96 protein-coding genes, 1 pseudogene and 2 riboswitches (1 of these 99 cut by a window edge) are annotated in these 114988 nt (G+C 62.8%); of the genes and pseudogenes, 42 read left to right on the top strand and 55 right to left on the bottom strand.

Annotation, left to right across the window (positions count from 1 at the left end; all coding sequences use genetic code 11):
• The 5 genes from KW821_RS13200 to KW821_RS13180 form a co-directional block, all read right to left on the bottom strand.
• Positions 1–2628, bottom strand: partial view of a carbohydrate-binding protein gene (locus tag KW821_RS13200; RefSeq protein ID WP_218291767.1) — the 5' portion only. It extends 42 nt beyond the left edge of the window; the window shows 2628 of its 2670 coding nt (coding positions 1–2628); the start codon lies at positions 2626–2628; its stop codon lies beyond the left edge, outside the window.
• Positions 2629–2759: 131 nt separating this feature from the next.
• The gene (locus KW821_RS13195) at positions 2760–5360 is read right to left on the bottom strand and encodes a glycosyl hydrolase family 18 protein (protein WP_218291766.1); all 2601 of its coding nucleotides are present in this window, start codon (positions 5358–5360) and stop codon (positions 2760–2762) included.
• 110 nt (positions 5361–5470) lie between these two features.
• Positions 5471–5557, bottom strand: a riboswitch (cyclic di-GMP riboswitch).
• A gap of 228 nt (positions 5558–5785) precedes the next feature.
• A complete protein-coding gene (locus KW821_RS13190) occupies positions 5786–9259 on the bottom strand; it encodes a PAS domain-containing hybrid sensor histidine kinase/response regulator (RefSeq protein ID WP_218291765.1) in 3474 nt (1157 codons plus the stop codon).
• Between the two features lie 88 nt (positions 9260–9347).
• On the bottom strand, positions 9348–10490 hold the full coding sequence (locus KW821_RS13185) for a 3-phenylpropionate MFS transporter (protein WP_042654212.1): 1143 nt from the start codon (positions 10488–10490) through the stop codon (positions 9348–9350).
• Between the two features lie 270 nt (positions 10491–10760).
• Complete coding sequence (locus tag KW821_RS13180) at positions 10761–12854, bottom strand: TonB-dependent hemoglobin/transferrin/lactoferrin family receptor (protein ID WP_218291764.1); 2094 nt, start codon at positions 12852–12854, stop codon at positions 10761–10763.
• Positions 12855–13042: 188 nt separating this feature from the next.
• Between KW821_RS13180 and KW821_RS13175 the strand changes: the two genes are divergently transcribed.
• The 3 genes from KW821_RS13175 to KW821_RS13165 are packed head-to-tail and all read left to right on the top strand — an operon-like array spanning position 13043 to position 15044.
• Positions 13043–14020: a ChaN family lipoprotein gene (locus KW821_RS13175; RefSeq protein ID WP_218291763.1), complete on the top strand. Its 978-nt coding sequence runs from the start codon at positions 13043–13045 to the stop codon at positions 14018–14020.
• Positions 14021–14045: 25 nt separating this feature from the next.
• Positions 14046–14600 carry a cysteine hydrolase family protein gene (locus tag KW821_RS13170; RefSeq protein ID WP_163137114.1) on the top strand — a complete coding sequence of 185 codons (555 nt, stop codon included), beginning with the start codon at positions 14046–14048 and terminating at the stop codon, positions 14598–14600.
• 39 nt (positions 14601–14639) lie between these two features.
• The gene (locus KW821_RS13165; RefSeq protein ID WP_042654215.1) at positions 14640–15044 is read left to right on the top strand and encodes a hypothetical protein; all 405 of its coding nucleotides are present in this window, start codon (positions 14640–14642) and stop codon (positions 15042–15044) included.
• Positions 15045–15115: 71 nt separating this feature from the next.
• Here KW821_RS13165 and hutZ read toward each other — a convergent pair whose 3' ends face one another.
• Together hutZ and hutX are read right to left on the bottom strand one after the other, a co-directional pair.
• Positions 15116–15673 (bottom strand): heme utilization protein HutZ, encoded by a 558-nt coding sequence (hutZ, locus tag KW821_RS13160; RefSeq protein WP_042654216.1) that lies wholly within the window; start codon positions 15671–15673, stop codon positions 15116–15118.
• On the bottom strand, positions 15670–16182 hold the full coding sequence (gene hutX, locus KW821_RS13155) for a heme utilization cystosolic carrier protein HutX (protein WP_218291762.1): 513 nt from the start codon (positions 16180–16182) through the stop codon (positions 15670–15672). The genes hutZ and hutX overlap by 4 nt, the downstream gene beginning before the upstream one ends.
• A 167-nt stretch (positions 16183–16349) precedes the next feature.
• Between hutX and KW821_RS13150 the strand changes: the two genes are divergently transcribed.
• Genes KW821_RS13150 through KW821_RS13140 form a run of 3 tightly spaced genes read left to right on the top strand, consistent with a single transcriptional unit; the run spans position 16350 to position 19027 of the window.
• Entirely contained in the window at positions 16350–17189 is an 840-nt protein-coding gene (locus KW821_RS13150) for a hemin ABC transporter substrate-binding protein (RefSeq protein ID WP_218291761.1), read from the top strand.
• Positions 17186–18217 carry an iron ABC transporter permease gene (locus tag KW821_RS13145; protein ID WP_218291760.1) on the top strand — a complete coding sequence of 344 codons (1032 nt, stop codon included), beginning with the start codon at positions 17186–17188 and terminating at the stop codon, positions 18215–18217. The genes KW821_RS13150 and KW821_RS13145 overlap by 4 nt, the downstream gene beginning before the upstream one ends.
• Positions 18218–18232: 15 nt before the next feature.
• The gene (locus KW821_RS13140) at positions 18233–19027 is read left to right on the top strand and encodes a heme ABC transporter ATP-binding protein (protein ID WP_218291759.1); all 795 of its coding nucleotides are present in this window, start codon (positions 18233–18235) and stop codon (positions 19025–19027) included.
• Positions 19028–19174: 147 nt separating this feature from the next.
• Here the strand turns inward: KW821_RS13140 and KW821_RS13135 are convergent, their stop codons facing one another.
• Positions 19175–19783 carry a YitT family protein gene (locus tag KW821_RS13135; protein ID WP_042654221.1) on the bottom strand — a complete coding sequence of 203 codons (609 nt, stop codon included), beginning with the start codon at positions 19781–19783 and terminating at the stop codon, positions 19175–19177.
• A gap of 305 nt (positions 19784–20088) precedes the next feature.
• Here KW821_RS13135 and KW821_RS13130 point away from each other — a divergent pair, with 305 nt between their 5' ends.
• Complete coding sequence (locus KW821_RS13130) at positions 20089–21432, top strand: UDP-glucose/GDP-mannose dehydrogenase family protein (protein ID WP_218291758.1); 1344 nt, start codon at positions 20089–20091, stop codon at positions 21430–21432.
• Entirely contained in the window at positions 21429–22427 is a 999-nt protein-coding gene (locus tag KW821_RS13125; RefSeq protein ID WP_218291757.1) for an NAD-dependent epimerase, read from the top strand. The genes KW821_RS13130 and KW821_RS13125 overlap by 4 nt, the downstream gene beginning before the upstream one ends.
• A 67-nt stretch (positions 22428–22494) precedes the next feature.
• Here KW821_RS13125 and KW821_RS13120 read toward each other — a convergent pair whose 3' ends face one another.
• From KW821_RS13120 to KW821_RS13110, 3 genes are all read right to left on the bottom strand, one after another.
• Complete coding sequence (locus tag KW821_RS13120; RefSeq protein WP_242378758.1) at positions 22495–24174, bottom strand: glycosyltransferase family 39 protein; 1680 nt, start codon at positions 24172–24174, stop codon at positions 22495–22497.
• Entirely contained in the window at positions 24164–24529 is a 366-nt protein-coding gene (locus KW821_RS13115) for a lipid-A-disaccharide synthase N-terminal domain-containing protein (RefSeq protein WP_042654225.1), read from the bottom strand. Before KW821_RS13115 ends, KW821_RS13120 begins: the two co-directional genes overlap by 11 nt.
• Positions 24530–24620: 91 nt before the next feature.
• A complete protein-coding gene (locus KW821_RS13110; RefSeq protein ID WP_218291755.1) occupies positions 24621–25361 on the bottom strand; it encodes a glycosyltransferase family 2 protein in 741 nt (246 codons plus the stop codon).
• A gap of 393 nt (positions 25362–25754) precedes the next feature.
• On the opposite strand from KW821_RS13110, the gene KW821_RS13105 reads away from it, so the two are divergent.
• The 4 genes from KW821_RS13105 to KW821_RS13090 all read left to right on the top strand — a co-directional run bounded on the left by KW821_RS13105 (position 25755) and on the right by KW821_RS13090 (position 30654).
• Positions 25755–26561 carry a lytic transglycosylase domain-containing protein gene (locus tag KW821_RS13105; protein ID WP_218291856.1) on the top strand — a complete coding sequence of 269 codons (807 nt, stop codon included), beginning with the start codon at positions 25755–25757 and terminating at the stop codon, positions 26559–26561.
• A gap of 332 nt (positions 26562–26893) precedes the next feature.
• Entirely contained in the window at positions 26894–28561 is a 1668-nt protein-coding gene (gene ettA / locus KW821_RS13100; RefSeq protein WP_218291754.1) for an energy-dependent translational throttle protein EttA, read from the top strand.
• Between the two features lie 150 nt (positions 28562–28711).
• Positions 28712–29047, top strand: coding sequence for a hypothetical protein (locus KW821_RS13095; protein WP_218291753.1), 336 nt, complete (start codon positions 28712–28714; stop codon positions 29045–29047).
• Between the two features lie 263 nt (positions 29048–29310).
• The gene (locus KW821_RS13090) at positions 29311–30654 is read left to right on the top strand and encodes an NCS2 family permease (RefSeq protein WP_218291752.1); all 1344 of its coding nucleotides are present in this window, start codon (positions 29311–29313) and stop codon (positions 30652–30654) included.
• A gap of 75 nt (positions 30655–30729) precedes the next feature.
• Here KW821_RS13090 and djlA read toward each other — a convergent pair whose 3' ends face one another.
• From djlA to KW821_RS13075, 3 genes are read right to left on the bottom strand one after another with little or no spacing between them, the layout of a single operon-like run.
• On the bottom strand, positions 30730–31548 hold the full coding sequence (gene djlA / locus KW821_RS13085) for a co-chaperone DjlA (protein WP_042654231.1): 819 nt from the start codon (positions 31546–31548) through the stop codon (positions 30730–30732).
• 19 nt (positions 31549–31567) lie between these two features.
• The gene (gene murU / locus KW821_RS13080; protein ID WP_218291751.1) at positions 31568–32242 is read right to left on the bottom strand and encodes an N-acetylmuramate alpha-1-phosphate uridylyltransferase MurU; all 675 of its coding nucleotides are present in this window, start codon (positions 32240–32242) and stop codon (positions 31568–31570) included.
• Positions 32239–33267, bottom strand: a complete 1029-nt coding sequence (locus KW821_RS13075) for an aminoglycoside phosphotransferase family protein (RefSeq protein WP_218291750.1) — start codon at positions 33265–33267, stop codon at positions 32239–32241. Before KW821_RS13075 ends, murU begins: the two co-directional genes overlap by 4 nt.
• 174 nt (positions 33268–33441) lie before the next feature.
• Between KW821_RS13075 and lptD the strand changes: the two genes are divergently transcribed.
• The 6 genes from lptD to KW821_RS13045 are packed head-to-tail and all read left to right on the top strand — an operon-like array spanning position 33442 to position 40234.
• The gene (gene lptD, locus KW821_RS13070) at positions 33442–35853 is read left to right on the top strand and encodes an LPS assembly protein LptD (RefSeq protein WP_218291749.1); all 2412 of its coding nucleotides are present in this window, start codon (positions 33442–33444) and stop codon (positions 35851–35853) included.
• Positions 35854–35883: 30 nt separating this feature from the next.
• The gene (gene surA / locus KW821_RS13065; protein ID WP_218291748.1) at positions 35884–37176 is read left to right on the top strand and encodes a peptidylprolyl isomerase SurA; all 1293 of its coding nucleotides are present in this window, start codon (positions 35884–35886) and stop codon (positions 37174–37176) included.
• Positions 37177–37226: 50 nt separating this feature from the next.
• Positions 37227–38222, top strand: a complete 996-nt coding sequence (gene pdxA / locus KW821_RS13060; protein WP_218291747.1) for a 4-hydroxythreonine-4-phosphate dehydrogenase PdxA — start codon at positions 37227–37229, stop codon at positions 38220–38222.
• The gene (gene rsmA, locus KW821_RS13055; RefSeq protein WP_042654236.1) at positions 38212–39039 is read left to right on the top strand and encodes a 16S rRNA (adenine(1518)-N(6)/adenine(1519)-N(6))-dimethyltransferase RsmA; all 828 of its coding nucleotides are present in this window, start codon (positions 38212–38214) and stop codon (positions 39037–39039) included. The genes pdxA and rsmA overlap by 11 nt, the downstream gene beginning before the upstream one ends.
• A gap of 4 nt (positions 39040–39043) precedes the next feature.
• Positions 39044–39406 (top strand): Co2+/Mg2+ efflux protein ApaG, encoded by a 363-nt coding sequence (gene apaG / locus KW821_RS13050; RefSeq protein WP_218291746.1) that lies wholly within the window; start codon positions 39044–39046, stop codon positions 39404–39406.
• A 6-nt stretch (positions 39407–39412) separates the two neighbouring features.
• Complete coding sequence (locus KW821_RS13045) at positions 39413–40234, top strand: symmetrical bis(5'-nucleosyl)-tetraphosphatase (RefSeq protein ID WP_218291745.1); 822 nt, start codon at positions 39413–39415, stop codon at positions 40232–40234.
• Positions 40235–40303: 69 nt separating this feature from the next.
• On the opposite strand, the gene KW821_RS13040 is transcribed toward KW821_RS13045, so the two are convergent.
• Positions 40304–40789 carry a 2TM domain-containing protein gene (locus tag KW821_RS13040; protein WP_042654239.1) on the bottom strand — a complete coding sequence of 162 codons (486 nt, stop codon included), beginning with the start codon at positions 40787–40789 and terminating at the stop codon, positions 40304–40306.
• Positions 40790–41011: 222 nt separating this feature from the next.
• Positions 41012–42001: a luciferase-like monooxygenase gene (locus KW821_RS13035; RefSeq protein WP_218291744.1), complete on the bottom strand. Its 990-nt coding sequence runs from the start codon at positions 41999–42001 to the stop codon at positions 41012–41014.
• A gap of 248 nt (positions 42002–42249) precedes the next feature.
• On the opposite strand from KW821_RS13035, the gene KW821_RS13030 reads away from it, so the two are divergent.
• Positions 42250–45138, top strand: coding sequence for an HD domain-containing phosphohydrolase (locus tag KW821_RS13030; RefSeq protein ID WP_371317610.1), 2889 nt, complete (start codon positions 42250–42252; stop codon positions 45136–45138).
• 57 nt (positions 45139–45195) lie between these two features.
• On the opposite strand, the gene KW821_RS13025 is transcribed toward KW821_RS13030, so the two are convergent.
• The 4 genes from KW821_RS13025 to rplU form a co-directional block, all read right to left on the bottom strand.
• Positions 45196–46566, bottom strand: coding sequence for a YjiH family protein (locus KW821_RS13025; RefSeq protein WP_218291742.1), 1371 nt, complete (start codon positions 46564–46566; stop codon positions 45196–45198).
• Positions 46567–46938: 372 nt separating this feature from the next.
• Complete coding sequence (gene cgtA / locus KW821_RS13020) at positions 46939–48144, bottom strand: Obg family GTPase CgtA (RefSeq protein ID WP_218291741.1); 1206 nt, start codon at positions 48142–48144, stop codon at positions 46939–46941.
• Between the two features lie 189 nt (positions 48145–48333).
• Positions 48334–48591 (bottom strand): 50S ribosomal protein L27, encoded by a 258-nt coding sequence (rpmA, locus tag KW821_RS13015; protein ID WP_042654244.1) that lies wholly within the window; start codon positions 48589–48591, stop codon positions 48334–48336.
• A 19-nt stretch (positions 48592–48610) separates the two neighbouring features.
• Positions 48611–48922, bottom strand: coding sequence for a 50S ribosomal protein L21 (rplU, locus tag KW821_RS13010; protein ID WP_033130528.1), 312 nt, complete (start codon positions 48920–48922; stop codon positions 48611–48613).
• 242 nt (positions 48923–49164) lie between these two features.
• On the opposite strand from rplU, the gene ispB reads away from it, so the two are divergent.
• Entirely contained in the window at positions 49165–50136 is a 972-nt protein-coding gene (gene ispB, locus KW821_RS13005; protein ID WP_218291740.1) for an octaprenyl diphosphate synthase, read from the top strand.
• An 85-nt stretch (positions 50137–50221) separates the two neighbouring features.
• Here ispB and KW821_RS13000 read toward each other — a convergent pair whose 3' ends face one another.
• The 10 genes from KW821_RS13000 to KW821_RS12955 all read right to left on the bottom strand — a co-directional run bounded on the left by KW821_RS13000 (position 50222) and on the right by KW821_RS12955 (position 60850).
• Positions 50222–50410, bottom strand: coding sequence for a DUF2065 family protein (locus KW821_RS13000; protein ID WP_042654246.1), 189 nt, complete (start codon positions 50408–50410; stop codon positions 50222–50224).
• 89 nt (positions 50411–50499) lie between these two features.
• A complete protein-coding gene (gene hflC / locus KW821_RS12995) occupies positions 50500–51384 on the bottom strand; it encodes a protease modulator HflC (protein WP_042654247.1) in 885 nt (294 codons plus the stop codon).
• A 3-nt stretch (positions 51385–51387) separates the two neighbouring features.
• Positions 51388–52539 (bottom strand): FtsH protease activity modulator HflK, encoded by a 1152-nt coding sequence (hflK, locus tag KW821_RS12990; protein ID WP_042654328.1) that lies wholly within the window; start codon positions 52537–52539, stop codon positions 51388–51390.
• Positions 52540–52630: 91 nt separating this feature from the next.
• Positions 52631–53917 (bottom strand): ribosome rescue GTPase HflX, encoded by a 1287-nt coding sequence (hflX, locus tag KW821_RS12985; protein WP_218291739.1) that lies wholly within the window; start codon positions 53915–53917, stop codon positions 52631–52633.
• A 63-nt stretch (positions 53918–53980) separates the two neighbouring features.
• Entirely contained in the window at positions 53981–54244 is a 264-nt protein-coding gene (gene hfq, locus KW821_RS12980) for an RNA chaperone Hfq (protein WP_033128769.1), read from the bottom strand.
• Positions 54245–54316: 72 nt separating this feature from the next.
• Positions 54317–55213: a tRNA (adenosine(37)-N6)-dimethylallyltransferase MiaA gene (gene miaA, locus KW821_RS12975; RefSeq protein WP_218291855.1), complete on the bottom strand. Its 897-nt coding sequence runs from the start codon at positions 55211–55213 to the stop codon at positions 54317–54319.
• A gap of 118 nt (positions 55214–55331) precedes the next feature.
• Complete coding sequence (mutL, locus tag KW821_RS12970; RefSeq protein ID WP_218291738.1) at positions 55332–57191, bottom strand: DNA mismatch repair endonuclease MutL; 1860 nt, start codon at positions 57189–57191, stop codon at positions 55332–55334.
• A gap of 139 nt (positions 57192–57330) precedes the next feature.
• The gene (locus KW821_RS12965) at positions 57331–58833 is read right to left on the bottom strand and encodes an N-acetylmuramoyl-L-alanine amidase (RefSeq protein WP_256353479.1); all 1503 of its coding nucleotides are present in this window, start codon (positions 58831–58833) and stop codon (positions 57331–57333) included.
• A 23-nt stretch (positions 58834–58856) separates the two neighbouring features.
• Positions 58857–59330, bottom strand: a complete 474-nt coding sequence (gene tsaE, locus KW821_RS12960) for a tRNA (adenosine(37)-N6)-threonylcarbamoyltransferase complex ATPase subunit type 1 TsaE (protein ID WP_218291736.1) — start codon at positions 59328–59330, stop codon at positions 58857–58859.
• 17 nt (positions 59331–59347) lie between these two features.
• Positions 59348–60850 (bottom strand): NAD(P)H-hydrate dehydratase, encoded by a 1503-nt coding sequence (locus KW821_RS12955; RefSeq protein ID WP_218291735.1) that lies wholly within the window; start codon positions 60848–60850, stop codon positions 59348–59350.
• Between the two features lie 132 nt (positions 60851–60982).
• Here KW821_RS12955 and queG point away from each other — a divergent pair, with 132 nt between their 5' ends.
• From queG to KW821_RS21730, 7 genes and pseudogenes are all read left to right on the top strand, one after another.
• On the top strand, positions 60983–62110 hold the full coding sequence (gene queG / locus KW821_RS12950) for a tRNA epoxyqueuosine(34) reductase QueG (RefSeq protein WP_218291734.1): 1128 nt from the start codon (positions 60983–60985) through the stop codon (positions 62108–62110).
• 84 nt (positions 62111–62194) lie between these two features.
• On the top strand, positions 62195–62935 hold the full coding sequence (gene ppgK / locus KW821_RS12945; protein ID WP_218291733.1) for a polyphosphate--glucose phosphotransferase: 741 nt from the start codon (positions 62195–62197) through the stop codon (positions 62933–62935).
• A 600-nt stretch (positions 62936–63535) separates the two neighbouring features.
• The gene (gene metN / locus KW821_RS12940) at positions 63536–64579 is read left to right on the top strand and encodes a methionine ABC transporter ATP-binding protein MetN (RefSeq protein ID WP_042654256.1); all 1044 of its coding nucleotides are present in this window, start codon (positions 63536–63538) and stop codon (positions 64577–64579) included.
• On the top strand, positions 64560–65213 hold the full coding sequence (locus KW821_RS12935; RefSeq protein WP_218291732.1) for a methionine ABC transporter permease: 654 nt from the start codon (positions 64560–64562) through the stop codon (positions 65211–65213). Before metN ends, KW821_RS12935 begins: the two co-directional genes overlap by 20 nt.
• 26 nt (positions 65214–65239) lie before the next feature.
• Positions 65240–66040 (top strand): methionine ABC transporter substrate-binding lipoprotein MetQ, encoded by an 801-nt coding sequence (metQ, locus tag KW821_RS12930; protein WP_218291731.1) that lies wholly within the window; start codon positions 65240–65242, stop codon positions 66038–66040.
• A gap of 96 nt (positions 66041–66136) precedes the next feature.
• Positions 66137–66637: a transcription/translation regulatory transformer protein RfaH gene (gene rfaH / locus KW821_RS12925; protein ID WP_218291730.1), complete on the top strand. Its 501-nt coding sequence runs from the start codon at positions 66137–66139 to the stop codon at positions 66635–66637.
• Between the two features lie 147 nt (positions 66638–66784).
• Positions 66785–66856 (top strand): annotated as a pseudogene (locus KW821_RS21730) (transcription/translation regulatory transformer protein RfaH); the annotation flags it as partial.
• A 171-nt stretch (positions 66857–67027) separates the two neighbouring features.
• On the opposite strand, the gene KW821_RS12920 reads toward KW821_RS21730, so the two are convergent.
• From KW821_RS12920 to arcB, 6 genes are all read right to left on the bottom strand, one after another.
• The gene (locus KW821_RS12920) at positions 67028–69001 is read right to left on the bottom strand and encodes a methyl-accepting chemotaxis protein (protein ID WP_218291729.1); all 1974 of its coding nucleotides are present in this window, start codon (positions 68999–69001) and stop codon (positions 67028–67030) included.
• 38 nt (positions 69002–69039) lie between these two features.
• Positions 69040–70251 (bottom strand): EAL domain-containing protein, encoded by a 1212-nt coding sequence (locus KW821_RS12915; RefSeq protein WP_218291728.1) that lies wholly within the window; start codon positions 70249–70251, stop codon positions 69040–69042.
• Positions 70244–74512, bottom strand: coding sequence for a transporter substrate-binding domain-containing protein (locus KW821_RS12910; protein ID WP_218291727.1), 4269 nt, complete (start codon positions 74510–74512; stop codon positions 70244–70246). Before KW821_RS12910 ends, KW821_RS12915 begins: the two co-directional genes overlap by 8 nt.
• Positions 74513–74656: 144 nt before the next feature.
• The gene (locus KW821_RS12905) at positions 74657–74860 is read right to left on the bottom strand and encodes a hypothetical protein (RefSeq protein ID WP_084228378.1); all 204 of its coding nucleotides are present in this window, start codon (positions 74858–74860) and stop codon (positions 74657–74659) included.
• A 285-nt stretch (positions 74861–75145) separates the two neighbouring features.
• Positions 75146–76510 (bottom strand): dGTPase, encoded by a 1365-nt coding sequence (gene dgt / locus KW821_RS12900; protein WP_218291726.1) that lies wholly within the window; start codon positions 76508–76510, stop codon positions 75146–75148.
• A 37-nt stretch (positions 76511–76547) separates the two neighbouring features.
• Positions 76548–78860: an aerobic respiration two-component sensor histidine kinase ArcB gene (arcB, locus tag KW821_RS12895; RefSeq protein ID WP_042654265.1), complete on the bottom strand. Its 2313-nt coding sequence runs from the start codon at positions 78858–78860 to the stop codon at positions 76548–76550.
• 201 nt (positions 78861–79061) lie between these two features.
• Between arcB and KW821_RS12890 the strand changes: the two genes are divergently transcribed.
• Positions 79062–80060 (top strand): DUF2860 family protein, encoded by a 999-nt coding sequence (locus KW821_RS12890; RefSeq protein WP_218291725.1) that lies wholly within the window; start codon positions 79062–79064, stop codon positions 80058–80060.
• Between the two features lie 63 nt (positions 80061–80123).
• Here KW821_RS12890 and KW821_RS12885 read toward each other — a convergent pair whose 3' ends face one another.
• From KW821_RS12885 to KW821_RS12870, 4 genes are all read right to left on the bottom strand, one after another.
• Positions 80124–80822, bottom strand: coding sequence for a DUF3334 family protein (locus KW821_RS12885; RefSeq protein WP_218291724.1), 699 nt, complete (start codon positions 80820–80822; stop codon positions 80124–80126).
• A gap of 108 nt (positions 80823–80930) precedes the next feature.
• Positions 80931–81359, bottom strand: a complete 429-nt coding sequence (locus KW821_RS12880; RefSeq protein WP_218291723.1) for an HIT domain-containing protein — start codon at positions 81357–81359, stop codon at positions 80931–80933.
• A gap of 71 nt (positions 81360–81430) precedes the next feature.
• Positions 81431–82042 carry a DUF2057 domain-containing protein gene (locus tag KW821_RS12875; protein WP_218291722.1) on the bottom strand — a complete coding sequence of 204 codons (612 nt, stop codon included), beginning with the start codon at positions 82040–82042 and terminating at the stop codon, positions 81431–81433.
• A gap of 84 nt (positions 82043–82126) precedes the next feature.
• Positions 82127–83026, bottom strand: a complete 900-nt coding sequence (locus KW821_RS12870; RefSeq protein ID WP_218291721.1) for a LysR family transcriptional regulator — start codon at positions 83024–83026, stop codon at positions 82127–82129.
• A 99-nt stretch (positions 83027–83125) separates the two neighbouring features.
• Between KW821_RS12870 and KW821_RS12865 the strand changes: the two genes are divergently transcribed.
• The gene (locus tag KW821_RS12865; RefSeq protein WP_218291720.1) at positions 83126–83728 is read left to right on the top strand and encodes a short chain dehydrogenase; all 603 of its coding nucleotides are present in this window, start codon (positions 83126–83128) and stop codon (positions 83726–83728) included.
• A 139-nt stretch (positions 83729–83867) separates the two neighbouring features.
• Here KW821_RS12865 and KW821_RS12860 read toward each other — a convergent pair whose 3' ends face one another.
• The 3 genes from KW821_RS12860 to dapA all read right to left on the bottom strand — a co-directional run bounded on the left by KW821_RS12860 (position 83868) and on the right by dapA (position 87169).
• Positions 83868–84971 (bottom strand): phosphoribosylaminoimidazolesuccinocarboxamide synthase, encoded by a 1104-nt coding sequence (locus tag KW821_RS12860; RefSeq protein WP_218291719.1) that lies wholly within the window; start codon positions 84969–84971, stop codon positions 83868–83870.
• A gap of 190 nt (positions 84972–85161) precedes the next feature.
• Complete coding sequence (gene bamC, locus KW821_RS12855; RefSeq protein WP_218291718.1) at positions 85162–86289, bottom strand: outer membrane protein assembly factor BamC; 1128 nt, start codon at positions 86287–86289, stop codon at positions 85162–85164.
• A complete protein-coding gene (gene dapA / locus KW821_RS12850) occupies positions 86282–87169 on the bottom strand; it encodes a 4-hydroxy-tetrahydrodipicolinate synthase (RefSeq protein ID WP_218291717.1) in 888 nt (295 codons plus the stop codon). Before dapA ends, bamC begins: the two co-directional genes overlap by 8 nt.
• A 201-nt stretch (positions 87170–87370) precedes the next feature.
• Here dapA and KW821_RS12845 point away from each other — a divergent pair, with 201 nt between their 5' ends.
• The 3 genes from KW821_RS12845 (at position 87371) to KW821_RS12835 (ending at position 89324) form a co-directional block, all read left to right on the top strand.
• Positions 87371–87904, top strand: a complete 534-nt coding sequence (locus tag KW821_RS12845; protein ID WP_042654275.1) for a glycine cleavage system protein R — start codon at positions 87371–87373, stop codon at positions 87902–87904.
• A 16-nt stretch (positions 87905–87920) separates the two neighbouring features.
• Entirely contained in the window at positions 87921–88400 is a 480-nt protein-coding gene (gene bcp, locus KW821_RS12840; RefSeq protein WP_218291716.1) for a thioredoxin-dependent thiol peroxidase, read from the top strand.
• Between the two features lie 423 nt (positions 88401–88823).
• Entirely contained in the window at positions 88824–89324 is a 501-nt protein-coding gene (locus tag KW821_RS12835; RefSeq protein WP_033128739.1) for a YfbU family protein, read from the top strand.
• Positions 89325–89376: 52 nt separating this feature from the next.
• On the opposite strand, the gene yfbV is transcribed toward KW821_RS12835, so the two are convergent.
• Positions 89377–89817 carry a terminus macrodomain insulation protein YfbV gene (gene yfbV, locus KW821_RS12830; protein WP_042654277.1) on the bottom strand — a complete coding sequence of 147 codons (441 nt, stop codon included), beginning with the start codon at positions 89815–89817 and terminating at the stop codon, positions 89377–89379.
• A 302-nt stretch (positions 89818–90119) separates the two neighbouring features.
• Here yfbV and KW821_RS12825 point away from each other — a divergent pair, with 302 nt between their 5' ends.
• Both KW821_RS12825 and pta read left to right on the top strand, forming a co-directional pair.
• Positions 90120–91322: an acetate kinase gene (locus KW821_RS12825; RefSeq protein WP_042654278.1), complete on the top strand. Its 1203-nt coding sequence runs from the start codon at positions 90120–90122 to the stop codon at positions 91320–91322.
• A 70-nt stretch (positions 91323–91392) separates the two neighbouring features.
• Positions 91393–93576, top strand: a complete 2184-nt coding sequence (gene pta, locus KW821_RS12820) for a phosphate acetyltransferase (RefSeq protein WP_371317609.1) — start codon at positions 91393–91395, stop codon at positions 93574–93576.
• 531 nt (positions 93577–94107) lie between these two features.
• Here the strand turns inward: pta and ilvN are convergent.
• The 6 genes from ilvN to KW821_RS12790 form a co-directional block, all read right to left on the bottom strand.
• Positions 94108–94602, bottom strand: coding sequence for an acetolactate synthase small subunit (ilvN, locus tag KW821_RS12815; protein WP_005311605.1), 495 nt, complete (start codon positions 94600–94602; stop codon positions 94108–94110).
• Positions 94603–94681: 79 nt separating this feature from the next.
• Positions 94682–96400, bottom strand: coding sequence for an acetolactate synthase 3 large subunit (locus tag KW821_RS12810; RefSeq protein WP_218291715.1), 1719 nt, complete (start codon positions 96398–96400; stop codon positions 94682–94684).
• A 390-nt stretch (positions 96401–96790) separates the two neighbouring features.
• Positions 96791–96943, bottom strand: coding sequence for a hypothetical protein (locus tag KW821_RS12805; protein ID WP_126623399.1), 153 nt, complete (start codon positions 96941–96943; stop codon positions 96791–96793).
• Positions 96944–96978: 35 nt separating this feature from the next.
• Positions 96979–98088, bottom strand: a complete 1110-nt coding sequence (locus KW821_RS12800) for an MJ1255/VC2487 family glycosyltransferase (protein ID WP_218291714.1) — start codon at positions 98086–98088, stop codon at positions 96979–96981.
• On the bottom strand, positions 98085–98588 hold the full coding sequence (locus KW821_RS12795; RefSeq protein WP_218291713.1) for a phosphatase PAP2 family protein: 504 nt from the start codon (positions 98586–98588) through the stop codon (positions 98085–98087). Before KW821_RS12795 ends, KW821_RS12800 begins: the two co-directional genes overlap by 4 nt.
• A gap of 138 nt (positions 98589–98726) precedes the next feature.
• Positions 98727–99350 carry a TetR/AcrR family transcriptional regulator gene (locus KW821_RS12790; RefSeq protein ID WP_042654283.1) on the bottom strand — a complete coding sequence of 208 codons (624 nt, stop codon included), beginning with the start codon at positions 99348–99350 and terminating at the stop codon, positions 98727–98729.
• Positions 99351–99756: 406 nt separating this feature from the next.
• On the opposite strand from KW821_RS12790, the gene leuA reads away from it, so the two are divergent.
• From leuA to KW821_RS12765, 5 genes are all read left to right on the top strand, one after another.
• Positions 99757–101319, top strand: coding sequence for a 2-isopropylmalate synthase (gene leuA, locus KW821_RS12785; protein ID WP_042654284.1), 1563 nt, complete (start codon positions 99757–99759; stop codon positions 101317–101319).
• A gap of 114 nt (positions 101320–101433) precedes the next feature.
• On the top strand, positions 101434–102519 hold the full coding sequence (gene leuB, locus KW821_RS12780) for a 3-isopropylmalate dehydrogenase (RefSeq protein ID WP_218291712.1): 1086 nt from the start codon (positions 101434–101436) through the stop codon (positions 102517–102519).
• Between the two features lie 31 nt (positions 102520–102550).
• The gene (gene leuC, locus KW821_RS12775) at positions 102551–103948 is read left to right on the top strand and encodes a 3-isopropylmalate dehydratase large subunit (RefSeq protein WP_218291711.1); all 1398 of its coding nucleotides are present in this window, start codon (positions 102551–102553) and stop codon (positions 103946–103948) included.
• Between the two features lie 13 nt (positions 103949–103961).
• Positions 103962–104561, top strand: a complete 600-nt coding sequence (leuD, locus tag KW821_RS12770; protein WP_218291710.1) for a 3-isopropylmalate dehydratase small subunit — start codon at positions 103962–103964, stop codon at positions 104559–104561.
• A 110-nt stretch (positions 104562–104671) separates the two neighbouring features.
• On the top strand, positions 104672–105598 hold the full coding sequence (locus tag KW821_RS12765) for a transglutaminase domain-containing protein (RefSeq protein ID WP_218291709.1): 927 nt from the start codon (positions 104672–104674) through the stop codon (positions 105596–105598).
• Here KW821_RS12765 and KW821_RS12760 read toward each other — a convergent pair.
• The gene (locus tag KW821_RS12760; RefSeq protein WP_218291708.1) at positions 105583–105873 is read right to left on the bottom strand and encodes a PilZ domain-containing protein; all 291 of its coding nucleotides are present in this window, start codon (positions 105871–105873) and stop codon (positions 105583–105585) included. The genes KW821_RS12765 and KW821_RS12760 overlap by 16 nt on opposite strands.
• Positions 105874–105961: 88 nt before the next feature.
• Positions 105962–106052, top strand: a riboswitch (TPP riboswitch).
• A gap of 147 nt (positions 106053–106199) precedes the next feature.
• On the opposite strand from KW821_RS12760, the gene thiB reads away from it, so the two are divergent.
• Genes thiB through thiQ form a run of 3 tightly spaced genes read left to right on the top strand, consistent with a single transcriptional unit; the run spans position 106200 to position 109460 of the window.
• A complete protein-coding gene (gene thiB, locus KW821_RS12755; protein WP_218291707.1) occupies positions 106200–107180 on the top strand; it encodes a thiamine ABC transporter substrate binding subunit in 981 nt (326 codons plus the stop codon).
• Positions 107156–108778, top strand: a complete 1623-nt coding sequence (gene thiP, locus KW821_RS12750) for a thiamine/thiamine pyrophosphate ABC transporter permease (protein WP_218291706.1) — start codon at positions 107156–107158, stop codon at positions 108776–108778. The genes thiB and thiP overlap by 25 nt, the downstream gene beginning before the upstream one ends.
• Complete coding sequence (thiQ, locus tag KW821_RS12745; protein ID WP_218291705.1) at positions 108765–109460, top strand: thiamine ABC transporter ATP-binding protein; 696 nt, start codon at positions 108765–108767, stop codon at positions 109458–109460. Before thiP ends, thiQ begins: the two co-directional genes overlap by 14 nt.
• Positions 109461–109526: 66 nt before the next feature.
• Here the strand turns inward: thiQ and KW821_RS12740 are convergent, their stop codons facing one another.
• From KW821_RS12740 to KW821_RS12725, 4 genes are all read right to left on the bottom strand, one after another.
• Positions 109527–110897, bottom strand: coding sequence for a PhoH family protein (locus tag KW821_RS12740; protein ID WP_042654292.1), 1371 nt, complete (start codon positions 110895–110897; stop codon positions 109527–109529).
• Positions 110898–111118: 221 nt separating this feature from the next.
• Positions 111119–111802 (bottom strand): NrdJb, encoded by a 684-nt coding sequence (locus tag KW821_RS12735; RefSeq protein ID WP_218291704.1) that lies wholly within the window; start codon positions 111800–111802, stop codon positions 111119–111121.
• A 9-nt stretch (positions 111803–111811) separates the two neighbouring features.
• On the bottom strand, positions 111812–113959 hold the full coding sequence (locus KW821_RS12730; RefSeq protein ID WP_218291703.1) for an adenosylcobalamin-dependent ribonucleoside-diphosphate reductase: 2148 nt from the start codon (positions 113957–113959) through the stop codon (positions 111812–111814).
• Positions 113960–114171: 212 nt separating this feature from the next.
• Complete coding sequence (locus KW821_RS12725) at positions 114172–114621, bottom strand: pullulanase (RefSeq protein WP_218291702.1); 450 nt, start codon at positions 114619–114621, stop codon at positions 114172–114174.
• Between the last annotated feature and the right edge of the window lie 367 nt (positions 114622–114988).

Genomic DNA, 114988 nt, shown 5'->3' with positions numbered 1-114988 from the left:
CCGGCCGGGCTCGTTGCCCTTGGTCCAGTACCTGGCTTTCCATTTGCGGCCGTTGTGGGTGCTGAGCTCTCCCCCACCGTAGGCCACGCCGGCATCCCAGCCGAGCAGGACCTGGCTGAGCAGCGCCCACTGATCCGCGGCGCGGCGCGGCTCGTTGCCCTGGGTCCAGTACTTGGCCTGCCACACCAGCTGGTTGTGGCTCACCCTGTCGCCACCGTTGTAGACCTTGCCGCTCTGCCAGGCGGGCCAGTTGGCCGCGTCCGGATCGGTGCCGTTGCACTCGCCGCCCCCGCCGAGCGGCGTCACGGTGAGACGGGTCTGGCCCTGGCTGTCCAGGGCGCCATCTGTCACCGTGACGGTCAGCTCATACTCGGTCACCACACTCACGCTCGGGGCCGTCACCACCAGGGTGGCGCCGTTCTGGCCGCTGGCACTGAGGCCGGCCGGCACAGTCCACTGGTAGCTGAGCGCATCACCGTTGGGATCTGTGGCGCTGGCGGTAAGGCTCAGCTGCTGGCCCGCTTGCACCGAGACGGGCGCCAGCGCGGCCAGCACGGGCGGCAGGTTAGGCGGTGGCGCCTGGTGGCTCACCTCCATGCGATCCACGGCCGCCAGCCCCTGCTCGTCGGTGACGCGCAGCTCGAACGCCAGCTGGGTATCCTGAGCGACTGTGCCCAGGCTCAGCCTGGCTTGCGCCTGCTCGGCATCCCTCAGCGACGCCTGCGGACCGGCGACCTGCTGCCAGTGGTAGCGCAGGGCACCGTTCTCCGGATCCCTGGAGGCGGCGCCGTCGAGCACCAGCTCGGCCGGGCCCCTGGTGCTCAGATCGCCGCCGGCGTTGGCCAGGGGCGGCAGATTGACCGCAGGTGGCGGCAGCTCGGGTTCGTCATTGCGCTCGCTCACCCCGGCATCGCCGGCCGCTATCCTCGCCTCTATGGTCTGGTGCATGGTGCGCCACTGGTAGCCAAAGAAGACCCCCTCGAAGCGGCCTCCGGTCATGAGGTTGCTCTCCCGATAAGGCTCGTCTCCCGTGTGCCACAACCCCAGGTTGTGGCCCAGCTCGTGGCTCAGGGTGATCGACTGACCATAGACGGCATGGTTGCCAGGGCAGGCGCTCCGGTAGCCCGCGCGCGGCGCACCGCTGTCGGCCCCCATGCCGATGGAGGAGGCCCCTCCCATGCTGCTGCACGCCCTGGCGTCATCCTTGTAGCCGCGCAGCACATAGAGGTTGGAGAAGACCCGATCCGCGTTCGGGATCCAGCCCTCGTTAAATGGGGCCTCCGACTCGGAGCGGTCGGCCTCGTTGGACTGGCCATTGCCATTCTTGTCCCACTCGTGCACCAGCACGCCGTTGTCCACCCAGCTGAGGCTGATGTTGTAGGGGGCATAGCGGCGGCTCATGTCCGCCATGATGGTGGCGCCGTCGTCCCACAGGTGGCTCTGACGCTCACCGGGGAAGGCGATATAGCTGTAGGAGACGCTGACCTCCTTGGGGGCTGTGATGAACAGCCGCACCTGCTCCACCAGCCGATCGTCTGCCAGGATCTCGAGCCAGGTCTCCCCCGCCGCCAGCCCCTGCAGTTGCAGCCGATCCTGGGTCTCGCCCTGCACCAGCTGCAGGCTCGCCAGCGCGGGGTTGGCGATGCGATAACTCAGGGTCACCGGCTGCGGGCCCGCCACCTTGCCGATCAACAGCGCCTCCGGTTCGCCCCGGCTGCTGAGCAGCTTCTGCTTCATGTCAGAGCCCAAGCCCGGGTCGAAGGCCAGCTTGTTGGCCGGATCGGGCAGCACCTGGGCATAGGGGTTCGCCTCCCGCGTCTGCTGCCCCTCGGCCGTCAACCAGAGCTCGTTCTCCTCGTTGGCACGAAAGCCCTGTTCGCTCGGGCCGGAGACATAGGTCAGGCGGAACTCATAGTCCCGATCGGCCCGCAGCTTGATGGGGGCGGTCGGGGTCAACACCTTGCCTGAACCGAGCAGGACGCCGCCCTCGTAGGCGAGTTCACCGCTCTCCTTGTCGGTGAGACGCAGGCTGAACTGACGGTTGTTGCCGCCCCAGAGCCCCTCCTGCACCCTGAACAGGGTGACCTCCAGCGCATCCCCACTCAGGGGATGCCCGGACGAGGCCACCTTGATGTCCCGGCTCAGGCTCTGGCCGGGACCAAACTTCAAGATGCCCGCGGCCATGGGGGCCTCCTGCCAGAGGGTACCCAACTGCTGGGTTTCGCTCGGGATGACCACGGCGGGATCATAGACGGTGACGGGCAATGAAAACGTGGTGGTGCCTGCCCCCACACCCACATAACCATTCCCATCGGGCAAGCCGTTATCGCGCACCTCGTACTTGGCCAGATAGCTGCCGACCTGCTGGGTGTTCACTGTGCCGAGCTGCTTGATACGGGCGCTGAGATCGCCATCGTTCTCGTCCCAGGCGGTCATGTGGGGGGCGAAGGTCGCCCCGAGCGGCAGTTGCAGGGCGAAGTTATTGACCCAGGCCTGCTGGTTGTAGATCCGTGGTGGCGCCTGATCCATGCGCCACTCCCCGGTGATGGAATTCTGCTGTGCCATAGCGCCGGTTCCCACGGCCAGCATGGCGAGCGCCAGGCTGTGCATTTTTCTTGTTTTTATCATTGCATACATCCTTCAATTTCGACCGCAGCGCACCCTGGTGCCTGCGGCGCAACGCAGCCGATCCGCCGATGGCGAACCGCATCCTCGTTGCGATGGGAAAAAGGGGCGCGCGGCGCGCGCCCCTTTGTGGATCAAGGGCAGCTGGCTGCGCCCTGATCCAGCCAGACATCGTGCTTGCCGGGCTCATTGCCTTTGGTCCAGTACTGGGCCTTCCACTTGTGACCGTTGTGAGTGGTCAGGTCACCGGCGTTGTAGGCCACGCCGGCATCCCAGCCGAGCTGTACCTGGCTGATCAGCTTCCACTGATCCGCGGTGCGGCTAGGTTCATTGCCCTGGGTCCAGTACTTGGCCTGCCACACCAGCTGGTTGTGGCTCACCTTCTCCCCCCCGTTGTAGGTGGTCGCGGCCTTCCAGGCGGGCCAGTTTACCGCGTCCGGGTCGGTGGCATTGCACTCGCCGCCCCCGCTGACCGGGGTCACGGTGAGGCGGGTCTGACCCTGGCTGTCCAGGGCGCCGTCGGTCACAGTGACGATCAGCTCGTAATCCGTGTTGGCCGTCACGCTCGGGGCCGTCACCACCAGGGTCTTGCTGTTCTGGCCGCTGGCGCTGAGACCGGCCGGCACAGTCCACTGATAGCTCAGGCTGTCACCGTTGGGATCGGTGGCGCTGGCACTGATGCTCAGCTGCTTGCCCGCCTGCACCGAGACCTTGTCCTGCACCGTCACCACGGGGGGCAGGTTCGGCTGCGGCGCCTTGTTGGTCAGCACCACCTGATCGCTGGCCTTGAGGCCCTGATCGTCGGTGACGGTCAGCTCGAACACCTGGTTGATGTCGGCGCTGACCCCATCGAGCACCACCCGGGCCTTGGCCTGAGTGGCGTCGAGCAGGCTGGCCTGCGGGCCCGAGACCTGCTTCCAGCTGTAGCCAAGCAGCCCGTTCTCAGGATCATGGGAGGCGCTGCCATTGAGCGTCACCTCGGCCGGACCCGTGGCGCTCAGATCGCTGCCGGCATTGGCCACCGGCGGCTTGTTTACCGGTGGCAGGGTGCCGCCGTCCCCGTTGCCGAGCCCCTCGTGCATGGCGTTGAGGATGTCGCCGTTGTCGGCATCGATCTCCCAGGCAAACAGGCCGCCGAGCTGGTTGGCCAGCACATACTGCCCCTTGGCCTTGACCGAGCGGTCGTTGTCGAAGCTGATGAGCTCGCCGGTGCTGGCCTTGAAGACGTAAGGCGCCTCGGCCGTCTCGTCATAGCCCTGCTCCCAGCCGGCACCCATGCGGTTGTTGACGATGTCGCGGTAATCCACCACGCCATTCTCCCAGGTGCCCTTGATGGGGCCGGTGGCACTGCCGGTGAAGGGGTTGCCGGCCTGGTAGCCGTTCACCCCGCTCCAGCCACGGCCATACATGGCCGCCCCGACCACTATCTTGCCCGGGGTGACCCCCTGGCCGAGCAGCGCCCTGACGCCCTTGTCGGTGGTGTACTTGGTGTTGGCATCCCAGCTGGATGCGAACAGGTTGGTCTGGTGGGCCAGATTCTGCAGGTCGAAGGCGCCGCTGAAGTCGTAACTCATCAGGAAGATGTGGTCCATGTACTGCTGGGCCGCCTGATAATCGACCTTGGCAATCTTGTCGCCACCGGCGCTGATGGCCGAGGTCAACTCGTACTGACGGCCGGTGCTGGCCTCCAGCTCATCGAGCATGGCGCGCAGCTCCTTCATCAGCGCCACATAGGTAGCGCCATCGTTCGGGCCACCCAGGCTGGGGTTGGCCCCCTGGCCGCCCGGGAACTCCCAGTCGATATCCACCCCGTCGAAGAACTTCCAGGTTTGCAGGTACTCCTTCATGGATGCCACGAAGAGGTCGCGCTTGCTCTTGTCACCGAAGAAGAAGAAGGGATCGGACAGGGTCCAGCCCCCCACCGAGGGGAGGATCTTGAGATCGGGGTTGGCCTTCTTGAGCGCCATCAGGTTGCCGAAGTTGCCCTTGTAGGGCTCGTCAAAGGCGGAGAGGTTACCCTGCGGCATCTGGATGGCGGCCCAGGGATCGTGGATCGAGACCTTGAAGTCCTCCCGCCCGGCACAGGAGCGCTGCAGCGCCTCGAAGCTGCCGGAGATCTCCTTGAGGCTGTCGTTGATGCCATTGCCGCCGCAGATGGGGGTGAAGCCGTAGAGGATGTGGGTCAGGTTCTGGGCCGGGATCTTGTCCACGGTGAACTTGCGGCCATAGACGCCCCACTCCACGTAGTAGGCACCGACCACCTTGCCGGACTTGTTGGCGTAAGGCTTGTTGTTCTCCTGCAGCGGCGCCTTGAGCGGCACCAGGTGGCTGCCGTCGGTGTCGGCCACCAGGATCTCTTTCTTGTCGGAGAGGGTACAGCCCTCGGCGTTGCAGAGCGCGACCTGCATCTGATAGCGCCCCCCCTTGGTCACCTTGAAGTTCGCGGTGCCGGCGGCAGAGGCCGCGCCGGACCAGACCTCGTTGCCATCGAGCAGCACCTTGGCGGTCTGGCCCAGCTCGCCGGACCAGAGGTTCCAGGTCACGCTGACCGGGGCGCCATCGGCGTGGACCTTGACCAGCTTGTTGTAGGAGGTGGCGGCTTGATCCACCTCGACGATGGCGAACTTGGTTTCGCCCCAGCCGATGGTGGGTTTGCCGGGGAGCGCGGCAAAGGCGGAGGTGGTGCAGAGCCCCCCGACCAGGAGCGCCAGCAGGGAAGGTTTTGGACTTAACATAGGTGAACATCCTTTTTCGTTTTTGGAATAAACAACGAAAAAAGGCAACGCAACCGGCCAGGTAACGCAGACGACATCGCACCATGGCTTGGCCCATGGACGAAACAACCTGTGGTGGCCCCGCTATCCTAGGTACTCTGACCCTTAGACCGGAGGCTTTGCGTCCCGGACTTTCATCCGGTTTGCCTTTTTTGCACAACTTGATTTGCGATGAAAATAATCGCCGAATGACTATAGATGAGCGCGTGACCCGCGCCACCTAGTAAAAATGACAGTGAATGGGACTCACTATTGCTAGTTGGCCGCGATTATGCAGAGAACCGCCCGCAACACCCCCAATAAGTAGATGAAGTGATTACTCCCGACTCGGCCTGTCGGCGATTAATTCTGTGAGTTGGCTCACTGTCCTGGCCCCGACAATCTGATCAGCGTACAGGTAACAGCAAGCTGTTCATCAGCGCCCGCAGCTTGAGCGGCTTGACCGGTTTGCTGACATAACCGTAACCGTGCTCGCGGATCTGCGCCTGCAACTCGCTCTTGCGATCCGCGCTGATGATGATGCCGCCGATGCCGTTGCCATGGGCCAGCCGGATCATGTGCAGCGCCTGCAGCCCGGTCTTGCCGTCATCCAGGTGATAATCGGAGAGCACCAGCTGGGGCTGGAAGCCATCGGTGATGAGCGCCTCCGCCTGCACCAGGCTCTGGGCGCAGCGCACCTCGCAGCCCCAGCGCCCCAGCAGGGAGTGCATGGCGGTGAGAATATCGTCCTCGTTGTCGATGCAGAGGATCCTGACCCCCTCCAGCTGACTGTCGCGCGGGGCGGGCGCCGCCACCAGCACGGGCGTCACAGGCCGGGTCGCGAGGTTGAGGGTGATGGCAAACACCGAGCCCGCCTCCGGCCAGCTGCGCAGGGAGAGCGGGTGGCCCAGGACCAGCGAGATGCCGCGGGCGATGGCGAGCCCCAGCCCCAGTCCCTGCTCCCTGGCGGTGCGCGAGTGATCGAGGCGGGAGAACTCGTCGAAGATGGCCTCCTGCTTGTCGACGGGAATGCCGGGGCCGTTGTCCCACACCTCGATGCGCACCTTGTCCCCCAGCCGGCGACAGCCGAGCAGCACCCGGCCGGCCGGGTTGTAGCGAAACGCATTGGTGAGGAAGTTCTGCAGCACCCGCCGCAGCAGGCGCACGTCGCTGTACACGGCCAGCCTGCTCTCCACCACCGAGAACTGGATGTCGCTCGCCTGGGCCAGCACCCCGAACTCCGCCTTGAGGTTGTCGAACACGTCGCTCAGGGCGAAATCGAGCTTCCTGGCCTTGAACTTGCCCGCCTCGAGCCGCGAGATGTCGAGCAGATCGGTGATGAGATCCTCGGTCGCCCCCAGCGCATCGTCGATGTGGCGGGCTATGCGGGCCTGCTCCCCCGCCTGGGGCAGCATCTCCAGCAGGGAGGAGGTGAACAGCTTGGCGGCGTTGAGGGGCTGGGTCAGATCGTGGCTCACCGCCGCCAGGAAGCGGCTCTTGGAGTGATTGGCCCGCTCCACCTGCTGGTTCACCGAGAGCAGCTGACGGTTCAGCTCGGACAGCTCGTGGGTGCGCTCGGCCACCCGCGCCTCCAGGTGCTCGTTGGCTTCGCGCAGCACCCGCTCCGCCGCCCGAAACGGGGTGATGTCGGTAAAGGTCATCACGAAACCGCCGGCTGGCATGGGGTTGCCCTGCATCTCGATCACCCGCCCATCCGGCCGCTCCCGCGCCGAGACATGGGGGCTGCCACGCTGCATGAAGGCGACCCGCCGCGCCACATGGGCCTCGATCTCGCCCGCACCGCACAGCCCCTGCTCGGCGTTGTAGCGGATGATCTCCTCGATGGATCGCCCCACCTGGATGAGACCGGTCGGGTAGTGGAACAGCTCTATGTAGCGCCGGTTCCAGGCCACCAGCTTGAGCTCCCTGTCCACCACCGAGATGCCCTGCCCCATGTGCTCTATGGCCCCCTGCAGCAGCCCCCGGTTGAAGCGGAACACGTCTGAGGCCTCGTCCACTATGGTGGCGATCTCCTCGAGCTGCATGTTGCGCCCCTGCAGGGCCGAGGCCAGCACCAGCCGGGCTGACGAGGTGCCGAACACCCCCGCCAGCAGCCGCTCGGTGTGGGCGATCAGCTCCGCCGACGCCTGCATCTGGGGCGCCAGGGTGCCGCCGCGCTCGCCGGCGAAGCGACCGAAGGCTCGCTTGACCCGGCTCGAGCCGACGAAGCGGGCCGCCAGCATCTCCAGCTCCTTGACCGAGACCCGCGCCTGATAGAGCGCCGTGGTATCCCGGCTCGGCTTGCCGACGAAGTTCGCCGCCTGCAGCCGCTCGCTCACCGCCGCCCGCGACAGCAGGGAGCCCGCCACGTAGCCGAGCAGGTTGAGCAGCAGGCTCAGGAAGATGCACCAGGCACCCAGGCTCAGATCCCTGAACGCGGGCCAGTCAGGGGGCGCCAGCAGCGCCTCCAGCGGTGAGCCCGCCAGCAGGCCGCTCTCCGCCAGCAGGGTGATGAACCAGAGGCTGACCCCGAGCGCCAGGCCAAGGTAGACCCCCTTGCGGTTGCCGTGGCGCCAGTAGAGGCCGAGCAACAGCGCCGGGGCGAACTGGGCCACGGCGCCAAACGACAGGTAGCCGATGCGCGACAGGCTGGTGAGATCCCCGAGCCAGAGGTAGAGCGCCCAGGCCGCCAGCAGGATCAGTAGGATGGCGCCACGGCGTACCTGCAGCAGCAGGCGCACCAGCCGCTCGTCCCGCCCCTGCTGCCAGAAGCGGCGCAGCAGCACCGGCAGCACCAGATCGTTGCTGACCATGATGGCCAGGGCGATTGTGCAGACGATCACCATGCCGGTGGCCGCCGAGGTGCCGCCGAGGAACGCCAACATCGCCATGCCGTCGTAGCCGAGCGACATCGGCAGGCTGATGACATAGGTATCCGAGGCCATGCCGGCCCCGACCCACTGCTTGCCCGCCAGCGCCAGCGGCCAGATGAAGAGCCCCATCAGGAACAGGTAGAGCGGGAACAGCCAGCGCGCCCAGTGCAGATCCTGACCCTGGTTGTTCTCCACCACAGTCACGTGGAACTGGCGTGGCAGACAGATGACGGCGCACATGGCGACCAGGGTATAGATGGCGAGCTCCAGCAGGCTGCCCGGCGTGACCGCCACCACGGCATCGAGAAAGTCGTCGGTCACCTGGCTGCGGACCGGGCTCGGCTTAGCGATGATGAGCCAGAGCGCGAAGCCCCCCACCCCCATGAAGGCGAGCAGCTTGACCACGGACTCGAAGGCGATGGCCACCACCATGCCGCGGTGATGCTCGGTGGCATCCAGGTTGCGGGTGCCGAACAAGATGCTGAACAGCGCCAGCAGCAGGGCGACGCCGAGGGCCAGCCCGGCGCTGCTGCTGGCGGTCGACCCCAGGGTACCGACGGGCACAGAGTTGGCCATCAGCAGATCCAGCCCGGTGACGATCGCCTTGAGCTGCAGCACCAGGTAGGGAAGTATCCCCATGATGGCGATCAGGCTGATCACCATGGCGAGGCGCTGGGACTTGCCATAGCGGGCGGCGATGAAGTCGGCGATGGAGGTGATGTGCTCGCGCTTGGCCACCAGGATGAGGCGGGCCAGCAGGCGCCAGCCAAACAGGAACACCAGCATGGGGCCGAGGTAGATGGGCACCGGCGACCAGGGGGATTCGCTGGCCTGGCCGACGGTGCCGAAGAAGGTCCAGGAGGTGCAGTAGACCGCCAGCGACAGGCTGTAGAGCAGGGGCTGCCCCTTGAGGCGACGGCGCTTGTTCTTGTCCGCCACGAAGGCGATCAGGAACAACAATCCCAGATAGGCGAGCGACAACCCGATCAGCAGCCATCCTTGGTGCATCTACATACTTCCCTTGTCCAGATGTGTTGAAAGCCACGCCAGTCTAGAGAGACGGCGGACTCCTGTCATGCTCCGCGGCGAGCGTCACTCATGCCGGCGTCCCCTCGGCCGGCCCGCGCAGACGCAGGACGAAGACCGGCAGCACCACCAGCACCATGATGAAGAAGATGCCGCCCCCCAGCGGCTCGAACAGCAGGCCGCACAGGGTCATCAGCGCCGCCACCGTCATGCCGAGCCCGAGCGCGGCATAGAGTGCCTGGGCGGGGATCAGCTGCTCGGCGGGCAACTGGCGCGTCATGAAGCGCACGGCGCCGAGGTGGCTGACGCAGAAGGTGACCGCGTGCAGCAGCTGGCCCAGCACCAGCACCAGCAGCTCGCTGGAGGCACCGAGCAGGCTCCAGCGCACCACGCAACCGACGGCCCCCACCAGGAACAGGGTCTGGGCCCCGAAGCGGTTGAGGAAGCGCTTGTCCGCGGCAAACATGCCGATCTCCGCCACCACCCCCAGCGCCCACAGATAGCCGATGGTGGTGCCGCTGTAGCCCGCCGCCTTCCAGTAGATGGCGCTGAAGCCGTAATAGGCGGCATGGCTGCCCTGCAGCAGGGCGGTGATGAGCAGGAAGCGGCGCATGGGAGCCGATCGCAGCGTGTCCCGCAGCGACGCCTTGGCCCGCTCTCCCTGGCGATCCTGGGGCGCCGGCTGCAGCGGCAACCAGCTCAGCACCAGCATCGCCAGCAGCCCCGCCACCATGGAGTGCAACACCCAGTCGCTGCCGAAGTTGCCCACCAGGGCGCCGACCAGGGTGGAGGCGACGATGAAGGCAAAGGAGCCGCACAGCCGCACCTTGCCATAGTCGAGGTGGGCCTGCACCACCATGCGGGTGGCCAGCGCCTCCCCCACCGGCATCAGGGTCGGGTAGATGAAGTTCGCCACCAGAGTCAGCGGCACCAGCCACCAGAGGCTGTGACTGAGGTAGAAGCCGAGGAAGGCCAGCAGGCTCAACAGACAGAGCAGCCGGGTGACCGGCAGCAGGTGGCTGGCCCCCTTGATCTGGCCCATCACCAGCAGGTTGCCGGCGAAACGGATCGCCATCCCGGCCCCCAGCAACAGCCCGATCTGTTCGGCGCTCACCCCTATGCCCTCCAGCCAGAGCGACCAGAACGGCAGATAGGCGCCGTAGACGAAGTAGAAGGCGCCGAAGAACAGGGCTAACCAGGAGAAGGCGGGCATAGGGACTCGACCAAGGTGCATGGGGGACAAATGATAACCGATTTTGGCGCGGGGATCCCCTGGGGTAGCGGGCAGTAAAAATCATAAATATCAATAAAGTTGAACCTTTGTCACATACCCCGGTCTACTGAATAACACCTCCTCCTGGTTAGTGTTGCAATCCTTCCACCCGCCCCGTGCGGGTTTCTTTTTTGTGGCGGGCACGGCGCCGTTTTCGTCCATAAAAAAAGGGGCCATCCAGCCCCTTCTTCATCACTGTCACTTTGCGTATCAGAACACGTACTTGACGCGGGCGCTCAGGTTGCGGCCCGGCTCGGTCAGGTTGCTGGTGCTGCTGGTGGCGCTCAGGCCGGTGATGCTCTCGTAGCTGGCGTACTCCTTGTCAAACAGGTTGAAGACCCCGACGTTGAGCTGCAGATCCTCCATCGGCTTGAACTGGGCGAAGATATCCACCACGCCCCAACCGGCGCTCTTGATGTTGTCGTTGCCTTTGGCATCCTTGCGCACCTTATCCATGTCATCGGCGAAGCGCAGGGCGGTGTTGATGTTCCAGTTCGGCTGCTCCAGTCGCACACCCAGGCTGCCGTTGAGCGGACTCAGGCTGTTGATGTAGTTGCCATCCCCGTCCTTGCCGTCGATATAGGCCAGGTTGCCCCACAGGTTGACCACGTCGTTCAACCAGTAATCGGCCTTGACCTCAGCCCCCTTGGTGGTCGCCTTGTCCAGGTTCTGGTACTGGTAGATGGCGGTGCGGCCTTCAGATCCGATCTGCACCATCTCGATGAAGTCATCGAACTTGTTGTAGAAGGTCGCCACCTCGTAGCTGAAGCCGCCGGCGCTGCCACGCACCCCCAGATCGATGCCGTCGCTGCTCTCGGGTTTCAGGTTCGGGTTCGGTTCGATGCGATAGCCGTACGCCTGATGGTTCAGGGTCGAGAAGGCGCTGTCATACATGGGCGCCTTGAAGCCGTGGCTGTACTGGGCGAACAGGTTGGCCGCCTCGTGCGCCTTGAACACCAGACCCAGCTTGGGGGAGAACTCACCTTCGGAGATCTTCTGCAGGTTCTCGCCGGTATAGGCCGGATCCTCGTCCGGGGTCATCCGGTAGTAGTCGTAACGGGCACCCGGGGTCAGCACCCAGCGCTCGCCAAACTTGATCTCGTCGAAGGCCCAGAGCGCGCTGCGCTCGCTGGTGGTGGACGGGAAGCTCAGCTCGCTGTAGCCGACGAAGTCGCCCGGGGTGGCCGGCGCCTTGAAGCGGGTACGCTCGTTGTCGGTGTGCTCATACTCGACACCCCAGGCCAGACGCTGGCTGTCGAGCGCCTTGCTGAACTTCACCTGGGCACCCAGGCTCTCCTGCTTGAAGCCGTTGTGATCCAGGGAGGTCTTGGTCACATAGGGGTTGTTCGGCTTGACCGGGTACTTGGAGGAGGCGTACTGATCCAGGGTCTGCTTGGTGCGGGTGTAATAGAGCTTGCTGTCGATGCGATCGGCCCAGGCGGTGTTCAGCGCCAGGCCGTGATCCAGCACCAGGGAGAGGTTGTCGGTGTCCTTGTCGGTGATCGGCTGCTTGAAGATGGAGCCCACCTTGGTCAGGTCGACGGCATCCGGATCCTGCCCTTCGGTGAAGTAGTCGACGGTCAGCTTCAGGAACTGATCGTCGCTGACATTCCACTTGCTCTTGAACAGCACGGCCTGGCTGAGGATGTCGAACTCGTCCTTGTCACCGTCATAGTTCTGGGTCACACCGCCATCACGCCAGGTGTAGCGCAGCAGATTCTCGAACTCGCCGGTGCGCAGGGCACCGGTGAAGCCGGCCATGTTCTGGTGGCTGCTGGAGGCATAGCCAGTGGTGGCATCCAGATAGCTGTCCCTGCCCTTGAGGAAGTCGCCGGCATCCTTGGTGGTGATGGCGATGACGCCACCCAGCGCATCCGAGCCGTAAGCGGCGGAGGCCGGCCCCTTGGCCACCTCGACCTGCTTGATCATGTCGGTATCGAAATAGGTCTGGCCGACCCCGCCGTTCTTGTAGGCGTCGTTCTGGCGCACCCCATCCTGCACTACCTTGACCCGGTTCTCGCTCATGCCACGGATGGTGAAGGTCTGGGCATCCCCCGCCCCGCCCTGCACGCTCACACCCGGCTCGTAGCGGAACAGGTCGGCGACGTTGCTGACGACCTGCTCTTCTATCTGTTCGGCGGTGATGACGGCGATGGGACCTGAGACATCTTCCAGCTTCTGCTCCATCCTGGAGCCGCTGACGACCATGACTTCATCGGCTTTCTTGTCTGCGGCGAAGGCCGGGGAAACGAGGCCGGCCGCCACGGCGAGGGCAATTAGTGAGGGGGTGTTGTTGTGCGCCACTGCAAAGTCCTTATTGAGAATTATTATCAACCGTGGGCATATTACTCAGCTCGCGATAAAGATCAATAATAAAGTGAATCATTCTCATTTCACTTTGTCTTAGTTAGGTTTTACACTAGCCCCCTCTTTTTTCCTGCTCGCCATGCTGCCATCGTATGGCACAGCGCCTCGTCCACTGTGAGATTGCCATGACTCGACGACTGCCCCTGCTCGCCCTGCCCCTGTTGCTGGCCGCCTGCGCCACCCCGCCGCAGAGCGAGGCGCCCCGGACCCTCTATCACTATCAACTCAGCGAAGGGCAGAGCGAGCAGCCACTCAGCCTGGCGCAGGCGCTGGAGCGGGTGGCTGACGCCGACATAGTGCTGGTGGGCGAACTGCATACCCACCCGGCCGTGCACCTGTTGCAGGCGAATCTGCTGGCGGGTCTGGCCGAGACATCCCGGACCGATGGCCGGGCACTGGTGCTCTCCATGGAGCAGTTCAGCCGCGCCGATCAACCCGTGCTGGATGCCTATCTGGCCGGCCGCATCGGCGAGGCGGCGCTGATCCGCGAGGGCCACGCCTGGCCCAACTACCCGAGCGACTATCGCCCGCTGGTGGAGTTCGCCAAGGCGCAGCGCCTGAGCGTCATCGCCGCCAACGCCCCCAAGCCGCTGGTCAGCTGTGTCGGCCAGGAGGGCCCCGAGTGGCTCGACAAGCTGCCGGCCAGCCGCCGCAGCCAGCTCGCCCGCGAGCTCACGCTCAGCGATGATCCCTACCGCCAGAAATTTATGGCCTCGATGCACCATGGGGACGCCGACGGCAACGCCCGCCGCTTCGCCGCCCAGACCAGCTGGGACGACACCATGGCCGAGAGCATGGTCGATTATCTCAAACAGCACCCCGGCCGGCGCATCATGCACATCGCCGGCAACTTCCACGTGGAGGGGGGGCTCGGGATCGCGAGCCGCATCGCCAGCCGCAACCCGGCGCTCAAGGTGGCGCTCATAGTGCCGGAGACAGGATCGCAACCGGATGACAAGGTTCCCGCCGGGCGCAGCGCCGAGATCAGGGTCAAGATCTCTCCCCTGCCGGAACGCTGGCTAAATGCCGATGAAATGAAGCAAGATATGGGGGCGCTGCATCAATCCCGCAGCCGTGACTGCAGCCAATGGCTGCAACCCTAATCTTTCAGGATACGGCGGGTAAAATATGGATGTGTTACTGATCATCGATGTGCAGCAAGGGGTCATGAAAGCGACCCATCACCAGCAACCACAAGTACTGGCCAACATCAACCGGGCCGCGGCCCATGTCAGACAGCATCATGGCCGGGTCATCTACATCCAGCATGACGACCTGCCAGGCGACGAGCTGGAGCCCGGTAGCCCGGGCTGGCAACTTCACCCGGGTCTGCAACCCGCCAAGGGGGATAGCCGGGTACGCAAGACGGCGTGCGACAGCTTCCTCGAGACCGAGTTGGCCTTCCTGTTGGCCGAGCAGGCCGTCGACAGGCTGATCCTCTGTGGCAGCAACACCGATTTTTGCGTCGATACCACGGTACGCAGTGCCGCGGCTCATGGCTTTGAGGTGCTGGTGTTGAACGATGGTCACACCACCGCCGATCGTCCCCACCTGAGCGCGGCCCAGATCATCGAGCACCACAACTGGATGTGGCAGCACCTCAGCCTGCCAGAGGGCAGAAGCGTGACCCTGCTCACCACGGATCAGCTGCTCGAGGCGGCTCAGCCTGCGCTGGCGTGCTAAGCTGCCCGCCTTGAAGTGATCACCTGATTGGAGTCTTGTGTGCGTCTATTGTCTGCCGTTGCCCTTGTGCTGTTGTTACCGGCGATCACGGCCTGCTCCGGATTGCCGGGGGTGGCACCGGATGGCCCTGCGCCCCTGTTTCGCACCCATATCAACGAAGAGGGGAGCAAGCGCTTCACCTTCGAGGCCGCCCCGTTCGAGGAGCTGCCGAGCCGGTTGCAGGACGATGACAGCCGGCTCAGCCGCAACAGCAAGAGCCTGCTGGAGCGCCGCGAGGCCCTGCAGGACGAGCAGCTGACCGAGACGCTGGCCGAGCGCAAATATTGCCACAGTGGCTACATAGTCCTCAGCCAGACCTCCTGGAAGATCCGGGGCGAGTGCAACGAGACCGCCACCCAGGCCGATCGGCTCGGCTTCCCCAATCTGGCCTCCTGGCAAGACTGAGTCCGCGCGGTTCAAACCCATAAAAAAACGGGCAGCCCAGGCTGCCCGTTTTGCATCTCGTGAGTCCAGCATCAGACCGGTGCGTCGGTCTCGCTGGTCAGCTCGGCGCCGTTGTCGACGCGCTTGTGGCCTTCCACCAGGTGAACGAAGTCCACCAGCTCATCGCCGGAGACCCGGAACGCCTGGCCGAAGCCCTTGACGAACAGACCCTGCTCGGGCTTGAGGCGGAACAGCACGAAGTCCTTGAGGTTGGACAACCCCTTGACGATCTCGCCGAAGCGCCCCTCCAGGGCCGCAATCGCTTGGCTCCAGCGCTCGTCATCCCGCGCCACCACCTCGGCCACCGCATCGAAGGTCAGACGCTTGCGGGCGAACAGCTCGCGGGCACCAGTCTCGTCCTCGATCAGCATCAGCGATACCTTGGGCACCTGTTGCAGGTTGCGGGCATGGCGGGCGATCTCGGAGATCAGCACATAGTAACCGTCCTCCTGCAGCACGAAGGGGGCGTAGCTGGCATTGGGGTTGCCTTCGCTGTCCACGGTCGCGAGCTGCAGGGTACGGCAACCGTCACGAAACTCGCGGATCTCCGGTTGCAGACGGTTCTGCAGACGTTCCTGACGTTCACTCATGCTTTGACTTCCTCTTGATACTGGCGGCGCAGGGCCATGAAACGCTCCACCTGAGCCGGCAACAGCTGGCGCTGTTCGTCACGTCCCAGATAGACCTTGAAAATGCAGCGACCGCTGTGGCCGAAGAACTGGAAGGAGTGCCCCTCCTTGCCCATGAACAGCTTGCTGACCAGGGCCACCTGGACCACGTTGTCGAGCTTGAGGTGGCCGTGCATCTCGCCATCGCGGCCCATCAGGTTGTAGTAGCCACGGGCCGTCTTGCCCTTGGGGAAAGGCGCCTTCACCTCGAAGATGGAGCCGTCGGACTCGACGATGGTGGTCACCTGACCCCAGCTGGCCAGATCCGCCAGCAGGGCCTCGGCCTGCTCGCCCGGTACCAGGGTCACCAGCTCGGCGGGCAGGTGGCGCACCACCTCCCATTCGCTGACCGCCAGCTGGGCGGCGATGCTGGAGGGATGGGCGCCGGGATCTTGTGCCAGCAGCTCATGAATGCGTTGTGCAATGCTCATCGGTTCTCCCTTGGATGATCTGATTCTTGTGCTCAGTCTCGCGGCGAATACTGTAATAAAGCAGAGCTTCAAATACAATTGATAATCGCTTTCATTATCAGTGCATTTTCCATCTGGACTTGATATTCTCGGCGGCAATTCCACTTCATTTACCCTTCGGAGGTCGCATGGGCCGTCGCCTTGCCCTCGCACTCAGCCTGCTGAGCTGCGCCACCCTTTCCCTGTCCACCATGGCGCAAGAGCGCATCGTCAGCGTCGGCCCGGCCACCACAGAGCTGATCCTGGCGCTCGGCGGCGAGTCCAGCCTGATCGCCACCGATGTCAGCAGCCCCGAGCCCAAGGGACTGCCGAAGGTCGGCTATCACCGCGCCCTGGCCGCCGAAGGGATCCTGAGTCTGGCACCGACCCGCTTGGTCGGCAGCGACGAGATGGGCCCCAACTCTACACTGGATCAGCTGCGCCGCGCCGGCGTCAAGGTCGAGGTCATGGCCACGGCGCCGACGCTGGATAACCTCAACCAGCGGATCGATACCCTGGCCCAGTTGCTGGGCAACCCGGCCGCGGGGGCCAAACTGAAGGCCGAGATCGCCAGCCAGAGCGACCAGCTGGCGGCGCAGGCCAGACAGAACAAGCCGCTCAGGGTCGCCTTCCTGTTGCTGCACAAGGGCCAACCCACCAGCATCGCCGGGGGCAACACCACCGCCAGCGCCCTGGTAACCCTGGCCGGTGGCGTCAACCCGGTCGCCCAGCTGCACGACTACAAGCCAGTCTCCACTGAATCCCTGATCGAGCTGCAGCCGGACCTGGTGCTGGTGAGTGGCCGTGACTGGCAACAATATCAGAATGTCGACAGCGTGCTGGCCCAGGTGCCGGCGCTGGCCGCCACCCCGGCAGGCAAGAACAGGGCCATTCACGCCATCGACGGTCATGCCCTGCAAGGGGGCCTCAGCCTGCGCTCCCTGCAGCAGGCCAACCAGATCGCCCAGTGGATCCGGCAGGGTTCATGATGCGTCTGCCGCTGCCCTGGCTGCTCGGCCTCACCTGCGGTGCCCTGGCGCTACTGCTGGTCGGCTCGCTCGCAACCGGGCCCATGTCCCTGTCGTTAGCCGAGAGCCTGCAGGCCCTGTTCGCCGGCGCAGAGAGCGGGATAGAGACGCACAAGCTGCTGATAGTGCAAGAGATCCGCCTGCCCCGCACCCTGCTGTGCATAGCGGTGGGGGGGATTCTCGGTCTCTGTGGCGCCGTGATGCAGGGGCTGTTTCGCAACCCCCTCGCCGATCCCGGCATCATAGGGGTCTCCGGCGGCGCGGCGCTGGGCGCCGCCCTGGCCATAGTGCTGCTGGCCCCCCTAGGCCAGCAGCTGCAGAGCCTGCTCGGTCTCGGTCTGTTGCCCCTGCTCGCCTTCCTCGGCGGCGCCCTGACCACCACGCTTGTCTATTTGCTGGGCACCCGCGAGGGGGGCACCTCGGTCACCGTCATGCTGCTGGCGGGGGTCGCCATCACGGCCCTGTCCGGTGCTGTGATCGGGCTGCTCACCTACCTGGCCGACGATCAGATGCTGCGCAACCTCAGCCTGTGGCAGATGGGCTCCCTGGCCGCCGGCAAGCCGGTGGACGTGGCGCTGGCGCTGGCGACCCTGGTCGCGCTGTTGCTGCTGTTCATGCGCGACGCCAACCCCCTCAATGCCCTGCTGCTGGGCGAGGGCGAGGCGCGCCACCTGGGAGTGAACGTGCAATCCCTCAAGCGGCGGCTCATCCTGCTCACCGCCGCCGGGGTCGGCGTGGCGGTGGCGGTGGCGGGCATGATCGGCTTCGTCGGCCTGGTGGTCCCCCACCTGGTGCGGCTGCTGGCCGGCCCCAACCACGTCCGGCTGCTGCCGCTCTCGGCCCTGCTCGGCGCCGCCCTGCTGCTGGGGGCCGACATGCTGGCCCGCACCCTGCTGGCCCCCGCCGAGCTGCCGGTCGGCATCATCACCGCCCTGCTCGGCGCCCCCTTCTTCATCTGGCTCTTGGTCAAGAGTCGCCAGACGCTGTAACAGGAGATCTCCATCTTGCCCGGATCATCCCCATCGCCCCTGCTCGACTGTCAGGATGTCAACCTGTGCCGGGGGGGGCGCCCCATCCTGGACAGGCTCAGCCTGTCGCTGCAGTCCGGTACCCTGACCGCCCTGCTCGGCCCGAACGGGGCGGGCAAGAGCTCGCTGCTCAAGTGCCTGACCGGCGAGCTGGAATATGACGGCGAGATCCACCTGTTTGGCCGCGCCCGGCAGGCCTGGGCTGGCACCGAGCTGGCCCACCGGCTCGGGGTGCTGCCCCAGAGCTCGTCCCTCAGCTTCCCGTTCCTGTGTGAGGAGGTGGTGGCCATGGGGCGACTGCCCCACGCCGAACCCGGCAGCCGTCGTGACGAGATAGTGCAGGCCGCCATGACCCATGCGGGGGTCGAACACCTGGCCGGCCGCCTCTATCCCGGCCTGTCGGGGGGGGAGCGCCAGCGGGTGCAGTTTGCCCGGGTGCTGGCCCAGATCTGGCAAGCGCCGGACGAGCCACAGGCCCCCCGCCTGCTGCTGCTCGACGAGCCCACCTCGGCACTCGATCTCAAGTACCAGCATCAGCTGCTCACCATGGCGCGCGCCCTTGCCGGCCGCAACACCGCGGTGCTGGTGGTGCTGCACGATCTGAACCTGGCGGCCCGCTACGCCGATCGGCTGGTGATGCTGGAGCAAGGCCGGCTGATGGCGGACGGCGCCCCGACCGAGGTGCTCACCCCCGAGCTCATCGCCCGTCTCTATGGCTACCCTGCCCAGGTGCTGCACCACCCGGACACCGGCCTGCCCATGGTGGTGTGACCGCTAATTGCCAGCGAAATGCAGAAACAAACAGAGCGCCTTTGGGCGCTCTGTTTGTTTCTGCTGATGGGGCTGCTCTGGCGATCTGGTGACGACCCGGCTTGTCATTGCACGCCAGCACCGGAGTGCCGCTGCCTTGGTGCCTGATCAGGCGATCTGGTAGCGGCCCGGCTTGTGATTGAGTGTCAACACCAGGTTACAGATGATGGCCGCGACCACGGAGAGCCCCAGCAGCCAGGGGGAGACCACGAAGAAGGAGGCGATGACTATGGTGCAATCAAGCCCCATTTGCAGCTTGCCTGCCCGGATGCCGCACTTGTCCTGGATGAACAGCGCCAAGATGTTGAAGCCACCCAGGCTCGACTTGTGGCGGAACATGATGAGCAGCCCCATGCCGATCAGGGTACCCCCGATCAACGCCGCGTAGGCGGGGTCAATCTTGCCGATCTGCAGCACGGCGTTGAGGTGATCCGTCATGAAGGAGACCGCCGCCACCGAGGCGAAGGTATTGAGGGTGAAGCGCGGCCCCATCCTGAGCCAGGCCAGGGCATAGAACGGCAGGTTCATGCCGAAGAACAGCAGGCCGAAGCTGAGGCCGGTGACCTGCTGCAGCAGCAGCGCCAGGCCGGCGGTGCCGCCGGTGAGCAGCCCGACCTGGTGAAACAGGAAGATGCCGAGTGAGACGAAGCCTGCCGCGGTCAGCAGGGCGAGCACATCCTCATAGAGCGGATGCACGGAGCGGGGGGTGTTATCCATAACCGGTGTCCAATAGCGAAGTGAAAAGAGTGTCTTCTGGCCCTGTCTGGCGGGCGCGAGCCCAGTGGTCAGGGCTTCGTTATGGCCACAGTGTCCATTTTGAGTGAGCCAGATCACAAGAGCGGGCTCGGACGCCCCAAAGTGGTGCGCGTCAGCGCTGCGTTACAACCCTTGCACCAAAATCTCTCACTCCCCTGCCCGAGCCTGACTCCAGCCTGAAAAACCAGACACAAGCCGCTGCCCGGCGCCCCGAATCGTTCTAGAATGGATGCCTTGCAACTGCCTGCATCAAGGAGCAACAGCAGATGAGAGTCGCCGTATTCGGGATAGGTTATGTGGGGCTGGTTCAGGCCGCCGTGCTGGCCGAGATGGGTCACCTGGTGACCTGTGTGGATGTGGACGCGGCCAAGGTCGAGCGCCTCAAAGAGGGCATCATTCCCATCTTCGAGCCGGCCCTCGCCCCCATGGTGCAGGCCAACCATCAGGCCGGCCGCCTGCACTTCACCACGGATGTGGCCGAGGGGGTGGGCTTCGCCGAGCTTATCTTCATCGCTGTTGGCACCCCGCCGGATGAGGACGGCTCGGCCGATCTGCAGCACGTGCTGGCGGTGGCCGGCACCATAGGCCGCCTGATGCAGGGCAGCAAGGTGGTGGTCAACAAGAGCACTGTGCCGGTCGGCACCGCCAGCCGGGTGCGCCAGCATATCGCCGGCATACTGCGTGAGCGCGCCGTCGACTTCCCGCTCGAGGTGGTCTCCAACCCGGAGTTCCTCAAGGAGGGGGCCGCGGTGGCCGACTGCCTGCGGCCGGATCGCATCATCATAGGCACCGACTCCGCCCATGCCCTCTCCCTGCTGGAGGAGCTCTACGCCCCCTTCAACCGCAATCGGGATCGCATCATCCACATGGACCTGCACAGCGCCGAGCTGACCAAGTACGCCGCCAACGCCATGCTGGCCACCAAGATCTCCTTCATGAACGAGATGGCCAATCTGGCGGAGAAGCTGGGGGCCGACATCGAGTCGGTGCGCAAGGGTATTGGCGCCGACCCGCGCATCGGCTACCACTTCATCTATCCCGGCTGCGGCTACGGCGGCTCCTGCTTCCCCAAGGACGTCAAGGCGCTGATCCACACCGCGGGCGAGATCGGCTGCGATGCCCCCCTGCTGCGCTCGGTGGAGCGGGTCAACGATCGGCAGAAGCACAAGCTCATCGAGCGCCTGCAGCAACACTTCGGCGCCGATCTGACGGGGCGCACCTTCGCCCTCTGGGGACTGGCCTTCAAGCCCAACACCGACGACATGCGGGAGGCGCCGAGCCGGGTGCTGATGGAGGCGATCTGGACCGCCGGCGGCAAGGTGCAGGCGTTCGATCCCCAGGCCATGACCGAGGCCCAGCACCTCTATGGCCTGCGCGACGATCTGACCCTGTGCGGCACCCAGGAGGCAGCGCTCAAGGGGGCGGACGCCCTGCTCATCTGCACCGAGTGGCAGCAGTTCCGCGCCCCGGACTTCGAGCTTGTTCAGCGCACCCTGAAGCAGGCCGTCATCATCGACGGTCGCAACCTCTATGATCCGGCCCGCCTGCGCCAGCGCGGCTTCACCTACTACGCCATCGGCCGGGGCGATAGCCTGGAGCAGACACGATGAAGTATCTGGTCACCGGCGCCGCCGGCTTCATCGGCTTCCATGTGGCGCAGCGGCTCTGTCGCGACGGCCATCAGGTGGTCGGCATCGACAACCTCAACGACTACTACGAGGTCAGCCTGAAGGAGGCACGGCTGGCACTGCTGCTGCCACTGCCCGCTTTTCGCTTCGAGCGGTGCGATCTCGCCGATCGCAGCGCCATGGCGGCGCTCTTTGCCCGCGAGCAGTTCGATCGGGTGATCCACCTGGGGGCCCAGGCCGGGGTGCGCTATTCGCTGGACAATCCGTTTGCCTATGCCGACAGCAATCTGAACGGCACGCTCACCATCCTCGAGGGCTGCCGCCATCACGGGGTGCAGCACCTGGTCTACGCCTCCTCCAGCTCGGTCTACGGTCTCAACGAGCAGATGCCGTTCAAGACCTCGGACGGGGTGGATCACCCCGTCTCCCTCTATGCGGCGAGCAAGAAGGCCAACGAGTTGATGGCCCACTCCTACTCCCACCTCTATGGTCTGCCCACCACTGGCCTGCGCTTCTTCACCGTCTACGGCCCCTGGGGACGGCCCGACATGGCGCTGTTCAAGTTCGTGCGCGCCATCCTGAGCGATGAGCCCATCGACATCTACAACCAGGGTGCGCTTAGCCGGGACTTCACCCACATCGACGACATTGTGGAGGGAGTGATCCGGGTCGCGGACAGGCCTCCCCAGGGCGACCCGAGCTGGCAGGGGGCAGCTGACGCCAGCCCAGCCCCCTACCGCCTCTTCAACATCGGCAATGGCAGCCCGGTGCGGCTCATCGACTTCGTTGAGGCTATCGAGGCGGCGCTCGGCAAGCGGGCCATCCGCAACCTGCTGCCCATGCAGCCCGGGGATGTGCTGGCGACCTGGGCCGATACCGAGGCGCTGTTCGATGCCACCGGCTACAGGCCCCGCGTGGCACTGCCGGAGGGGGTCGCCAGCTTCGTCGACTGGTACAAGGCCTACTATGGGGTCTGACCGCGAATCAACGGGCTGAAAATGAAGAGGGGCTGCCACTGGCAGCCCCTCTTGCTAGGTCCCGGCCTCAGGGATAGCTGAACGGTTCTAGCTTGGGGGTCAACCCCTGGCATGCCGGCTTGATGGCGTCCGCGCCCGCCAGCAGCCAATCGGTGCGATGGCGATTGCCGAGGTTTTCCATCTTGTTGGGCTCGAAGCACAGCACCATCAGATCGGCGGCCCCCAATATCCAGCGTCCGGGAGCGGCCGCCACCCAGGCCGCCGCCTCGCGGGCCTGCTCCCCATCCGGCATCTGATAGGAGTAGTGGCGCAGCGGCTGTTGGCTGAACAGCAGGTGCTGCTCCTTGAAGCCGGCCAGCAGCAGCTCGTCGCCCGCCGGCACCTTCTGGGCCGCCAGTGCCATCACCCCTTGCGGCGTGCGCATGTCGTTGAGCCGCACGCAGATCCAGGTGGAGTAGATCAGCCAACCCACCGCCAGCGAGCAGAGGATGGCGCTGAGCGGCGCCCGCCGCAGCAGGGCGTTGATCAGCAGCAGTGCCACCCCCAGCGCCAGCAGGGGGATCCAGGGGGCGGGCCCCAGTTCGCCCAGCTTGCTCGCCAGCTTGTCACTGAAGGCCAGTGCCAGTGCGCCCCCCAGCCCTACGATTCCCAGCAGCCAGCCGAGCCCGCCCAACAGGCGACCCGGCCAGACCCGGGTCAGCAGAGTACCGATGAAGGGGGCGGTCAGCAGCGCCAGCGCCGGGGTACCCGGCGTGACGTAGACCCCACGCTTGCCTGGCGACAGGGAGAAGAACAGCACCACCAGCACCAGGTAGCCGAGCAGCAGTATGATGCGCTTGTCCTGCCCCTGCACCGCCTTGCGCCACTCCAGCACCAGCCAGGGCAACAACAGGGAGAGCGGCAACCAGAACGGCGGGATCACCGAGGTGAGGTAGTACCAGAAGGGTTTGACGTGATGCCAGGCGTTCGCGTAACGGGTCACCGTCTGGCGCAGCAGTATGTTGTCCCTATAGGCCTGCAGTATGGGATCCCCGCTCTGGGCCACGGCGAGCAGCATGGGTACCAGCCACAGGCCGATGGCCAGCAGCATGAACAGCGGCCCCGCTAGTGCCTTCAGCCAGTCGGCACGGGAGGCGGCGCGGATCTTCTCCCTGTGGGTCCAGATTGCCGGGATCAGGATCAGCAGGGCCACCAGCCCCACCCCCTTGGTGATGATGCCGAGCCCGGCGGCAAACCAGCCGAGCCAGTACCAGCGCCAGCCGCCGTCACAGAGCAGGAAGCGGACGAAGCCGTAGACCCCCAGGGTGATGAAGAAGGTCACCAGCGCATCGATCTGGGCCGTCTTGGCCTGCAGGGTGAACTGGACGGTGAACAGCAGCAGCAGCCCGGCCATGAAGCCCGTCGCCGGATTCCACAGGCGGCGGCCCATGTCCCACACCAGCAGTATGGTCAGCAGACCCGCCAGCAGGGAGGGCAGCAGAAACGCCACCTTGATGGAGCCGGTCAGCAAATACCCTATCGCTATCCCCCACATGAACATGGGGGGCTTGTCCGGATAGATCTCGCCGCCACGCATGGGGAAGAGCCATTGGCCGCTCTCCACCATCTCCTTGGCGATCAGCGCGAAGCGCGGCTCGTCGGCGGGCCAGGGGTCCCGCAGGCCGAGGCCGGCCCCCAGCACGATCAGGGCGATCAGCAGCAGCCAGCCGAGGGAGCTCTGATTGAGCAGTGAGCGGTCATTTACCATGGCGGATCTCATTGTCGTTGACGAGCTTGTCCCGCTTCCAGCCCCGGTGCTGGATATCCAGATAGAGGCTGTAGAGGGCGGTGAAGGTGGGGAAGAGATTCTGCAGCACGCCGACGGAGTCCTGCTTGGGCGAGAAGACGAAGTAGCTCAGGGTCATCAGACTGCCGAGCACGCTCATGTACCAGAACATCCGGGGGATGACGGGTCGGCCGGCACGCTTGGAGGCGACGAACTGCACCAGCCAGCGGCCGCCAAACATCAGCGCCCCCGTGTAGCCGATGATCTTCCAGCCGGTGACATGCAGACCGGTCCAGTCCAGCCAGTCCAATGGCATCGAGAGCAGGGCATCGATCATATCAGCCACCCTTGCACACGATGATTGATGACGGCCAGATGCGGCCCGGGCCCATTGCACCAGCCCAACGACATGAAGAACAAGGCAGCCATCACTCGAGGATCTCCCTTACCTCGACCACCTTGGAGCGGCGTTGCAGCCACCAGACGCCGACCACGTCCACCAGCCCGACCCAGAGCCGGTTCCAGACCCCATACTTGGAGACGCCCGCCTGGCGCGGCCTGTGGTTGACCGGCCAGGGTGACATACGGCCCCCCTGAGCCTGGATCAGGGCCGGAATGTAGCGGTGCATGTGGTTGAAGCCGGGCAGACGCAGATACCAGTCGAGTCGCACCACCTTGAGACCGCAGCCGGTATCCGGGATGCCGTCACGCAGCAGCAGATCGCGAAAACCGTTGGCCAGCCTGGAGGAGAGCCGCTTGACCCAATCATCACGGCGATTGACCCTGTGGCCAATGAGCCCCACCTGGTTCTTGTCTGCCGCGAAACGGCGCTTGGCCTCCTCCAGCATGGCGGGAATGTCGGCCGGATCGTTCTGGCCGTCCCCGTCCAGCACCACCAGCCAGTCACCGCGGCCATGGCGCACGCCACTGAGCACCGCCATGCTCTGGCCGACGGCCTTGCCATGGCGAACCACCCGCAACCGGGGGAAGCGCGCCTTCAGCTCGCACAGGACGGCATAGCTGTCGTCTTCGCTGCCATCATCCACGTAGATCAGTTCGTAGTCGTATTTCCCTGCCAGAGCGGCATCAATCTCACCGATGAGGGGAGCCAGATTGTCCCGCTCATCCTTGGCGGGCACCACTACAGATACATCGATTGAATTAACCATATGAGCTTCCCGACTATGACAAAGGATGCAACCCATGCTGTTGCCTGCACCGTGCAAATTGTCTCAACAGCTTAGTTAACATCATGTAAATACAAGGTGTTAGAGGGCAATAATGGCAGTTTATTACCCCGGAACTGATAAATCCATCAACTCGAATAAAGCAACATGATTTCCACCATCGGGCCGGCCTAGCTGCCCGTCATGGCACAACCCGATCAGATATTTTCCTCTTAGCTAAAAGTTCCATACCGTTTTCATCTCTGATGACTGAGCACATAACCACATGTTCCATCCCCTGGCTGGCGGTCACCCCATATCGGACCTATATCTTCCGGATGCCAATACGAGGTATCCATCATGCAGAGACTCTGCACTTGGGGTTGGGGACTCCTGATGCTGCTGACCACGACAGCACCCCATGCCGAGTCGTTTCGCCAGGCCCCCAAGGCGATGGGCGCCTTGCGCCAGGGCGCCGCCATGGAGCGCAGCAACCCGCGACAGGCCATCGCCTATTACTGCACCGCCGCCAGCCTCGGCAACCCGGAAGCCTACTTTCGCATCGGCCGCCTGCTGGCCCGCGGACCACAGGACATCCGCAACACCCGCCACGCCAATGCCTACCTCGCCATGGCCATGCGCCTCGGCAACCAGCAGGCCGCCCGCTATTACAACGAGCGGGTGGGTAATGCGCCGCTCGGCACCTGCGGCGTCGGTGGCGGCGGGGGGGCCCCCTGGATACGCCCCTCGACCCCCTTCGATCAGGATAGCTACCTGGCCAGGCAGTCCATCACCAAACAGCGGCTGGCGGTTCTCATCCGTCAGGCGGCTCACCGCCACAAGGTCAATCCCCAGCTGGCACTGGCCATCGCCATCGCCGAATCGAATCTGAACAGCCTCGCCGTCTCACCCAAACGGGCGCAGGGCGTCATGCAACTCATCCCCGAGACCCAGCAACGCTTCGGCGTGACCCGGCCGTTCGATGCGGAACAAAACATCCGGGGCGCCATGATCTATCTGAAATGGCTGGAGAAACAGTTCGGCCCCGACTGGGTCAGGATCAGCGCCGCCTACAACGCCGGTGAACAGGCCGTGGTCCGCTACGGTGGCGTCCCCCCTTATCAGGAGACCCAGGAGTATGTGCAGCGGGTGCTCTATTACTCCGGACACAAGCAACCCAAGGAGGCTCGGCCGCCACGCTGATAACGCTCGTCGGAGCGGGGCCGGCCCCATCCGGAGAGGGACTCCACAGTCCAGACCGAATCCTATCGACTCAGGCTTAAGGAAAAATTAAGCCGGTGCTCCAGACCCCTTTCCCAGCGAGCTACCCGCCACAGTGGCACTCCCCCTCCCCCTGCCCCGGGCTCTCCCGCCCGGGAGGGGCAACCGGCTGGCCACTTTGCCGCCCCCTTCCCATTGGTTTACAATCGACTGGTTTTTTGGAACCGGGTTGGCCTGCGCCGACCAGGCCCCACCACGACATCAGTCTGTTAATGCCAAGACATTAAGCTGCTGAAAAGGAAGAGAATTAGCCAATGGCTCAATTTATTTACACCATGAACAGGGTCGGCAAGGTCGTGCCGCCCAAGCGTCATATTCTCAAGAACATCTCCCTCTCCTTCTTCCCGGGCGCCAAGATTGGCGTATTGGGCCTGAATGGGTCTGGAAAATCAACACTGCTGCGCATCATGGCGGGGATCGACACCGAGATCGAGGGGGAAGCCCGTCCGCAACCCGGCATCAAGATCGGCTACCTGCCCCAGGAGCCCAAGCTGGATCCGGAGCAGACCGTCCGCGAAGCGGTCGAAGAGGCGGTCGGCGACGTCAAACGCGCCATGGCCCGTCTGGACGAGGTCTATGCGGCCTACGCCGACCCGGATGCCGACTTCGACAAGCTGGCCCGTGAACAGGGCGAGCTGGAGGCCATCATCGCCGCCCAGGGCGGTCACAACATGGAAAACCAGCTGGAGCGCGCGGCCGATGCCCTGCGCCTGCCGGCCTGGGACGCCAAGATCCAGCACCTCTCAGGTGGTGAGCGCCGCCGCGTGGCCCTGTGCCGCCTGCTGCTGGAGAAACCGGACATGCTGCTGCTGGATGAGCCGACCAACCACCTGGATGCGGAATCCGTAGCCTGGCTGGAGCGCTTCCTGCACGACTACGAGGGCACTGTGGTGGCCATCACCCACGACCGCTACTTCCTCGACAACGTGGCGGGCTGGATCCTGGAGCTGGACCGCGGCGAGGGCATTCCCTGGGAAGGCAACTACTCCTCCTGGCTGGAGCAGAAAGATGCGCGTCTGGCGCAGGAAGCCAGCTCAGAGGCGGCTCGTCGCAAGTCCATCGAGAAAGAGCTGGAGTGGGTTCGTCAGAATCCGAAGGGCCGCCAGGCCAAGTCAAAGGCTCGTATGGCTCGCTTCGAGGAACTCAACACCAACGACTACCAGAAGCGCAACGAGACCAACGAGCTGTTCATTCCGCCAGGACCCCGCCTCGGCGACAAGGTGGTGGACGTGGCGAACCTGTGCAAGTCCTACGGTGATCGGCAGTTGATCGACGATCTCTCCTTCTCCATTCCGAAGGGAGCCATCGTCGGCATCATCGGCCCGAACGGGGCCGGTAAGTCCACCCTGTTCCGCATGATGTCGGGTCAGGAGCAGCCGGACTCCGGCACCATCACCCTGGGTGATACCGTGGTGCTGGCCTCGGTGGATCAGTTCCGCGACAGCATGGACGACAAGAAGACGGTGTTCCAGGAAGTGGCCGACGGTCAGGATATCCTGCGCATCGGCAGCTACGAGTTCCCGAGCCGCGCCTATATCGGCCGCTTCAACTTCAAGGGCGCCGATCAGCAAAAGCGGGTCGGCGAGCTGTCCGGTGGCGAACGTGGCCGTCTGCACCTGGCCAAGCTGTTGCAGACCGGCGGCAACGTGCTGCTGCTCGATGAACCGACCAACGATCTGGACATCGAAACCCTGCGCGCCCTGGAGAACGCCCTGCTGGAGTTCCCGGGCTGTGCCATGGTCATCTCCCACGATCGCTGGTTCCTCGACCGTATCGCCACCCACATCCTGGACTACCAGGACGAGGGCAAGATTGCCTTCTTCGAAGGCAACTTCACCGAATACGAAGAGTGGAAGAAGAAGACCTATGGTGCCGACGCGGTGCAACCACACCGAGCCAAGTACAAGCGCATCACCAAGTAAGTGAGCCGAGTACCATGATGGAGCGATGCGGCCCAACCGCACAGCTCCAGCTATACAAGCGCATCAGAACGCGTGACAAGGGGAGCCAAGGCTCCCCTTTTTGCTGCCTTTTGCTTACAATCTCCCCGCTCCCCCTACCGATGCCAACCGATGACCCAGACCAGCCCTACCGCGAAGAGACTCACCATCCAGATCCGGATCGAACCCGGCTGCCTCGGGCCGGATGGCAAGGCACACATAGATACCTTCTGCACCGCCGCCGGCCGGGTCTTCGCCGCCCTCGAGCCCGAGCGACTGAGCTGGCTGCTGCTGCCGCGCCATGACAAGCAGTTGCCCGAGCAGGAGTTCCTCTTCGAGGGGCGCAAGCTGAGCGAGGCGCAGGCCAGCCTGCTGCTGCAGCGCATGGGCCTGACCCTGGCCACTCTGCAGGAGCGCAGCGATGCCATGCTGGCCCAGCTGGTCGAGCGCTACTTCAAGACGCTCTGAACCTTCCCCCGATGGCAAACGGCCTCTATCGAGTTCCATTTTTTTCGCTCAAATAGCAAACGTTTGAATTTTTGCTCTATTCATTGATCCGTCTCGCAGATCCGGGGTTTGTAAACGGCGCCGCCTGTGTGAAAATGTGCGCGCTGTCACGGTATCAGGACGAGTCTGGTCACTCAGTCGCCAGAAACAGGGCCATTTACCCCTCATGGATGGGATTGGCCGTTCGCCTGCTGCTTATTTCACGTCACCCATTGGAATCCAACATGAATCAACAACACCAAGCTGCCAGCCAGGCCGCCGGGCAAGGATTGCTTGAGCGCCTGTTTGCCCTGCGAGGCCATGGCACCACGGCCCGCACCGAGGTCATCGCCGGCATCACCACCTTCCTGACCATGGTCTACATCGTATTCGTCAACCCGCAGATCCTCTCCAACGCGGGCATGGATACCCAGGCGGTGTTCGTCACCACCTGCCTCATCGCCGGCATCGGCAGCATTCTGATGGGCCTGTTGGCCAACCTGCCCATCGCCCTGGCTCCCGCCATGGGCCTCAACGCCTTCTTCGCCTTCGTGGTGGTGGCTGGCATGGGCTACTCCTGGCAGGTCGGTATGGGCACCATCTTCTGGGGGGCGCTGGGTCTGCTGATCCTCACCCTGCTGCGCGTGCGCTACTGGCTGATCGCCAACATTCCGCTCACCCTGCGGGTCGGCATCACCGCCGGCATCGGCCTGCTCATCGCCCTGCTCGGTCTGCACAACGCCGGCATAGTGGTGGCGAGCCCGGCCACCATGGTGACGGTGGGCAACCTCACCTCCCTGCCCTGCCTGCTGGGCTTTCTCGGCTTCTTCCTGATCTGCATCTTCTCCGCCCGCGGCGTGCACTCCGCCGTGCTGATCGCCATCGTCGTCACCACCACCCTGGGCTGGCTGTTTGGCGACGTGACCTTCAAGGGCTTCGTCTCCATGCCGCCGAGCATCACCCCGGTGTTTGGTCAGCTGGATCTGATGGGCTCGCTGGACATCAGCCTCGCGGGGATCATCTTCTCCTTCATGCTGGTCAACCTGTTCGACTCCTCCGGCACCCTGATCGGGGTTACCACCCGCGCCAAGCTGGCCGATGAGCAGGGCCGCTTCCCGCGCATGAAGCAGGCGCTGGTGGTCGATAGCATCAGCTCTGTGGGTGGTGCCTTCATGGGCACCTCCTCCGTCACCGCCTATATCGAGAGCAGCTCCGGCGTCGCCGTCGGTGGTCGCACCGGCCTGACCGCCATAGTCGTAGGCGTGCTGTTCCTGCTGGCGATCTTCTTCTCCCCCATCGCCGCCATAGTGCCGGCCTATGCCGCCGCCGGAGCCCTCATCTACGTGGGCGTGCTGATGTGCTCCGAGCTGACCAAGGTGAAGTGGGAAGACCTGACCGAAGCGGTGCCGGCCTTCATGACCGCTGTCATGATGCCGTTCAGCTTCTCCATCACCGAGGGGATCGCCGTGGGCTTCATCTCCTACTGCGTGATGAAGGCGGGCACCGGTCGCTGGCGCGAGATCAACCCCTGCGTGCTGGTGGTCGCCCTGCTGTTCGTGCTGAAGTTCGTCTGGATCGACGCCCACTAAGCGCCGATGACGCAAACAAAAATGCCAGTCTCTCGACTGGCATTTTTTATGGCTGACGCGCAATGACCCAGCTGGTTAGCGGATGCCGCGCGCCTCGCGGATCCACTCCCAGGCCTGCTGGATCTCCTGGGTCTTCTCCTTCGCCATCTCCATCATCTCCGGCGGCAGCCCCTTGGCGGCCAGCTTGTCCGGGTGGTGCTTGCTCATCTCCTTGCGATAGGCACGCTTGATGTCCTGATCGCTGTCGCTCTCGCTCACCCCCAGCAGCTGATAAGAATCCTTGAGACGATCCGCCGAGGGGGCCTCCTGCCGGTATTGCTGCTGCCCGCCGCCCTGCTGCTGGCGGTGGAAGAAGTTCATCTGCGCCTCGGCCATGGCCAGGATGCGCCCCAGCTCGATGCGGCTGAAGCCGAGCTCATCGGCGATGGTCTGCAGGATGGCGCGCTCATCGGCCTCGACCCTGCCATCGGCGAAGGCGGCCTGCAGCTGCACCTCTAGGAAGAAACGCAGTATGTCGCGCTGGCCGAGGCTGGCGCGGCGAAACTCGGCCAGCGTCTCCCGCAGCGGGAAGCCGCTCTCCTTGCCCTGACGGAACGACTCCTGCGCCCGCACCCGCTGTTCGCCGGAGAGCCGCATCCTGTCCATCAGATTGGACGCCACCCGGATCTCATGCTCGGTGACCTGGCCGCTCGCCTTGGCGATGTGGCCCATGACGGCGAAGGTGGCGTGAAAGAACACCGCCTGCTGTTGCTGGCTGGGTGCACGCCGAAACGCTCCCTGGATGCCCATGCCTCGATCGAAGCGATGACCGAGCCAGAGGCCGAGCAGGGCGCCGAAGATGTTGCCGAGCAGAAAACCGAAGAAGGCGCCAAGCACCTTACCCCAAATACGCATGGTTCAAGACCTCATGATGTTAATGAGTGCGTCCTTGCACTTGCAGTTGTTCATCCAGCTCGCGCAACCGATCGACGGTACCGATATCCCGCCATTCACCGGCCAGCAAGGCACCGCCAACGCGGCCTTGCGCCATCCAGTCACGCAGCAGAGGCGCCAGTTTGCGCGCCCCGGTTGCCAGTCCGGCAAAGGCGGCGGGCCGATAGAGCCCGACGCCGCTGAAGGTCAGCGCCGGTGTATCCAGCACCCGGCCGGCTTGCAGGGAGAAATCGCCCTGAGGATGTTGCGTTGGATTAGGTACCAGCCAGAGGTGAGCCAGATCCTCCCCCAGCGGTTGGTTGACCAAGGTGCGATAATCCAGATCGAGCCAGGTATCGCCGTTGATCACCAGAAACGGCTCGGCGCCGAGCAGCGCCAATGCCTGCACTATGCCGCCGGCGGTCTCCAGCGCACTCGCTTCGGCCGACCACTGGATGCTCACCCCGAATTGGCTGCCGTCCCCCAGCGCCTCGAGCAGCTTGTGGCCGAGCCAGGCGTGGTTGATGACCAACTCTGTCACGCCAGCGGCCTTGAGCCTCTCGATATGATGCACGATGAGCGGCTTGCCCCCCACCGCCAGCAGCGGCTTGGGCAGCGCGTCAGTCAGCGGGCGCATCCGCTCGCCACGGCCCGCGGCCAGGATCATCGCCTTCATGGCTGCTCCCCGGCGGCTCGTGCTTCTGCCACTTGGGCCAGGCCCGGCAGCACTATCTGCCGCAACCAGGCGCCGAAGCGGGCCAGCACCGGATAGTCGGCGCCGTGCAGCTCGCACACGTCCACCACATAGCCCAGAGTACGGGGAATATCCTTGAGGTAACCTGACTTGCCATCGCGATGATAGAGCCGGGTGAAGAGGCCCGCCGCCTTCAGGTGACGCTGCATGCCGGTGAGATCGGCATGGCGACGGAAGCTGGCATAGTCGAGCTCGCCGAGCAGCCTGGCCTGACTCAGGATGTCGTAGCCCTGGCGCATGCCCTGCTCGATCACCGCATCGGGCCAGCGCACGTAGCAATCCTTCAGCAGCGAGACGAGGTCATAGCTGAGGGGACCTATGACCATGTCCTGAAAATCGATGATGGCAAGCGTGCTGCCAGCCGGGGTCGGCTCACCGCAGACCATCAGGTTGCGGCTGTGGAAGTCCCGGTGCATCACCCCCTGGGGTTGGGCCAGGTTGTTGGCGGTGAGGCAGGCGAAGGTATCGTCCAGCAGCTGTTGCTCGTCCTCGCTCAGGACAAGTTGCAGGTGCCGACCGAGCAACCACTCGGGGAAGATGGCATCTTCACGGGCCATGAAGACGGTATCGAATGGCTCAAGCGCCAGCTCGACCGCGCAGAGCCGGGGCAGCAGCGCTATGGCCTTGCCGTACCAGGCCTGCACGCTGTGCGCGTCAAGGCAACCGATGAGCTGGGTATCGCCAAGGTCCGTCACCGCCAGCAGGCCCTGCTCATAGTCCACCGCCCTGACCTCGGGGGCCAGCAACCCCATGGCGTGCAGGGCGGCGGCATTGCGGACAAATTCATGATTTTTTTCGGTTTTCGGATTAGCATCTACCCACACCAGACCACCGCCACGGAAGTAGCGGCGAAAACTGGCGTCACCGGAGATCAGGGTCAGTTGAAGGTTGGCATCACCGGATATCCGGCGCGCCCATTGCAGTAACAGGGAATTGCGATCATGCATGAGTCGGGGACCAAATTGGAAAGCAGCACTTGGCTGTTAGCCCTGGCCGCAATAATGCTTTATCATTGCCGGCTAACATAAAGCAATGACATGCAATGTCAACTCGATGGATCCTGACATAAAATGCATGCCCTGAATCAACCGTTTTTACCACGGATTGCGCGAGCCTTTCACATGACAAAATGGACACTGGGATCTTCTTATCCCATCGCCCTGAGCATCAGCCTTGTTCCTGCCCTGAGTCCGATCATGGTGCAGGCTGCGCCACTCAACGCGCCACCGGCCACCGGGATCCTAGACAGCCTCTGCTATGACTATGTCCCCAAGATCGAGAAACCGAAGGCGGATCAGGATGCCAACGCCCTGCCGGTCGAGGTGGATGCCGATCGCCTGGAGGCCAAGCAGGGTGGCACCGCTGTCTATGAGGGTGATGTCAAGGTTCGCCAGGGCGTGCGCAAATTCGACTCCGACTATGCCCAGCTGGATCAGAAGAGCCGGGATGTGATCGCCATCGGCAACATCTATTACAACGATGGTCAGATCACGGTCACCAGCGACAAGACCCTCAAATCCAATCTGGATACCAAGGATTCGGAGCTGGAAGAGGGCAAGTACCAGGTCCACGGCTCACCGGTGCGCGGCTTCGCCGACAAGGTGACCATGACCAACAACAACCAGAACATCACCCTGGAAGGGGCTCAGTACACCACCTGCCCACCTGGCCAGGAGGCCTGGACCCTGAAAGCGGGCAGCATCGATATCGATCAGACCGAGGTGTTTGGGGAGGCCTATAACGCAACCCTCTGGCTCTATGACTATCCGGTCTTCTACACCCCTTACATCAATTTCCCTATCAAGGATGAGCGCAAGACCGGCCTGCTTTACCCCTATTACAAGCAGAGTTCCGACAATGGCATGGAGATCACCCAGCCATTCTACTGGAACATAGCCCCCAACTACGACGCTACCATCACCCCCCGTTTCATGGACAGACGGGGCCTGATGAACCAGGTCGAGTTCCGCTACATGCCGGATCCGGCCCATGTCGGCAGCCTCTATTTCGAGAATCTGGACAACGACAAACAGTACGACGAGACGGCCAGTCTGCATGACAACCTGTCCGACGGGCATCGCTATCTGATCAATGCCCGCCACACCTCCATGTTCATCGACAATGCCCTGCGGGTGTCGGTGGACTACACCAAGGTGCGGGACAATGACTACAACTACTTCAACGACTTCGATCCCAGCGTGGGTACTCAGGTCGACAACCAGTTGCAGCAATCCCTGACGGCCGGTTACTTCCAGCAGAACTGGAACCTCAAAACTGAGGTTAGAACCTATCAGATCCTGCTGGCGGGGGCTCAACAGCCTCACTCCATGTTGCCGCGCATCGACCACAACTACTACCAGCAGGGCAACTGGTACGATCTGGCCTGGAACACCGAACTGACCAAGTTTGGCTATGACAACGACGAATCCACCATAGGTGAGGTCTACACAGGCACCCGTCTCTACACTGCGCCCACCCTGACGGTGCCGCTCATCAATGCTGCCGGTTACTATCTGGATAGCCAGTACAAGCTGATGTATACCCACTACAATCAGGAAGTACCGGATGCCAGCAAACTCACCGCCTACTACCGTGACCGAGGGTTGACCGAACTCGATGAGCAGGTCACCCGGGTACTACCCTCGGTTCGTCTCAAGGGCGGCCTCACCTTCGATCGCCAGCAGGATTGGTTTGGCGAGAGCGCCAGCCAGACCTTGGAGCCCGAGTTCCAATACCTCTATGTCCCCTACAAGGATCAGGACAACATAGGTATTTACGACTCCACCACCATGCGCCAGGACTACTACAGCCTGTTCAGTGACCGTCGTTACGCCGGTCTCGACCGCATCAGCGACTCCAACCGGCTCTCCCTCGGTCTCACCACCCGCATCTACGATCCGGCCGGTGATGAACGAATTCGGCTGGCCGTTGCCCAAGCATTCGACTTCGTGGCCCCCAAGGTCACTCTCTATCCCAGCGACGAAGCCAGCATCAATACCCGCTCCCCCCTGTCATTCGAAGGGGATGCCAAGATCAATGAACAGTGGTTTGCCCATGCCGGGGCACAATATGATATGGAGCAAAATCGTATCAGCTCGGCCAACAGCGCGCTGGAGTACCGCCGCGATAAGCTGATCAGCCAGCTGAGCCATCGCTTTATCCGCGATGCCAACTACGACCTGGACAGCAAGGGCCAAGAGATCACAGACCTCAACCAGATCGGCATGCTGTTGACCACTCCGCTCAACGCTCAGTGGCGCCTCTATGGCGGTTACTATTACGAACTCGATCAAGGGGTCAAAGTGGATCGCAAGGTGGGACTGAAATATGACTCCTGCTGCTGGAGCATCAACTTCAACATGGAGTGGGTCAACGATCCGGATAACGTCAGTTACAAGCCCAGCTCCGAGCGCAGCCTGGGTATTCAGTTTGAAATGAAAGGATTGGGTAGCGTGGGTACCGGCTCCAAGGGCACCTCCCTGGACACCGAAGCACTGCCTTACATTCGTCCGTTTAACCTGCGAGACCAATAACCGGTCTGGCAAACGCCTTGAGAGATGGATATGAAGAAGACGTTGATTTCCCTGCTGACGGCAGGCCTGTTTGGAGTCATGAGCCAGGGAGCCCTCGCCGCCCCCGAGCTGGTGGACAAGGTGCTTGCCGTAGTCAACAAGGACGTGGTGCTGGCCAGCCAGCAGGAAGCCCTGGTGCAGAAGGTGAAGGCTTCCGCTCAGGAGAGCGGCCAGTCCCTACCCGATGACGCCACCCTGCGCAAGCAGGCGCTGGATCGACTGATCCAGGAGAGCCTGCAGCTGCAACTGGCGGATCGCCAGGGCCTCAAGATCAGCGATACCCAGCTGGAGCAGGCTATCCAGAGCATCGCTGCCGACAACAAGATGAACCTGGATCAGCTGCGTGCCCAGCTGGCCCGGGAGGGGATCTCCTATGCCCAGTACCGGGAAGAGGTGCGCCGCGAGATCCTGATGAACGAGGTGCGTCGCAGCCAGGTTCGCCGCCGCATCAACATCTCCGAGCAGGAGGTGAAGCAGGTGGTCGAGGCGCTGCACAAGCAGGGCCAGCAGCAGACCGAGTTCCATGTCGGCCATATTCAGGTCTCCCTGCCGGACAACCCGAACGCCGAGCAGCTCAATTCCGCCAAGAGCAAGATTGAGCGCATCCTGGCCGCCCTGAAAGAGGGGGCCGACTTCCGCAAACTGGCCATCGCCGAGAGCAACGGTCCCAAGGCGCTGGAAGGGGGTGACTGGGGCTGGATGAGCCCGCAGGAGATGCCGACGCTGATGGCCGAGGCGGTACAGGGTGCCAGTAAGGGGGACATCGTCGGCCCGCTGCGCTCCGGTGCCGGCCTGCACATCATCAAGATCTTCGACACCAAGGGTCAGCAGCAGGTCATGATCTCCGAGGTGCGCGCCCGCCACATCCTGATCAAACCCTCCATCATCCTGAGTGAGGAGAAGGCCAAGAGCACCCTGGACGGTATACTGCACGACATCAAGAGCGGCAAGGCCAGCTTCGCCAGCATGGCAGAGAAATACTCCGAAGATCCGGGCTCTGCGGTGCAAGGCGGGGAACTCGGCTGGTCCGATCCCAACGTCTATGTGCCGGAGTTCCGCGACATGGTCAACCGTCTCCAGCCGGGTGAGCTGAGCGAGCCGTTCCGTACCAGCCACGGCTGGCACATAGTGCAGCTGGAAGAGCGTCGCAGTCAGGACGCCACCGGCAAGGCCCAGGAGCAGCGCGCCTATCAGCTCATCTTCAACCGCCGCTTCACCGAAGAGTCACAGGCCTGGCTGGATGAACTGCGCGACGAAGCCTACATCCAGATCGAACCCAATTAATGGGCGATGAGCAGATGAACAGCCAGCATCCAGATCGAGTCCAAAAGCAGATGAGCTGTCGTCGTCTCGCCATCACGCCGGGTGAACCGGCGGGCATAGGTCCGGATCTGGTGCTGCAGATAGCCCAGCGGGATTGGCCCCATCAGCTGGTGGTGATCGCCGATCCCGACCTGCTGCTGGCGCGGGCCGCCCTGCTGGGACTGCCCATAGTGCTGGAACCCTATGATGCCAGCGCCCCTGCCCACCCGCAGCGGGCCGGCACCCTGACCCTCTGTCCGCTCGAACTCGGCGCCCCCGTGGTGCCGGGTGAGCTGGATGAGGGCAACGGCGCCTATGTGCTGGCCACCCTGCAACGGGCCTGTGACGGCAACCTGAGCGGCGAATTTGCCGCCGTGGTGACCGGCCCGGTGCACAAGGGGATCATCAACCAGGCCGGCGTCTCGTTCAGCGGCCACACCGAATTCTTCGCCCAGCAGTCAGGCACCGCCGACGTGGTGATGCTGCTGGCAACAGAGGGACTGCGGGTGGCGCTGGCGACCACCCATATCCCGCTCGCCTATGTGGCCGGGGCCATCACCGAGGACCGCCTCGGCAAGGTGATCCGCATCCTGGATGCGGATCTCAGGACCAAGTTTGGCATTCAGCAGCCCCGTATTTACGTCTGTGGCCTCAATCCCCATGCCGGGGAAGGGGGCCATCTTGGTCGGGAAGAGATCGAGGTGATCGAACCCGCCCTGGCCGGCTTGCGCCAGGAGGGGATCGATCTGGTCGGCCCGCTGCCGGCCGATACCCTGTTCCAGGACAAATACCTCAAGGATGCGGATGCGGTACTCGCCATGTACCACGACCAGGGGCTGCCCGTGCTCAAATACAAGGGCTTCGGCAGTTCGGTCAATATCACCCTTGGACTCCCATTCATCCGCACTTCGGTGGATCACGGCACCGCGCTGGATCTGGCAGGCAAAGGCCTGGCGGACTCGGGGAGCCTGATCACCGCGATTAACCACGCCATTCAGATGGTAGAGAAAAAAAGCTATGAGCAGTAAGGTGCAGAGCAACAAGGTGCACATGGGCCACACGGCCCGTAAGCGTTTCGGTCAGAACTTCTTGCACGACCGTTATGTGATCGATCAGATAGTGGCCGCCATCAACCCGCAACCGGGTCAGAACCTGGTGGAGATCGGGCCGGGTCTGGCCGCGCTGACCGAGCCGGTCGCATCCCAGATGGACAAGATGACGGTGGTCGAACTGGACCGGGATCTCGCCGCACGCCTGCGCGAGCACCCCACCCTCAAAGACAAACTGACGGTGATCGAGGCCGATGCCATGCGCTTCGACTTCGGCACCCTGATGGGAGAAGGCAAGGGGCCGCTGCGCATCTTCGGCAACCTGCCCTACAACATCTCCACCCCGCTGATCTTCCACCTGTGCGAGTTTGCCGACCGGGTCGCAGACATGCACTTCATGCTGCAAAAAGAAGTGGTATTGCGGATGTGCGCAGGCCCGGGCAGCAAGGCCTATGGCCGCCTGAGTGTCATGGTCCAGTACTACTGCCAGGTCATCCCGGTGCTGGAAGTGGGCCCGGGTGCCTTCAAGCCGGCCCCCAAGGTGGATTCGGCCGTGGTGCGACTGGTGCCGCACCAGAACCCGACCATAGTCGCGAAGGATCTGCGCTGCCTGAGCCGCGTCTGTACCGAAGGCTTCGGTCAGCGCCGCAAGACCATTCGCAACAGCTTCTCCAACTTCATCACCGACGCTCAGCTGACCGAGCTTGGCATCGATGGCAGCCTGCGCCCGGAGAACCTCTCCCTCGCGCAGTTTGTCATGATCGCCAACTGGCTGGCCGACCAGCAGCAGGCCTGATCCCATGCCATCGTCCCGGATAGTGATCCGCCCGCACCCCAGCTATGTGGCCGGCACCCAGGATCCCTACCATTTTCTCTATCTCATCGAGATAGAGAATCTGGGGCCGGGTACGGTGCAGCTGCTGCATCGACGCTGGCTCATCACCGACGCCAATGGCAAGATGCTGGAAGTGGAAGGTCCCGGGGTCGTGGGTGAGCAGCCCTTCATCGCCCCCGGTGAGACCTTCAGCTATCAGAGTGGCGTTCCCCTCGCCACTCCGCTCGGCGTGATGGAGGGTAGCTATACCCTGCAAGACGAGTCGGGGCAGCAGTTCGAGGCCCCCATCGCCCCCTTCACGCTGGCCGTTCCCCACATAATTAACTGAGGTTTCATGGCGAACTGTTTCGTCGGTGATGTCCAGGGCTGTTACGACGATCTGCGCCGTCTGCTGGATCTTGCCGAATTCGACTCCGACAAGGACATGCTCTGGCTGTGCGGCGATCTGGTCGCCCGTGGCCCGGACTCCCTCAACACCCTGCGTTTCGTCAAGTCGCTGGGGCAGCGTGCCGTCACCGTGCTCGGCAACCATGACCTGCACCTGCTGGCGGTCGCCAACGGGGTCGCGCCGCTCAAGAAGAAAGACAAGCTGCAGGCCCTGATGGAGGCGCCGGACAGGGACGATCTGTTGGAGTGGTTGCGCCAGCGCCCACTGCTGGCGGAACACCCAGATCTACCCATCATGATGGTGCACGCCGGCCTCTCCCCCGCCTGGGACGCCCGCACCGCCCGCAACTGTGCCCGCGAGGTGGAAAGTCTGCTGCGCGGCGATCAATACCAGTGGCTGCTGCACAACATGTACGGCGATCAACCGGACAGCTGGCAGGATGATCTGATGGGGATAGAGCGTTACCGCTACATCATCAACAGCTTCACCCGCATGCGCTTCTGCTACTTCGACGGCCGGCTCGAGTTCAAGTGCAAGAAGGGGCCCACGGAGTCCACTCCGGGCCTGCGCCCCTGGTTCGAGCAGCGCGAGCACCATGTGGACGACCCCATACTGGTGTTCGGCCACTGGGCGGCGCTGATGGGCGCGACCGGCAAGGCCGACATCAAGGCGTTGGATACCGGCTGCGTGTGGGGCAACAGCCTCACCCTGTGGCGCTACGAGGACGATGCCCTGATAGCGACCCCCTGTCCGGCCTATGCCAGCTGAGCGGCGGTACCCATAATGCGACGGGCCCGGCATATTGCCGGGCCCGTTCTTTATGTGAAGCCTGTCAGATCACAGCTTGCGGCCCAGCCGTTTCTCGACCTGACGCCGCTCCCACTCCGGTCCGAACAGCTTGAACGGCTGGAACAGGTTGATGGCATGGGACATCAGGCCCAACCCCCAGCCCAGCATGGGCCACCAGGCCCAGATGTAATCCGGGTTGCTCAGGTAGTTGATGACGAAGAGCCCGCCGATCACCAGCACATAGCTGATGAGGTGGCCGTAGAAGCCTTTGAGCCCCTCGACGAACTTCATCGCCTCCCGCTCATCCCTGGCGACATGTACGCTCCCCTGACTGTCGATCTCATTTCCTTTCATCTCGCTCTCCTGCAGTTGAGTCACATCGAGCTCAAAGACGGAGGCCAGGGCCTTGAGGGATTCCAGTCCGGGTGGTTGCCCCTGTTCGATCCGCTGTATGGTGCGCACACTCAGACCAGACAGGGTAGCCAACTGCTCCTGGGACCAGCCTCGCTGCAATCTCAATTTCCTGACTATCATCATCGGCTCCTCGTGGTTATGGACAGGGCCAGCATAGGGCCGAGCGGATGAAGGCAACACGACAAAGGCCTGACATCAACCTGACTTTCCTTAAATATCAATGCATTAACAGCAAAACATCATCAGAAGCCTGATCGGTAGGGCGGCATCCAAACCTGCTGCTGCCGTCCCGGCAGGGCTAAGGGACAGCTCGCTGCCGATGATGCACCGAGCAGCCAGGACTCACAGGCTTTGCATCAGCTCGGCCGCAATCTCGAACGAGCGCAGCCGCGCCTCATGATCGACGATGGGGCCGTTGAACATCAGCTCGTCAGCCCCGGTCTCGGCCAGCAGCGCCTGCAAGCCATGGCGGACTCTGTCTCGATCTCCCACCAGGGAGCGGGCCAGGGTCTGCTCCATCGCCATCAGCTCCCGCGCCGACCACTCCTCCCCCAGCTCCTGCACCGGCAGCGGCAACTTGCCCGCATCCCCCCGATAGAGCCGCAGGAACTGCTGCTGCACAGTAGTAAACAGGAAGCGGGCCTCCCGCTCGGTGTCGGCCGCCACCATGTTGATGCACACCACGGCATAGGGCCTGGGCCAGCGGGCGGAAGGCTGATACTGACTGCGGTAGAGCGCCAGCGCCTGCAGCAGCAAGCCGGGTGCGAAGTGGGAGGCGAAACCGAACGGCAACCCCATGGCCGCCGCCAGCTGGGCGCTGTAGAGACTGGAGCCCAGCAGCCAGATGGGTACCTCCAGCCCCTGACCTGGTACGGCCTGCACCGCGCCCGGCTGATCGCCGAAATAGCGCATCAGCTCGCGCACATCGGCGGGAAAGTCATCCACCTCGCCGCTGCGTTGGCGACGCAGTGCCTGCATGGTGCGCTGATCGGTGCCGGGCGCTCGCCCCAGCCCCAGATCGATCCGATCCGGATAGAGCGAGGCCAGGGTGCCAAACTGCTCGGCGATCACCAGGGGCGAGTGATTCGGCAGCATGATGCCGCCGGAACCCAGCCGCAGGGTGCTGGTGCCGCCAGCCAGATGACCTATCAGCACCGAGGTGGCGGCACTGGCGATGCCCGGCATGTTGTGATGTTCCGCCAGCCAGTAGCGGTGATAGCCCCACCGCTCGGCGTGTTGGGCCAGATCCAGCGAGCGGCGAAACGACTCGGCCGGTACAGACCCTTCGGGGACGGGCACCAGATCGAGGACGGAATAGGGGATGGCGGACATGGGACACTCCATTGCTTCACAATTCAATAACCTGGGGGGCAATGTAGCATGAGATACCTGAATGGCACACTCGATACCCCATCATCCAGGGTGCCTCTGTGGCCACTAGGCCTGACCAATAAAGCCCCATAAGAAACTTTGTTGTGGCGTGCTAATAATCCCGGCCGGATAATTGTGCTTTTTGTCGCCCTATGAGCACACTGAGAGGGAATCATCACGGCGATCGCCCGTGGGACAAGGATGCGTCCATGACAAAAGCTAGCCTCAGCCGTAGACCCTTTTACGTACACATCGCCACGCTCTTCATTCTGCTGTTCTCCGTGCTGGGGGGCGCCCTCATCCTGCTGCAGTTTCAACAGGGCATGCAGCAGGGACTGGAACACGAGCGCCAGAGCTTCCTGCAGTATCGGGAACAGCTGGCACTGGCTCTCAAGCTGAACCAGCGCCCGGCCCGCATGTCATTGAGCCTGCTGCGCAGCGGCCAGCTGGCCGCGATGACCAGCCTGGACGCTCGCCTCAGCTACCTGCCCCAACTGGCCGAGGTGCTGGCCAACAGCGCCAGCTATGGCGCCATCTATGCCGGTTACGATAACGGTGACTTCTTCCTGGTGCGCAAGCTGACCAACAGAGCCAAGGCGCTGCTAGACAGCCCTCCCCCCGCCAGCCACCTGCTGGTGCAGAGCCTGAGTCAGGGCCAGGGAGAGTTCCTCTATTTCGACAAGCGGCTGCATCTGCTCGAGCGCCGGCCCATGCCGGACTACAGGTTCGATCCCCGCAGCCGTGACTGGTACAAGGAGGCGCGCTGGCGCACGGGTATCATAGTGACCCACCCCTATCTGTTCTTCACCACCAAGGAGCCGGGCATGACGCTGGCGGTGGAGAGCGACGATCGCCGGGCTGTGCTCGGGCTGGATGCCGGCGTGGAGGGGCTCTCCGCCCTCATCGGCGAGCTGCCCCTGCCCAGCCACTGCCAGCTGGTGCTGTTCGACGAATTAGGCACCCTGCTGGCGACCGATCCCAAGCGGCTGCCCAGCTTCGAGCAACTGAGCCGGTTGCCCACGCTGTCGGTGCTCAAGCACCCCATACTGACCCAGTTGCAACAACGGATAGCGACCCAGCCCACCCTGCTGCACGGGCCGACCGAGCTGACCCTGACCGCAGAGGATCGCAGTGACTGGCTGGTCAACCTCTCCTCCCTGGATGAGGGCTCCCCCTTCTACATCGCCCTGCTGATGCCGGCGAACGTTCTCACCCAGCAGGCCCGTCACGAAGCCCTGGTCAATCTGGCCTGGGCCCTGGCCGGTCTGCTGTTGCTGCTGCCCGTCATCTGGCTGGTGGCGCGGCGTACCGCGGCCCCCTTGCTGGCGCTGACCCGGGAGGCGGAGCGGATCCAGCACTTCGACTTTGACGAGAGCGAGTGGCCCGACTCGTCGATCCGCGAGATCGACGATCTGGCCCGCACCATGTCCGGCATGCGGCAGACCCTCGGCAATTTCATGAGCATGGGGCGGGCGCTGGCGGCCGAGCGCCGCTTCGACTCCCTGCTCAATCGCATCTTGCACGAGACGGTCGCGGCCGCGCAGGCGGAAGGGGGCTGTCTCTATCTGGCGCAGGACAAGCACATGACGGCGGTACAGGCCATCTGGCGGCAACAGCCCCTGGCCTGCGAACAGGTGCACTGGCAGGAGGAGCTGCTCGGCGGCCTCTATCACACCGAGCGCCTCAGCCTGCCGCTCGATGAAGACCACTGGCAGCAATATCTAGCCGACTGGGGCCCCTTTCCGGGCCCCCGCCAGCTGCTGGCGGAGCCGCTGTACAACCATCGCCAGGAGCTGATCGGCTGTCTGCTGCTGATCCTGCCGAACTGCTCGTCACAGGAGCTGGCGTCGCGCATCAGCCTGATCGAGGCGCTGGCGGGCATGTCCGCCTCCGCCATCGAGAACCAGCGCCTGCTGGAGGAGCAGAAACAGCTGCTGGAGGCCTTCATCGAGCTGATCGCGGGGGCCATCGATGCCAAGAGCCCCTATACCGGTGGCCACTGCCAGCGCGTCCCCGAGCTGACCCGCATGCTGACCGAGGCGGCCTGTGCCCAGCAGCAGGGCCCCTTCAGCGACTTCAGACTCAGCGAAGAGGAGTGGGAAGCCATCCATATCGCGAGCTGGCTGCACGACTGTGGCAAGGTCACCACGCCGGAGTTCGTGGTCGACAAGGCCACCAAGCTGGAGACGATCTACGATCGGATCCACGAGATCCGCACCCGCTTCGAGGTGCTCAAGCGCGATGCCTATATAGAGGCGCTGGCGTCCCGCCTGCCTGAGCAGGAGAGGATGGCGAGCCGGGAAGCGGTGGCACCGCTCTGGTCGATCCTGGATCAGGAGTTTGCCTTCGTCGCCGAGTGCAACCTGGGGGGGGAATGGATGGCGCCGGAGAAGCTGGCGCGGCTCGATGCCATCGCCAGTCGCAGCTGGTTGCGTACCCTGGATGACAGGCTCGGCATCAGCCGGGAGGAGCTCAGGCGATATGAGAACGAACCGGCCTCGCCGCTGCCCTGCCGCGAGCCGCTGCTGGCCGACAAGCCCACCCACCTCATCCCTCGCCCCACCCAGGACAATATTGCGGCGCACAACCCCTGGGGATTCAAGGTCAAGGTCCCCACCTATCTCTACAACCGGGGGGAGCGCTACAACCTCGCCATCGGTCGCGGCACCCTCACCGAGGAGGAGCGCTACAAGATCAACGATCACATCATCCAGACCATCCGCATGCTGGAGCGGCTCCCCTTCCCTCATCATCTGCGCAAGGTGCCTGAGATCGCCGGTGGTCATCATGAGCGGATGGATGGCAAGGGCTATCCCCGTCAGCTTCATGGGGCACAGATGAGCATCCCCGCCCGCATCATGGCCATCGCCGACATCTTCGAGGCGCTGACCGCCAGCGATCGCCCCTATAAGTCGGGCAAGACGGTGTCCCAGTCCTTGGCCATCATGCGGCACATGGCACAGGATCAACACATAGATCCCGCCCTGTTTACCCTGTTTGTCGACAGCGGCATCTGGCGGGACTACGCCGAGCGTTTCCTGGCACCGGAACAGCTGGATGAGGTCAATAGCCAGAGCCTGCTGGTGGAGCCGGCCTAATCAGCGCCCATAAAAAACGGCCAACCGAGGTTGACCGTTTTATCGCCTAAGCGGGGCTTAGAACAGCAGATGCGCCACCCCGGCGATCACCGGCAGGGTGACCAGGGTGCGCAGCAGGAAGATGACGAACAACTCCCACAGCTTGACCGGGATCTTGCTGCCCAGCAGCAGGGCGCCCACTTCCGACATATAGATGAGCTGGGTGACCGACATGGCGGCGATCACGAAGCGGGTGATGTCGCTCTCTATGGTCGAGGCCAGCACCGCCGGGATAAACATGTCGGCAAAGCCGACCATGATGGTCTTGGAGGCCGCCTCGGCCTCCGGCAGTTGCAGCAGCTCCAGCAAGGGGACGAAGGGGGCCCCCAGCCAGTTGAAGACCGGGGTATGCTCGGCCAGCATCAGGGCACAGGTCCCGATCGCCATCACCACCGGCAGTACGCCAAACACCATGTCCAGCGCATTCTTCACCCCTTCCCGCGCCACGGCGCCGAGATCCGTCATGCTGTCGGCCTTGGTCAGCGCGCGCTGATAGCCATAGCTCAGCACGCTGTGCTGATGGGGAATCGCCTCCTGCTTGCGGCACAGAGGAGTGCCGTCGCTATAGACATCCTTCTTCCAGGAGAGCGGGGGCAGGCGCGGCACCACGACGGCGGCCACCACGCCGGCCAGGCAGACGGTCAGGTAGAAGGGCACGAACATGTGCTCCAGCTTCACCTGGGAGATCACCACCAGACAGAAGGTGATGGAGACCGCAGAGAAGGTGGTGCCGATGACGGCGGCTTCACGCTGGGTGTAGAACTTGCCTTCATACTGCTTGCTGGTCAGCAGGATGCCGACGCTGCCGTCCCCCAGCCAGGAGGCGAAGCAATCCACCGCCGAGCGCCCCGGCAGGCGGAACACCGGGCGCATGATGCGGGTCATCATGGTGCCGACAAACTCCAGCAGGCCGAAGTCCAACAGCAGCGGCAACAACAGGCCGGCGAAGATAAACACCGAGAACAGCACCGGCAGCAGATCGTGCAGCACCAGGCCACCGGTCGCCCCGGAGCGCAGCACCTCGGGACCGGCCTCGAAGAAGGTCAGCAGCACGAAGACGCCGCCCAGCACCCGCACGCAGGCCCAGAAGGGAGAGACGTTGAACAGGCTGTTGAGGAAGGGCCGCCTCACCAGGATCGCCGGCTTGAACAGCCAGGTGACCAGGGTCATCAGCATGGTGGTGGTAATGATGCCACTGACCATGGCCACCAGATGATCGGCGAACACCGTCTGCACCAACTTCGCCAGCACGGCGACGGGGATGGTGACATTGCCGTCATAGATGACGGGGGTCATAAACAGCAGGATCCCGATGAGTGACGGGACCAGGAACATCAGCACGTTGCGGCGGGTATGGATCGCCGGTGCCTGCAGGGTCTTTTCCAACATGATCTACAGCCTTAATGTTACTTTTCCTTCAGCCAGGCCGCCTGCATATTCATGCCCTCGCCCGGCAAACGGGCGCAAGAATAACCCAAAAAAATGCACAAACAAGCTTTAAATGGATTATTTCAAGCATAAGTATTTTATCAGGCAAACCGTCCATAAGAACAACCCGAAACAGACATGCATATCAATTCAATTCAATTGGTTAGCGTATTGTTTCATACAGGTTAAGTTCAGGTGCGCAGTATAATCAGTTGCGGTTGGCAGGCAATAAGTGGCATGAGAAATATATCTATAGAGTGATCCGGTCGATCCTCCCATAAAAAAACCGGCGCCTGTTGCCAGGCACCGGTTTCTCAGCGAAGCAGATGAAGATCAGTCGCGGACGTAGATGACTTCGACGCCGTCGTCGTCTTCATCGTCCAGATCGTCATCGTCTTCCAGGCCATCATCAAAGGCCATAGAGGCTGCCAGGGCGTCCGCCTCGGCCTGAGCCAGCTGGTTCTTGTGGTAGTCGTCCCACTTGAACTCGACCTTCTCGATGGCGGCCTTGGCGTCGGCTTCCAGCTGACGGGGCATGGTATCCAGCAGATCCAGGATGTCGTAGCACACCTTCTTGGTGCCTTCCTTGCTGATGGCGGTGATCTGGTAGACAGGACCTTCGTAGGCCAGCGCGGTCTTGACCCGCTCCATCACCTCAACCGCATCTTCTTCCAGGATCAGATCCATCTTGTTGAACACCAGCCAGCGCGGCTTGGCCGCGAGTTCCGGGCTGTATTTCTCCAGCTCGCGGACTATGGTGACGGCATTCTCGGCAGGATCCGAGTCATCGACCGGGCAGATATCCACCAGGTGGAGCAGCACACGGCAGCGTTCCAGGTGCTTCAGGAAGCGAATGCCCAGACCGGCACCCTCGGCGGCACCCTCGATCAGACCCGGAATATCGGCGATCACGAAGGAGCGGGAGTTCTCACCACGCACTACACCCAGGTTGGGTACCAGGGTGGTGAAGGGGTAATCGGCCACTTTTGGACGGGCGGCAGACACGGCGCGGATGAAGGTAGACTTGCCCGCGTTGGGCAGACCCAGCATACCGACGTCGGCCAGCAGCAGCAGCTCCAGCTTCAGGGTGCGCACTTCACCCGGTGTACCGCTGCTCTTCTGATAGGGCGTACGGTTGACCGAGCTCTTGAAACGGGTGTTGCCGAGACCGTGGAAACCGCCCTTGGCGACCAGCAGCTTCTGGCCGTGACTGGTCAGATCCCCCAGCAGTTCACCGGTATCTTCATCACTGGCACGGGTACCGACCGGTACCTTCAGGACCCTGTCCTTGCCGCGACGACCGGTACAGTTGGAACCTCGACCGTTCTCACCGCGCTCGGCGGCGTGGAAACGCTCGAAACGGTAGTCGATCAGGGTATTCAGGTTTTCGTCGGCAACCAGATAGACGTCACCGCCGTCACCACCGTCACCGCCATCCGGCCCACCGTTGGGAATGTACAATTCCCGACGAAAGCTCACACAACCGTTACCACCGTCACCGGCATCGACTCGAATCTGGACTTCATCAACAAACTTCATAGGTAACCGTCACCCTTAATTCGAAAAACCGATACGCAATTATAGTGGTACAGACCCCTGGGGGCGAGACGCATCTAGGCGATAAGGCCTGTCAACGCCGGCTCATCAGCGTGCCGTTTTTTCGTCAAACTCTTCAGAAAAACAAAAGCCCCGCCTGTTGGCGGGGCTTCGGATCCTTGCGGTCCGTAATTACTCAGCAACGATGCTAACGTACTTACGATTCAGCGGACCTTTAACTTCGAACAGGATCTTGCCAGTCGCTTTCGCGAACAGGGTGTGATCGGTGCCCAGACCAACGTTGGTGCCAGGGTGGAACTTGGTGCCACGCTGACGAACGATGATGCTGCCTGCCAGTACAGTTTCGCCACCGAAGCGCTTCACGCCGAGGCGTTTGGCTTCTGAGTCGCGACCGTTACGGGATGAACCGCCAGCTTTTTTATGTGCCATTTTTCAGATTCCTCTCGAATTAAGCGCTGATGCCAGTGATTTTGACTTCAGTGAACCACTGACGGTGGCCCGCTTGCTTGCGATGGTGCTTACGACGACGGAACTTGACGATAGTCACTTTCTCGCCACGGCCGTGAGCCACAACTTCAGCAATAACCTTGCCACCTTCAACGAAAGGAGCACCTACTTTAAAAGTGTCGCCTGCAGCAACCATCAGAACTTCGTTGAAGTCGATGGTAGCGCCAGTCTCAACGTTCAGCTTTTCCAGACGAACGATTTGACCTTCGGCCACACGGTGTTGTTTTCCGCCGCTTTGGAATACCGCGTACATTTGATTAACTCCGTAAAGGCGTGTCTTTTGCTCAAGGCCAGACACGCGCAAAAACCTATAACAATGGGCCGGCATTCTACGCAAATCGATTTGCTCAGGCAAGGCCAATTTCGCAAAAAGTTTATTTTGTGCGCATATCTGCCGCCGTGAATAAACGCTTAACTGTAACCCATTGTGAAATCGTGTAGAATCCCCGCCATTGCTAAAAACGCAGTAATTGCTGCCGTCACGTTACGAGACTTATGGACCAACAGACTATCCGTGCGCTCTGTGCCGCCGACATGACGGCGGTCAATGAACTGATCTTGGCGAGGCTTCAGTCCGATGTCAGCCTGATCAACCAGCTGGGTTTCTACATTGTCAGTGCAGGCGGGAAACGGATGCGCCCCATGCTGACGGTGATGGCCGCTCGCGCACTGGGGTACCAAGGTCTGGATCATCTCAAGCTCGCCGCCATCATCGAATTCATTCACACCTCTACCCTGCTGCACGACGACGTGGTCGATGAATCCGACCTGCGTCGCGGCCGGGAGACCGCCAATGCGCTGTTTGGCAATGCCGCCAGCGTGCTGGTCGGCGACTACCTCTACAGCCGCTCATTCCAGATGATGAGCGAGCTCTCCAACCTGAGGGTGATGGAGATCCTGTCGGATGCCACCAACACCATCGCCGAAGGGGAAGTGTTGCAGCTGATGAACTGCAACGATCCGGACACCACGGAACAGAGCTACATGACGGTCATCTACTGCAAGACCGCCAAGCTGTTCGAGGCGGCCACCCGTCTCGCCGCCGTGCTGACCCATCAGCCCGAGCCCGTCGAGCAGGCCATGACCGACTACGGCAAGTACCTGGGCACCGCCTTCCAGATCATCGACGATGTCATGGACTACTGCTCCCAGAGCGACGAGATGGGCAAGAACGTCGGCGACGACCTGGCCGAGGGCAAGCCGACCCTGCCGCTGCTGCGCGCCATGGCGGTGGGCTCGCCCGAGGAACGCCAGCTCATCCGCGATGCCATCGAGCACCGCAACGGCATGGACCATCTGGACCGGATCCTGGCCATCCTGGACAGCACCGGCGCCCTCGAATACTCCCGCCAGCGCGCCCGGGAAGAGGCCGACAAGGCCATAGCCGCGCTTGCCATCCTGCCGGATTCAGAGCACAAGCAGGCGCTGGCCACCCTGGCCCAGATGGCGGTGCAGCGCAGCGCCTGAGTCAGCATTCAACAGCGAATGAAAAAGAGGCCCATCGGCCTCTTTTTTATGCTCTGCGCTGCGGCACAGCTTCCGTTTCTACGGCTCAATGAGCCAGCGCCCAGAGGATCACGCCCCCCGCCACCACCAGGCAGCCACCGATGCGGCGCAACTGCTCCGGCGGCTGATCGCCGAGCAGGCGCAGCATCTGCTGCCAGGCTCTGGGCATCAGCAAGGGGCCCAGCCCTTCAAACAACAGCAGCAGCCCCAATCCCATCAGCATGGATGTCAGCATCCTCTCTCCTTGCACAAAAAAAGCCACCCGCTCGGCAGGTGGCTTGGCGCCATAATGCGAAAGGGCCTGAATGCTCAGGCCCTCTGGTCTTACTCTTTGGTGCCGTGAGGCGACTTGAGGTAGCGGAAGAACTCGCTGTCCGGCTTCAGGACCATCAGGTCGTTGCCACCGGCGAAGCTCTTGCGATAGGCCTCCATGCTACGCACGAAGCTGAAAAACTCGGGGTCTTTCTTGTAGCTGTCGGCATAGATCTTGGCGGCCTCGGCATCCCCTTCACCACGCAGCTGACGCGCGTTACGCTCGGCGTCTGCGATCATGACGGTCACCTTGCGGTCGATGTCGGCACGCAGGATCTCGGCCTGCTCGCGGCCCTGGGAGCGATGCTCACGGGCCACGGCGGTCCGCTCGGCACGCATCCGCTGATAGATGGAGCTGGAGACTTCCACCGGCAGGTTGATCTGCTTGATCCGCACATCCACCACCTTGATGCCGAGCTCGGAGGAGCGCGCCATCTTCATCAGGGCATCTTCCATCACGGTACTGCGCTCACCGGAGACGATGTCCTTGATGGTACGGTTACCGATCTCGGAACGCAGACCGTTGTTGATCTTGCGCTTGAGCAGGTCTTCGGCCTGGATCTTGTTGCCACCACCTGTTGCCAGATAGTACTTGGAGAAGTCCTCGATCTTCCACTTCACATAGGAGTCGATGATGAGGTCTTTCTTCTCCGAGGTGACGAAGCGATCCGCCTGACCTTCCAGAGTCTGGATGCGAGCATCCATCTTGCGAACCTGGTCAATCACCGGCACCTTGAAGTGCAAGCCCGGCTCGAAGAGGCGGGGCTCACCAGAGTCAACCCGCTTCACCTTGCCAAACTGCACGACTATCCCTTTCTGCCCTTCATCGACGATGAAGACGGAAGAGAAGCAGACCATGGCGGCCACAGCGATGACACCAATAGCTATTTTTTTCATCTATTAGTTTCTCCCTGTGCTGAAACGGTCACCGCCACGCAGCGGCGTCGGGGTGGAATTAGCCCCTTCGTTGGACGGCTGGGCCGGCTCCACCGCAGGTGTGCCCGCCGGACGTGCCGGTTGCACGGCATTCGCCTTGCCAGACAGCTTGTCGAGCGGCAGGTAGATCATGCTGTTGTTGCCAGCAGGCATGTCGACCAGCACCTTGTTGGCTTGCTGATAGAGCTCTTCCATGGTTTCCAGGTAGATACGCTCGCGAGTCAGCTCGGGGGCAGACTGATACTGGGGCAGCAGCTCGTTGAAGCGGGCGACCTCACCCTTGGCCTTCAGCACGATCTGGGACTTGTAGCCTTCGGCTTCCTGTTCCAGACGCTTGACCGAGCCGCGGGCCTTTGGCTCCACTTCACGGGCATAGGCTTCCGCTTCACGAATGAAGCGCTGCTCATCTTCCTGGGCGGAGATGGCGTCATCGAAGGCGTCCTTCACTTCTTCTGGCGGACGAGCCGGGAGGAAGTTGACGTCGACGATCTGCAGACCCATCTGGTAGGGCTCGATGATGCCATCGATCACCTGCCAGGTCTCCTGACGGACTTTTTCCCGACCCGTGGTCAGGACGTCATCCATCTTGGTGTGACCCACCACGTAGCGCAGGGCGCTGTCGGTGGCCTGGCTCAGACTCTCGTCGGCATTGGTGACGCTGAACAGATACTGCTCCGGATCGACCACGCGATACTGCACGTCCATCTCGACCCGGACCACGTTCTCGTCCTGGGTCAACATGAAGCCAGAGGCCGGCAGGGAGCGTACAGACTCGACGTCCACCGGGATCACCCGATCGATGAAGGTCGGCTTCCAACGCAGGCCGGGATCCACGTTATGGGAATACTCCCCAAAGCGCAGTACCACCCCGCGTTCGGCTTCACGGATGGTGTAGAAGCCGCTGACGACCCACACCACCACGGCCACAACCAGTGCGATGGAGAGGCCAAACTTGCCTACATCACCACCACCCGATTTGCCACCACCGAACAGGCCACCGAACCGACGGCTCACCTTACGCAGCATTTCATCCAGATCAGGGGGTCCCTGATTCTTGCCGTTATTCCCCCAAGGGTCACGGTCTTTGCCGTTGTTTCCAGGCTCATTCCAAGCCATCAGCGTCTCCATTAATACATGCGGATGGATATCATCTCTACCGGGCCATCGATCGTTGACGAAGCCGCTAAGCCTTCATCTTCATCGACCATCAATGCCTGATAAAGCGTTGTAAACTCTCACCTTCTTGTTTCATGAGGCGGTTCCAGTCGGCCACTTGCAAGCGCACCTCCAGGACAAAATCCCCCTCCTCACTGAAACCTTCCTGCTCGATGCCTTTCAGCCGATAGAGCGCACTGCGCAATCTCGCGGCCGAGGGCGGCAACTGCAGGGTGTGATGGACCATGGATCCGGCCAGCAATTCGGTCAGGGCCGCGAACAGGTATTCGCTCCCCTCACCGGTCTGGGCCGACAGCCAGACCCGCAGTGGACGACCCTCGTCATCCCGCTCCAGGCCGGCCGGACGATCGGCCAGCTTGTCTATCTTGTTACAGATCATCAGCTGGGGACGGTCGTCCGCCTCGATCTCGGCCAAGACTGTCTGCACCGAATCGACATTCTCCTGCATCTGCTCATCGGCACAGTCCACGACGTGCAGCAGCAGGTCCGCTTCGCGGGTCTCCTGCAGCGTCGCCTTGAAGGCCGCGACCAGATCATGGGGCAAGTGTCGAATAAATCCAACTGTATCCGCCAGGATCACATCACCCACATCCTGGATCACCAATTTACGCAGGGTGGGATCCAGAGTTGCGAACAATTGGTCGGCAGCATACACGCTGGCATCTGTAAGTTGGTTGAACAAAGTGGACTTTCCGGCGTTGGTATAGCCCACCAGAGAAACGGTTGGCACCTCGTTGCGGTTGCGGGCACGACGGCCCTGCTCCCGCTGCTTCGCCACCTTGTCGAGCCGACGCAGGATCGCCTTGATGCGTTCCCGCAACAGGCGTCGGTCGGTTTCAAGCTGAGTTTCACCCGGGCCGCGCAGACCGATCCCGCCCTTCTGACGCTCGAGGTGGGTCCAGCCTCGCACCAGGCGAGTAGAAAGATGACGTAATTGGGCCAGTTCGACCTGCAACTTGCCTTCGTGGGTACGGGCGCGCTGGGCGAAGATATCCAGGATCAGGCCGGTTCTGTCCACCACCCGGCACAGGAACAGACGCTCCAGGTTGCGCTCCTGGGCAGGGGTCAGGGCATGGTTGAAGATGACCACGTCGGCACCCAGCATCTGTACCTGGGACGCGATCTCTTCAGCCTTGCCGCTACCGACAAAAAATTTGGCACTGGGAGCGCTGCGGCTGGTAGTCACCACCCCCAGCGCATTCACCCCGGCCGAGCTCACCAGCATCTTGAGCTCTTCCAGATCCTCCCGCTCACCCTCATCGCTGAAGTTGACATGTACCAGAACGGCCTGTTCACCAGCTTCGTAACGGTCAAACAAGCGCTTGCTCCTTAACGGGTCTCATGATGAATCTGAGTTGGCGAGTCGGCTCGCCGCGGGATATCACGCCTCGGCTTCACCCTGTTCTTCACCGGCGGCGCCCGGGGCGGGCTGGTGATGGTTGACGGCGCGGGCCGGCACCACTGTGGAAATGGCGTGCTTGTAAACCATCTGGCTCACGGTGTTTTTCAGCAAAATGACAAACTGGTCAAACGATTCGATCTGACCCTGCAGTTTGATGCCGTTGACCAAATAAATAGAAACAGGAATCCGCTCACGGCGCAGCGCATTCAAAAACGGGTCTTGGAGAGATTGCCCCTTAGCCATCTTTCTTTTCCTTATAGTTTGTTGTTTTTAAACACCGGATATCAATATAACAACCTGATTATACAGGGAGTGTCAAGCCGCACCAGCACAGGCTAAGACCCTTGCCAGATTGCCAGACTCACCAGATTCCAACCAGGTCAGGTTGGGCCAACCGCGCAACCAGGTCATCTGACGCTTGGCCAATTGGCGGGTGGCAACAATGCCACGATAACGCATCTCATCATATCCCACTTCCCCTGCCAGGTAGTCCCACATTTGGCGGTAGCCAACGCAGCGAATTGCAGGCAGGTCGGGGGTGAGATCCCCCCGCTCAAACAGGCCGCGCACCTCTTGCTCGAAGCCGTTTTGCAGCATCAGATCGAAGCGTTGCTCGATACGTTGATGCAGCACGGCGCGATCGGAGGGCGCGATGGCAAACTGGTGCACCCGGTAGGGTAATCCTTCCCCCTGCACCTGGGTCAACTCGGTTAGCGTCTTGCCGCTGATGCGATAGACCTCCAGGGCCCGGCTCAGCCGCTGCGGGTCATTGGGGTGGATACGCGCCCCGGCGACCGGGTCGATGCGCACCAGCTCATCGTGCAGGGCTTGCCACCCGAGGCGGGCCGCCTCTTCTTCCAGCACGGCGCGGATGGCCGGGTCGGCAGGCGGCAGTGGTGAGAGCCCCTCCAGCAGCGCCTTGAAGTAGAGCATGGTGCCCCCCACCAGCAGCGGGATGCGGCCACGCCTGGCGATCTCGTCCATCTCGCGCAGGGCGTCGCGGCAGAAATCCGCCGCCGAATAACTCATGGCCGGATCCAGGATGTCGATCAGCCGATGGGGTGCCTGGGCCAGCTCGGCGGCACTGGGCTTGGCGGTGCCGATATCCATGCCGCGATAGATGAGCGCGGAGTCCACGCTGATGATGTCGCAGGGCAGCGCCTGACACAGGGCGATGGCGAGATCCGTCTTGCCGGAGGCCGTCGGCCCCATCAGAAAAATTGCGTTCGGCAAGTCAGCCACGTTTAGGTTCCTCTAGCACGTCTGCCCACAACAACAGGCACAGGGTGCGATAACTAGCCATTGTGTGAAGGCGTTGGCCCGTGGCGAATCAGCCGCCATGGGCAAACTCTTCCAACACGGTCGCCAACGACAGGGGGCGTACCATGCGAATGTCTGCCAGTTGGTCACTGAAATCGGTCACAAGTTCCGTCAGTAAACGACTGGCCGTTGAAAAATCATATATTTTTTCAGAGCTTATGCCCTGCTCCACCAGCCATTGGCATATTACTTCGGCCAGCTGGTTGCCATCACTGTCAGATCCGCTCTCGATTAACTGCAGCAATTCGGGTAAGAGCCTAACCAGATCGGTCTGGCGCAACAGCGCCGGCACCCGAGTCAGGATCATGGTGTCGCGCCCACCGCTTTTCAACTCCAGCCCGATGCGTTTGAGCAAACGTTCCTGCTCCTCCACCAGCGCAATCAGGTTTTTCGGCAACTTGAAGGAGACCGGCAGCAGCAAGGGTTGCGCCGCCAGCCCCTGGCCCCAGGCCTCCAGCAGCCAGTGGCGCAGCAGCACCCGCTCGGCCCGTACCAGGGAGAGCAGCGCCAGCTGGCCGTTGCGTTCCAGCAGCAGGTAGGCCTGCTCCACCAGGGTCAGGGCGCGGCAACCCTGCGGCGACGGGCTGGTCGTGGCACCGGCGGTCGGCGTCGCCACAGCCGCGTCACCCGCCATCGGCAGGGTGGTGAGCAGGGCGCCCATGCCGCGCATCGCCTCGCGGCCGGGGGGGGCGGGCGGCTGATAGCTGCCGGCGTGAGCCACGCCCCCTTCCCGCACCTCCCGCGTCGGGGCCGGGGCCCGATAGCTGTGCTCGGCGCCGTACCACTCAGGGCGGGGCGCCTGGCCAGGGTATTCTATCTGCGGGCTGGCTGGCAGCTCGACCTGACTCTCGGCCAGCGCCTCGGCGGCCGGGGCCTCGCGGCGCAGGGCGGTGAACAGAGCCTGGAAGATGAAGTCGTGCACCAGGCGGGCCTGGTGGAAGCGCACCTCGTGCTTGGCCGGGTGGACGTTCACATCCACCTGGTGCGGATCAAGCTCTATGTAGAGCACATAGGCGGCGAAGCGGTCGGCCGGCAGCAGCTCGTCATAGGCCTGGCGGATAGCGTGATTGATCAGCTTGTCGCGCATCATGCGGCCATTGACGTAGGTGTATTGCAGATCGTTCTGCGGCCGGGCCCCCGCCGGCAGCGCCAGCCAGCCCCGCAGGCGCACGTCGCTGTGCTCGCTCTCCACCGCCAGGGCGTGGTGCATGAAGGGGGTGCCACAGACGGCGGCGAGGCGGCGCTCCTGCTCCGCCACCGTGTTGGCGGACTTGTACTGGCGCACCACCTTGCCGTTGTGGCGCAGGATCAGGGTGCAGTCGAAGCGGGAGAGCGCGATGCGCCGGATCAGCTCGTCGATGTGGGCGAACTCGGTCTTCTCGCTGCGCATGAACTTGCGCCTGGCCGGGGTGTTGAAGAAGAGATCCACCACCTCCACCGTCGTGCCCACCGGGTGGGCCGCCGGCTTTATGGTGACGCTCATCTCGCGCCCCTGCGCCTCGGCCTGCCAGGCTTCGGTCTGCTCCTGGGTGCGGGAAGTCAGGGTGAGGCGGGAGACTGAGCTGATGGAGGCGAGCGCCTCCCCCCGAAAACCGAGGCTGTTGATCCCCTCGAGATCATCCAGGGTTGCCACCTTGGAGGTGGCGTGGCGGGAGAGCGCCAGCACCAGCTCGTCCTTGGGCACACCGCTGCCGTTGTCACGGATGCGGATGAGCTTGGCGCCGCCCTTGTCGATGTCGACCTCGATCCGGTCGGCGCCCGCATCCAGGCTGTTCTCCACCAGCTCCTTCACCACGGAGGAGGGCCGTTCCACCACCTCACCGGCGGCAATCTGGTTGGCCAGGATCGGCGGCAAAATACGGATCGGCATCGTTTACTCCTGACGTTTCATCTTGCGGGATCCAGACGCCTTCACAACGAAGGCTGGCCGTTCCACCACCTCGCCGGTGGCAATCTGCTTGGCCAGAATGGGGGCCAAAATAGGGATCGCCATCGCTGGCTCCCGATTCTTATCCTTGGGGGATATAGATCACCTGCCCAATCTGGATGTCCCGCGACTTGAGTTTGTTGATCTCGACCAGCTTCGCCTGGCTCACTCCGTGCTTCTCGGCGAGACGGGAGAGGCTCTGGCCACGGGTGACCACGTGGCGGATCATCTTGGACTTGTCGTTGCTCTGCGCGCTGGTGACCGGCACGCTCGGCTCCTTGGACGCCACCGAATAGGGCTTGATCACCCCGGCGCCGGATCCGCCGCTGACGCTGCTGACCGGGGCGCCGCCGTCATTGCTGCGGCTCGGCACCGTCGCCGGCATGCGGTTGGTCACCTGCTGCTGGGGCGCGGCCGCAACCACCGCCATTTTCGCCGCCGGCTGACTGCTCCTGGCCACTTGCTGGCCCTTGCCGGTCATCATTGGGCCCTTGGTCGGGTGGCTGCGATAGTAGTTGCGGATCCCCTCGAAGATGGCGCGCGCCAGCTGATCCTGATAACTGGCGGTGGCCAGCAGCTTCTCTTCCCCATGGTTGGAGATGAAGCCGGTCTCCACCAGCACCGAGGGGATATCCGGCGCCTTGAGCACCGCCAGGCTGGCGTGCTCCGGCGCCTTCTTGTGCAGCCGGGCGACCTTGCCCATGGAGCGCAGGATCTGGCGGCTGACGTCATAACCCTCGGCCCTGGACTTGTCCATGGAGAGATCGAGGAAGGTCTGCGCCAGATAGGGGTTGGGGTCAGATTCGGCCAATACCTTGCCTACCCCGCCCAGCAGTTCGCCCTGTTTCTCCTGCTTCTCCAGCCAGCTGCCCATCTCGCGGTTGGCGCGGTTGGTCGACAGCACCCAGACCGAGGCGCCGCGCGGCGTGGAGTTGTGGAAGCTGTCCGCATGCACCGACACCAGCAGATCGGCCTTGGCCTTGCGGGCGATCTCGGAGCGCTTGTTCAGGTCGACAAAGTAGTCACCACGGCGGGTCATCACGGCGCGCATGCCCGGCTCGCGATCGATCAGCGCCGCCAGCTTCTGCGACACCGCCAGGGTCACCCGTTTCTCGTAGGTGCGGCGCGGACCTATGGAGCCCGGATCTTCCCCGCCATGGCCCGGATCGATGGCGATGACGATGGCCTTGCCATGTCCGCCGACCGGCGCGGCCTGGGCCGTGGTGGCCCCCTTCTCTTCATAGGGCAGGTCGATCACCAGCCGGTGACCGTAGGGACCCGCCGGTGCCAGCGGGAACACCACCGGCTTGATGGTGGAGCTGAGATCCAGCACCAGACGCAGGCTGCCCTTCTCGAGGGGCGTGCTCTCGCGGATCTTGCGCACCAGCTCGCTCTTGTTCCCGATGCGAGTCAGATTGGCGGCGTTGCTCGCCCCTTTCAGGTCGATCACCAGCCGGCTCGGGCCACTCAGGGTGAAGTAGTTGAAATTGGGGGCGCTGCTCATGTCGAGCACCACCCGGGTGTTATCCGGCGACGGCCAGACCCGCACACTCTTGAGCTGATTCGCCCAGGAGGGTAAGGCCATCAAGGAGAGGACAATAACAAGGATCAAGCGCACTGAGATGACAACCGTTCCAGAATGGCTTCGCCGATAGCAGTGCGGGCCGCTATCAGGGCCTCGCGCTGCTCGTGTACATACGTCAGGGTAATCTCCAGATCCGGGGACGGCAGCCAGCCCTCCCCTTTCTCCGGCCACTCGACCAGGCAGAGGGTATCGGCGCCGAAATAGTCCCGAATCCCCATGAACTCCAGCTCTTCCGGATCGGCAAGGCGATAGAGGTCGAAGTGATAGACCTGCCAGCGGTCCAGCTCATAGGGTTCGACCAGGGTATAGGTTGGACTCTTAACCTTGCCTTGATGGCCGAGCCCCTGCACCCAACCGCGGGTCAGGGTAGTCTTGCCGGCCCCCAGGGTGCCGTGCAGAAATACCGTGGTCGCCTGCTGGCACGCCTGTGCCAGGCGGCCACCCAGTGCCACTGTTGCTGCCTCATCCGGCAGTGTCATCATCAACGTTTTTGCCATGTTCTTCTTGTTACTTGTTACTGTGTCGGATTGACCAGACGGCGGATCCAGGGCAGCAGATCCGATGCCAGCATGCCCCTCTCCCCCTCGGCGGCAGCCAGATCGGCCGCCTCGCCGTGGATCACGGCCCCCAGCCGGGTTGCCATGCTGGCAGACCAGCCCTGTGCCAGGAGGGCGGCGATTATACCAGATAACAGGTCACCCATGCCGCCACTGGCCATGCCGGGGTTGCCTTCATCGCAGAGGCTGATGCGCTGGCCGTCGCAGATGAGCGAGCCCGCCCCCTTGAGCAGCACGACGCCGCCGTATCGCCGCTGCAGCCGCGCGACGGCGGCGAAGCGATCCGTCTCGATCTCGGCTATGGTGCAGCCCAGCAGACGGGCCGCCTCCCCGGGGTGGGGCGTGAGCACCCAATTATCCTGATGACGGGGCCCCTGCGCCAGCCAATTCAATCCATCGGCGTCCAATACCAATGCCCCGTCGGCCCTGACCAGCCGCTCGTACTGGGCGCGTCCCCACTCGTCCTGACCGAGCCCGGGCCCCACCACCTTCACCTCGGCCCAGTCCTCGTCGATGCCGGCTTGCCCGCTCATCAGCTCGGGCTGCACCTGGCTGACGGCGCCATGGCTCGGGTGCTGGCACAGCCGCACCAGACCGGCCCCCGCCCGCAGGCAGGCCAGCCCCGCCAGCAGTATGGCCCCCTGCATGCCCAGGTTGCCCCCCACCAGCAGGACCCTGCCGTTGCGGCCCTTGTGCGCCGAGCGTGGGCGCGGGGTCAGCAGGGACTTGAGGGCGGGGTAATCGATCCGCTCGGCGGCGGGGACAAGGTCGGCGTCCGGCGTCACCCCGAGGCTGTCGCAGTCGAGCTGGCCGACGCCGTCCACCCCGTCGGCGGTCAGCATGCCCTGCTTGATGCCGATGAAGCTGAGGGTGCGAGTGGCGCGCACCAGGGCGCCCATGGCGCGACCGGTGTCGGCGTTGAGCCCGGAGGGCAGGTCCACCGCCAGTACGGGGGCATTCAAGCCATTGATTGTTGCGACGATCTTTGTCATGGAAGGGGAGAGGGGGATATGGACACCGGTGCCGAGCAGTGCATCTATCACCAGATCCGGTGGCGTCAGCGACGAGAGTTCGAGCTCGTCGACCAGCTGCACGCTGCCCCCAGCGCCTAGCCACTCATCGGCGGCCCGTCTGGCATCTCCGGTCAGCAGGCCGGGGGCCCGCGCGGCGATCACCAGGGGATCGAGGCCGATCCGTCTGGCGAGGCGCGCCAGCACATAGCCGTCGCCGCCATTGTTGCCGGGGCCGACGAAGATCCACCAGTTGCCGCACTGGGGCCAGTGGTGGCTGGCGTAGCAGAGCAGGGCCGCGCCGGCCCGCGTCATCAGCTCATAGGTGTCGCACCCTTCGCGCCGGGCCCAGCGCTGCTCCAGCGTGCGGATCTGTTCGGCCCGCCACAGCGGCTGTGCTAAACTGGTGCCTTCTTTCCCGCTGATAGCATCCTCGATAACCTGTACCATGACGGCTCCCGACCTTCATCCTCTAGTGGCCCGGCTCCCCGCCCGGCGTATGACCCGGCATGACGATGCCCGGCCCTTGCCACATTATCGCCCATGGATGCAGACCCTCCGCCTGCAGGCAGATGAGGCAGCATGACGGCCACCGAACTTCAGCAACTGGCCCAAGATATCAAGCTCTGGGCACGCGAGCTAGGATTTGACCAGGTCGGCATCACCGACACGGATCTCGCCGTCGAGGAGCCCAGATTGCAGGCCTGGCTGGACGCCGGCTATCACGGCAGCATGGACTACATGGCCCGCCACGGCATGATGCGGGCCAGGCCCCATGAGCTGCTGCCTGGCACCCTGCGGGTGCTGTCGGTGCGGATGAACTATCTCCCCTTCGAGGCGGGCTTTGCCGCCACCCTGCGCGATCCCACCCTGGGCTACATCAGCCGCTATGCGCTCGGCCGCGACTATCACAAGGTGCTGCGCAACCGGCTCAAGCAGCTGGGGGAGCGCATCGAGCAGCGCTGCGAGACGCTAGGCTGGCGTCCCTTCGTCGACTCGGCCCCGGTGCTGGAGCGCCCGCTGGCGGCCAAGGCGGGGCTCGGCTGGGTGGGCAAGCATTCGCTGCTGCTCAACGAAGCGGCCGGCTCCTTCTTCTTCCTCGGGGAGTTGCTGGTCGATCTGCCACTGCCGATGGACGCCCCGGTGGAGAAAGAACAGTGCGGCAAGTGCGTGGCCTGCATCAACATCTGCCCCACCGGCGCCATCGTCGCGCCCTATGTGGTGGATGGCAGGCGCTGCATCTCCTACCTCACCATTGAGAGCGACGAGCCCATTCCGCTGGAGCTGCGCCCCCTGCTGGGCAATCGCATCTATGGCTGCGACGACTGCCAGCTGATCTGCCCCTGGAATCGCTATGCTGATGTGAGCCCGGAGCCCGACTTCAACCCTCGCCCCAATCTGCACCGCCCGCCCCTGCTCGACCTCTGGCAGTGGTCGGAGGCCGAGTTCTTGAAGCACACCGAGGGCAGCCCCATCCGCCGCATCGGTTATCAACGCTGGCGCCGCAACTTGGCGGTGGCGCTCGGCAACGGCCCGGCCACCGCAACGGTGAGCGACGCCCTGCAAGGGGCGCTCGGCGCGGCCGAGACCATGGTGGCCGAACATATCGAGTGGGCGCTGGCGACCCTGGCCCAACGCCAGCAGGATGACAGCAAAAAGACTCGCTTGTTGATCCGCTGCATCGAAAAAGGTCTGCCGGATCACGCCTAAGTGATCTGCCCCTTGCCGGATGCGGGTCATTTTTTCATGCTCTGCCGACGTTTGACCCTCGGCACACTAAAAAGGAACACTCTGATGCAGATGTTGGGAGTAGATATAGGGGGATCCGGGATCAAGGGCTGCCTGGTCGATACCAAGACGGGCATGCTCATCGGTGAACGTTACCGCCTGGCCACCCCGCAACCGGCTACCCCGGCCGCCATCGCCCACACCCTCAAGGCGCTGGTCGAGCACTTCGAATGGAAGGGGCCCGTGGGTTGCGGCTTCCCCGCCATCATTCACAACGGCATCGCCAAGAGTGCCGCCAACATCGACAAGAGCTGGGTCGAGACAGATGCCGCCCACCTGTTTGCGGATGTGACCGGTCTGCCCTGCCACGTGCTCAACGATGCCGATGCGGCGGGCCTTGCCGAGATGCGCTTCGGCACCGGCCGGGATCGCAAGGGGGTCATCATCCTCATCACCGTCGGCACCGGCATCGGCACCGCCGTGTTCGTCAACGGCCAGCTGCTGCCGAACACCGAGCTGGGTCACCTGATGCTGGAGGGCATGGTCGCCGAGCACTACTGCTCGGACGCCGCCCGCAAGCGGGAAGATCTCTCCTGGAGCCGCTGGGGCAAGCGTTTCAACAAGTATCTGGCCAGACTGGAGTTCCTGTTCTCCCCCGACCTCTTCATCCTGGGGGGCGGCAGCGCCGCCAAGCTCGACAAGTTCATCGACAGGATCGAGACCCGGGCCCCGCTGGTCGCCGCGGCCAGTCTCAATCAGGCCGGCATCATAGGGGCGGCACTCCATGCCGTGGAGCAAGGGGGCTGAGTCTACTTCCCCTTATAGTGATCCACTTCCTATAGATGACAGAGGCCCGGCACATGCCGGGCCTCTGTCATTGGGCGGCGGGCGATCAGCGGGGCGCAACCCCAAACCGGCCTGCTCAACCCTTCTCTCTGCTCCCGAGCCAGGATGCCGATGGCTCGCCACGCCTCCCCAAGGCCCCGCCCCTGCTGGCGTGACTGGTTATTTATTGTTCTTCATCAAGGGGATGGCTCAAAAAAGAGCAGGGGACAAGGTGCCAGTATCTATGCGACCTTAAGCACGGGTGATGAAGACGGGGAGAGAGTCGGCTCTGGCGCTGGCTAACAAAACAGGCATTTAACCTGCATTAACCAGCTTATATTCGGCATTTTAAAAAAAAACGAAATCCGATATCGCCACCTGCGAAATCACCACTTTCCATAGTCATCCGGCAGGAATCCTTAGCATTTTTTTAGACGTCTAGACGTAGAAACATGCGTTGACACAGCCATCCGGACATCTTAGCATCATCCTCCATGATGGCAGAGCAACCCAGTGAAACCTCTGCCCAATTCACCCGCCTGTAGCGCCCTGTGCTTTAAGGCTGTTAGCACGGAAGAATCCATGATTAAGTTGATCGGTCTCAACAAAGTCTACGGTAAAGGCAGTGACGCCGTGCACGCCCTGCGTGACGTGAGCCTGCATGTGCCACAAGGCAAGATTTTCGGGGTGATCGGCGCCTCCGGTGCCGGCAAGAGCACCCTTATTCGTTGCGTCAACCTGCTGGAGCGCCCCACCCAGGGCCAGGTCTTTGTCGATGGCCAGGATCTGGCGGCCCTGCCCGAGCGGGATCTGACCCAGGCCCGTCGTCAGATCGGCATGATTTTCCAGCACTTCAACCTGCTCGCCTCCCGCACCGTGTTCGCCAACATCGCCTTCCCGCTGGAGCTGGCGGGCTGGAGCAAGGCGCAGATCCAGGCGAGGGTCGAGGAGCTGCTCGCCCTGGTCGGGCTGGAGGCCCGCGCCCACGCCTATCCATCCGAGCTGTCCGGTGGTCAGAAGCAGCGCGTCGCCATCGCCCGCGCCCTGGCGCCGGCCCCCAAGGTGCTGCTCTGTGACGAGGCCACCTCGGCGCTCGATCCCCAGACCACCCGCTCCATCCTGAGCCTGCTCAAGGAGATCAACCTCAAGCTGGGGCTCACCATCTTGCTCATCACCCACGAGATGGACGTGGTGAAGGGGATCTGCGACGAGGTGGCCATCATCAGCGACGGCAGCCTGATCGAGCAGGGCGAGGTGGCCTGGTTCTTCAGCAATGCCAAGACCCAGCTGGCCCGTGACTTCATCCACTCCACCATCCATCTGGAGGTACCGCAGGAGTATCAGGACAGGATGAGCCCCGAGCGGGTGGCCAACAGCTATCCGCTGGTCAAGCTCGGCTTCACCGGCAGCACGGTCGATTCGCCGTTGATCTCCGAGGTGAGCCGCCGTTTCAACATCGATATCAGCATCCTGAGTGCCGACATCGAGTACGCCGGCGGGGTCAAGTTCGGCTTCCTGCTGGCCGAGCTGTTCGGGGACGAGGCCCAGTGCGAGGCCACCCAGCAGTTCTTCATCGACAACCACATTCAGCTGGAGGTTATGGGCTATGTCCGAAGCAATGATTAATCTGCTGTTCACGGCCCTCGGCGACACCCTGATCATGGTGTTTGCCTCCGCCCTGTTTGGCTGCCTGCTCGGGCTGCCGCTCGGCGTGGCACTGCACGTGACCAAGGCCGGCCAGATCCTGGCCAACCCGCTGCTGAACAAGACGCTCGGCATCATAGTCAACGTCGGCCGCTCTGTGCCCTTCATCATACTGCTGGTCGCCATCATTCCGCTGACCCGGCTGATCGTCGGCACCAGCATCGGCACCATAGCCGCCATAGTGCCGCTGACCGTCGGTTGCATCCCCTTCATCGCCCGTCTGGTGGAAGGGGCGCTGATGGAGGTGCCGGACGGCCTGCTCGAGGCCGCCAAGGCCATGGGTGCCAAACCCTTGCAAATCATCGCCAAGGTGCTGCTGCCAGAGGCCCTGCCCGGGATCCTCAACAGCATCATCATCACGCTCGTCACGCTCGTGAACTACTCCGCCATGGCCGGTGCCATCGGTGGTGGTGGTCTGGGGGATGTGGGTATTCGCTACGGTTACCAGCGCTTCGATCCAACCGTCATGCTGGTCACCGTGGTCATTCTGGTAGTGCTGGTTCAACTCATCCAGAGCGCAGGTGAGCGCCTGGTCAAACAATGTGATCATCGTTAATAGTCGATTTCTGACAGGAGGTTTTTATGAAATTGGGCATTAAATCCGCTGCGGCAGCGCTGCTGGCAACTCTGGTACTGGTCGGCTGCGGCCAGAAAGAAGAGAACAAGACCCTGAAGGTCGGCGCCATCGCCGGCCCCGAGACCGAGCTGGTCGAGACCGCGGCCAAGGTGGCCAAGGAGAAATTCGGTCTGAACGTCGAGATCGTCACCTTCTCCGACTACGTCACCCCCAACGTGGCCCTGAACGATGGCAGCGTCGACGTCAACGCCTTCCAGCACAAGCCCTATCTGGATGCGCAGATCCGTGATCGCGGCTTCAAACTGGTACCGGTTGGCAACACCTTCGTCTACCCGATCGCCGGTTACTCCAAGAAGATCAAGGCCCTGAGCGAGCTCAAGGACGGTGCCCAGATCGCGGTGCCGAACGATCCGACCAACCTGGGTCGCTCCCTGATCCTGCTGGAGAAGCAGGGCCTGCTGAAGCTGAAGGAAGGCGCCGGTCTGGAAGCGACGGTGCTGGACATCGCCAGCAACCCTCGCAACTTCAAGATCGTCGAGCTGGAAGCCGCTCAGCTGCCCCGCTCCCTGGAAGATGTTGATCTCTCCATCATCAACAACACCTTCGCCGGTCAGATTGGCCTGACCCCGACCGAGAACGGCTTGTTTGTCGAAGACAAGGAGTCCCCCTACGTCAACCTGATCGTCGCTCGTGAAAACAACAAGGACGAAGAGAAGGTCAAGCAGTTCGTCCAGTCCTTCCAGACCGACGAGGTCTACAAGAAAGGGACCGAACTGTTCAAGGGCGGTCTGGTGAAAGGTTGGTAATCACTCACTCTGCAAAAAAGGCCGCGCCAAGCGTGGCCTTTTTTTTTACCCCCGTTATCATGGGCGTCAGCACGGTAACAAACACAAAACAGAACAATGAAAAAATGGTATCTGGCCTACTGCAAGCCTAAGGAAGAAGCCCGCGCCCGCGCCCATCTGGCAGCCCAGGGTGTCGAATCCTATTACCCCATGGTGGAAATCGAGAAGCTGCGCCGCGGCAAGCGGGTACCGGTGCGTGAGCCCATGTTTCCCAACTACCTGTTCATCCACGTGGATCTCGACGAGGTCTCGCCCATCACCCTGAAGTCGACCCGGGGCATCAGCCGCATCGTTCATTTCGGCAAGGAGTGGACGGATGTCAGCAGCCAGCTGATCTATCGGCTGATGAGCCGTGACGACAGCGATGAGGCCAGGGCCAGCTATGCGCGCCTGCCGAGTCAGGGAGACAAGGTGCTTATCGAATCTGGCCCCCTTGCCGGGTTCGAGGCTATCTATCTGGAGCCGGATGGCGAGAAGCGGGCGATCCTGCTGGTCAGCCTGCTCAACCAGGAAACCAGCAGCAGCTTCGACAACCAGGCCTTCCGACGTCTGGACTGACACTCCCCAGACGTCTGCGGCGAGAAGCGCCCCCATTCCGCTGGCCAACCTGCTCAATCAGGAAACCAGCAGCAGCTTCGACAACCAGGCCTTCCGGCGTCTGGACTGACACTCACCGGGCGTCTGCGGCGAGAAGCGCCCCCATTCCTGCTGGTCAGCCTGCTCAATCAGGAGACCAGCAGCAGCTTCGACAGCCAGGCCTTCCGGCGTCTGGATTGACCCTCACCAGCTGTCCACGGCGAGAAGCGCTCCTATTCCTGCTGGTCAGCCTGCTCAATCAGGAAACCAGCAGCAGCCTCGACAACCAGGCCTTACGGCGCCTGGACTGACGAGAGCCCGCGCTTTCGTCACCACTATCAAGCAAGAGGCGGGCATTTGCCCACCTCTGTCTTATCCCAGCTCGAACCGGCTGATGACCGAGGTCAGGCGCCCCGTCTCCCGGCTCAGCCTGGCGACTATCTCCTCCCCCTGCTGACTGCGCTCACTGGATTGGCGGCTGAGCCCGGCGATCTCCTCGACAGTCCCGGCCACCTCCTGTGCCACCCGCGACTGCTGCTCGGTGGCGGTGGCGATGGCCCCCAGCTGGCCACAGAGATCCTGCACCAGCCGGGTCATGGTCTCGAGGGTCTCGGTCACCGACGCCACGGCGCCGTGCCCCTGCTCCACCAGCCTGGTGCCGCTGCCCACGGTGTCGGCGGTCTGCCGGGTCTGTTGCTGGATGCTGGCGATGGTCAGGTTGATCTCCGCCGTCGACTGGCTGGTGCGGCTGGCGAGCTGGCGCACCTCGTCCGCCACCACGGCAAAACCACGGCCCTGCTCCCCGGCGCGCGCCGCCTCTATGGCCGCGTTGAGCGCCAGCAGGTTGGTCTGCTCGGCGAGGGTGGCGATGACCTCGGTGACGCGTCCCACCTGCTCACTCTGGCGGCTCAGCTGCCCCATCGCCTGGTTGGCCTCGGCCATCATGGCCGCGATCTGCTGCATGGTGGTGGTCATGCGCGCGAGGGCATCGCCCCCCTGGCGGGCCTGTCGCTCGGTCTGGCGGGCCGCCTCGGCCGCCTCGGCAATGTTGCCCGCCACGTCCCGGGTGCTGGCCGACATCTGCTCTATGGCCGCCGCGACCGTATCGACCCGCTGATTCTGGCTCGCCAGATCCCCCACTATGATGTTGCTGGTACGGCCCACCTCGCCGCAGGCGCCTTCCACCTGACCCACGGCCCCCTGGATCTCCCCCACCAGCTGACGCAGCTGGCCCGACATCCGGTTGATGGAACCGGTCAAGCCACCCAGCTCGTCTCTCCGCAATACCGGCAGGGGCGCGGCCGGCAGCCGGCCATCCGCCACCAGTCCGGCACGGGCCACCAGGCTGGCGATGTCCCGGGTCAGCCGGCGGCTGAACAGCAGGGCCACCAGGGTGCCGAGCGATATGGTGCTGAGGGTGGTCAGCAGCAGGCTGTGATGGATGGTCTGGCCGGCGGCGGCCATCTGGCCGGCGATCTTGTCGACCTCAGCCCGGGTGTGAGTCACCTGGGATGCCAGCTGGCCGGCGAGCCTGTCCAGGGCCGGCTCGACGTCGGTGGCCATCAGGTGATTGGCCTGATCCCAGTCGGGCGCCTGCCGCCTGGCGATCACCTGGCCGACCAGCTCGGCGAAGGGCGCCGACATCTGCTCGAACAGGGCCCAGAGCCCCTGCTCGGCCTCGGTGAACTGGCCCTGCTGCTGTTTCAGCTCGGCCACCCGCTGCAGATGGAATTGGTAGTAATCCTGGTACTTGGCCTGATACTCCTTGTCCCCCGAGATGAGGAAGTCCCGCAGGGCGGAGAGGGCGTTGGCGAGGCCGTTATAGGCATCGCCCACCTGCTTGAGCAACAGGCGCCTATCGCCGGGCAACTCGGCTTGGGGGGTCGCCACCTCTTCGTTGGCGAAGGATTGCAACTGATCGAGTGCAGCCTCGGCCAGGGGGCCCGCCTCCAGCAGCATCAGGCTATGGGCCGGCAGGTTCTCCTCGGTGTGAGCCAGGGCCCACACCTTCTCCTGCTTGCCCTTGAACGCCTCTAGGGCCCGGGTCAGGGCGGGGGTAAAGGCCTGCCGCTCGATGGCCTGCCAGGCGCCGTCCCACTCCTGCTTGAGGCGCTTGGCCTGGGCCGGATCCTTACCGAGGATCAGGTAGGCCCGCAGGGAGGAGACGGTGGCGATCAGCGCCTTCTGGCTCGCCTCATCCCGCTGCAGGGCGGGCAGGGCCTGCTCCAGCAAGGCCGACTGCGACTGCTGGATCCGGCCCAGCTGATGATACACCAGGGCGGAGGAGAGGATGATGAGCAGATTGATAAAACAAAAGCTAAACAACAACTTGCTTGAAATTTTCATGAACGTCCTTGTTCGACTGCGGGCATCCTGCCCCGGGTTCAGCTCTTGATCAGAGCGGGTAATCGATCCAGCCAGGAGCGATGCCACTCCAGCAACTCATCCCGCGGCATGGGGCGGGCGGAGAAGAAGCCCTGGCACTGATCGCAGCCCAATCTGGCCAGCAACTGCCAGGTGGGCTCATCCTCGACCCCCTCGGCCACCGACTTGAGCCCCAGCTTGCGGGCCAGCTCGATGCTCGACTCTATGATGGCGAGCCGGGAGGGGTCCTCATAGCAGCGATCGACGAAGGATCGATCCAGCTTCAGCTCGGTGAAGGGCAGCAGCGCCAACTGCTGCATGGAGGAGTAACCTGTGCCGAAGTCATCGATGGAGAGCCCGAAGCCGTGCATGCGCAGGCGCGTCAGCACCTCCAGCGACTTGCCGAGATCCTTGACGAAGGCGCTCTCGGTCACCTCCAGGGTGATGAGCTCAGGGTTGATGCTCCAGCGCTGGCAATGGTTGAGCAGGGTGTTGCAGAGATCCCCCTCGATCAGCGAGGTGGTGGAGAGGTTCATCGACAGGTTGAGGGAGAGCCCGGTCTGTTCCCACAGGTGTCCATCGCGCAGGGACTTGTTGATGATCACCTCGGTCAGCTGATCGATCAGTCCATGGCGCTCCGCCAGGGGGATGAAGTGCACGGGTGAGACCAGGCCATACTCGGGGTGCTGCCAGCGGGCGAGCGCCTCCATGCCGATCCACTGGCCGGTGCCGAAGCTCACCTTGGGCTGATACCAGGGCAGCAGCTGATCCTGCTCCAGGGCGGCGCTGAGATCGTCCTGGGTCAGGCTGTGGCCGTCCTCCTCCTGGGTCCGCTCCTGCTGGGGCCGCCAGGCACCGATCAGCTGACTGATCTGCTGCGGGTCGGCGGGCTTGTCGATGCGCCCCAGCACCTGCAGGCCATAGGCCGTGCTCATGCGCAGCACGGCGTCGACCACATCGTCTTCCAGCGCACTGCACAGGATGACGCCACCCCTGAAGCCTCCCAGCGAGAGCCGGCGCAGCAGGGCCATGCCGTCCATGCCGGGCATGCGCAGATCGCAAAACAAGATGTCGACCTGGTGGTGCTGACACAGCTCCAGCGCCGCCTCGCCATCCTGTGCCTCCAGCAGCTGGCCGTAGCCGAGTCTGCTGATCTGGTGCATCAGGGCCTTGCGCTGGAAGTTGTGATCCTCCACCACCATGATCACCAACTCATGCTGCTTGTTATTCATCGAGCCATAGTCCAATTTCGCATGCAATAGCATCCATCAATACCTGTACTGTCTGACTCAACTCATCGAGCCTGTCCAGCTGTTTCAATCTGGCCGCAGCCTCCAGCTGAGCCGCCTCCGTCGCCAGGGCCGTCTGCCCGACCATGCGGGCCGCCCCCTTGATGCGGTGTGCCGTCTCCACCAGCGCCTGGGTATCCTGACACGCCAGCGCTCGCACCATCTCCTCGCTATCCTGGCGATTGGAGTCCAGATACTCCTGCGCCATGCTGCGGGCCAGCGCCTCATCACCGAACAGGGCGATCCAGCTCAGCGCCTGCTCCTGGGTCGAAGCCTGAACGCGGGGCTGCGGCTCGCTCGGTGCACTGGCGACCGGCAACCAGCGCTGCAGCGTCTGGCGCAAGGTCTCCAGGCTGTAGGGTTTGAACAGCATATCGTTCATCCCCGCCGCCTGCATCTGCCGGCTGGCCTCCTCCGAGGTGTCGGCCGTGACGCCGATGATGGGCGCCGGATCCCCCGCCGCCCGCAGGGTCCTGGTCAGGCTGTAGCCATCCATCACCGGCATGTGGCAATCGGTCAGCAGCAGGGCGAAGCCTCGCCCTTGCCAGGCGCGCAGCGCCTTCTCGCCATCATCGACCAGCTCGGCATCGATGCCGAGAATGGCGAGCTGGCGGGCCAGCAGCGCACGGTTGATGGGGTGATCATCGGCGACCAGGACACGGCCCTGCAACTTGTCTACCAGGAATTGCCCCGGCTGAGTGGCCCGCTCCCCCGCCAGCTGGCGGCAGGTTTCCAGCAGCAGATCGGGATAGAGCGGCGACTGACCCAGCCGCCACCAGGCATCGCTGCCCATACGTCCGCGCAGCGCCTCCTGGGGGGAGAGCACTATGCCCTTGAGCGCGGATTGCTGCAAATGCTGCTGCCAGTCCGCGCCCAGCGCCCGCTCCAGCAGGCGCTCCTCCGCCAGCAGGCGACCGCTCAGCGGTTGCCGCCACTGATGCGGCTCCAGCCGATGCAGCCGGGCGCCCAGCTGCTCCATGGTCGCCCGCAGCGCGGCATCCTCCCCCAGCCACCACCAATCCTGATCGACCAGCGGCGGGGCATCCCACTGACACTCGGTCAGCGGGATCTTGAAAGTCACGCAGGTCCCGGTGCCGGGCTTGCTCTCCAGCGCCAGGCTGCCCCCCATCTTGTGGATCAACTGCTGGCAGATGGCGAGCCCGAGCCCGGTCCCGCCGAAGCGCCGGGTGATGTCGGATTCGACCTGCTTGAAGGGGGTGAACAGGTTCACCTGCTTGTCATCGGCGATGCCGATCCCGGTATCTCGCACGGCAAACAGCAGCTGGTTCGCCTGATAGCCGACCCGGATGGCGATCTCGCCCCACTCGGTAAATTTCACCGCGTTGTTGAGCAGGTTGGAGATCACCTGCCCCACCCGGATCGCGTCCATGCTGGCCTGATCCGGCACCTCGGCGGCCCACTCCAGCGTCACTTTGAGCCCCTTGCCATAGGCCAGGGTGGCGTGACCGCGGATGACATCGCAGATGACAGAGGTGAGTCGGCAGCCGTGGTAATGCAGCTGCAACTGGCCCGCCTCTATCTTGGAGAAGTCCAGGATATCGTTGACCAGATAGAGCAGGTTGTTGGTCGAGGTCGCGATGTTGCGCAGCATGTAGCGCTGATCGTCATTGAGATCGCTCATCTGCAGCAGCTCCAGCATGCCGTGCATGCCGGAGATGGGGGTGCGCAACTCGTGGCTCATGGTGGCGAGGAAGCGACTGCGCGCCTGCATCGCCTGCTCCGCATAGGCGCGCGCCTCCCTGAGCTCGTGTTCCTGCTGCTTGAGGGCCGTGATGTCGTGGATGACGCCGTTGAGGATCAGGTTGCCCTCCTCCTGGCGCACGAAGCTGCCGCGCACCTGCAGGTAGCGCAGCCCCTCTGCTCGCTCGACCTTGACCTCCAGATCGAGGGGAGCCAGGGTCTCGGCGTGGTTGGCCACCTTGCTGACGAAATCCTGCAGCGCCGCCTCGGTAAAGCCGAACACCTCGCCGCCCGACTCCACCGACAGCAGCCCCTCTCCGCTGCTGCCCAGGATCTCCCTCGCCCCTTGGGACACATAGAGGAAGCGCCCCTGGCCCGGCCCCTGCCACAGATACTGATAGACGATACCAGGCATGCTGTCGGTGATCTGGGTGAGGCGGGTCTCCGCCTGGCGGGCCCGCGCCTCGGCCTCCTTGATCCGGGTCACATCGGTCAGCACCGTCAAAACCCCCAGCTGCTCGCCGCTCTGCGCGCGATAGGGCTGCTTGGCATAGATGACGTGAAACGCGGTGCCATCATGGCGCCGGCTGTAGCCCGCCCCCTCCATCGCCTGGCCGCTCAGCCACACCTCCTGCTCCTCCCTCAGCACCTTCTCCCGCTCCAGGGACGGCAGGTTGTCCAGGTGATAGAGGCCGCCATCGCTGCGCTCGCTGATGAAGGCATCGCGATAGGCCCGGTTGCACAGGGTGATGCGCAGGTATTTGTCACGCAGCACCACCATGTTGGGCAGCGAGTCGAGCAGGGTCTGCACGAAGGTGAGCTGCTCATTCAGCTGCTGCTCGGCCAGCTGGCGCTGCACTATCTGGCGGCGCAGGGTCCGGTTCCAGCCCATGAACAGCAGCACGCAGAGCAGGAAGATGCCCACCCCGAGGGAGGACCACATCAGCACAGTCCCCGGGTTGATGCCCGTCTGTATGGTCAGCGACAACCACTTGTGTTCCAGCTTGGCCAGCTCTTCCGGCCGGATGGAGAGCAGCACCTTGGTCAGGATCTGCTGCAACATGGGATCCTGCTGGCGCACCGCCATGGCGATGGGCACCCTCAGCTCGTTGCCGGAGAAGACCACCTGATAGCGATCGCTGAAGCCCTTTTGCAGCGCCTGCTCCAGGGTAGTCATGCTCATCAGCACATAGTCCACCTGGCGGCTGTCGAGCAGCGGGAGCAGTCCCGCATCGCTGCTGGCCATCACCGGGATGGCCCCGACCTCGGCCAGCAGCCGCGTCTCGACCGAACCATCGACCATTCCTACCTTGTGCCCCCTCAGGTCCGCCGCGCTGGACAGCTCCGCCATCCCTTGCCGGGCCGCGATCACCCTGTGTATGACGGCGTAATCCGGGGTGAACAGCAAGGATTGACGGCGGTCCTCGGTCGAGGTCATCGCCGGGACGAAGTCCAGCTTGCGCGCCTTGAACAGGGCCTGGGTCTCGGCCCAGCTCTGGGTCGGCACCAGGGTAAATTGGAGACCGGTGCGCGCACTCAGCAGTTTCAACAGGTCGGCGATGAAGCCGTGCAACTGGCCGCGGCCGTCGATCTCGCTCACCGCGGGCCAGTCGGGGGCCACGCCATAGCTCAGGGTGGGATGCTGCGCCAGCCAGTTCAGCTCGCTCTGGTTGAAGACGATCTGGCGTGGACCATGGGCCAGTTCATAGTCGACTATGCCCCCCGTCTCCAGAATGCGGCGCCGTTCATCGATAGGAATGTCGTTGAGCGCCGCCTCCAGCAAGCCCTGCAACGCCTTGTTCTTGGGGCCGACCGCGATGGCCAGAGAGGTGTCCTGCACCCAGTCCGGGGTCGACACCGTCAGGTTCGCCTGTTGCTGCAGCCGCTGCAGCCGTATCAGGGATGGCAGATCCCCCAGATAGGCATCCGCCAGCCCCTTCTTGACCATGAAGACTGCCTCATCGCTGCTGTCGGCCTCGACCATGTCGTTGATGCCCAACAAGGCCAGCTCTTCGCAGGAGCTGAAGCCGAACTCGCACACCCAGCGCAGCTCCCGCGCCTCCTCCAGGGTGGGCTCCTCTTTCGACTTGGCCAGCAGGACGGCCCGCGGCAGCACCATGAGATCCGAGGTAAACAACATCTGCTCCAGCCGGGTCTGGCTCGGAGTCACCCCGATCAGCATGTCGACCTCGTCATCCATCAAGGCTTGCTGGGCACCGGCATAGTAGGGATAGGTCTTGTAGCGCAGGGTCAGGTGCAACTTGTTCGCCAGCAGGGTGGCAAAATCGTCAAGCGGGCCGCTGAAGCCACCCCGGCTATTGGTATAGACATAGGGGGGCCAGGCCACGGAGGGCATGCCGACCACCAGTTCGTTGTGCGACGAGAGCCACAGCCGTTCCGACAACCCCAATCTGTTCTTATCCAGATGCGTATCGGCGGCAACCCCCAGGCTCCAGCAGGCCAGCCAGCACAACAGAATGGAACGCAAACAACGACACAACATGGATGACTCCTGCACAGACCGGTGGGTGATCATAGAGTTTTTGGTTAAATGTGCGACTAAAAAATCAGGGCGGCACCGATCAGAAACGAGAATGGCAGGCCTAGGCCTGCCATTTGCACATCAGGGGGAGCGAGTCCCCCTCCATCAGGTTATTCGGTTCCCAAGGCGGAAGCCGGTTTGAAACTCCCGCACACGGACATGGGCCACCTGCACATCCTGCCCTTCCAGGCCGATGTCTTTCAACATGGCTGGCGAGAGATTCAGGTAGCTGACGCGACGCTCCAGTCGGGTGATCCGTTTCTGAACCAGGGATTCGACGGTGCGCAGCAGGACGAGTTCGATAGACATAATATTCTCCAGTTGAACTTGCGGTTCTCCCGGAGAGAGGACATCACCCTGCGGGATAACCGCGGGTGATGAAAAAGCAGGGGTTACCTGTTTCCTCCACGCGGTAAATAAAGAGCACGAGTCTTCGCGCTGCCAATGCAGCGATCGAACGCAACGTTGAACATGGAATGTTGCATAGTCGTCTCCTTACCGGGTGAAAGTTGTACAAGTTGCCACAGTCTAGAAAAACACCGAATTTTGTGCAATATCCATCCCACCCATATGGGTGGGATGGATATGGACCGATCAGATCCCGGACAGCAGCCGGAACTCCTCCAGCGCATAGGTATCCGTCATGCCGCTGACGTAATCGAGCAACAGCCGGACGCGGTAGTACCACTCCTGCTCGGCCCCGGATTCAAAGCGGGGATCGGCGGTCGCCACCGCCAGCCGGTATGCCTTGAGGTGGCGGGCCGATAGTCGGTGAAACAGCCGCCGGGCGAAGAAGAGCTCGCTGCCCCCCTTGCCCGCCAGCAAGCGCTCGAATTGCGCGGCCGGCAGCGCCAGCAGGCAGGCGTAAGTCGAGAGCACACCGCGCAGGGCGGCGTAGCCTTCCAGCTCCAGCGCCTCCACCTCAGGGCGCATGAACACCTGCTCGCGGGCCACCTGCTTGAGGGTATCGAGCACCCGCGCCGCCGGCGCCTGACCGTGCAGCAAGGCCTGGGGATAGGCACCGCTCAGGATGACGACATGCTCGCTCACATAGGTATCGGCCGCCAGGGTGACCAGATCCCGGGTGAGCTGTTGGCGAAAATGGGGAAAGAAGCCGCGGCCGGACGCCGCGGCCTGAGCCAGCAGGCCGGCCATGTAATCCCCCCCGTCGGCGCTGCGCAGCGCCTGCTGCAGCTCGCTCAGGCTGAGGATGTGCCGATCGACCGCATCCTCCAGATCGGCGATGCAGTAGGAGATGTCGTCCGCCGCCTCCATGATGTACACCAGCGGATGACGGCAGCCAGGGGCCAGCCCCAGGTGCTGGCTCAGGGACTGGTAGAGCGGCTGCTCGCTGAAGAAGATGCCGCGCTTGCTGGCCCAGCCGTGGTGCTGGCCAAAGTGCTGACCGGGCTGCGGCTGCTGCGGGTACTTGCACAGGGCCGCCAGCTGGCCCAGGGTCAGGTTCAGCTCGTGCAGGCTGTGCACCAGCCGCAGGCTCTGGGCGTTGCCGTCGAACACCAGCAGATCCTGGCGCAGCTCGGCCCATTGCGGACTCGGGAGCCGGTCATGGGCACTGGCAAACAGCGCATCCAGCTCCTGTGCCAGCCACTGGCTCATCACCTGCTCGCCGAAGTGGCCGAACGGCGGGTTGCCGACGTCGTGCAGCAGGCAGGACATCTCCACCAGATTGATGAAGGCCCCCTCACAGACAGTGCCCGCCGGCAGGGCGGCCAGGATGCGGCGGCTGATCTGGCGGCCAGTCTCCTGCACCTCCAGCGAATGGGTGAGGCGGCTGCGCACCGAGGCCTTCACATCGAGCGGAAACACCTGGGTCTTCTGTTGCAGGCGGCGCACCGGCGCGGCCTGCACTATGCGGGCGCGATCCTGTTCGGTCGCCTCCAGCAGGGGCTCCTCACCCCAGGGGTGAACCCGCAGTGACGGGATCAGGCGCTGATACATGGGCTGCGTCTCCTTAGCTGTGATGACAGGGGCCGACTCAGGAGAGCAGCCAGCGACGCAACCGGGCGATGTCACCCGGGTATTCACGGCGCAGCGTCTCGATCCAGTCTTCCACGTTCTCCCACCAGGCGGGGTGCTCCGGGCTCTGGATCAGCTGGGCCGTCTGTTGCAGGCGGCGCAGGCCGATGGAGCCGGCCGCCCCCTTGATCTTGTGCGCCTCCTCCACCACGCCGGCCTGATCCCTGGCGATCATGTTGGTGTCGAGCACCGCCATGTAGTCGGGCAGCATCTTCTCGAACAGGTCGACGCTGGAGAGCAGCACCGGCTTGCCGACCGTGCTGGCGTAATCGGTGAGGAAGGGCAGATCCAGCAGCTCATCCTGATTGCCCGCATCCTCCTGCTCATCGGCCTCGTCGTCGGCCAGATCCGCAAACAGGTGGCCAATCACCTCGCGCACCGCCTTGGATCCCAGCGGCTTGTTGATCACATCCTGCAGACCGCGATCCCGGTAGTACTGGCGATCGCCGGTGCTATTGGCGGTGAGTGCCACCATGGGCGGCAGGCTGTCGCCGTAGCGGGCCAGCAGCTGGGCCGCCACATCGAAGCCGGTCATGTCCGGCAGCTGGATATCGAGCAGGATGAGGTCGAAGTCATCGGGATTGGCCATGGCCAGCGCCTGGGTCCCATCCCGTGCCACCTTGACCTGATGCCCCAGCTTGTTCAGCAGGGCGCAGGCCACGGTCACGTTCAGCTCCACATCCTCCACCAGCAGGATGTCGAGCGCCGGCAGCTCCTGCTCCGGCTCGGCGGCCAGGGATTCGACGCAGTCCACCTCCAGCTCGGCGGTGAAGCAGGAGCCCTCACCGGGGTCGCTGTCCACATAGAGCTCGCCGCCCATGGCCTGCACCAGCTGACGGGAGACCGCGAGGCCGATGCCGGTGCCGGTGGCGTGCTTCTTGCCCTGCACCTGATAGTACATGGCGAAGATCTTCTCCTGCTGGGCGCGCGGAATGCCGACCCCGGTGTCTTCCACCTCGAAGTGCAGCGCCAACTTGCCCGGCACATCGGACGCGTGGGAGAGGCAACGCACCGTCACCCCGCCCTCGTCGGTAAACTTGACTGCATTGCCCACCAGGTTCCACAACACCTGGCGCAGGCGGGTGCCGTCGGCCATCACGAACTGCGGCATGTCCCCATCCCGGTCGAAGTGCAGGTAGAGCCCCTTCTGCTCCGCCTGGATGCGCGACAGCGTCTCCAGCTCGTCGAGGAAGGCGGGCAGGTCGATGCGGGTGGGGGCTATCTCCAGCCGGCGGCGATCGAGTTTGTCGAGATCGATGATGTCGTTGAAGATGTTGCCGAGCGTCACCGCACTCAGGTGAATGGTCTTGAGCTGCTGGTGTTGCTTGGCATCGAGCGGCGTATCCATCAGCATCCGGCTGAGGCCCACTATGCCGTTGAGCGGGGTGCGTAGCTCGTGGCTGATGGTGGAGATGAAGGTGGTCTTGTCGCGACTCGCCTTCTCCAGCTTGTCCTGGTATTGCTTGCGCTCTGTGATGTCTCGGCCAAAGCCGAGCAGGCCGAGCCGCTTGCCAAATCTGTCGAAGAAGGGCACCTTGCGCAGCTCGAAGTAGGCCTTGCGGCCATCCGGATACTCCAGCCACTGCTCGTAGGTGAGCGGCTCGTTGCTGGTGAAGACCTGCTTGTCGGTCTCCACCACCTTGCTGGCGATGTCCTGCTTGTAGACGTCGAACGGGGTCAGCCCGATGAGCTCGGCCTCGACCTTGCCGGTCAGCTCCTCCATGGCGCGGTTGCAGCCGGAGAACTGCTGCTCCTCGTTGCGGTAATAGACCAGATCGGGGGAGCAGTCGATGAAGGAGCGCAGCAGGGCGGTGCGCTCACCCAGGTGCAGCTGGGCCTTCTCGCGCTGGAACACCTCGTTCTCCAGATCCTCGATCGCCTGCTGACGCAGGGTCTCGGCCCTGTTGGTCTCGGCTATCTGGGCGTTGAGGCGACTGATGTTCTCCTGCAGCTGGCTGTTGAGCTCGAGATCCCGCTCGCGCATGTCCTGCAGCTTGCGCACCATGCGGGTCAGCCGCTGACGGGAGTCCTCCAGCTGATCCACCACGATGGAGAGGAAATAGACGGCCCAGGGGGTCACCAGCAGACCGAAGAACACCGAGCGCACCAGGTCGACGATATCCACTGTGCCACGCAGAAACTGGGTCACGCCCATCTGGATCGTCACGGCCAGCACTATGATGCCCGCCGCCAGCAACATGCTGAAACGGACCAGCCCCAGCTTGGTCATCAGGTCGACGTAGTACTGCGCCCAGGATTTGATTTGCTTCATCTCGTTATTTTCTCCCCGCTATTGCGCAAACAGAATACCAGCACGGCGCACCGAACACTTGCCCGTCACCGCATAAATTATTGATTAACGTCACACTCCTGCTGGGGTAGCATGCCCACCTTGGCCAGTCAGCCCCAGTTCAGCAAAGGACGCGGACCCGGCCATGCGGTTTCATCATTCGTCATTTCAGGAGTCCTACTGATGCGTAATCTCACCCTGCTGAGTCTCAGCCTGCTGGTCGCCAATGCCGCCCACGCCGATCTCGGTGCCATCCCCACGCAATCTGGCTGGTCCGGTTTCTTGTTGGGAGGGGTCAGTGCCATCAGCCATGAATCCAATTTCTATGCCGGCGGGGACAGCAATGGCCACATCGACGGCCTCGGCTCCCCCGCCAGCGAGAGCGAGCTGGCGCCGCTCATCAACGCCGACATCCGCTACACCTTCGCCGATACCCGCACCCAGGTGTTCCTCGGCAACCTCATCCAGGATGCGCTGCGCTTCGACTTTACCCAGCAGCTCGGGATCCGCCAGGAGATGGGCGACAAGGGGATAGTGGCGGGCTCTGTGGTGTTCAACGCCATGCCGGTCGAGCTGTGGAGCGATCCCTTCGCCGTCGGGGTGGATCGCAGCGCCACCGATGCCAAGTCGAAGGGCGTGCGGTTCGCCTGGGACAAGATCTGGGGCAGCAACTTCAATGGCAGCCTCACCAGCCGGGAGATGGAGCTGGATGAGGAGCACAGCGGCCAGCAGTACGATCAGCGCAACGGCACCCACTATGCCTCCATGCTGGATCGCAACGGCAAGATCCATGACATGGAGCTCTCCTACCAGTGGCACTTCGGGGGTGGCCAGCTGCTGGAGCCCGCCATTCTCTACAAACAGGCCGATCTCGATGGCAGTGCCGAGAGCTTCAAGAACCTGGGGATGCAGATGACCTATGCCAAGCGCGGCCCCCAGTGGTCCGTCGTCGGCAACGCCTATGCCGGCAAGCGCGAGTATGACGAGGCGAATCCCCTGTTCGGCCAGCGCGCCGATGCCAGGGAGTTTGTGCTGGCCGGCACCTTCTTCTGGCACAACCTGATGGGGGTCAGGGATCTCTCCGCCACCGTCACGGCGGCCTACAACCAGGCCGATTCAGACATCGCCTTCTACGATACCCAGACCAGCATCCTCAGCGCCGGTCTGCTCTACAACTTCTAAGTCCAGTCGCCCCGAATACAAGGAGGCCACCCCTGGGGTGGCCTCCTTGTATCTGCTTGGTCATCAGAGACCGAGCGAGTTGAGCAGGTCGTCGTGATCGTTGGCAACGGGCGCCGCCACCGGGGCCGGCTTGGCCGCCGCCAGCTTGGTCTGGGCGATCAAGGCATCGGGGTCAATCTCCTCCTGATCCCTGCCCTCGTTGTGCAGCCGGATGAACTCGGTGCCGTCCATCGCCAGCTCCAGGTAGAAGATGTTGTTGCTGGCGGTGAAGAAGGTGACCCTGCGGGTCTCGGGATTGTCGAGGTTGGTATCCACGCTCAGCATCACCTGCTTGTTCAGGGCCAGCATCTTGGGCTGGTTCTGGGTGATGTGGGTCTGCAACTCGCGGCCCACCTTGCCGGTGAAGCTGCCGAGGATCTGGTTCATCAGCTCGCCCATGACGTTGCTCACCTCGTCCGAGGTGTGGGAGATGGCGAGATCCTCCTTGGAGAGCCCCATGCTGAGCATGTAGCTCTGGTAGAGCTCCATGGCCGCGGCGGCGGAGAAGTTGATCACCACCAGGCCGGAGAAGCCGCCATCAAACAGCACGAAACAGCCGATATCCGGCTTGAGGCAAGTCTTGCTGATCCGCTGCACCATGCCGGAGAAGCGCACCTGGGTCTGGGTCGCCGCGCTCAATACGCCCGTGACCGAATTGCACAGACTCAGCAGCACATCCTCGGTGGTCAATACGGCGTCATCATCGGATCTTGTTAGTATCATGGAACCTTCCTGCTGATCGAAAATGGGCTAGTCGTTGTCGTCAGGCTAACAGATAGCCTGACCCCGGCCTGGAAACAGCGAGCCAGCTCTCACTTGATGCCATTGTCACTATTGAAGAGGGGTAAATCCGCTCAGGGTCGCCAGCCGGGCTCGCCAGTTATCGGCCGCAATCCGTAAATCTTGCGCCTCATATGCCACGGCAGGGTGCGCACCCCAGATGGGGCCAGGCCAGGCGGGGTCCGAACGGAAGCGGGCCACATGGTGCAGGTGCAGCTGGGGCACCAGGTTGCCGAGCGCCGCCACGTTGATCTTGTCCGGACTCAGCGCCTGCTCCATCAGAGCGGCGACGGCGCAGGACTCCTGCATCAGCTGTTGCTGCTGCTCGGGTGCGAGGTGGTGGATCTCCCGCAACTGGGCGATGCGGGGCACCAGGATGAGCCAGGGGTACTGGCTGTCTCTGGCGAGCAGGACGCGGCAGAGCGGCAGATCCCCGAGCGGCTGGGTATCCGCCTGCAGGCGGGGATGCAATTCAAACATGAGAACCTCGTTGGTCAAGATGGGCAGGTCGCCAGGCGACTGTGCCCACGTTACTGCAACGAGGGGCAAACTTAAAGCTGGGGCACGGCCCAGCCGATGAAGCGCTTGCGCAGCGCCGGATCGGCCTGCAGGAAGAGTCGCTGCAACTGTCCTTCCAGCTCGCTGGCGGCCACCGGCGCCGAGGCCGCCACCGCCGTCGTGACGCCGACCGTGTTCAGCGCGGCCTTGCCCCCGCCGCGGTTGTACTCCTCCAGCCTGGCGCGCCAATCCATGCCGATCTGCATGCCGTTGACCACCAGCTCATCCTGCTGCATGGCCAGTGGCTGGCCCCCCGTCTGCAGGCTCACCAGCGGCGCCTTGGCGTAGCGCTCCATCCCGCTCTCATCACCGGGAACGGCCGCCTGTAAGCGCACCGACTGCCGGCTGGCGTCATAGCGGATCACCTGGGGCTCGGAGCGGATCTGGCGATCGTTGTCGCTGCTGTTGCGACTCGGGATCACCCCCTCATAGCGCACCAGCAACTGCTGTTGCCCGTCGGCCAGCACGGCATGCTGCTCGTCCTGCACCTTGCCGGCGCTCACCGCCAGGATCTGGAAATTCTCCGGCACCCTGACCTCGACCTCGGCCTGCGCCGCCCCGGCACACAACAGCATGACGCCGACCCAACCCTGATGACCCTTCATCCTCTGCCTCTCTCCATCGCTGTGATGAGCGCAGGGTAGCAGCCGGATATGACAGAAAAATAACGCCGGCTCAGCCGGTTGCACTCAGATCAGATAGTGCGGCCGCTCGGCAAACCACTCGGCCAGCACCTGCTTGAACAGGCGGATCTTGCGCGGCACCCGCCGCTGCTGGGCATGCAGCACATGGAGCGGGTGCAGGCCGGTCTGCCACTCCCCCAGCACCGCCACCAGCTCCCCCCTGGCCAGGCTGGCTTCCACCAGCATCAGCGGGCACTTGGCATAGCCCATGCCGGCACGGGCCAGCTGCAGCAGGGTGCTGTAGTGGTTGGCCCGCACCCGCCCCTGCACCGGGATCAGGGCCTCCTCCCCCTCCTTGCGAAAATGCCACTGCTCCCAGGCGGGGTTGCTCCCCTGCAGCAGACAGCTGCGACCGCTCAGCTCATAGGGGGTGGCCGGGATCCCCTCCCGCGCGAGCAGGGCCGGGCTGGCCACCACCACGTCCCTCAGCCGGCCGAGTGGCAGCGCTACCAGGTTGTCCGGCACATGGCTCATGGCACGCAGGGCGATGTCGTGCTCCCCCTGGCTCATGTCGACCATGGCGTTGGTGAAGTTGAGCTCGACCTGCACCCCGGGGCAGCGCTCGGCGAAGCGCGCCAGCAGCTCGCTCACCATGCGATCGCCGGTGCTGACCGGACAGGTGAAACGCAGGCGGCCGCCGTCTTCCTCGGTCAGGGCCTGGATGTCCTGCTCCGCCTGCTGGGCCAGCGCGAAGATCTGCCCCGCCTGCAGATAGAGCGTCTTGCCCGCCTCGGTCAGGCTGAGCCGGCGGGTGGTGCGCTGCAACAGCTGGGCGTTGAGGGAGGCCTCCAGCGCGCTGACGTGGCGGCTCAGCATCCCCTTGCTCACCCCCAACAGGTCGGCCGCGGCGGAGAAGCTGCCGCGTTTGACCACCTCATAGAAGCTGGCCAGGTGGGCGATATCCATCCACTCACTCCAATATGGAAACAATACGTTCATATTAAACGCTTTTTCTTCTCTTTAGTCCTACTAGAATCCTGAATATCCCAATCAGGAGTGACCAAGATGAAAATCGTAATTGTGGGTGCCTCCGGCACCATCGGATCCGCCGTCAGTGAACTGCTCGCCAGGGACCATGAGATCATCCGGGTCGGCCACCGCCAGGGGGATGCCAGGGTAGACATGACGGACAGCGCCTCCATCACCGCCCTGTTCGCGGGGATAGGCCGGTTCGATGCCCTGCTGGTGGCCAGCGGCAACGTCGCCTTCAATGCCTTCCCCGAGCTGACGGACGAGCAGTGGCAAACGGGGCTGGAGAGCAAGCTGATGGGCCAGATCAGGCTGACCCGCGCCGCCATCCCGCACCTCAACGACCGGGGATCCATCACCCTGATCGGCGGCATCCTGAGCGAGGAGCCCATCAACTGGGGGGTCAGCGCCAGCACCATCAACGGCGCCATCGAGCACTTCGTGCGGGCCGCGGCCTGCGAGCTGCCGCGGGGGCTGCGCATCAACGCGATAAGCCCGACCGTGCTGGTCGAATCCATGGACAAGTATGCCGACTTCTTCCCTGGCTTCGTGCCGGTGCCCGCCGCCCGGGTGGCCCAGGCCTACAAGAAGTCGGTGCTGGGGGTGCAGAGCGGCCAGGTGTTCAGGGTCAACGGCTGAGGCCACCCTCTCCCACTGCCAGACGCCAATAAAAACGGGCCCGCGATGGGCCCGTCTGTTTATCCGGCGCTGTGCCCGGCTATGCCTTCTCGCCACCGGCAAACGTTTGTTTGTCGGCGACAAAAAAACAGGGCAAGCCTCAGTCGATCAGACCGTACTGCTCGCGCAACACCTCGATGATCTCCTGCTTGGGATTGGCACTGCGCACCAGCGGCTGACCGATGATCTTCTCGGCGATCCCCACGTAGGTGTTGGAGATGTCCATCATCACCGCCGTCGGCAGCTTGTTGTCACGCGCCAGGGCGAAGCGTTCCGGCATGCGGTGCTTGTTGAGCAGGATGTCCGGATCCGGGAAGTGGTTCAGCAGCCACTGGCGGAAGCCCTCTTTCGACTTCTCGACGATCTGGCCTTCACGCAGGGCGGCGCCGTCCCAGATGCGGGAGCTGTCGGGGGTACCCACTTCATCCATGTAGATGAGCTTCTCGTTGCCGGCGGCGTCCTTGACGTAGCCAAACTCGAACTTGGTGTCGACGAAGATCTGATCGAGCGCGGTCAGCGCATCGCTGATCACGTTGAAGCCTTCCTTGAGCAGCACTTCGTAGCGGTCGATGTCGGCCGGCTTGCTGAAGTTGAAGCCCTGGCAGTGGCGCTCGATGTCGGCGCGGGAGACGTTGACGTCATCGGCTTCCGGCACGCCTTCCAGCCCCTTGAGCACACCCTTGGTGGACGGGGTGATGAGGATCTCCGGCAGCTTCTGATCCTTCTTCAGCCCTTCCGGCAGGCGGATGCCGCAAAACTCGCGCTCGCCGTCCTTGTAGGCACGCCACATGGAGCCGGTGATGTACTGGCGGGCGATGGCTTCGATCATCACGGGACGGGCTTTCTGCACTATCCAGACGAAGGGGTGCGGGATATCCAGGATGTGGCTGTCGGCCAGTCCCTTCTCCTTGAACAGCTTGAACCAATGGCTGGAGATGGCGTTGAGCGCCGCGCCCTTGCCCGGCACGCCGTTCAGCCCGTCCACGCCCTGCCAGATGCAGTCGAAGGCCGAGATGCGGTCACTGATCACCATGATGGCGAGCGGCGCATCGGCCGGCACATCATAGCCTTTCTCTCTTATGAGCCGGGCACTGTCTGCCGGGGTCAACCAGTAGACGCTGCGCACTTTGCCGGAATGGACAGGTTTATCGGTACGGATCGGCAAATCGTCATTCACCGCCAATACTTGATCTGCAAGACTCATGGCTTTTAACACTTCCTGTTGTGGGACTGATAAAACAGGAGCTCCAGGCCCCTGTTTGTGGGGTAAACATAACGAAGCGAGAGCACGACCCCCTTTATAAGCTGGGGGATTCACTTAACAAACAAGAGTACTAGGCTCTCTGTTTGTAAGGAAATTCACATAACAAAACAGGGGCACCAGGCCCCTGTTTCTATTCTGCTTTTGCCGCAGCCTGATCGGCTTGGCCCTTGGCGAATGCCTCGGACAGGCTGATGTACATCTGGGAGATGACCCCGGATGCGACCGGCTTCTTGTCCTTGTCAAACAGGGTGATGGAGGTCTTGCCTCCGGCCATCTCGCCGAGCTGGAAGCGATACTTGTCTTCCTCCAGCTTGAACGGCTCGGCCCCCTTGGCCTGCCAGAACTCGGCACCCGGATCGTCATACTCGACGTCGATCCAGCCCAGGGACTGCTGGGTATCCTTGATGACGAAGCCGTAGTTCGGCAGCACCTGATTGAGACGGCGCCACACCTGTTCGAAGGAACCGTCGGCGATCCAGGCGCTCAGCTCGTTGTTGTCGAGGCCAAGCTCCATGCCCATGCCATCGTTGGACTTGTGCTGCTCGCGAGCCTTGAGCTGCTTGTCGTAGTAGAGGGAGAACTGGTTCAGGGCGCGGGTCGCGTAGCGTTGGCCATCGGCCGCGGTCAGCGCTGTGGTGGTCTCACCGTCGTAGGTCTCTTCGTGCTCCAGCACCCGCACCGACATGTTGACGGCGTGGCGCTGGACATCGTTGTGCAGGGTGAACTGATAACGCTGACGAATACGGAAGTCTTCGTCTTCCTCACCCCAGCCATCGAGCGCACCGGTGTTGTCGAACCAGCCGGTCTGCAACACGCCGCCCTGCTGATCCAGCTGCTCGGTGGTCACCTTGTGCTGGGCCAGGAAGTTCATCAGGAAGGACCAGGTGTCACGCTCCACGCTCTGGCTGGTGCTCAGGGCATAGAAGGCCAGGGTAGGCTCGCTGGCATTGGGTACGACCTGGCTGCCGGGGACCACGGTCAGCAGCTGGGCAGGAGGACGCACATCGACCTTGGCGCCGATGGCACCCTCGCGGCTGCTCTCGGGCAGGGCCGGAATGTCGAAATTGCTGTTAAAAGCGGGGGCACTCAACCCGGCGGGCACGAGGAAGGCACGACCTTCGAGGCGGTTCTCTTCGTACTCGAAGCCACGGTTGGCCATCTTGCGATCCTGGGGTGAGCTACAGGCTGCCAACACGGCAACGGTCGCAACACTCAGCACCAGGCGCACTGCATTTCCCTTTCCATTTGCTTTAAACACTCGCCATCAACTCCGCAGTCGTCAGTGCTCGGGTCATCGCTCGTTCGCCCTCGGGGGTGAGGTCGGTGAGCGGCAGACGCAAGGTCGCCGTCGCCATCAATCCCAGTCGGGCACAGGCCCACTTCACCGGGATGGGACTCGGTTCGCAGAACAGAGTCTGATGCAACGGCATCAATCGATTGTTGATATCATGAGCCAGACCGGCATTACCGGCCAGCGCAGCACGACACATGTCGGCCATCTGGGCCGCCGCAATATTGGTGGTGACTGAGATGACTCCGTCCCCCCCTTGCAGCATAAAATCACATCCACTGGCATCATCGCCACTATAAAGCGCAAAATCCGCTCCGCACAGCTCCCGCAGCAGCGGTGTCCGGTCGAGATCACCGGTGGCCTCTTTCAGACCTATGATGCCGGGCACCTTAGCCAGCCTGGCCACGGTCTCCGGTTTGAGATCGCAACAGGTGCGACCGGGCACATTATAGAGAATTTGAGGCAGACCACTAGCCTCGGCGATCGCACAATAGTGACGATAGAGGCCTTCCTGGGTGGGTTTGTTGTAATAAGGGGTCACCGAGAGGCCTGCCACCACGCCGGTTTGGGCGAAACGGCGGGAGAGTGCGATGGCATGGGCGGTGCTGTTGGAGCCACAACCGGCGATGACCGGGATGCGCCCGGCGGCAAACTCGACGGTTTTTTCCACGACGGCGATGTGTTCCTGCTCGCTCAGGGTCACCGACTCCCCGGTGGTCCCCACCGCGACAATGGCACTGGTGCCGGCGTCGACATGATGATCGACCAGGGCGGCCAGACTGGCCCAATCGACTTCACCCGAGGCCAGCATGGGGGTAACGAGCGCAACAATACTACCGCGTAACATGGATTTTTCTCCCGATTTTCAGGGGCGTTATGGTAAAGCTGCCCCCTTTGAAAAACAAGGGAGGCGAGGGACAAGCCGTGTTACCATCCGCCACAAAACGCAGCAATGCAGGCGTGCAGGACATGGCCCCAAGCTTGGCCTCCATGCCCAGGAACAGAGCGCGCTGCAAACGCCTTCGCAATAATGGACGAGAGACGATTTATGACTCACTACCTGGTCGTAACGGCCATCGGCACGGATAGGCCTGGCATCGTCAATGAGGTTACCCGTCACGTCAGTGGCTGCGGTTGCAACATTGTCGACAGCCGTCTTGGCATCTTTGGTAACGAATTCACCTTCATCATGCTGTTGTCCGGTGACTGGAACAGCCTGATGCAACTCGAGATAAGTCTGCCCCTGCGCAGCCAGGAGTGGGATCTCATCACCATGATGAAGCGCACCGAGCGCCACCACTCCCTGCAGTACGACATCAGCGCCAGTGCCGAGGTCCTGATCCGGGATCAGCCCGGCATCGTCAGCCAGTGCACCCAGTTCTTCAGCGATCATGGTTGGGACATCCAGGCCATGCAGACCATTACCCTCGAGCAACAGCCGTTCAACCTGCTCAAGGCGAGCTTTCAGTTGAACCTGGCCAAGCAGGGAGAGTCTGGTGAATCCAAGGCGGCCTTCGCCGAATTCTGTCGTGAACTGGGCGCCGAATCGTTCGAGTTCCTCATCAATCACAAATACGCCTGACGGCTCAGGAGACCCCATGCAACCACTACAAGTTGGCACCCAGGCCCCCGACTTCTCCCTCTCCGATCAGGATGGCAATCAGGTTAGTTTGTCCTCCCTGCGCGGCAAGAAGGTGCTCATCTATTTCTACCCCAAGGCGATGACCCCGGGCTGCACCACCCAGGCCTGCGGCCTGCGTGACGTCAACGCCGAACTGGCCGCCCTCAATGTGGTGGTACTCGGCATCAGCCCGGATCCGGCCAAGCGCCTGAAGAAATTCGAAGAGCGCGACAACCTGAACTTCCGCCTGCTGGCCGATGAAGATCATGCCGTAGCCGACGCCTTTGGCGTCTGGGGCCCGAAGAAGTTCATGGGCAAGGAGTACGACGGCATCCACCGGCTGAGTTTCCTCATCGACGAGGAGGGCAAGGTGGCCCACCGTTTCGACAAGTTCAAGACCAGCGATCACCATCAGGTGGTGCTCTCCCTGATCCAGGGCCAGTCGGCGGGTGTTTGAGTCTCCTCGTACCTGATAGAAAGAGGGCCTGCAGTTGCAGGCCCTCTTTTATTTTGGTGCGATGTTTCGGTGCGAGTCGTCTTCGCATACTGGGCTGACAACCGGCACCCTGCCGATCCTGCGCCTCCTCGTCTGATGGCCGTGATATCGCCACCATGACGGGAGGATCGTTGTTATGGGTAGTGCATGCACCCTGTCAGGTGCCTTGGTGGCGGAATATCTGAAATGAGCCAAATGACGCTTACATTTTTGCCTCTCTACCACACAATACAAGTCGGCCAGGACACATTTAATTAACCAGGTCGCCGGCGGTTTTGATTTCCCCTCTCCCGTTTTTCTCGCCAACCTCCCCTACCAGATCAAAAAATTCATCTTAGATATGGGTTAACGTGGCTGCAGATTCATTTTCCAGTGAGATAGCCCATGAACATGAGCCACACCGAACGCCTGATCCTGAGCAATCAGTACGAGATCCTGGCCAAACTCAATCCGGAAAAGGCACCGTTCTACCAGCGCGCCAGCACCATAGTCGAGCGCGGCTACTGCCTGCAGATCCTCGAGCTGGAGAAGAGCTTCGGTCACCTGGATCTCGCCACCTGCCAGGAGGTGCTGGACACCCTGGAGCTGCACCATGCACTGGCCATCTCCTGGGGCAACCTGGACGCCGCCAGCCAGGCCGAGGTGAATGCCAGCCGGCTGAGCTTCAACGGCTACAGCCGCAGCCAGGAGCGGGAACTGGCGGATTATGTCTGCTTCCTGCTGGAAGTGGACAAGCGCTTCCCCGAGCTGCCGTGCCCCTGCGACGAGCTCTCCAGCGACATCGCCATGCGCGACAAGTACCAGCGCATGCTGGCGGCCTGGCGTCAGTGCCCCCGTCAGTACAAGCTCTCCATCCAGGAGATCAGCAAGGTGCTGGCGGCCTGAACAGGCTAATGAAAAAGGCGCCCTTGGGCGCCTTTTTGGCCGTGCTACCGGCTCATTCGTAGAGGAAGGATTTGTCCAGCTGCTTGAAGGCGGCATTGAGGGTATCGGCCAGCTCCTCATAACGGGGCCGCGCCACCAGCTGGCGGTGACCGCCCTGCTCGTTCATCTTGCCGTTGATCTCCCGGTACCAGCTGGCAAGGGAGGGAGGAAGCCGGGTATCGGCGCGCTGGCCAAGCCAGTAGTAACCCTGCAGCGGCAGGCTGAGCAGAAACAACACCGAGGCCATGACCGAAGGCCAATAATGCAGCTCGCCAAACTGGAACTGCAACATGACGCTGAACACGGCGAGCGCCGGGATGGTCTTGAGGGCAAACTCGGTGGCCTTGATCACCCGATTCTCGGGGAACAGGGAATTAAGCTCGGGACGGCGCGGCCAAAGAGTCATATAATGACGGCCTTGCTGTAACTTAGTTCCAAAAATGTTCATGCTCATGCTACCTCCGAGCTCTTTTTGAACGTATTAACGGCAAAACCTCGACAATATTTGAGGCTCAATAACAAAGGTTGAGGATGACTTTGTTATTTTTCAACAATCAGGTTATCCTTTGTACGCCTAATTTTTATGCCAACGGCCCGCCGTTGGCCTGTCAGGGACGTCTGGATTTCGGGTCTTGTATCACTATACAAGGGGCAAGCAACAGATTGCCAACCCTCATAAGGATAAGTTGATTGTTTTTGGACGCACCGCGTCCGGCGCATCCTCCAACCCAACCCAATCTGCGATAGGATTTATTCATGAGTAAGCTGGTTCTTGTTCTTAACTGTGGCAGCTCGTCCCTGAAGTTTGCTGTCATTGACGCAACCACCGGTGATGATCTGCTGTCCGGCCTGGCCGAGTGTTTCAACCTCGACGACGCCCGCATCAAGTGGAAACTGAATGGTGAGAAGGGTAGCGCCGATCTGGGTGCCGGTGCCGCTCACCAGGAAGCGCTGGACTTCATCGTCCACAAGATCCTGCCGCTCAACCCGGAGCTGTCCAAGAACCTGATCGCCGTCGGCCACCGCGTGGTTCACGGTGGTGAGCAATTCACTTCCTCCGTGCGGATCTGCAAAGACGTGATCGCCGGTATCGAAGCCGCCATTCCTTACGCTCCGCTGCACAACCCGGCGCACCTGATCGGTATCCGTGCCGCGCTGAAGGTGTTCCCTGAGCTGGCCGAGAAGAACGTCGCCGTGTTCGACACCGCGTTCCACCAGACCATGCCGGAAGAAGCCTTCCTGTACGCCCTGCCGTACAAGCTCTACAAAGAGAACGGCATCCGTCGCTACGGCGCCCACGGCACCAGCCACTACTACATCAGCCTGGAAGCCGCCAAGCAGCTGAACAAGCCGGTGTCCGAACTGAACATCATCAACTGCCACCTGGGCAACGGCGGCTCCGTCTGCGCCATCAAGAATGGTCAGTCCGTCGACACCTCCATGGGTCTGACCCCGCTGGAAGGCCTGGTGATGGGTACCCGTTCCGGTGATCTGGATCCGGCCATCATCTTCTTCCTGCACGACAAGCTGGGCATGAGCGTGGCCGAGATCAACACCATGCTGACCAAGGAATCCGGCCTGCAGGGTCTGACCGAAGTCACTTCCGACTGCCGTTTCGTTGAAGACAACTACGACAGCAAGGAAGAAGCCAAGCGCGCCATGGACGTGTACTGCTACCGTCTGGCCAAGTACATTGGTGCTTACGCCGCCGCCATGGACGGTCGTCTGGATGCCGTGGTCTTCACCGGTGGCATCGGCGAGAACTCCGCCCCGATCCGTGAAATCACCCTGAACAAGCTGGGCCTGCTGGGCTTTGACGTCGACCACGACGCCAACCTGGCCGCTCGCTTCGGCAAGGGTGGCGAGATCACCAAGGCTGGCTCCACCAAGGCCCTGGTTATCCCGACCAACGAAGAGTGGGTCATCGCCCACGACGCGCTGGAACTGGTCGGCGCATAATTTAGCTGTAGAGCAAGGCCGCCCCCGGGCGGCCTTTTCCTGATCCCAAAAAATGAACAAGGGGTAATAAGTGGCACGCACTATTATGCTCATCCCGGTCGGCACTGGTGTCGGCGTAACCTCCGTGAGTCTTGGCGTCGTTCGCGCCATGGAACGTCACGGTGTCAATGTCAGCTTCTTCAAACCGGTGGCTCAGCCGCGTCCGGGTGAAACCGGTACCGAGCGCTCCACCGCCGTGATCCGCGCCGCCGCCAACATCAATCCGCCCGAGCCGTTCGCCCTCTCCTACGCCGAGAACATGATCACCTCCAGCAACACCGATATCCTGCTGGAAGAGATCGTGGCTCGCTTCGAAGAGCACGTGAAGAGCAGCGGTGCCGAAGTGGTGGTGATCGAAGGTCTGGTCCCGACCGACAAGCAGCCGTTTGCCAACAAGCTGAACTACGACGTGGCCAAGGCGCTGGATGCCGACATGGTGTTCGTGACCCATCCGGGCAACGACTCCAGCCAGAAGCTCAAAGAGCGCATCGAGCTGGCCTGCTCCAACTTCGGTGGCGTCAGCAACCCGCGTATCGTGGGCTGCGTGATCAACAAGGTCGGCGCACCGGTTGACGAGCATGGCGTGACCCGCCCCGATCTGACCGAGATGTTCGAGGCTCATCACCACACCTCCGACTCAGCTCATAACCTGGAAGTGCTGCAGGTCTTCGGCAAGAGCCCGCTGCGCATCCTCGGCTGCATCCCCTGGAACACCCAGCTGATCGCCCCGCGCGCCAAGGATCTCGCCAAGCACCTGGCCGCCAAGATCCTGCACAAGGGTGAGCTGGACAGCCGTCGCCTGCAGACCGTGACCTTCTGTGCCCGCTCCATCCACAACATGATCGAGCACTTCCGTCCGGGCAGCCTGCTGGTGACCTCCGGCGATCGCTCCGACGTCATCGTCTCCGCCTGCCTGTCCGCCATGAACGGCGTCAAGCTGGGTGCCCTGCTGCTGACCGGTAACTATCATCCGGAGCCGCAAGTCATCGCCCTGTGCCAACAGGCCATGGCCACCGGCCTGCCGATCATGATCACCGGCACCAACACCTGGCAGACCGCCGTCAGCCTGCAGAACTTCAACGTCGACATCCCGGAAGATGACCGCGAGCGGATCGAACTGGTGCAGGACTATGTGGCTGGCCACATCGACAAGCACTGGATCGAGTCGCTCTCTGCCAAGTCCACACGTTCCCGTCGTCTGAGCCCGCCGGCGTTCCGTTATCAGCTGACCGAGCTGGCCCGTCAGGCCAACAAGCGCGTCGTGCTGCCGGAAGGGGAAGAGCCGCGCACCATCAAGGCTGCCGCCATCTGTGCCGAGCGTGGCATCGCCCGTCCGGTGCTGCTGGGCAACCCGGAAGAAATCCGTCGCGTCGCCGAACAGCAGGGTGTGGTACTGACCGATCGCGTCGAGATCATCGACCCGCTGGAAGTGCGCGAGCGCTACGTGCCGCGTCTGGTCGAGCTGCGCAAGAACAAGGGCATGACCGAAGTCGTTGCCCGCGAACAGCTGGAAGACAACGTGGTGCTGGGCACCATGATGCTGGAGCGTGGCGAAGTGGACGGTCTGGTCTCCGGCGCCGTGCACACCACCGCCAACACCATTCGTCCGCCGATGCAGATCATCAAGACTGCCCCGGGTTCGTCGCTCATCTCCTCCATCTTCTTCATGCTGCTGCCTGATCAGGTGCTGGTATACGGTGACTGCGCCATCAACCCGGATCCGAGCGCCGAACAGCTGGCCGAGATCGCCATCCAGTCCGCCGACTCCGCTGCCGCCTTCGGCATCGAGCCGCGCGTCGCCATGATCTCCTACTCCACCGGTACCTCTGGTGCCGGCGCGGACGTCGAGAAAGTGCGTGAAGCGACCGAGCTGGCCAAGGCCAAGCGCCCGGATCTCATCATCGACGGCCCGCTGCAGTATGACGCGGCCATCATGGAGAACGTGGCCAAGTCCAAGGCACCGAACTCACCGGTAGCGGGTAAAGCCACCGTGTTCGTGTTCCCGGACCTGAACACCGGCAACACCACCTACAAGGCGGTACAGCGCTCCGCCGAGCTGGTCTCCATCGGCCCCATGCTGCAAGGCATGCGCAAGCCGGTCAACGACCTGTCCCGCGGCGCCCTGGTAGACGACATCGTCTACACCATCGCCCTGACCGGTATCCAGGCCGCCCAGGCCGAGGCAGCCGAGGCAGCCGAGGCAGCCGAAGCATAAGTTCGCCCTATGCTGACACTGCTAACAAACCCGCCGAGAGGCGGGTTTTTTTATGGCAGACGGGCGAGCTGTTGATCCGCAAGATCAAATCAGGATCCTGACCGGATCTCGAATCCTGGCACCAGCGCCTGCCTGGCAAGGGCGGGAGGATAAGCAACCACTCACTGCCGCCACAGGGGATTGGACACTTGCGATCCAGTCGGGATCAAATAGAAATACCCCTTTAAGATCAGTAAACTAACGCCAGACACACCGCTAATCTACAGAGTTTTCCACAGCTTTTGTGGATAGTTTACCGATCATTTGAAAGAAAATGACAGACTCACCCTTCCCCCTGCCCCGGCGTACGCCCGTGAAAAAGGGCCCCGAGGAGCCCTTTGTGGATAACCTATTGACCGGCAGTGTGGGTCAGGGACGCAGCGCCTTGTCCGCCCGGGAAATCCCGCAGACCGCTTGAGGCGCACCACCCGCGGAATAACAAAAGGGCTCCGAAGAGCCCTTTGTGGATAAGCCATTGACAGGAAGTATGGGTCAGGGGCGCAATGCCTTGTCGGCGCGAGAGATGCCGCAGACCCCTGAGCGCACCACCTCGATGATCTCGTTGGTCTGGGCCGCCGTCTTGATGAAGGCATCCAGCTTCTCACTCGTCCCGACGAGCTGCACCGTGTACTGCTCCGGGGTCACGTCGACGATCTGGCCACGGAAGATGTCCGCCAGCCGTTTCAGCTCGTCGCGGGCGCCACCGGCGGCGCGCGCCTTGACCAGGGCGATCTCCCGCTCGATGTGTTCACCCTCGCTGAGATCGCACACCTTGAGCACGTCCACCAGCTTGTGCAACTGCTTCTGGATCTGCTCCAGCACCCGCTCGTCGCCCATGGTGACTATGGTCATGCGCGACAGGGTCGGATCCTCGGTGGGGGCCACCGTCAGGGTCTCGATGTTGTAGCCGCGTTGGGAGAAGAGGCCCACCACACGACTCAGGGCGCCGGACTCGTTTTCCAACAGAACGGAAATAATGTGTCGCATCAGATTTCCCCCGCCTTGCTCAGCCACATCTCATCGACGGCGTGATCCACCAGTACGACCGAAATAATATGTTCCATCGTCAGGTTCTCTCCGTCTTGCTCAGCCACATCTCGTCCATGGCACCAAACTTGATCTGCATCGGATAGACATGCTCATCCGGGTCGACCGAGATGTCCATGAACACCAGCCGATCCTTCAGGGCAAAGGCCTTCTCCATGGCGCTCTCCAGCTCCGCCGGATCGCTTACCGCGATGCCGACGTGGCCATAGGCTTCCGCCAGCTTGACGAAGTCCGGCAGTGACTCCATGTAGGAGTGGCTGTGACGGCCGCCGTAGAACATCTTCTGCCACTGCTTGACCATGCCGAGGGCACGGTTGTTGATGGAGATGATCTTGATGGGCACCCCGTACTGCAGGCAGGTGGAGAGCTCCTGGATGTTCATCTGCACCGAGCCGTCGCCGGTCACGCAGCACACCACCGCATCCGGGTTGGCGAACTGGGCGCCCATGGCGGCGGGAATGCCGAAGCCCATGGTGCCGAGGCCGCCGGAGTTGATCCACTGGCGCGGCTTGGCGAAGGGGTAGTAGAGCGCGGCAAACATCTGGTGCTGACCCACGTCGGAGGCGACGAACGCCTCGCCCTTGGTCACCTTGTAGAGCGCCTCGATCACCTGCTGCGGCTTGATCAGGTTGGGATGGGTCTCGTAGGCCAGGCAGTTGCGGGAGCGCCACTGCGCTATCTGCTCCCACCACTCCGTCAGCGCCTGCTTGTCATTGTCGAAGCCGCACTCACGGATCACCTCCAGCATCTGCTCCAGCACGGTTTCCACCGAGCCGACGATGGGCACGTGGGCCTGCACCGTCTTGGAGATGGAGGTGGGATCTATGTCGATGTGGACTATGGTGGCATTGGGGCAGAACTTGGCCACGTTGTTGGTGACCCTGTCATCGAAGCGGGCACCCACGGCGAAGATCAGATCCGCGTTGTGCATGGTCTTGTTCGCTTCGAAGGTGCCGTGCATGCCGAGCATGCCGATGAACTGCGGATGGGTGCCGGGGAAGGCCCCGAGCCCCATCAGGGTGGTGGTCACCGGCAGGTTCAGCAACTCGGCCAGCTTGGTCACCAGATGATCCGCATTGGCGTTGATGGCGCCACCGCCCACGTACATGACCGGGCGCTGGGCCTCGGTCAGCAACTTGGCGGCCCGCTTGATCTGGCCCTTGTGTCCGGCCTTGGTCGGATTGTAGGAGCGCAGCGAGACGGACTCGGGATACTGATAGGGGAACTTCTCTTTCGGGTTCTGCACGTCTTTGGGCAGATCCACCACCACAGGCCCCGGGCGGCCACTGGCGGCAATGTAGTAGGCCTTCTTGATGGCATCGGGAATGTCGCTGGCCTTCTTGCACAGGAAGCTGTGCTTCACCACAGGACGGGAGATGCCGATCATGTCGGTCTCCTGGAAGGCATCTTCCCCGATCATGCTGGTCGGCACCTGGCCGGACAGGATCACCAGGGGGATCGAGTCCATGTAGGCGGTGGCGATGCCGGTGATGCAGTTGGTGGCGCCGGGACCCGAGGTCACCAGCACAGTGCCCACCTTGCCGGTGGAGCGGGCATAGCCGTCCGCCATGTGCACCGCGGCCTGCTCGTGCCGCACCAGGATGTGTTCCATCTTGCCGTTTTCGAAGAGAGCGTCATAGATGTCGAGCACTGAGCCACCAGGGTAGCCAAAGACGTGCTCCACTCCCTGATCTTCCAGCGCTCTAACTACCATCTGGGCGCCTGATAACATCTCCATGATAAAGCCCTCCAGGCTTTGCTCCGTTAAGCAAAAACTATCGACAGTCCGCTGCTTCCCGGCAGCGCCGATCCGTCTCTTGTTGTTGTCTGCATCCAGACCAGGCGAGTTCGGAGCCGTCGATAGTAGAAAAATAGGTTTTTTCCATCATTCACCCCAAAATCGGGTGAAAAACCAACTTAACCCGCTTGTGAACGCTTGTCCACGGCTTTGTCTGACCAGAACAGTCATAAATTTCAAACAGCTATTAACATTCAGTGACTTGGTTATCTGACCGAAAAGAAAGCGGGGGGGGATGGGAGGGAAACCAGCGGATCATGCTGCAAATTCAGGCCGAGACGGAAATAAATGGCCCACCCGCCAAGGGTGGGCCCTCAACCAGCCTGGGACTCAATGGTCCTGTTCGGGCTCCACCAGCCAGATCTGCTGATCCGGATCCGTCTCCTCGCAGACCGAGATGCTGACCCCCATGTCCAGTAGTTCATGGAGTGTCAGATTGTCCGCCAGGGTCATGGTATCGCCGTTTTCATTGGTAAAGCGCATGTTGTCCGTCCTCTCCTTGATGGGATCATTTCAGTCTAGTCAAAGGCGCTGAGTTGCGATAACCAGGGGCGCGTCAATGCCATGCGCCCCTCCAGCTCGCTGAGACGATCGCACACCTCCTCCGGGAAGAGGGTCCTGGCCCACAGGCGGCGGGACAACTGCTCGATCCCCTCCACCGCGCCGGCTGCCAGCCAGTCGGCCAGCTCGGCCGCCACGTCTGGATAGCGGATGGCCCCCAGCGCCGGCGCCTCCAGCCAGGCTCTGACCCCGTTGGCGTCCAGGGTCTCCATCAGCTGGGCCAGCCCCATCAGCTCCAGGGTCTTGCCATTGGTCAGTTGCTCGAACTGGCCACCGAGCGGCTTGACCAGCAGCTTCTTGCCGAGAGAGAGCGCCTCCGAGGCCAGTTCGAAACCGGCATTGGTGATGACCCCGCGGCAACCGGCCAAGATTTGCTTGAAGCCTTCTCGCGCCAGGGGCTCGAAGTGGATGTTGTGCCACTGGCTAGGGGTACGGATGGCGGGGTGGAAGCAGACGAAGTGCTGCTGGTTGAAGCGAGACAGCAGGGCCGCGATCTGCTCGGTCTGCTCGAATGGCAGATAGACCAGGATCTGCTGATTGTCCGGGGCTAGCGCTATGGGGTCTATGATGGGGGGCAACAGCGGCTGACCGAAGTGAAACCAGTGCAGCCCCAACGATTGCCGGACCGGGGCGAAGCGGCGCATCAGCTGGCGGCTGAAGCCGCTCTCCCCCCAGCGCGGAATGGACCAGTCGAAACTGGCCTGGTGGCTGATGGTCAGGCTCGGCTTTTGCCAGCGACGGGCGGCATGGGCGCTGAGTGGCTCGAAATCGCTGATCACCAGATCGTAATCGCGGCAGTCGAGGGCCCGCATGTCCTGCCAGAAACGCCAGGGAGAGAGCCCCTTGAGGGTGCGCCAGCCCGAGATGCTTCCCTCGTGGCTGACGAAGCTGATGCCGGCGAAGGTGCGATAATGCCCAAACTCGCTCATCTCGAAGTAACCATCGGCCGGCCGGCCGCTGAACAGGTAATCGACCTCTATCCCCCTGGCCTTCAGCGCCTTGGCCAGGGTGCGGCTGCGACTGATGTGACCATTGCCGGTACCCTGCACGCCAAACAGTATCTTCATCCCTGACTCCCGCTCAATGCCCACAAGGCGCAGCCACCGCCGAGCAGGGCCCCTGCCACCAGATCGCTCAGATAGTGCACCCCGAGCAGCAGCCGCGACGCCCCCACCAACATGGCCCAGAGGAACAGCAGCGGGGCCCAGAGCGGGAAGCTGGCGGCCAGCACCGTTGCCATCAGGAAGGCGGCGGCGGTATGACCGGACGGCAGGCTGTAGCGATCTGAGGGGGTGATGAAGACCGGCAACCCCACCGGGCGCTGGCGTTTCAGGGCATTCTTGAGCAGCAGATAGAGCGGTAGTTCGAGGGCGAAGGCCAGCACGGCGATCTGCACCGTCTCGCGCTGCGCCCCCCCCTGCCACCAGAGCAGGGCGGCCAGCACGGCATAGAGCGGGCCGTCGCCGGTGCGGGAGATGGCCCGGCTGATCCTGGCCTGCGGGCGGTTGTAAGGATGGAGCAGGCAGAGACGGCACACCCGCAGGTCCCATTGCTGGATCTTGTTCATAACCCCTCCTTCCCTGACGTCTTGCTGCAGACTAGGGCGGCGGGGTGACACTTAGTTGAAGGAGAGATAACAGATTTGTGAAAAGCGCGATGAAAAAAGGGCCGAGTGGCCCTTTTCTGGAGTGATATTAGCGAAGACTCAGTTCACGGAGGCGCGCAGCCCGCTTTCCATCAGTCGGCAGTTGTGGTCCGCCAGTCGGCTCATGAAGCTCTCGTCCACGGTCAGGCCGAACACCTGCTCATAGAGATCCTTCATCACGAACGGCTGCCACATCATGCTGAGGAAGGAGATCTTCAGCATCTCGGGATCCAGGTTGTCACCGAGCTGGCCGCTGGATCTCATGGATTCCAGCAGGGCATCGAACTGGGGCAGCTGACGCTCCAGCAGGCGGTTCAGCACAAAATCCCGGCCTGGGCTCTTCTCGGTCGATAACGCACTGGAGATGGCGGAGGTCAACTCGCTGTTGGGGGCCATCACCTGATAGTAGGTATTGAGCAGATCATTGAGGCTGCGGTTGCTGCTCTCGTCATGCCAGGCCTGATCCAGCGGCTCGGCCACATCCCCCAGCACGGCCTTGTAAAGGCCCTCTTTGCTGCCGAAGTAGTAATGGATCATCGCCAGATTGGAGCCGGCCAGCTCGGCGATCTCGCGGGTCGTCACCTTGCTGTAGGGCGTGTTGAGAAAACGCTCGCGCGCGGCGGCAAGCAGCTTGTCACGGATGTCGGAGCGTCCGACCGGACGACCTGGTCTGCGTTTTTCCATGGAATACCTCAGATAATTCAGCAATAGCTGATAAGTCGATCTGAATCGTGCGGGTGATCGAGTACAGCAGGAATAACCAGATGATCAGGCATGAACCGAATATGGGACAAGGAAATTTGCATTCCTTTACAATCCGATTAAATAACATAGCGGATTGAACCTGTCGGTTCGTGTTGACACAGCATAAAAATCTCGATATTGGTAGAAGCGTTATCGACTGGAAGGATTGAGTCATCATGCCTATTGCCGCCCCGCTACTACTGCTTTCCCTAATCGCGACTCGTCGCGCGGGATCTTTGTAGCCGGGCTATGGCATAGCCGGAATTTACAAAAACCCGTGCACCCCGCACGGGTTTTTTTATGCCATGCAGGGTGCCGGTACCGAACTTAGGAAGAGGGAAGTCACATGTCAGATCGGGTCATCATTTTCGATACCACCTTGCGTGATGGTGAGCAGGCCCTGTCGGCCAGCTTGACGGTCAAGGAGAAGCTGCAGATCGCCCAGGCCCTCGAGCGGCTCGGAGTCGACGTCATGGAGGTGGGCTTCCCGGTCTCTTCCCCCGGTGATTTTCTCTCGGTGCAGACCATAGCCCGCCACATCAAGAACAGCCGGGTCTGCGCCCTGGCCCGTGCCCTGCCCAAGGACATAGATGCCGCCGGCGAGGCCTTGAAGGTCGCGGAAGCCTTCCGCATCCACACCTTCATCTCCACCTCCTCCATCCACGTGGAGAGCAAGCTCAAGAAGAGCTTCGAGGACGTGCTGGAGATGGGTATCAGCGCGGTCAAGCATGCCCGCCGCTACACCGACGACGTGGAGTTCTCCTGCGAGGATGCGGGCCGCACCCCCATCGACAACCTGTGCCGCATGGTCGAGGCCGCCATCAAGGCCGGTGCCCGCACCATCAACATCCCGGATACCGTCGGCTACACGGTACCGACCGAGTTCTCTGGCATCATCCAGACCCTGTTCAACCGGGTGCCCAACATCGATCAGGCCATCATCTCGGTGCACTGCCACGACGATCTCGGCCTGTCGGTGGCGAACTCCATCGGCGCCGTACAGATGGGTGCCCGCCAGATCGAGTGCACCATCAACGGCATCGGCGAGCGGGCGGGCAACTGCTCGCTGGAAGAGGTGGCGATGATCCTGAAGACCCGCGCCGACCTGCTCGGGGTTCACACCAACATCCGCCACAGCGAGATCCACCGTACCAGCACCCTGGTCAGTCAGCTGTGCAACATGCCGGTGCAGCCGAACAAGGCCATCGTCGGCGCCAATGCCTTCTCCCACAGCTCCGGCATCCATCAGGACGGTGTGCTCAAGGCCAAGAACACCTACGAGATCATCACCCCCGAGAGCATCGGCCTGACCCAGAACAGCCTCAACATGACTTCCCGCTCCGGCCGTCACGTGATCAAGCACCGCATGGAGAGCATGGGCTACCTCGAGAGCAGCTACGACCTCGACGACCTCTACGGCAAGTTCCTGACCCTGGCCGACAAGAAGGGGCAGGTGTTCGATTACGATCTCGAGGCGCTCGCCTTCTTCAGCCAGATCCACGAGGAGCCTGAGCACTTCAAGCTGGAATACCTCGGCGTGCAGAGCGGCAGCTCGGTGCTCGCCACCGCCTCGGTCAAGCTGAAGGTGGGTCAGGATCTGATCTGCGAAGCGGCCACCGGCAACGGTCCTGTGGATGCGGTCTACCAGTGCATCAATCGCATCACCGGCTACGAGATCCGCATCGACAAGTACGAGCTCAAGGGCAAGGGGGAAGGCAAGAACGCCCTCGGCCAGGTCGACATCGTCGCCGAATACAAGGGCCGCAAATTCCATGGCATGGGGCTGGCCACCGACATCATCGAGTCCTCGGCCCAGGCCCTGGTCCATGTCATCAACAGCATCTGGCGCGCCGATCAGGTCGCCGAACAGATGGAACGCAATAACAGTATCAAATCGGAAACAGTCTGAGCGGATGGAGCTCAATAACGACATCAGGACGGAGACCGCCTGAACAGTGATCGGATCGCCGTATCGGGTCGCTGAGCAGATGGCGCTCAATAACAACATCAGGACGGAAACAGTATGAGCAGTTATCGGATCGCAGTATTGCCGGGTGACGGCATTGGCCCGGAAGTGATGGCCGAGGCCATCAAGGTGCTGGCCAAGGTACAGACCAAATTCGGCTTCTCCCTCGACTATGATCGCCACGACGTCGGCGGCATCGCCATCGACAACCATGGCACCCCGCTGCCCCCGAGCACCATCGAGGGTTGCGAGGCGGCCGATGCCGTGCTGTTTGGTTCGGTCGGCGGCCCCAAGTGGGAGCATCTGGCCCCCAACGATCAGCCGGAACGCGGCGCCCTGCTGCCCCTGCGCGCCCACTTCAAGCTGTTCTGCAACCTGCGTCCGGCCCGCATCTACACCGGCCTCGAGCAGTTCTCGCCGCTGCGTGCCGACATCTCGGATCGCGGCTTTGACATCGCCTGCGTGCGCGAGCTGACCGGCGGCATCTACTTCGGCCAGCCCAAGGGGCGCGAGGGAGAAGGCGCCCTCGAGAAGGCGTTCGACACCGAGGTCTACCATCGCTTCGAGATCGAGCGCATCGCCAAGATAGCGTTCGAATCTGCCCTGGTGCGCCGCAGCAAAGTGACCTCCATCGACAAGGCCAACGTGCTCGCTTCCTCCATCCTGTGGCGCGAGGTGGTGACCCAGGTCGCCAAGTCCTACCCGGATGTGGCCCTCAATCACATGTACATCGACAACGCCACCATGCAGCTCATCAAGGATCCGTCCCAGTTCGACGTGCTGCTCTGCTCCAACCTGTTTGGCGACATCCTCTCCGACGAGTGCGCCATGATCACCGGCTCCATGGGGCTGCTGCCCTCCGCCAGCCTGAACGAATCCGGCTTCGGCCTGTTCGAACCGGCCGGTGGCTCGGCGCCGGACATCGCCGGCAAAGGCATCGCCAACCCCATAGCCCAGATCCTCTCCGCCGCCTTGATGCTGCGCTACAGTCTGGGCCAGGAAACCGCCGCCCAGGCCATCGAGCAGGCCGTGGCCCAAGCCCTGGCCGAGGGTTACTTCACCGCCGATCTGCACCAGGCAACGGCCCGTCACCCGGTGCAGAGCACCGCCGACATGGGCTCCCAGATCGCCGCGCGCATCTGATGGCAACGGTTTGAATAACAAGGAAAGAGCAATGTCCAAGACCCTCTATCAGAAAGTGTTCGACGCCCATGTGGTGCGTGAAGTGGCAGGCGAAACGCCGCTCATCTACATAGACCGCCACCTGGTACACGAAGTGACCAGCCCGCAGGCGTTCGACGGCCTGCGCGCCATGAACCGGCCGCTGCGGCGCCCGGATCTCACCTGGGCCACCATGGATCACAACGTCTCCACCACCACCAAGGACATCGCCGCCTCCGGCGAGATGGCCCGCATCCAGATGGAGACGCTCGCCGACAACTGCAAGGAGTTCGGCGTCCGGCTCTACGATCTGAACCACCAGTATCAGGGCATAGTCCACGTGATGGGGCCTGAGCTCGGCATCACCCTGCCCGGCACCACCATAGTCTGCGGCGACTCCCACACCGCCACCCACGGCGCCTTCGGCTCCCTGGCGTTCGGCATCGGCACCTCGGAGGTGGAACACGTGATGGCCACCCAGACCCTGAAGCAGGGCCGGGCCAAGACCATGCGCATCAGCGTCAACGGCAAGCTGGCCGAGGGCATCAGCGCCAAGGACGTGGTGCTCGCCATCATAGGCAAGGTCGGCTCGGCCGGCGGTACCGGTTATGTGGTGGAGTTCGCGGGGGACGCCATCGCGGGTCTCTCCATGGAAGGGCGCATGACGGTGTGCAACATGGCCATCGAGCTCGGCGCCAAGGCGGGCATGATAGCCCCCGACCAGACCACCATCGACTACATCCGTGGCAAGGTATTCGCGCCCACCGGCGAGTCATTGGCGCAAGCCATCACCTACTGGCAGACCCTCAAGAGCGATGCCGATGCCAGCTTCGATGCCGAGGTGGTGCTGGATGCCGCCGCCATCGCGCCCCAGGTGACCTGGGGCACCAACCCGGGCCAGGTGATCTCCGTCAATGAGCCCATCCCGGATCCGGACTCCTTCGCCGATCTGATGGAGCAGCAGTCCGCCCGCAAGGCGCTCGCCTACATGGATCTGCAACCGGGTCAGAGGCTCAGTGACGTCACCATCGACAAGGTGTTCATCGGCTCCTGCACCAACAGCCGCATCGAGGATCTGCGTGCCGCCGCCGCCATCGCCCGTGGCCGCAAGGTCGCCGCCGGAGTGCAGGCGCTGGTGGTGCCAGGCTCGGAGCAGGTCAAGGCCCAGGCCGAGGCCGAGGGTCTCGACAAGATCTTCATCGAGGCGGGCTTCGAGTGGCGTCTGCCCGGCTGCTCCATGTGTCTGGCCATGAACAACGACCGGCTGCAACCGGGGGAGCGCTGCGCCTCCACCAGCAACCGTAACTTTGAGGGGCGTCAGGGCCGTGCCGGCCGCACCCATCTGGTGAGCCCGGCCATGGCCGCCGCCGCCGCCGTCACCGGTCGTTTCGCCGACATTCGCGCACTGTAACGAGGAGAACAAGATGACAGGCTTCAAGCAACACAAAGGGATCGTCGTCCCCCTCGACAGCGCCAACGTCGACACCGACGCCATCATTCCCAAGCAGTTCTTGCAGAAGGTGAACCGCACCGGCTTTGGCAAGCACCTGTTCCACGACTGGCGCTTCCTGGATGACGCAGGCTTGCAAGCGAACCCCGAGTTCGTGCTGAACCAGCCGCGTTTTGCTGGCGCCAGCATACTGTTGGCCCGGGAGAACTTCGGCTGCGGCTCGAGCCGCGAGCACGCCCCCTGGGCGCTGGCGGATTACGGCTTCAAGACCCTGATAGCGCCGAGCTTCGCCGACATCTTCTACGGCAACGCCATCAACAACGGCCTGGTGCCGGTGCGCCTGCAAGAGCAAGAGGTGGAGGCGCTGTTCCAGCTGGTCGCGGCCACTCCAGGCCTGCAGCTCGAGGTGGATCTGGAGGCCAACCAGGTGCGCGCTGGCGCGCTGTGTTTTAGCTTCGAGATCGACGAGTTCCGCCGCTACTGCCTGCTCAACGGGCTGGATGCCATCGGGCTGACCCTGCAACACGAGGCCGCCATCGACGCCTTCGAGGCCAGGCAGCCGAGCTGGATCTGAGCAAGCTCGTTCAGATGCGGGCTTGCGCCGCCAGAAAACGGGTAGAATCAGCAGGGAGCCAAGGCTCCCTGTTTTCATGTCGGCGGGAGTAGAGGGTGAGCGAGGGAAGGATGAGGAGATATGGAGGCCTGGCGCTGCTCTGCGCCCTGCTGGCGCTGCCGGCGGGGGCCAGCCAGCGCTACTTCAACAACAGCGGCGGCCAGATCGACACCGGCTGGCAGGACAGCGAGGGCAAGAGCCAGCAAGTCAGCTACCAGCTGGCCCCCGGCACGCTGCCGCCGCTCATCGCCTATCGCCCGGACCGGATGCAGGAGGAGGTGTTGCAACGGCTGCTGCAGCAGGCCGTCCTCGACTTCCCCGAGGTGCAGTTCTCCCTCTCCCGCCCCGATCTGCTGCTGAGCATCAAGAGTCGCAACGCCGAGCAGGCCAGGGCGGCCCGAGACTGGGTCGGGCCGGAGCGCAGCAAGCTGGAGGCGGAGTGGCTCAAGCAGCACTACTTCCAACCCTTTACCCCGCCCGATGGCCATCCCGCCATCAAGCAGGATCATGTGCGCATCGCCCTGGAGAGCCGGCAGGAGCTGGCGCCGCTGACCGAACTGCTGACACAGGAGGGCGGCACCGAGACGGAGGCGCGGCAGCTGACGGTGGCCCAGATGCTCGACTTCATCCAGGCCATTCCCTACCGCCTGCTCGACAGCCCTTCAGGCCGGACCGGCAAGGGCTTCCTGAGCCCCCGTCAGGTGCTGGAACAGAATCAGGGGGATTGTGACAGCAAGGTCACCCTGATGGCGGCCATGCTCGCCCAACGCTTTCCCGAGCTGCCCCAGGCCATGGTGTTCGTGCCGGGCCATACCCTGCTGGGGGTCGCCCTGCCGGCCAAGCCGGGGGATGCGACCCTGGCCTGGGAGGGGCAGACCTATCTGTTGCTGGAGCCGACCGGGCCCGCCCAGCTGCCGATGGGCCAAATAGCATCGACCAGCAAGACGCTGGTCGATAGCAAGCAGTGGAAGGTGCAGCCGGTTCAGGTCAGAGACTGAAACTCCAGCGCCAGCAACAGCCCCTTCTCCTCCTCCAGCACCCGCACTATGCGGGCCTGGACCTCGAACGGTGGCAGCAGGTTGCTGCTGGTCGCCAGGCTGATGCGGATGAGTTGCTGCGGATCGAAGCCGTGTTCATTCACCTCGACGCCCATGCCGTTGGCACTGAGATCCCGGCAGATGCCCTCCAGCACCTGCTGATGCTGGAAGAGGGTGACCGGGGCATTGATGAGCATGCGCGCGAAGGCGCGTCTTTCCTTGGTGCTGGTGATCACTCGCATCTCCTGCTGTCGCAGCCCCCTGGGTCCCCGGGGCACAAGTTTGTGCTGGCCTCCCCCCGAGAACGTTAATACAATGCGATTCGTTGCTCAAACGGGGTGCGGTTTACCGCTGAGATTATACCCGTGAACCTGATCCAGATAATGCTGGCGGAGGAATTTGAGGCATGGCGCTCGTTTTTTGCGCTCTCATCCGCTGGCACCTGACCATAGCAGAAGTGCCAGCGCTGAGATTCATGCGGCTGGCACCTCAGGACCCACAGGAAGTGCCGCCGATGCAATACCGGTTGCTGGCACCTCACCACTCACAGGGAGTGCCATTGATGAAACCCCTTCTGCTGGTTGCCGCCAGCCTGCTCTCGGCCCAAGCCTTCGCGGCCGACACCCTCACCGTCTACACCTACAGCTCCTTCGCCGCCGAATGGGGTCCTGGTCCCAAGATCAAGCAGGCGTTCGAGCAGGAGTGCGGCTGCACCCTCAATCTGGTGGCGCTGGAGGATGGGGTCGCCATCCTCAACCGGCTGCGGCTGGAGGGCAAGCACAGCAAGGCCGACCTGGTGCTGGGGCTGGACGATGCGCTGGTCAGCGAGGCCAAGCAGAGCGGGCTGTTCGCGCCCCATCACACGGATCTGGCCGCACTCAAGGTGCCGGGTGGCTGGCAGGATGACACCTTCGTCCCCTATGACTACGGCTACTTCGCCTTCGTCTACGACAAGGACAAACTCAAGCAGCCCCCCAAGAGCCTGAAAGAGCTGGTCGAGCGCCAGGACATCAAGGTGATCTATCAGGATCCGCGCACCTCCACCCCGGGCCAGGGGCTGATGCTGTGGATGAAGTCGGTCTACGGTGACCAGGCAACCGCCGCCTGGGCCCAGCTCGCCAAGAAGACGGTCACCGTCACCAAGGGCTGGTCCGAGGCCTATGGTATGTTCCTCGATGGCGAGGCCGACATGGTGCTCTCCTACACCACCTCCCCCGCCTATCACCTCATCGCCGAGGGCAAGCCCCAGTATCGGGCTGCCGCCTTCGAGGAGGGGCACTACCGCCAGGTGGAGGTGGCCGCCAAGCTGGCAGGCGCCAAGCAAGACAAGCTGGCCGACCGCTTCTTGCAGTTCATGATAAGCCCCGCCTTCCAACAGGAGATCCCCGCTGGCAACTGGATGTATCCTGTGACGGAAGTTCCCCTGCCCAAGGGCTTCGAGCAGATGATCTCGGTAGCCAAGCCGCTGAGCTTTGCCAGCGATGAGGTGGCCGCCAACCGCAAGGGCTGGATCAAGGAATGGCTGCAAGCCGTCACCCAGTGAGCCCCTCTCGTTCTCTCTGGTGGCTGCCGGGCAGCGCAGCCACCGCCCTCATCCTGCTGCTGTCGCTGGGCCCCCTCGCCGCCCTGCTGTGGCAGGCGGGGACTCTCCCCAGCACCTTGCTGGCCGACCCCTACCTGCGCCATGTGCTGGGCTTCAGCCTGGGGCAGGCGCTGCTCTCCACCCTGCTGAGCCTGGGGCTGGCCATTCCGGTCGCCCGCGCCCTGGCACGGCGCCGTTTCCCCGGCCGTCGCCTGCTGCTCAAGCTGTTTGGCCTCTCCCTGGTGTTGCCGGTCATCATCGCCATCTTCGGCATAGTCGCGGTGCACGGCGGCCAGGGCTGGTTGCCGCAGGGGCTGCGCAGCCTGGGGCTGGATCCCGGCAACTACCTGTATGGCCTGTTCGGCATCCTGCTGGCCCACGTGTTCTTCAACATGCCGCTGGCGGCGCGCCTCATCCTGCAGGGCATTGAGGGCATCCCGGAATCGAGCTGGCGCCTCGCCAGCCAGCTGGGCATGCGCTCCTCCCACATCTTCCGGCTGCTGGAGTGGCCGCTCATCCGCGGCATCTTGCCGGGGCTGGCCAGCCTCATCTTCATGCTCTGCTTCACCAGCTTCACCACAGTGCTGGCGCTCGGCGGCGGCCCCAAGTCCACCACCTTGGAGGTGGCCGTCTATCAGGCGCTGCGCTTTGACTTCGATCTCGCCACCGCGGGCGGCTTGGCGCTGGTACAACTGCTGCTGACCGCCGCCCTGCTGATGCTGCAACACCGGCTGCAGACCACCCCCTCCAGCCGGCTCAGCAGTCGCCGTCCCTGCCTGCGACCGGACCGTCACCAGCCGGGCACCCGCTGGCTGGACGGTGCCGCCCTGCTGCTCGGGCTCGCCATCTTCCTGCCGCCGCTGCTGGCCATCCTGATCGCGGGCCTCAACCCCGGCCTGCTGACGGCCCTGCGCTCACCCCAGCTGTGGCAGGCGGGCGGCCAGTCGCTGGCCATCGCGCTGGCGGCGGGGCTGCTGGCCACCCTGCTCGGCGCCGCCCTGCTGCTCACCAGCCGTCACCTGCGGGTGCGCGCCCGCAAGCGGCGAGCCGCCGCCCTGTGGGAGGCCAGCGGATCCATGATCCTGATGATCCCGGCGGTGGTACTCTCCACCGGTCTGTTCATCATGTTTATGCCCTTCGTCGATGTGTTCGCCCTGGGGCCCTGGCTGGTGGTGCTGGTCAATGCCCTGATGGCGCTGCCCTATGTGCTGCGCACCCTCAGCGCCCCCATGCAGCTGGTGGTGCGCCAGTACGACAGGCTGGCCGACAGCCTGGGGGTGCACGGCCTGCATCGGCTGCGGCTGGTGGAGTGGCCCTTGCTGCGCCGCCCGCTGGCGCTGGCCATGGCACTCTCCATGATATTGTCCCTGGGAGATCTCGGTGCCATCGCCATGTTTGGCAGCCAGGCGCTTACCACCCTGCCCTGGCTGCTCTATCAACAGCTCGGCAGCTACCGGCTGACCGATGCGGCGGCCACCGCCCTGCTGCTGCTCATTCTGTGTTTCTCCCTGTTCTGGCTGGTAGAGCGGGGGCTTGGAGGAAAAAATGCTGAACATTGATGCCCTGGCGACCAGCTACCCGGATTGGCGGGTGACCTTCAGCGCCACCCTGCCCAGGGGGGAGATCACCGCGCTGATCGGCCCGAGCGGCGCCGGCAAGTCCACCCTGCTCGGCATGATCGCCGGTTTCGTGCCGGTAGAGTCCGGTCGCCTCAGCTTCGATGGCGTCGATCTGCTGCCGCTCGGCCCCGCCGAGCGCCCGGTCACCACCCTGTTTCAGGATCACAACCTGTTCCTGCACCTGTCGGTGTTCGACAACATCGCCATCGGCCTGCACCCTGGTCTGCGCCTGAGCCAGGCCCAGCGCGAGCAGGTGAAACAGGCCGCAGAGCGGGTGGGCCTTGGCGAGATGCTGGCGCGGCTGCCGGAGCAGCTCTCCGGCGGCCAGCAGCAGCGGGTGGGGCTGGCTCGCGCCCTGGTGCGCGGCAAGCCGTTGCTGCTGCTGGATGAACCCTTCTCGGCCCTGGATCCGGCCCTGCGCCGGGAGATGCTGGCGGAGGTGGCCAGGCTCGCCTGCGAGCAGGGCATTACCGTGCTGATGGTTTCCCACAATCCGGAAGACGCCCAGCTCATCGCCGATCAGGTGCTGTTCGTCAACGAGGGGCGCATCGCCCTGCAGGGCACCCCGGATATCCTGCAAAACAGCGATCACCCGGGACTGCTGCGCTACCTTGGTCAATAGCAGCCAGCGGGAACAAAAAAGGGAGGCCGATTGGCCTCCCTTCTTATATGAAGATCTTCAGTTGGATCAGAGATTTTCCTCGGCGAAGGAGGCGAGCTTGCTGCGCACTACCCCGTTCAGGAAGATGTTGGCACTGCCATCGAAATCCTTGAAACGCTCGACTATGTAGGTCAGGCCCGAGGTCACCGGGCTCAGATAGTTGGAGTCAATCTGGGCCAGGTTGCCGGAGCAGACGATCTTGGTGCCCTCGCCACAGCGGGTGATGATGGTCTTGATCTGGGACGCGGTCAGGTTCTGGCACTCGTCCAGCAGCACGAAGGTGTTCTGGATGCTGCGCCCGCGCATGAAGTTGACCGACTTGAACTGGATGTTGGCCTTCTCCATGATGTAGCTGAGGGAGCCGCTCATGTTCTCGTCCTGCTTGTGCAGCACCTCCAGGGTGTCGGTTACCGCCGCCAGCCAGGGCATCATCTTCTCCTCCTCGGTACCGGGCAGGAAGCCGATGCTCTCGGCGATCTCAGGGGTGTTGCGGGTGACTATCACCTTCTCGTAGATCCCCTTCTCGATCACCAGCTCCAGCGCCGCCGCCATGGCCAGCAAGGTCTTGCCGCAGCCCGCCGGGCCGGTCAGGATCACCAGATCGATGTGCGGATCGAGCAGGGCATCGAGCGCCATGCCCTGATAGATGTTCTTGGGATGCACGCCCCAGGCCTTGCGCGACATCAACCGCTCACGGCCCAGATCCTTGAGGCGGATCTTGTGGCCATCGTTGCTCAATACCCTGGCGGCGAAGAAGTTCTCCTCGTCCAGCAGGTACTGATTGACGTGCACCCCCTCCAGCAGTTTCGAGTCGATCACGTGGACGGTGTCGCGACCATGGGTCTCGCTGTCGCACTCGCCGACCCGCTCCCAGAAGCTGCCCGGCACCACCTGGAAGCCCTTGGCCAGCAGCCGGATATCATCGATCAGCTGGTCGCTGCGATAGTCTTCCACATGCGCCAGACCGGCCCCCTTGGCCTTGAGGCGCATGTTGATGTCCTTGGTCACCAGTACCACCTGGCGTTTCATCTCGTGCTTTTGCAGATAGAGGGCCGCATTGATGATGCGGTTGTCGGCCTCCTTGTCGGTGAACACCTCGGCATCCTGGGGCAGATGGTGATCACTGAAGATGGAGATATGACCGCTCGCCTCACCCGCCAGCGCCACCCCTTGCACTATCTGCTCAGGGTTGGCGTCACGAAACACGTCTTCCAGCGCACGGATGGCGACCCGCGCATCACGGCTGACGTCTTTCTGACGATCCTTGATGTTGTCGAGCTCTTCCAGCACCGTCATGGGGATGAGCACGTCGTGCTCTTTGAAGGAGTAGATGGCGAGGGGTTCGTGAAGCAGAACGTTGGTATCCAGGATAAACAGCTTTCGGTCCGTATTGTCCATAAGCATCCTCCTTGGCACTGAAGGTGCCACGTGTGTGAATCTCAGATGTCATTGAAACCACACGGTCGTGACAGTTTTATTACCCCTCACGCTACGCCCGATTTTACCAGCGTGCAACAAATCCCTTTGGCTCCCGCCATCGACTGAACAGAAAATACTCAATAGAAAAGACCGGCCCATAGGCCGGTCTTTTCGCACTGCTTATCGGCTAACCGCGCCTGTTAGCCACACTTCGAATCGCCGCAGTTGAGGCAGGTCATGCAGCCATCCTTGAGCACCAGCGCCTTGCTGTGGCACTTGTAGCAGAGCGCCGCATTGGCCGGGAAGCCGCTGCCGGCCTGCTGCTCCTGGCTGTGTTGCTCGGCTTGCAACTCGGCCTGCTTCTCGGCCAGGAACGCCTGCTGGTGTTCATCCAGCCCGACCGGCTTGAGCATGCCGATCTCGGTGAGGTGAGTCTCGATCGCATTGCCAATTTCGGCGATCAGGGAGGGAACATACTTGCCCTTGTTCCAGTAACCGCCCTTGGGATCGAACACGGATCTCAGCTCCTCCACCAGGAAGGTGACATCCCCGCCCTTGCGGAACACCGCCGAGATGATGCGGGTCAGCGCCACGATCCACTGGTAGTGTTCCAGGCTCTTGGAGTTGATGAAGATCTCGAACGGGCGGCGCGTCTCGTGGACGGTGCCCTCGTTGAGAATGATGTCGTTGATGGTGATGAACAGCGAGTGTTCGGAGACATGCTCCGGCGTCTTCAGCTTGTAGGTGGTGCCCATCAAGCGCTCCGGGCGCAGCACAGTCTCATGCATGTGCACCACGTCATCCTGGGGAGCCAGCGCTTCCTGCGGCTCATCCTTGGTACGCACCTTGTAGGCGACGATTTTCTTGTCGATCTTCTTGACCATAATCTGTTCTCAGAATTTACCGTAATAGCCTTCTTTCAAGGCGTCATAGAGGTTGGCGGCGGTGTGCAGCTCGCCATCGTATTCGATCTCTTCGTTGCCCCTGACCGTGATGACGGAGCCATCCTCCAGGGTGAACTCGTACTGAGTGTTCTCCAGATCCTTCTCCTTCACCAGCACCCCCTGGAAGGCCTCAGGGTTGAAGCGGAAGGTGGTGCAGCCCTTGAGCCCCGAGTCCGAGGCATACATGTAGATGTCCTTGAACTGCTCGAACGGGAAATCGGTCGGCACGTTGGCCGTCTTGGAGATGGAGGAATCAATCCAGCGCTGGGCCGCCGCCTGAATGTCCACGTGCTGGGCCGGGCTGATGTCGTCGGCGGTGATGAAGTAATCCGGCAGGCGGGTCCCTTCCTCTTCACCATGGGGCATGGCAGCCCGGTTGATCAGCTCGCGATAGGCCAGCAGCTCGAAGGAGTAGACATCCACACTCTCCTTGCTCTTCTTGCCCGGCTTGATGACGTTGCGACTGTAGTGGTGGGCGAAGCTCGGCTCTATGCCGTTGCTGGCGTTATTGGCCAGCGACAAGGAGATGGTACCGGTCGGCGCTATGCTGCTGTGATGGGTAAAACGTCCTCCCACCTCGGCCAGCTCGGCCACCAGGGCGGGATCCACCTCGGCCACCTGCTGCATGTAGCGGCTGTAGCGCGCGTGCAGCACCTTGCCCTTGAGCCTGTCGCCGACCTTGATACCATCGGCCGCCATCTCCGGACGCAGGCGCAGCATCTTGCCGGTCACCTCGAACTCCTGCTCCATGATGGGCGCCGGACCCTTCTCTTTCGCCAGACGCAGGGACTCTTGCCAGCCGGTCATGGCCAGCTCCTGAGAAACCTGCTCGGTGAAGGCGGCGGAGGTGGCTGAGCCGTACTTTATCTGCAGCATGGTGAGGGTCGAGCCGAGGCCGAGGAAGCCCATGCCGTGGCGACGCTTGGCTGTGATCTCCTCACGCTGCTTGGGCAAGGGCAGCTGGTTGATCTCCACCACGTTGTCCAGCATGCGGGTGAAGATGGCCACCACCTTGCGAAACGCCTGCCAGTCGAAGCTGGCCTGCTCGGTGAAGGGGTGACGCACGAACTTGGTCAGGTTGACCGAGCCCAACAGACAGGCACCATAGGGGGGCAACGGCTGCTCGCCACAGGGGTTGGTGGCACGGATCTCTTCGCAGAACCAGTTGTTGTTCATCTGATTGACCTTGTCGATCAGGATGAAACCGGGCTCCGCATAGTCGTAGGTGGAGGTCATGATGACGTTCCACAGCTTGCGCGCCGGCAGGGTCTTGTAGACCTTGCAGGCCACCTGGCCCAGCGCGTTGATGACCACCCCTTCCTTGTTGGGCCAGTCGGCCCAGAACACCACTTCGGGATCATCCAGCGCTATGCCGTCCTGCTCCACCTCTTTGGCCGTGTAGGGGAAGATCAGCTGCCAGGGGGCATCCTCCTTCACCGCCTTGACGAAGTCTTCGGTGATGAGCAGGGAGAGGTTGAACTGGCGCAGACGGCCATCTTCCCGCTTTGCCTGGATGAATTCGATCACGTCGGGGTGACGGATATCCATGGTGCCCATCTGGGCGCCGCGCCGTCCGCCGGCCGACGAGACGGTGAAACACATCTTGTCGTAGATATCCATGAAGGAGAGCGGGCCAGAGGTATAGGCCCCTGCGCCGGAGACGAAGGCGCCGCGCGGGCGCAGAGTCGAGAAGTCGTAGCCGATGCCACAACCCGCCTTCAGAGTCAGCCCCGCCTCGTGCACCTTGCCGAGAATGTCATCCATCGAATCTTCGATGGTGCCGGAGACGGTACAGTTGATGGTCGAGGTGGCGGGCTTGTGCTCGAAGGCCCCCGCGTTGGAGGTGATCCGGCCCGCCGGGATGGCGCCATTGCGCAGCGCCCACAGGAAGGGCTCATACCAGGCATCAGGCTCGCGCTCTTGCTCGGCCAGGGCACGGGCGACCCGCTGGTAGGTCTCGTCAATGGAGCCATCGATGGGGGCCCCATCCTTGCTCTTGAGACGATACTTGCTGTCCCAGATCTCGAGGGAGGTTTCCTGCATGGGGATGAGGCCGGTGCCGAGTTCGGTCTCTAGCACGGGGTTGGATTTAGCCATTTTCAAGCCACCTTATGTGAATGCAACGACGTCATGATATGGGTTTGAAACACAACCAATAGATTAAAAACAACCTATAGCCACTATATATAGTAGAACCCATCTCATGAGGGCGCCGATTCTAATCCTAAAAAAACGCCCCGACCAGCAGATTTCTGGGTCGGGGCGTTTAACCGATTCATTTCCTGAAGGATTTAGCGATCAGGGCAGACTCAGGGCTTCTTGACGTAAACGCTTGGCGTCTCGCCGGCCATATTCAGATAGAACTCGTAGACCCCATCCACCTCAGGTGAGAACTTCATGTCCTCATACTTGGAGCAGGGATTGACCGGTACGGCCTCACCGCCCAGCACAGCGACGCCGTCACTCGGGCTCTTGTAGCCGAAGTTGGTGCCACAGCTCCAGCCCGAGTCAGCGAACTTGAACTTGTAGGGCGCCCACTCTTTCTTGAGTGTGCCTTTGACCATATACAACTTGTCGGCGACCTTGACCACCTTGCTCTCATCGGTCGCCATCCAGTCGTTCATCTCCCCGCGCAGGTAGATGGACTTGCCACCGAAGTCGCTGTTATCCGCCCCTTGCTCCGCACCACCACTGGATGCACAACCACCTAATACCAGGGTTCCCGCCGCCAGTATCATCGTTACTGTTCTCTTGAACATCAGTCCATTCCTCAAATTATTGTGATTCCTTGGCCCATCGATCCTGGGCAGACGAATTAAAGCAGAGCGGACCCGGCAAGAAAGGTAGAGGCATCACATTCTGTACTTTTTATATCCAGCACGAGGAATAAACGAAGGAATATTGAGCTGTGAGTGAGGAAATAAGAGCGCAAGAGGCGGGTCGAGATGAACAATAAAGAGAGGCTTGGAATAAAGCGGCGTCAAATACAGGATTTCAGGCAATAAAAAAGCCCGCTCGATTGAGCGGGCTTCTTCAATTGGGTGCCTGGCAGTGTCCTACTCTCGCATGGCGAATGCCACACTACCATCGGCGCTACCGCGTTTCACTTCTGAGTTCGGCATGGGA

This window comes from Aeromonas sp. sif2416, assembly GCF_019218665.1.
Lineage (GTDB): Bacteria > Pseudomonadota > Gammaproteobacteria > Enterobacterales > Aeromonadaceae > Aeromonas > Aeromonas encheleia.
Note: the sequence above shows the minus strand (reverse complement) of the source record. Positions and strands in the feature narration are given on the sequence as shown.

What these genes read in the sequence shown, in the direction of transcription:
- KW821_RS13025 (WP_218291742.1), bottom strand. Translation starts at nt 46,566, where the DNA reads ATGTTGGAAAAGACCCTGCAGGCACCGGCGATCCATACCCGCCGCAAC.
- KW821_RS12790 (WP_042654283.1), bottom strand. Translation starts at nt 99,350, where the DNA reads ATGGAAAAACGCAGACCAGGTCGTCCGGTCGGACGCTCCGACATCCGT.
- yfbV (WP_042654277.1), bottom strand. Translation starts at nt 89,817, where the DNA reads ATGAGCATGAACATTTTTGGAACTAAGTTACAGCAAGGCCGTCATTAT.
- KW821_RS12965 (WP_256353479.1), bottom strand. Translation starts at nt 58,833, where the DNA reads ATGGCCTTACCCTCCTGGGCGAATCAGCTCAAGAGTGTGCGGGTCTGG.
- lptD (WP_218291749.1), top strand. Translation starts at nt 33,442, where the DNA reads ATGACAAAATGGACACTGGGATCTTCTTATCCCATCGCCCTGAGCATC.
- KW821_RS13125 (WP_218291757.1), top strand. Translation starts at nt 21,429, where the DNA reads ATGAAGTATCTGGTCACCGGCGCCGCCGGCTTCATCGGCTTCCATGTG.
- KW821_RS13045 (WP_218291745.1), top strand. Translation starts at nt 39,413, where the DNA reads ATGGCGAACTGTTTCGTCGGTGATGTCCAGGGCTGTTACGACGATCTG.
- KW821_RS12725 (WP_218291702.1), bottom strand. Translation starts at nt 114,621, where the DNA reads ATGTTCAAGAGAACAGTAACGATGATACTGGCGGCGGGAACCCTGGTA.
- leuD (WP_218291710.1), top strand. Translation starts at nt 103,962, where the DNA reads ATGACAGGCTTCAAGCAACACAAAGGGATCGTCGTCCCCCTCGACAGC.
- thiB (WP_218291707.1), top strand. Translation starts at nt 106,200, where the DNA reads ATGAAACCCCTTCTGCTGGTTGCCGCCAGCCTGCTCTCGGCCCAAGCC.
- KW821_RS12915 (WP_218291728.1), bottom strand. Translation starts at nt 70,251, where the DNA reads ATGAATAACAAGCAGCATGAGTTGGTGATCATGGTGGTGGAGGATCAC.
- arcB (WP_042654265.1), bottom strand. Translation starts at nt 78,860, where the DNA reads ATGAAGCAAATCAAATCCTGGGCGCAGTACTACGTCGACCTGATGACC.
- KW821_RS13145 (WP_218291760.1), top strand. Translation starts at nt 17,186, where the DNA reads ATGATGCGTCTGCCGCTGCCCTGGCTGCTCGGCCTCACCTGCGGTGCC.
- ilvN (WP_005311605.1), bottom strand. Translation starts at nt 94,602, where the DNA reads ATGCGACACATTATTTCCGTTCTGTTGGAAAACGAGTCCGGCGCCCTG.
- KW821_RS13120 (WP_242378758.1), bottom strand. Translation starts at nt 24,174, where the DNA reads ATGGTAAATGACCGCTCACTGCTCAATCAGAGCTCCCTCGGCTGGCTG.
- KW821_RS12885 (WP_218291724.1), bottom strand. Translation starts at nt 80,822, where the DNA reads ATGATACTAACAAGATCCGATGATGACGCCGTATTGACCACCGAGGAT.
- metQ (WP_218291731.1), top strand. Translation starts at nt 65,240, where the DNA reads ATGAAATTGGGCATTAAATCCGCTGCGGCAGCGCTGCTGGCAACTCTG.
- rpmA (WP_042654244.1), bottom strand. Translation starts at nt 48,591, where the DNA reads ATGGCACATAAAAAAGCTGGCGGTTCATCCCGTAACGGTCGCGACTCA.
- rplU (WP_033130528.1), bottom strand. Translation starts at nt 48,922, where the DNA reads ATGTACGCGGTATTCCAAAGCGGCGGAAAACAACACCGTGTGGCCGAA.
- KW821_RS12860 (WP_218291719.1), bottom strand. Translation starts at nt 84,971, where the DNA reads ATGAGTCTTGCAGATCAAGTATTGGCGGTGAATGACGATTTGCCGATC.
- KW821_RS13030 (WP_371317610.1), top strand. Translation starts at nt 42,250, where the DNA reads ATGACAAAAGCTAGCCTCAGCCGTAGACCCTTTTACGTACACATCGCC.
- KW821_RS12735 (WP_218291704.1), bottom strand. Translation starts at nt 111,802, where the DNA reads ATGGTCAAGAAGATCGACAAGAAAATCGTCGCCTACAAGGTGCGTACC.
- ppgK (WP_218291733.1), top strand. Translation starts at nt 62,195, where the DNA reads ATGCAGATGTTGGGAGTAGATATAGGGGGATCCGGGATCAAGGGCTGC.
- KW821_RS12935 (WP_218291732.1), top strand. Translation starts at nt 64,560, where the DNA reads ATGTCCGAAGCAATGATTAATCTGCTGTTCACGGCCCTCGGCGACACC.
- thiP (WP_218291706.1), top strand. Translation starts at nt 107,156, where the DNA reads ATGGCTGCAAGCCGTCACCCAGTGAGCCCCTCTCGTTCTCTCTGGTGG.
- KW821_RS13135 (WP_042654221.1), bottom strand. Translation starts at nt 19,783, where the DNA reads ATGGATAACACCCCCCGCTCCGTGCATCCGCTCTATGAGGATGTGCTC.
- KW821_RS12730 (WP_218291703.1), bottom strand. Translation starts at nt 113,959, where the DNA reads ATGGCTAAATCCAACCCCGTGCTAGAGACCGAACTCGGCACCGGCCTC.
- rsmA (WP_042654236.1), top strand. Translation starts at nt 38,212, where the DNA reads ATGAGCAGTAAGGTGCAGAGCAACAAGGTGCACATGGGCCACACGGCC.
- KW821_RS13175 (WP_218291763.1), top strand. Translation starts at nt 13,043, where the DNA reads ATGACTCGACGACTGCCCCTGCTCGCCCTGCCCCTGTTGCTGGCCGCC.
- KW821_RS12800 (WP_218291714.1), bottom strand. Translation starts at nt 98,088, where the DNA reads ATGAAGATACTGTTTGGCGTGCAGGGTACCGGCAATGGTCACATCAGT.
- KW821_RS13105 (WP_218291856.1), top strand. Translation starts at nt 25,755, where the DNA reads ATGCTGCTGACCACGACAGCACCCCATGCCGAGTCGTTTCGCCAGGCC.
- bcp (WP_218291716.1), top strand. Translation starts at nt 87,921, where the DNA reads ATGCAACCACTACAAGTTGGCACCCAGGCCCCCGACTTCTCCCTCTCC.
- surA (WP_218291748.1), top strand. Translation starts at nt 35,884, where the DNA reads ATGAAGAAGACGTTGATTTCCCTGCTGACGGCAGGCCTGTTTGGAGTC.
- ettA (WP_218291754.1), top strand. Translation starts at nt 26,894, where the DNA reads ATGGCTCAATTTATTTACACCATGAACAGGGTCGGCAAGGTCGTGCCG.
- leuC (WP_218291711.1), top strand. Translation starts at nt 102,551, where the DNA reads ATGTCCAAGACCCTCTATCAGAAAGTGTTCGACGCCCATGTGGTGCGT.
- KW821_RS12910 (WP_218291727.1), bottom strand. Translation starts at nt 74,512, where the DNA reads ATGTTGTGTCGTTGTTTGCGTTCCATTCTGTTGTGCTGGCTGGCCTGC.
- hfq (WP_033128769.1), bottom strand. Translation starts at nt 54,244, where the DNA reads ATGGCTAAGGGGCAATCTCTCCAAGACCCGTTTTTGAATGCGCTGCGC.
- KW821_RS12805 (WP_126623399.1), bottom strand. Translation starts at nt 96,943, where the DNA reads ATGCGCTTTACCAATGAAAACGGCGATACCATGACCCTGGCGGACAAT.
- hutX (WP_218291762.1), bottom strand. Translation starts at nt 16,182, where the DNA reads ATGAGCATTGCACAACGCATTCATGAGCTGCTGGCACAAGATCCCGGC.
- pdxA (WP_218291747.1), top strand. Translation starts at nt 37,227, where the DNA reads ATGAGCTGTCGTCGTCTCGCCATCACGCCGGGTGAACCGGCGGGCATA.
- djlA (WP_042654231.1), bottom strand. Translation starts at nt 31,548, where the DNA reads ATGCGTATTTGGGGTAAGGTGCTTGGCGCCTTCTTCGGTTTTCTGCTC.
- murU (WP_218291751.1), bottom strand. Translation starts at nt 32,242, where the DNA reads ATGAAGGCGATGATCCTGGCCGCGGGCCGTGGCGAGCGGATGCGCCCG.
- rfaH (WP_218291730.1), top strand. Translation starts at nt 66,137, where the DNA reads ATGAAAAAATGGTATCTGGCCTACTGCAAGCCTAAGGAAGAAGCCCGC.
- thiQ (WP_218291705.1), top strand. Translation starts at nt 108,765, where the DNA reads ATGCTGAACATTGATGCCCTGGCGACCAGCTACCCGGATTGGCGGGTG.
- KW821_RS12795 (WP_218291713.1), bottom strand. Translation starts at nt 98,588, where the DNA reads ATGAACAAGATCCAGCAATGGGACCTGCGGGTGTGCCGTCTCTGCCTG.
- KW821_RS13075 (WP_218291750.1), bottom strand. Translation starts at nt 33,267, where the DNA reads ATGCATGATCGCAATTCCCTGTTACTGCAATGGGCGCGCCGGATATCC.
- KW821_RS12835 (WP_033128739.1), top strand. Translation starts at nt 88,824, where the DNA reads ATGAACATGAGCCACACCGAACGCCTGATCCTGAGCAATCAGTACGAG.
- hflK (WP_042654328.1), bottom strand. Translation starts at nt 52,539, where the DNA reads ATGGCTTGGAATGAGCCTGGAAACAACGGCAAAGACCGTGACCCTTGG.
- hflC (WP_042654247.1), bottom strand. Translation starts at nt 51,384, where the DNA reads ATGAAAAAAATAGCTATTGGTGTCATCGCTGTGGCCGCCATGGTCTGC.
- KW821_RS12870 (WP_218291721.1), bottom strand. Translation starts at nt 83,026, where the DNA reads ATGGATATCGCCCACCTGGCCAGCTTCTATGAGGTGGTCAAACGCGGC.
- KW821_RS13170 (WP_163137114.1), top strand. Translation starts at nt 14,046, where the DNA reads ATGGATGTGTTACTGATCATCGATGTGCAGCAAGGGGTCATGAAAGCG.
- tsaE (WP_218291736.1), bottom strand. Translation starts at nt 59,330, where the DNA reads ATGGCAAAAACGTTGATGATGACACTGCCGGATGAGGCAGCAACAGTG.
- KW821_RS13035 (WP_218291744.1), bottom strand. Translation starts at nt 42,001, where the DNA reads ATGTCCGCCATCCCCTATTCCGTCCTCGATCTGGTGCCCGTCCCCGAA.
- KW821_RS13095 (WP_218291753.1), top strand. Translation starts at nt 28,712, where the DNA reads ATGACCCAGACCAGCCCTACCGCGAAGAGACTCACCATCCAGATCCGG.
- dgt (WP_218291726.1), bottom strand. Translation starts at nt 76,510, where the DNA reads ATGTATCAGCGCCTGATCCCGTCACTGCGGGTTCACCCCTGGGGTGAG.
- mutL (WP_218291738.1), bottom strand. Translation starts at nt 57,191, where the DNA reads ATGCCGATCCGTATTTTGCCGCCGATCCTGGCCAACCAGATTGCCGCC.
- apaG (WP_218291746.1), top strand. Translation starts at nt 39,044, where the DNA reads ATGCCATCGTCCCGGATAGTGATCCGCCCGCACCCCAGCTATGTGGCC.
- KW821_RS12765 (WP_218291709.1), top strand. Translation starts at nt 104,672, where the DNA reads ATGAGGAGATATGGAGGCCTGGCGCTGCTCTGCGCCCTGCTGGCGCTG.
- leuA (WP_042654284.1), top strand. Translation starts at nt 99,757, where the DNA reads ATGTCAGATCGGGTCATCATTTTCGATACCACCTTGCGTGATGGTGAG.
- KW821_RS12740 (WP_042654292.1), bottom strand. Translation starts at nt 110,897, where the DNA reads ATGGACAATACGGACCGAAAGCTGTTTATCCTGGATACCAACGTTCTG.
- metN (WP_042654256.1), top strand. Translation starts at nt 63,536, where the DNA reads ATGATTAAGTTGATCGGTCTCAACAAAGTCTACGGTAAAGGCAGTGAC.
- queG (WP_218291734.1), top strand. Translation starts at nt 60,983, where the DNA reads ATGACGGCCACCGAACTTCAGCAACTGGCCCAAGATATCAAGCTCTGG.
- KW821_RS13115 (WP_042654225.1), bottom strand. Translation starts at nt 24,529, where the DNA reads ATGATCGATGCCCTGCTCTCGATGCCATTGGACTGGCTGGACTGGACC.
- leuB (WP_218291712.1), top strand. Translation starts at nt 101,434, where the DNA reads ATGAGCAGTTATCGGATCGCAGTATTGCCGGGTGACGGCATTGGCCCG.
- KW821_RS12890 (WP_218291725.1), top strand. Translation starts at nt 79,062, where the DNA reads ATGCGTAATCTCACCCTGCTGAGTCTCAGCCTGCTGGTCGCCAATGCC.
- KW821_RS12845 (WP_042654275.1), top strand. Translation starts at nt 87,371, where the DNA reads ATGACTCACTACCTGGTCGTAACGGCCATCGGCACGGATAGGCCTGGC.
- KW821_RS13040 (WP_042654239.1), bottom strand. Translation starts at nt 40,789, where the DNA reads ATGATAGTCAGGAAATTGAGATTGCAGCGAGGCTGGTCCCAGGAGCAG.
- KW821_RS13195 (WP_218291766.1), bottom strand. Translation starts at nt 5,360, where the DNA reads ATGTTAAGTCCAAAACCTTCCCTGCTGGCGCTCCTGGTCGGGGGGCTC.
- KW821_RS13000 (WP_042654246.1), bottom strand. Translation starts at nt 50,410, where the DNA reads ATGCTGACATCCATGCTGATGGGATTGGGGCTGCTGCTGTTGTTTGAA.
- KW821_RS13150 (WP_218291761.1), top strand. Translation starts at nt 16,350, where the DNA reads ATGGGCCGTCGCCTTGCCCTCGCACTCAGCCTGCTGAGCTGCGCCACC.
- KW821_RS12920 (WP_218291729.1), bottom strand. Translation starts at nt 69,001, where the DNA reads ATGAAAATTTCAAGCAAGTTGTTGTTTAGCTTTTGTTTTATCAATCTG.
- KW821_RS12865 (WP_218291720.1), top strand. Translation starts at nt 83,126, where the DNA reads ATGAAAATCGTAATTGTGGGTGCCTCCGGCACCATCGGATCCGCCGTC.
- hutZ (WP_042654216.1), bottom strand. Translation starts at nt 15,673, where the DNA reads ATGAGTGAACGTCAGGAACGTCTGCAGAACCGTCTGCAACCGGAGATC.
- KW821_RS12955 (WP_218291735.1), bottom strand. Translation starts at nt 60,850, where the DNA reads ATGGTACAGGTTATCGAGGATGCTATCAGCGGGAAAGAAGGCACCAGT.
- KW821_RS12905 (WP_084228378.1), bottom strand. Translation starts at nt 74,860, where the DNA reads ATGTCTATCGAACTCGTCCTGCTGCGCACCGTCGAATCCCTGGTTCAG.
- KW821_RS13090 (WP_218291752.1), top strand. Translation starts at nt 29,311, where the DNA reads ATGAATCAACAACACCAAGCTGCCAGCCAGGCCGCCGGGCAAGGATTG.
- KW821_RS12875 (WP_218291722.1), bottom strand. Translation starts at nt 82,042, where the DNA reads ATGAAGGGTCATCAGGGTTGGGTCGGCGTCATGCTGTTGTGTGCCGGG.
- dapA (WP_218291717.1), bottom strand. Translation starts at nt 87,169, where the DNA reads ATGTTACGCGGTAGTATTGTTGCGCTCGTTACCCCCATGCTGGCCTCG.
- cgtA (WP_218291741.1), bottom strand. Translation starts at nt 48,144, where the DNA reads ATGAAGTTTGTTGATGAAGTCCAGATTCGAGTCGATGCCGGTGACGGT.
- KW821_RS12880 (WP_218291723.1), bottom strand. Translation starts at nt 81,359, where the DNA reads ATGTTTGAATTGCATCCCCGCCTGCAGGCGGATACCCAGCCGCTCGGG.
- ispB (WP_218291740.1), top strand. Translation starts at nt 49,165, where the DNA reads ATGGACCAACAGACTATCCGTGCGCTCTGTGCCGCCGACATGACGGCG.
- KW821_RS13185 (WP_042654212.1), bottom strand. Translation starts at nt 10,490, where the DNA reads ATGCCCGCCTTCTCCTGGTTAGCCCTGTTCTTCGGCGCCTTCTACTTC.
- KW821_RS13110 (WP_218291755.1), bottom strand. Translation starts at nt 25,361, where the DNA reads ATGGTTAATTCAATCGATGTATCTGTAGTGGTGCCCGCCAAGGATGAG.
- miaA (WP_218291855.1), bottom strand. Translation starts at nt 55,213, where the DNA reads ATGGGGCCGACGGCCTCCGGCAAGACGGATCTCGCCATCGCCCTGTGT.
- KW821_RS13130 (WP_218291758.1), top strand. Translation starts at nt 20,089, where the DNA reads ATGAGAGTCGCCGTATTCGGGATAGGTTATGTGGGGCTGGTTCAGGCC.
- KW821_RS13190 (WP_218291765.1), bottom strand. Translation starts at nt 9,259, where the DNA reads ATGCACCAAGGATGGCTGCTGATCGGGTTGTCGCTCGCCTATCTGGGA.
- KW821_RS12810 (WP_218291715.1), bottom strand. Translation starts at nt 96,400, where the DNA reads ATGGAGATGTTATCAGGCGCCCAGATGGTAGTTAGAGCGCTGGAAGAT.
- KW821_RS12825 (WP_042654278.1), top strand. Translation starts at nt 90,120, where the DNA reads ATGAGTAAGCTGGTTCTTGTTCTTAACTGTGGCAGCTCGTCCCTGAAG.